This window comes from Nocardioides carbamazepini, from assembly GCF_024614185.1.
Lineage (GTDB): Bacteria > Actinomycetota > Actinomycetes > Propionibacteriales > Nocardioidaceae > Nocardioides > Nocardioides carbamazepini.
The window spans coordinates 331,536-446,878 of the sequence record NZ_JAHTLF010000015.1; the positions used below are offsets into that span (position 1 = coordinate 331,536).

97 protein-coding genes (2 of these 97 cut by a window edge) are annotated in these 115,343 nt (G+C 69.8%); 44 read left to right on the forward strand and 53 right to left on the reverse strand.

Annotated elements, in window-relative coordinates:
- Positions 1-55, forward strand: the 3' end of a protein-coding gene (locus KVF89_RS11590) for a hypothetical protein (RefSeq protein ID WP_257425715.1). Its footprint begins 797 nt before the window's first position; only the last 55 of its 852 coding nucleotides appear in the window; its start codon lies off the left edge, out of view; it ends in the stop codon at positions 53-55.
- Positions 56-95: 40 nt separating this feature from the next.
- Complete coding sequence (locus KVF89_RS11595) at positions 96-623, forward strand: hypothetical protein (protein WP_257425716.1); 528 nt, start codon at positions 96-98, stop codon at positions 621-623.
- Positions 624-765: 142 nt separating this feature from the next.
- Here KVF89_RS11595 and KVF89_RS11600 read toward each other — a convergent pair whose 3' ends face one another.
- The 3 genes from KVF89_RS11600 to KVF89_RS11610 all read right to left on the reverse strand — a co-directional run bounded on the left by KVF89_RS11600 (position 766) and on the right by KVF89_RS11610 (position 2,751).
- Positions 766-1,524: a pentapeptide repeat-containing protein gene (locus tag KVF89_RS11600; RefSeq protein ID WP_257425717.1), complete on the reverse strand. Its 759-nt coding sequence runs from the start codon at positions 1,522-1,524 to the stop codon at positions 766-768.
- The gene (locus KVF89_RS11605) at positions 1,521-1,925 is read right to left on the reverse strand and encodes a hypothetical protein (RefSeq protein WP_257425718.1); all 405 of its coding nucleotides are present in this window, start codon (positions 1,923-1,925) and stop codon (positions 1,521-1,523) included. The genes KVF89_RS11600 and KVF89_RS11605 overlap by 4 nt, the downstream gene beginning before the upstream one ends.
- Positions 1,926-2,079: 154 nt before the next feature.
- Positions 2,080-2,751, reverse strand: coding sequence for a class F sortase (locus KVF89_RS11610; RefSeq protein ID WP_257425719.1), 672 nt, complete (start codon positions 2,749-2,751; stop codon positions 2,080-2,082).
- 47 nt (positions 2,752-2,798) lie between these two features.
- On the opposite strand from KVF89_RS11610, the gene KVF89_RS11615 reads away from it, so the two are divergent.
- Genes KVF89_RS11615 through htpX form a run of 3 tightly spaced genes read left to right on the forward strand, consistent with a single transcriptional unit; the run spans position 2,799 to position 9,086 of the window.
- The gene (locus KVF89_RS11615; RefSeq protein WP_257425720.1) at positions 2,799-7,367 is read left to right on the forward strand and encodes an ATP-dependent helicase; all 4,569 of its coding nucleotides are present in this window, start codon (positions 2,799-2,801) and stop codon (positions 7,365-7,367) included.
- A complete protein-coding gene (locus tag KVF89_RS11620; protein WP_257425721.1) occupies positions 7,360-8,157 on the forward strand; it encodes an Fpg/Nei family DNA glycosylase in 798 nt (265 codons plus the stop codon). The genes KVF89_RS11615 and KVF89_RS11620 overlap by 8 nt, the downstream gene beginning before the upstream one ends.
- 56 nt (positions 8,158-8,213) lie before the next feature.
- Entirely contained in the window at positions 8,214-9,086 is an 873-nt protein-coding gene (htpX, locus tag KVF89_RS11625; RefSeq protein WP_257425722.1) for a zinc metalloprotease HtpX, read from the forward strand.
- 106 nt (positions 9,087-9,192) lie between these two features.
- On the opposite strand, the gene KVF89_RS11630 is transcribed toward htpX, so the two are convergent.
- The 8 genes from KVF89_RS11630 to KVF89_RS11665 form a co-directional block, all read right to left on the reverse strand.
- Positions 9,193-9,513 carry a helix-turn-helix domain-containing protein gene (locus tag KVF89_RS11630; protein ID WP_443689999.1) on the reverse strand — a complete coding sequence of 107 codons (321 nt, stop codon included), beginning with the start codon at positions 9,511-9,513 and terminating at the stop codon, positions 9,193-9,195.
- Between the two features lie 48 nt (positions 9,514-9,561).
- Positions 9,562-10,089 carry a CinA family protein gene (locus KVF89_RS11635; protein ID WP_257425724.1) on the reverse strand — a complete coding sequence of 176 codons (528 nt, stop codon included), beginning with the start codon at positions 10,087-10,089 and terminating at the stop codon, positions 9,562-9,564.
- A gap of 68 nt (positions 10,090-10,157) precedes the next feature.
- Positions 10,158-12,515 (reverse strand): bifunctional metallophosphatase/5'-nucleotidase, encoded by a 2,358-nt coding sequence (locus tag KVF89_RS11640; RefSeq protein ID WP_257425725.1) that lies wholly within the window; start codon positions 12,513-12,515, stop codon positions 10,158-10,160.
- Positions 12,516-12,606: 91 nt separating this feature from the next.
- Positions 12,607-15,717: an ExeM/NucH family extracellular endonuclease gene (locus KVF89_RS11645; protein WP_257425726.1), complete on the reverse strand. Its 3,111-nt coding sequence runs from the start codon at positions 15,715-15,717 to the stop codon at positions 12,607-12,609.
- Between the two features lie 235 nt (positions 15,718-15,952).
- Entirely contained in the window at positions 15,953-16,594 is a 642-nt protein-coding gene (gene pgsA / locus KVF89_RS11650; protein WP_257425727.1) for a CDP-diacylglycerol--glycerol-3-phosphate 3-phosphatidyltransferase, read from the reverse strand.
- Positions 16,591-18,054 (reverse strand): 30S ribosomal protein S12 methylthiotransferase RimO, encoded by a 1,464-nt coding sequence (rimO, locus tag KVF89_RS11655; protein WP_257425728.1) that lies wholly within the window; start codon positions 18,052-18,054, stop codon positions 16,591-16,593. The genes pgsA and rimO overlap by 4 nt, the downstream gene beginning before the upstream one ends.
- 53 nt (positions 18,055-18,107) lie before the next feature.
- On the reverse strand, positions 18,108-19,751 hold the full coding sequence (locus KVF89_RS11660; protein ID WP_257425729.1) for a helix-turn-helix domain-containing protein: 1,644 nt from the start codon (positions 19,749-19,751) through the stop codon (positions 18,108-18,110).
- Positions 19,748-22,366, reverse strand: coding sequence for an FtsK/SpoIIIE family DNA translocase (locus tag KVF89_RS11665; RefSeq protein WP_257425730.1), 2,619 nt, complete (start codon positions 22,364-22,366; stop codon positions 19,748-19,750). The genes KVF89_RS11660 and KVF89_RS11665 overlap by 4 nt, the downstream gene beginning before the upstream one ends.
- Before the next feature lie 221 nt (positions 22,367-22,587).
- On the opposite strand from KVF89_RS11665, the gene KVF89_RS11670 reads away from it, so the two are divergent.
- Positions 22,588-25,863: a M4 family metallopeptidase gene (locus KVF89_RS11670; protein ID WP_257425731.1), complete on the forward strand. Its 3,276-nt coding sequence runs from the start codon at positions 22,588-22,590 to the stop codon at positions 25,861-25,863.
- A gap of 79 nt (positions 25,864-25,942) precedes the next feature.
- Here KVF89_RS11670 and KVF89_RS11675 read toward each other — a convergent pair whose 3' ends face one another.
- From KVF89_RS11675 to gcvT, 8 genes are all read right to left on the reverse strand, one after another.
- The gene (locus KVF89_RS11675; protein ID WP_257425732.1) at positions 25,943-27,628 is read right to left on the reverse strand and encodes a ribonuclease J; all 1,686 of its coding nucleotides are present in this window, start codon (positions 27,626-27,628) and stop codon (positions 25,943-25,945) included.
- Positions 27,628-28,515, reverse strand: coding sequence for a 4-hydroxy-tetrahydrodipicolinate synthase (dapA, locus tag KVF89_RS11680; protein WP_257425733.1), 888 nt, complete (start codon positions 28,513-28,515; stop codon positions 27,628-27,630). Before dapA ends, KVF89_RS11675 begins: the two co-directional genes overlap by 1 nt.
- Positions 28,516-28,531: 16 nt before the next feature.
- Complete coding sequence (locus tag KVF89_RS11685) at positions 28,532-29,470, reverse strand: LLM class F420-dependent oxidoreductase (protein ID WP_257425734.1); 939 nt, start codon at positions 29,468-29,470, stop codon at positions 28,532-28,534.
- 25 nt (positions 29,471-29,495) lie between these two features.
- Positions 29,496-30,017, reverse strand: a complete 522-nt coding sequence (locus KVF89_RS11690; protein WP_257425735.1) for a dihydrofolate reductase — start codon at positions 30,015-30,017, stop codon at positions 29,496-29,498.
- 4 nt (positions 30,018-30,021) lie between these two features.
- Complete coding sequence (locus KVF89_RS11695; protein WP_257425736.1) at positions 30,022-30,831, reverse strand: thymidylate synthase; 810 nt, start codon at positions 30,829-30,831, stop codon at positions 30,022-30,024.
- 27 nt (positions 30,832-30,858) lie between these two features.
- Positions 30,859-31,689, reverse strand: coding sequence for a PhzF family phenazine biosynthesis protein (locus KVF89_RS11700; RefSeq protein WP_257425737.1), 831 nt, complete (start codon positions 31,687-31,689; stop codon positions 30,859-30,861).
- A 130-nt stretch (positions 31,690-31,819) separates the two neighbouring features.
- Positions 31,820-32,089 (reverse strand): hypothetical protein, encoded by a 270-nt coding sequence (locus KVF89_RS11705; protein ID WP_257425738.1) that lies wholly within the window; start codon positions 32,087-32,089, stop codon positions 31,820-31,822.
- A gap of 2 nt (positions 32,090-32,091) precedes the next feature.
- The gene (gene gcvT / locus KVF89_RS11710) at positions 32,092-33,213 is read right to left on the reverse strand and encodes a glycine cleavage system aminomethyltransferase GcvT (RefSeq protein ID WP_257425739.1); all 1,122 of its coding nucleotides are present in this window, start codon (positions 33,211-33,213) and stop codon (positions 32,092-32,094) included.
- Positions 33,214-33,269: 56 nt separating this feature from the next.
- On the opposite strand from gcvT, the gene KVF89_RS11715 reads away from it, so the two are divergent.
- The gene (locus KVF89_RS11715; RefSeq protein WP_257425740.1) at positions 33,270-34,793 is read left to right on the forward strand and encodes a leucyl aminopeptidase; all 1,524 of its coding nucleotides are present in this window, start codon (positions 33,270-33,272) and stop codon (positions 34,791-34,793) included.
- Here KVF89_RS11715 and KVF89_RS11720 read toward each other — a convergent pair.
- A complete protein-coding gene (locus tag KVF89_RS11720; RefSeq protein WP_257425741.1) occupies positions 34,747-35,139 on the reverse strand; it encodes a hypothetical protein in 393 nt (130 codons plus the stop codon). The genes KVF89_RS11715 and KVF89_RS11720 overlap by 47 nt on opposite strands.
- Positions 35,140-35,209: 70 nt before the next feature.
- Between KVF89_RS11720 and sucB the strand changes: the two genes are divergently transcribed.
- Positions 35,210-36,967 carry a 2-oxoglutarate dehydrogenase, E2 component, dihydrolipoamide succinyltransferase gene (gene sucB, locus KVF89_RS11725; protein WP_257425742.1) on the forward strand — a complete coding sequence of 586 codons (1,758 nt, stop codon included), beginning with the start codon at positions 35,210-35,212 and terminating at the stop codon, positions 36,965-36,967.
- Between the two features lie 2 nt (positions 36,968-36,969).
- Entirely contained in the window at positions 36,970-37,869 is a 900-nt protein-coding gene (locus tag KVF89_RS11730; RefSeq protein WP_257425743.1) for a TIGR01777 family oxidoreductase, read from the forward strand.
- On the opposite strand, the gene KVF89_RS11735 is transcribed toward KVF89_RS11730, so the two are convergent.
- On the reverse strand, positions 37,803-38,411 hold the full coding sequence (locus KVF89_RS11735) for a hypothetical protein (protein WP_257425744.1): 609 nt from the start codon (positions 38,409-38,411) through the stop codon (positions 37,803-37,805). The two genes, KVF89_RS11730 and KVF89_RS11735, sit on opposite strands and share 67 nt — an antisense overlap.
- A 71-nt stretch (positions 38,412-38,482) precedes the next feature.
- On the opposite strand from KVF89_RS11735, the gene lipB reads away from it, so the two are divergent.
- From lipB to KVF89_RS11750, 3 genes are read left to right on the forward strand one after another with little or no spacing between them, the layout of a single operon-like run.
- Positions 38,483-39,262: a lipoyl(octanoyl) transferase LipB gene (lipB, locus tag KVF89_RS11740; protein ID WP_257425745.1), complete on the forward strand. Its 780-nt coding sequence runs from the start codon at positions 38,483-38,485 to the stop codon at positions 39,260-39,262.
- Positions 39,263-39,266: 4 nt separating this feature from the next.
- A complete protein-coding gene (gene lipA / locus KVF89_RS11745; protein WP_257425746.1) occupies positions 39,267-40,211 on the forward strand; it encodes a lipoyl synthase in 945 nt (314 codons plus the stop codon).
- Positions 40,212-40,247: 36 nt separating this feature from the next.
- A complete protein-coding gene (locus KVF89_RS11750; RefSeq protein ID WP_257425747.1) occupies positions 40,248-40,964 on the forward strand; it encodes a DUF4191 domain-containing protein in 717 nt (238 codons plus the stop codon).
- An 18-nt stretch (positions 40,965-40,982) separates the two neighbouring features.
- Here the strand turns inward: KVF89_RS11750 and KVF89_RS11755 are convergent, their stop codons facing one another.
- Positions 40,983-41,408, reverse strand: coding sequence for an RDD family protein (locus KVF89_RS11755; protein WP_257425748.1), 426 nt, complete (start codon positions 41,406-41,408; stop codon positions 40,983-40,985).
- A 223-nt stretch (positions 41,409-41,631) separates the two neighbouring features.
- Here KVF89_RS11755 and glnA point away from each other — a divergent pair, with 223 nt between their 5' ends.
- The 5 genes from glnA (at position 41,632) to KVF89_RS11780 (ending at position 52,062) form a co-directional block, all read left to right on the forward strand.
- A complete protein-coding gene (gene glnA / locus KVF89_RS11760) occupies positions 41,632-43,053 on the forward strand; it encodes a type I glutamate--ammonia ligase (protein ID WP_257425749.1) in 1,422 nt (473 codons plus the stop codon).
- Between the two features lie 396 nt (positions 43,054-43,449).
- Positions 43,450-43,719, forward strand: coding sequence for a helix-turn-helix domain-containing protein (locus tag KVF89_RS11765; protein WP_257425750.1), 270 nt, complete (start codon positions 43,450-43,452; stop codon positions 43,717-43,719).
- 385 nt (positions 43,720-44,104) lie between these two features.
- Positions 44,105-44,512: a hypothetical protein gene (locus tag KVF89_RS11770; protein WP_257425751.1), complete on the forward strand. Its 408-nt coding sequence runs from the start codon at positions 44,105-44,107 to the stop codon at positions 44,510-44,512.
- 249 nt (positions 44,513-44,761) lie between these two features.
- Entirely contained in the window at positions 44,762-46,219 is a 1,458-nt protein-coding gene (locus KVF89_RS11775; protein WP_257425752.1) for a DUF1254 domain-containing protein, read from the forward strand.
- 479 nt (positions 46,220-46,698) lie between these two features.
- Positions 46,699-52,062, forward strand: a complete 5,364-nt coding sequence (locus tag KVF89_RS11780; RefSeq protein WP_443690000.1) for an SdrD B-like domain-containing protein — start codon at positions 46,699-46,701, stop codon at positions 52,060-52,062.
- A gap of 169 nt (positions 52,063-52,231) precedes the next feature.
- Here KVF89_RS11780 and KVF89_RS11785 read toward each other — a convergent pair whose 3' ends face one another.
- A complete protein-coding gene (locus KVF89_RS11785; RefSeq protein ID WP_257425753.1) occupies positions 52,232-53,242 on the reverse strand; it encodes an AraC family transcriptional regulator in 1,011 nt (336 codons plus the stop codon).
- Between the two features lie 178 nt (positions 53,243-53,420).
- Between KVF89_RS11785 and KVF89_RS11790 the strand changes: the two genes are divergently transcribed.
- The gene (locus tag KVF89_RS11790; RefSeq protein WP_257425949.1) at positions 53,421-53,864 is read left to right on the forward strand and encodes a WS/DGAT domain-containing protein; all 444 of its coding nucleotides are present in this window, start codon (positions 53,421-53,423) and stop codon (positions 53,862-53,864) included.
- Between the two features lie 254 nt (positions 53,865-54,118).
- Here KVF89_RS11790 and KVF89_RS11795 read toward each other — a convergent pair whose 3' ends face one another.
- A complete protein-coding gene (locus KVF89_RS11795; RefSeq protein WP_257425754.1) occupies positions 54,119-55,144 on the reverse strand; it encodes an AraC family transcriptional regulator in 1,026 nt (341 codons plus the stop codon).
- 119 nt (positions 55,145-55,263) lie between these two features.
- On the opposite strand from KVF89_RS11795, the gene KVF89_RS11800 reads away from it, so the two are divergent.
- From KVF89_RS11800 to KVF89_RS11820, 5 genes are all read left to right on the forward strand, one after another.
- Complete coding sequence (locus KVF89_RS11800; RefSeq protein ID WP_257425755.1) at positions 55,264-56,394, forward strand: saccharopine dehydrogenase family protein; 1,131 nt, start codon at positions 55,264-55,266, stop codon at positions 56,392-56,394.
- 31 nt (positions 56,395-56,425) lie between these two features.
- Positions 56,426-57,982 carry an AMP-binding protein gene (locus KVF89_RS11805; protein WP_257425756.1) on the forward strand — a complete coding sequence of 519 codons (1,557 nt, stop codon included), beginning with the start codon at positions 56,426-56,428 and terminating at the stop codon, positions 57,980-57,982.
- A gap of 109 nt (positions 57,983-58,091) precedes the next feature.
- Positions 58,092-58,889: an SDR family NAD(P)-dependent oxidoreductase gene (locus KVF89_RS11810; protein WP_257425757.1), complete on the forward strand. Its 798-nt coding sequence runs from the start codon at positions 58,092-58,094 to the stop codon at positions 58,887-58,889.
- 9 nt (positions 58,890-58,898) lie between these two features.
- Positions 58,899-60,140 (forward strand): thiolase family protein, encoded by a 1,242-nt coding sequence (locus KVF89_RS11815; protein ID WP_257425758.1) that lies wholly within the window; start codon positions 58,899-58,901, stop codon positions 60,138-60,140.
- Positions 60,141-60,172: 32 nt separating this feature from the next.
- A complete protein-coding gene (locus tag KVF89_RS11820) occupies positions 60,173-60,586 on the forward strand; it encodes a hypothetical protein (RefSeq protein ID WP_257425759.1) in 414 nt (137 codons plus the stop codon).
- Between the two features lie 124 nt (positions 60,587-60,710).
- Here the strand turns inward: KVF89_RS11820 and KVF89_RS11825 are convergent, their stop codons facing one another.
- Positions 60,711-60,947, reverse strand: coding sequence for a hypothetical protein (locus KVF89_RS11825; RefSeq protein WP_257425760.1), 237 nt, complete (start codon positions 60,945-60,947; stop codon positions 60,711-60,713).
- Between the two features lie 185 nt (positions 60,948-61,132).
- Here KVF89_RS11825 and KVF89_RS11830 point away from each other — a divergent pair, with 185 nt between their 5' ends.
- The 4 genes from KVF89_RS11830 to KVF89_RS11845 all read left to right on the forward strand — a co-directional run bounded on the left by KVF89_RS11830 (position 61,133) and on the right by KVF89_RS11845 (position 63,721).
- Positions 61,133-61,672 carry a YaeQ family protein gene (locus KVF89_RS11830; RefSeq protein ID WP_257425761.1) on the forward strand — a complete coding sequence of 180 codons (540 nt, stop codon included), beginning with the start codon at positions 61,133-61,135 and terminating at the stop codon, positions 61,670-61,672.
- A 318-nt stretch (positions 61,673-61,990) separates the two neighbouring features.
- Positions 61,991-62,404 (forward strand): hypothetical protein, encoded by a 414-nt coding sequence (locus KVF89_RS11835; RefSeq protein WP_257425762.1) that lies wholly within the window; start codon positions 61,991-61,993, stop codon positions 62,402-62,404.
- Between the two features lie 144 nt (positions 62,405-62,548).
- Positions 62,549-62,968, forward strand: a complete 420-nt coding sequence (locus KVF89_RS11840; RefSeq protein WP_257425763.1) for an ester cyclase — start codon at positions 62,549-62,551, stop codon at positions 62,966-62,968.
- A gap of 183 nt (positions 62,969-63,151) precedes the next feature.
- Complete coding sequence (locus tag KVF89_RS11845) at positions 63,152-63,721, forward strand: dihydrofolate reductase family protein (protein ID WP_257425764.1); 570 nt, start codon at positions 63,152-63,154, stop codon at positions 63,719-63,721.
- Positions 63,722-63,726: 5 nt separating this feature from the next.
- Here KVF89_RS11845 and KVF89_RS11850 read toward each other — a convergent pair whose 3' ends face one another.
- From KVF89_RS11850 to KVF89_RS11865, 4 genes are all read right to left on the reverse strand, one after another.
- Positions 63,727-64,923 carry an acetyl-CoA C-acyltransferase gene (locus KVF89_RS11850; RefSeq protein WP_257425765.1) on the reverse strand — a complete coding sequence of 399 codons (1,197 nt, stop codon included), beginning with the start codon at positions 64,921-64,923 and terminating at the stop codon, positions 63,727-63,729.
- A 56-nt stretch (positions 64,924-64,979) separates the two neighbouring features.
- Entirely contained in the window at positions 64,980-66,056 is a 1,077-nt protein-coding gene (locus KVF89_RS11855; RefSeq protein ID WP_257425766.1) for an acyl-CoA dehydrogenase family protein, read from the reverse strand.
- Positions 66,053-67,222: an acyl-CoA dehydrogenase family protein gene (locus KVF89_RS11860; RefSeq protein ID WP_257425767.1), complete on the reverse strand. Its 1,170-nt coding sequence runs from the start codon at positions 67,220-67,222 to the stop codon at positions 66,053-66,055. Before KVF89_RS11860 ends, KVF89_RS11855 begins: the two co-directional genes overlap by 4 nt.
- Before the next feature lie 103 nt (positions 67,223-67,325).
- A complete protein-coding gene (locus KVF89_RS11865) occupies positions 67,326-68,093 on the reverse strand; it encodes an SDR family oxidoreductase (protein ID WP_257425768.1) in 768 nt (255 codons plus the stop codon).
- Positions 68,094-68,200: 107 nt separating this feature from the next.
- Between KVF89_RS11865 and KVF89_RS11870 the strand changes: the two genes are divergently transcribed.
- On the forward strand, positions 68,201-68,671 hold the full coding sequence (locus KVF89_RS11870) for a MaoC family dehydratase (RefSeq protein WP_257425769.1): 471 nt from the start codon (positions 68,201-68,203) through the stop codon (positions 68,669-68,671).
- 168 nt (positions 68,672-68,839) lie between these two features.
- On the opposite strand, the gene KVF89_RS11875 is transcribed toward KVF89_RS11870, so the two are convergent.
- The 13 genes from KVF89_RS11875 to KVF89_RS11935 all read right to left on the reverse strand — a co-directional run bounded on the left by KVF89_RS11875 (position 68,840) and on the right by KVF89_RS11935 (position 84,234).
- The gene (locus KVF89_RS11875; protein WP_257425770.1) at positions 68,840-69,556 is read right to left on the reverse strand and encodes a TetR/AcrR family transcriptional regulator; all 717 of its coding nucleotides are present in this window, start codon (positions 69,554-69,556) and stop codon (positions 68,840-68,842) included.
- An 18-nt stretch (positions 69,557-69,574) separates the two neighbouring features.
- The gene (locus KVF89_RS11880) at positions 69,575-70,693 is read right to left on the reverse strand and encodes a DUF2855 family protein (RefSeq protein ID WP_257425771.1); all 1,119 of its coding nucleotides are present in this window, start codon (positions 70,691-70,693) and stop codon (positions 69,575-69,577) included.
- A gap of 55 nt (positions 70,694-70,748) precedes the next feature.
- A complete protein-coding gene (locus KVF89_RS11885; protein WP_257425772.1) occupies positions 70,749-71,765 on the reverse strand; it encodes a phosphotransferase family protein in 1,017 nt (338 codons plus the stop codon).
- Positions 71,762-72,985, reverse strand: a complete 1,224-nt coding sequence (locus tag KVF89_RS11890) for an acyl-CoA dehydrogenase family protein (protein WP_257425773.1) — start codon at positions 72,983-72,985, stop codon at positions 71,762-71,764. Before KVF89_RS11890 ends, KVF89_RS11885 begins: the two co-directional genes overlap by 4 nt.
- Positions 72,986-73,019: 34 nt before the next feature.
- Positions 73,020-73,697, reverse strand: coding sequence for an HAD family hydrolase (locus KVF89_RS11895; RefSeq protein ID WP_257425774.1), 678 nt, complete (start codon positions 73,695-73,697; stop codon positions 73,020-73,022).
- A gap of 230 nt (positions 73,698-73,927) precedes the next feature.
- The gene (locus tag KVF89_RS11900; protein ID WP_257425775.1) at positions 73,928-75,478 is read right to left on the reverse strand and encodes a class I adenylate-forming enzyme family protein; all 1,551 of its coding nucleotides are present in this window, start codon (positions 75,476-75,478) and stop codon (positions 73,928-73,930) included.
- Positions 75,475-76,494, reverse strand: a complete 1,020-nt coding sequence (locus tag KVF89_RS11905; RefSeq protein WP_306809343.1) for a formylglycine-generating enzyme family protein — start codon at positions 76,492-76,494, stop codon at positions 75,475-75,477. The genes KVF89_RS11900 and KVF89_RS11905 overlap by 4 nt, the downstream gene beginning before the upstream one ends.
- A gap of 49 nt (positions 76,495-76,543) precedes the next feature.
- The gene (locus KVF89_RS11910; RefSeq protein ID WP_308212715.1) at positions 76,544-78,865 is read right to left on the reverse strand and encodes an arylsulfatase; all 2,322 of its coding nucleotides are present in this window, start codon (positions 78,863-78,865) and stop codon (positions 76,544-76,546) included.
- A complete protein-coding gene (locus KVF89_RS11915; protein WP_257425777.1) occupies positions 78,862-79,869 on the reverse strand; it encodes an ABC transporter ATP-binding protein in 1,008 nt (335 codons plus the stop codon). Before KVF89_RS11915 ends, KVF89_RS11910 begins: the two co-directional genes overlap by 4 nt.
- Positions 79,866-80,849: an ABC transporter ATP-binding protein gene (locus KVF89_RS11920; RefSeq protein ID WP_257425778.1), complete on the reverse strand. Its 984-nt coding sequence runs from the start codon at positions 80,847-80,849 to the stop codon at positions 79,866-79,868. Before KVF89_RS11920 ends, KVF89_RS11915 begins: the two co-directional genes overlap by 4 nt.
- Positions 80,846-81,622: an ABC transporter permease gene (locus KVF89_RS11925; RefSeq protein ID WP_257425779.1), complete on the reverse strand. Its 777-nt coding sequence runs from the start codon at positions 81,620-81,622 to the stop codon at positions 80,846-80,848. The genes KVF89_RS11920 and KVF89_RS11925 overlap by 4 nt, the downstream gene beginning before the upstream one ends.
- Positions 81,623-81,710: 88 nt before the next feature.
- Positions 81,711-82,658, reverse strand: coding sequence for an ABC transporter permease (locus tag KVF89_RS11930; RefSeq protein WP_257425780.1), 948 nt, complete (start codon positions 82,656-82,658; stop codon positions 81,711-81,713).
- 28 nt (positions 82,659-82,686) lie between these two features.
- Positions 82,687-84,234 carry an ABC transporter substrate-binding protein gene (locus KVF89_RS11935; protein ID WP_257425781.1) on the reverse strand — a complete coding sequence of 516 codons (1,548 nt, stop codon included), beginning with the start codon at positions 84,232-84,234 and terminating at the stop codon, positions 82,687-82,689.
- Between the two features lie 457 nt (positions 84,235-84,691).
- Between KVF89_RS11935 and KVF89_RS11940 the strand changes: the two genes are divergently transcribed.
- The 3 genes from KVF89_RS11940 to KVF89_RS11950 all read left to right on the forward strand — a co-directional run bounded on the left by KVF89_RS11940 (position 84,692) and on the right by KVF89_RS11950 (position 86,270).
- A complete protein-coding gene (locus KVF89_RS11940) occupies positions 84,692-85,516 on the forward strand; it encodes an enoyl-CoA hydratase-related protein (protein WP_257425782.1) in 825 nt (274 codons plus the stop codon).
- Positions 85,517-85,614: 98 nt separating this feature from the next.
- Entirely contained in the window at positions 85,615-85,941 is a 327-nt protein-coding gene (locus tag KVF89_RS11945) for a YidH family protein (RefSeq protein ID WP_257425783.1), read from the forward strand.
- The gene (locus tag KVF89_RS11950) at positions 85,938-86,270 is read left to right on the forward strand and encodes a DUF202 domain-containing protein (RefSeq protein WP_257425784.1); all 333 of its coding nucleotides are present in this window, start codon (positions 85,938-85,940) and stop codon (positions 86,268-86,270) included. Before KVF89_RS11945 ends, KVF89_RS11950 begins: the two co-directional genes overlap by 4 nt.
- 54 nt (positions 86,271-86,324) lie before the next feature.
- Here the strand turns inward: KVF89_RS11950 and KVF89_RS11955 are convergent, their stop codons facing one another.
- Positions 86,325-86,678: a cupin domain-containing protein gene (locus tag KVF89_RS11955; RefSeq protein ID WP_257425785.1), complete on the reverse strand. Its 354-nt coding sequence runs from the start codon at positions 86,676-86,678 to the stop codon at positions 86,325-86,327.
- Positions 86,679-86,693: 15 nt separating this feature from the next.
- Positions 86,694-88,034 carry an FAD-binding oxidoreductase gene (locus KVF89_RS11960; RefSeq protein WP_257425786.1) on the reverse strand — a complete coding sequence of 447 codons (1,341 nt, stop codon included), beginning with the start codon at positions 88,032-88,034 and terminating at the stop codon, positions 86,694-86,696.
- Between the two features lie 167 nt (positions 88,035-88,201).
- Here KVF89_RS11960 and KVF89_RS11965 point away from each other — a divergent pair, with 167 nt between their 5' ends.
- Complete coding sequence (locus KVF89_RS11965) at positions 88,202-88,870, forward strand: lysophospholipid acyltransferase family protein (RefSeq protein ID WP_257425787.1); 669 nt, start codon at positions 88,202-88,204, stop codon at positions 88,868-88,870.
- Positions 88,871-88,899: 29 nt separating this feature from the next.
- On the opposite strand, the gene KVF89_RS11970 is transcribed toward KVF89_RS11965, so the two are convergent.
- The gene (locus KVF89_RS11970) at positions 88,900-90,699 is read right to left on the reverse strand and encodes a DUF429 domain-containing protein (protein WP_257425788.1); all 1,800 of its coding nucleotides are present in this window, start codon (positions 90,697-90,699) and stop codon (positions 88,900-88,902) included.
- A 70-nt stretch (positions 90,700-90,769) separates the two neighbouring features.
- The gene (locus KVF89_RS11975) at positions 90,770-91,234 is read right to left on the reverse strand and encodes an Lrp/AsnC family transcriptional regulator (RefSeq protein WP_257425789.1); all 465 of its coding nucleotides are present in this window, start codon (positions 91,232-91,234) and stop codon (positions 90,770-90,772) included.
- A 121-nt stretch (positions 91,235-91,355) separates the two neighbouring features.
- Between KVF89_RS11975 and KVF89_RS11980 the strand changes: the two genes are divergently transcribed.
- Genes KVF89_RS11980 through KVF89_RS11995 form a run of 4 tightly spaced genes read left to right on the forward strand, consistent with a single transcriptional unit; the run spans position 91,356 to position 95,335 of the window.
- The gene (locus KVF89_RS11980; RefSeq protein ID WP_257425790.1) at positions 91,356-92,522 is read left to right on the forward strand and encodes a polyamine ABC transporter substrate-binding protein; all 1,167 of its coding nucleotides are present in this window, start codon (positions 91,356-91,358) and stop codon (positions 92,520-92,522) included.
- Positions 92,506-93,675 (forward strand): ABC transporter ATP-binding protein, encoded by a 1,170-nt coding sequence (locus KVF89_RS11985; RefSeq protein ID WP_257425791.1) that lies wholly within the window; start codon positions 92,506-92,508, stop codon positions 93,673-93,675. The genes KVF89_RS11980 and KVF89_RS11985 overlap by 17 nt, the downstream gene beginning before the upstream one ends.
- Positions 93,675-94,523: an ABC transporter permease gene (locus KVF89_RS11990; RefSeq protein WP_257425792.1), complete on the forward strand. Its 849-nt coding sequence runs from the start codon at positions 93,675-93,677 to the stop codon at positions 94,521-94,523. The genes KVF89_RS11985 and KVF89_RS11990 overlap by 1 nt, the downstream gene beginning before the upstream one ends.
- A complete protein-coding gene (locus KVF89_RS11995; RefSeq protein WP_257425794.1) occupies positions 94,520-95,335 on the forward strand; it encodes an ABC transporter permease in 816 nt (271 codons plus the stop codon). The genes KVF89_RS11990 and KVF89_RS11995 overlap by 4 nt, the downstream gene beginning before the upstream one ends.
- Before the next feature lie 149 nt (positions 95,336-95,484).
- Here the strand turns inward: KVF89_RS11995 and KVF89_RS12000 are convergent, their stop codons facing one another.
- On the reverse strand, positions 95,485-96,879 hold the full coding sequence (locus tag KVF89_RS12000) for an aspartate aminotransferase family protein (RefSeq protein WP_257425795.1): 1,395 nt from the start codon (positions 96,877-96,879) through the stop codon (positions 95,485-95,487).
- Positions 96,880-97,003: 124 nt separating this feature from the next.
- Here KVF89_RS12000 and KVF89_RS12005 point away from each other — a divergent pair, with 124 nt between their 5' ends.
- From KVF89_RS12005 to KVF89_RS12020, 4 genes are read left to right on the forward strand one after another with little or no spacing between them, the layout of a single operon-like run.
- Positions 97,004-98,443 carry a gamma-aminobutyraldehyde dehydrogenase gene (locus KVF89_RS12005; RefSeq protein ID WP_257425796.1) on the forward strand — a complete coding sequence of 480 codons (1,440 nt, stop codon included), beginning with the start codon at positions 97,004-97,006 and terminating at the stop codon, positions 98,441-98,443.
- 8 nt (positions 98,444-98,451) lie between these two features.
- Positions 98,452-99,687 (forward strand): saccharopine dehydrogenase family protein, encoded by a 1,236-nt coding sequence (locus tag KVF89_RS12010; RefSeq protein WP_257425797.1) that lies wholly within the window; start codon positions 98,452-98,454, stop codon positions 99,685-99,687.
- Positions 99,684-101,060, forward strand: a complete 1,377-nt coding sequence (locus tag KVF89_RS12015) for an NAD(P)/FAD-dependent oxidoreductase (protein WP_257425798.1) — start codon at positions 99,684-99,686, stop codon at positions 101,058-101,060. The genes KVF89_RS12010 and KVF89_RS12015 overlap by 4 nt, the downstream gene beginning before the upstream one ends.
- Before the next feature lie 16 nt (positions 101,061-101,076).
- Positions 101,077-101,730, forward strand: coding sequence for a hypothetical protein (locus KVF89_RS12020; RefSeq protein WP_257425799.1), 654 nt, complete (start codon positions 101,077-101,079; stop codon positions 101,728-101,730).
- A 12-nt stretch (positions 101,731-101,742) separates the two neighbouring features.
- Here KVF89_RS12020 and KVF89_RS12025 read toward each other — a convergent pair whose 3' ends face one another.
- From KVF89_RS12025 to KVF89_RS12035, 3 genes are read right to left on the reverse strand one after another with little or no spacing between them, the layout of a single operon-like run.
- Positions 101,743-105,207 carry an ATP-binding protein gene (locus KVF89_RS12025; protein WP_257425800.1) on the reverse strand — a complete coding sequence of 1,155 codons (3,465 nt, stop codon included), beginning with the start codon at positions 105,205-105,207 and terminating at the stop codon, positions 101,743-101,745.
- Positions 105,204-105,911, reverse strand: coding sequence for a DUF4194 domain-containing protein (locus KVF89_RS12030; protein WP_257425801.1), 708 nt, complete (start codon positions 105,909-105,911; stop codon positions 105,204-105,206). The genes KVF89_RS12025 and KVF89_RS12030 overlap by 4 nt, the downstream gene beginning before the upstream one ends.
- Positions 105,908-107,398 (reverse strand): DUF3375 domain-containing protein, encoded by a 1,491-nt coding sequence (locus KVF89_RS12035; RefSeq protein ID WP_257425802.1) that lies wholly within the window; start codon positions 107,396-107,398, stop codon positions 105,908-105,910. Before KVF89_RS12035 ends, KVF89_RS12030 begins: the two co-directional genes overlap by 4 nt.
- 160 nt (positions 107,399-107,558) lie before the next feature.
- Between KVF89_RS12035 and KVF89_RS12040 the strand changes: the two genes are divergently transcribed.
- The gene (locus KVF89_RS12040) at positions 107,559-109,085 is read left to right on the forward strand and encodes a hypothetical protein (protein ID WP_257425803.1); all 1,527 of its coding nucleotides are present in this window, start codon (positions 107,559-107,561) and stop codon (positions 109,083-109,085) included.
- A gap of 401 nt (positions 109,086-109,486) precedes the next feature.
- On the opposite strand, the gene KVF89_RS12045 is transcribed toward KVF89_RS12040, so the two are convergent.
- On the reverse strand, positions 109,487-110,569 hold the full coding sequence (locus KVF89_RS12045) for an HIRAN domain-containing protein (RefSeq protein WP_257425804.1): 1,083 nt from the start codon (positions 110,567-110,569) through the stop codon (positions 109,487-109,489).
- A gap of 300 nt (positions 110,570-110,869) precedes the next feature.
- Here KVF89_RS12045 and KVF89_RS12050 point away from each other — a divergent pair, with 300 nt between their 5' ends.
- Together KVF89_RS12050 and KVF89_RS12055 are read left to right on the forward strand one after the other, a co-directional pair.
- Positions 110,870-111,349 carry a DUF6924 domain-containing protein gene (locus tag KVF89_RS12050; RefSeq protein WP_257425805.1) on the forward strand — a complete coding sequence of 160 codons (480 nt, stop codon included), beginning with the start codon at positions 110,870-110,872 and terminating at the stop codon, positions 111,347-111,349.
- A 288-nt stretch (positions 111,350-111,637) separates the two neighbouring features.
- The gene (locus KVF89_RS12055) at positions 111,638-112,561 is read left to right on the forward strand and encodes a glutathione S-transferase family protein (protein ID WP_257425951.1); all 924 of its coding nucleotides are present in this window, start codon (positions 111,638-111,640) and stop codon (positions 112,559-112,561) included.
- 7 nt (positions 112,562-112,568) lie between these two features.
- Here the strand turns inward: KVF89_RS12055 and KVF89_RS12060 are convergent, their stop codons facing one another.
- Positions 112,569-112,715, reverse strand: a complete 147-nt coding sequence (locus KVF89_RS12060; protein ID WP_257425806.1) for a PIN domain-containing protein — start codon at positions 112,713-112,715, stop codon at positions 112,569-112,571.
- 202 nt (positions 112,716-112,917) lie between these two features.
- Positions 112,918-114,720, reverse strand: a complete 1,803-nt coding sequence (locus tag KVF89_RS12065; RefSeq protein WP_257425807.1) for an acyl-CoA dehydrogenase — start codon at positions 114,718-114,720, stop codon at positions 112,918-112,920.
- Between the two features lie 63 nt (positions 114,721-114,783).
- On the opposite strand from KVF89_RS12065, the gene KVF89_RS12070 reads away from it, so the two are divergent.
- Positions 114,784-115,343: the 5' end (the start) of an RCC1 domain-containing protein gene (locus KVF89_RS12070; protein WP_257425808.1), read on the forward strand. It continues 1,276 nt past the right edge of the window; only the first 560 of its 1,836 coding nucleotides appear in the window; it begins with the start codon at positions 114,784-114,786; its stop codon lies beyond the right edge, outside the window.

Consider the following 115,343-nt stretch of genomic DNA (forward strand, 5'->3'; position numbering starts at 1 on the left):
GATCGAGCAGAAGATGTCGACACTGGACTGGGCCAACACGGGCGCGACCACGTGACCGTCCGCCTGTAGAGACTGCTCGGCAAAACCTCATGAGCATGACGAAGCTCTTCCGACTTGCGGCCGAGTGCTTGCAGGAAGCCGGTTGGACATATGAGCCGTCTCTGTCCGCAGCAGACGGTCTTCCCTCCGCGCTGCAGACGGCACCCGAGACGGCGATCCACTGGGTATCCTCGTTCTCACTACTGTCGAGCCCAGACGAGGCCGTCTGGTTCTTGTCTCGCGACGACTACTCCAAGGAAACGGAGAGCGCGTTCGCGTGGAACGAGCTTGAACAGCTGAGCGCCCAGGCCGCTGCAACGAATGACGAGGCAGTCGCGGTCTCCCGTTTTTGGAAGCGCCACCTACCCATTCTGCTCGCCGTTCGCAGCGGATATGAGTACCTGGCAGTGCGAGATGACGGAGCGGTCGTCCATGGAACTGGACCAGAGTTCGAGGAGGCCGTTGTCGTGTTCCCCCACCTCGAGGATCTACTGAGGCACATCAGCGCGCGGCCAGCCGGACGAGACCACTTCGTCGATAGGCTACTTTTCAATACCATCAGCAATCCCGAAGCTTGGTCGTGAGCTCGAGTTCGTGAGCATTCGGCGATCGGCAATGCCATTCCGGAATCTCTGTGCTCACGGCCCGCGGGAGTAGAACGATGCTCGTTCAGCTGCCTCGACCGCGCGATGACGCCCGGGACGTCGATCACAGCGTGCCGGACCGCTACCTCGCACCCTCCGGGTCCAAGGGCGGATCGTCCGCGCGCCCGGCAGCCGCGGCAGCCGCGTAGCGCTGCGCGTACGCTTCAAGCGCAGCTTCGGATTGCTCTTCACCGTCCCATTGGTCCGGTAGCGGCTCGCCCTCACGACTTGAGCGTGTGACGCGCGCGAGACCGAACGCGACGGACGTGTTCGAGAATGCGCACCGGGTGAAGCTCGTTCCCGCGGAGAACGTGGCGTCGACGAACGTGCAGTCCGTGAAGGTGGTATCCGAGAAGTCAGCTCCGCTGAGGTCGGCGCCGTCGAAGATGCACCGTTCGAATCGAGTATTCGGCAACGACCTCAACGTGCGCAGATTCGCTCCCGTGAAGTCACACGCCGTGACCTGCGTGCCGATCGCCAGCCCCTTCAACGATGCCGCACGGAAGCTGCATCGCACGAAGCTGCGGTCGAACCGGGGCTGCCCTGAAAGCGACACTGAATCGAACAGGCAGTCGGAGAGCTCGGACTCGAAGAACATCAGGCGGCCTCGCGCATGGCGGAAATCGGCGCGGGACAACGTGATGAACCGGAACTGCAGGCCTTCACGCCCCGATTTCACGCCGCGCAAGTCGAGCCGGCCCTCGTCCGTCCTCGGCCAGTCGGTGTCGAACTGATGCGGCCCCTTGACGATGCGCGCCTGCTGCAGAGCCTGCTCCTGCAGCGCAGCCAGCCGATCAGGTGTCCACCGGCGTGACAGCTCGGCAGCGCCAGGCCCTTTCACTGGCTCATCCTCTCGGCAGCAGGCGTATCAGGAGCTGGACGTGCGCCGGGCGCGGGCTCCTCGTCGACGAGGAGCGCGATCTTCCTTAGGTCCGCGTCCGCGTCGACGGTAGCGTCACGAGCGGCGATGCGACTGATGAGATCGGCGACTGCCATGTGAATCGTCTGCCGTAGGAAGGTGACCGGATCAGAGGCGGCGCTGGCATCGTCGTTGCCGATCCGAATCTCTCCCGTGACGGTGCGTCGCGACAGAAACACCCGCGGTGTCCGTAGCCCGGACGGGCTGGGCACCGGCGTGATCTCGCCACCGACCGTCAGGAAGAGGTCGAAATGATAGGAGAAGCGCACAGTGCGCACGCGCTGCTTGATCCGCGCGAGGTCCTCGATGAAGCCCGCCCGCACCGACGGTCGTGGCGCGATGGAGCACGGAGAGTCGGGCGGCCGTTGACTGCGACACCGGATCGAGCACGGCTCTCAGCGCATCACCGTACGCGGTAGTCTCCACCGAATCAGTCTATCGACAGCAACGGCAGGCGCGGCGTCGTACCGGAGCCGGTCAGGCAGCCGTCCCGGCGCTGGCGAACCACAGCGTGCGGTGCGTCCAGTCGCCCGGCCCCAGCCGCCTGCCGGAGCAGACCACGATGACCACCTCGGGCGGCCCGTCGACCGCGTCCCAGCCCGGGAAGCCGTCGCGGGCGAGCACCTCGCTCCGCTCGGTCACGGTGTAGCAGGCCACCTGCTTCCCGGCGCCCTTGCCGGCGGCCAGCACGATCCGGCCGCCGACCTCGAGGCCGGCGAGGAGCTTGTTGCCCATCGCGGAGCCGTCGGGCCAGGTATGGGTGTTGAGCAGCACGTGCCCCTGCGCCGATCCCGGCTCGATGCCGCCGCGGTCCCAGGCGAAGGACAGCTTGTCCGAGACCGGCGGAACCCCGGGCACACCGGCGCCGTCGCGCGGCAGCGCCAGGACCCGCGCCCCCTTCGCGACCCCGGCGACGCTGACCGAGGTCGGCACGAACCCTGCCGATGCCGGTCTCTCGCACGGGTCGGTCCGGGTCGGCGGCGGCTCGGGCGGCGGCGTGGGCGTCACGACAGGGGTGGGTACGGCGGCCGGCCGCTCCGGCTCCTCCCCGCCGCGCAGCAGCAGCCAGGCGAGCAGCACGGCGACGACGAGCCCGACCACGCCCGCCACCAGCACGCCGTCGCGCCGGTACCTCTGATCCACAGCCACCCGCCCATTGTGACGGCGGTGTCGGTGCGGTGCGGGAGGATGGCGCAATGGTGGACCCCCTGGCCTGGTTCAGCGAGGCGACCCGCACGTGGTTCCGTGCGGCGTTCGCCGAGCCCACCGCCGCCCAGGCCGGCGCCTGGGACGCGATCGCGCGCGGTCAGCACACCCTCGTCGTCGCGCCGACCGGCTCCGGCAAGACCCTCAGCGCCTTCCTGGCCGGACTCGACCGGCTGCTGACCACTCCGGCACCCGCGGACCGGCTGCAACGCACCCGGGTCCTCTACGTGTCACCGCTCAAGGCGCTGGCCGTCGACGTCGAGCGCAACCTGCGTGCGCCGCTCACCGGCATCCGGCAGACCGCCGAGCGGATCGACCCCGGCCACCCGCTGCCCGAGGTGAGCGTCGGCATCCGCTCCGGCGACACCCCGGCCAACGAGCGCCGCCGGCTCGCCACCCGGCCACCCGACGTGCTCATCACGACGCCCGAGTCGCTCTTCCTCATCCTCACCAGCCAGGCCCGCGAGACCCTGCGCGGCATCGAGACGGTGATCCTCGACGAGGTGCACGCCGTCGCCGGCACCAAGCGCGGAGCCCACCTGGCGCTGAGCCTCGAGCGCCTCGACGCACTGCTTCCCCGGCCCGCGCAGCGGGTGGGGCTGTCCGCGACCGTGCGCCCGACCGAGGAGGTCGCCCGCTTCCTCGGCGGTGCCGCGCCGGTGGAGATCGTCGCCCCGCCGACCCGCAAGGAGTGGGACCTGCGCGTGGAGGTGCCCGTCGAGGACATGACCGAGCTCGGCCAGCTCGTCGAGGATGACGACCCGACCGCTCCCCCCGCCCGCGCGAGCATCTGGCCCCACGTCGAGCGGCGCGTCGCGGAGCTCATCGGCGAGCACCGCTCGACCATCGTGTTCACCAACGGCCGGCGCACGGCCGAGCGACTGACCGCGCGCCTCAACGAGATCGCCGCCGAGGTGACGACCGAGGGGATCACGCCGCCCGCGCAGATCATGGCCCAGTCCGGTGCGGCCGTCGGCGCCGCACCGGTGCTGGCCCGGACCCACCACGGGTCGGTCTCCAAGGAGCAGCGCGCCCTGGTCGAGGACGACCTGAAGTCCGGCCGGCTGCCGGCCGTGGTCGCGACCAGCAGCCTGGAGCTCGGCATCGACATGGGCGCGGTCGACCTCGTCCTCCAGATCGCCTCGCCGCCCAGCGTCGCCAGCGCCTTGCAGCGCGTGGGCCGGGCGGGCCACCAGGTCGGCGAGACCTCGTCCGGTGTCTTCTTCCCCCAGCACCGTGGCGACCTCGCTCCCGCGGCGGTCGCCGTCGCCCGGATGCGCACGGGCGGCATCGAGGCGCTGCGGGTTCCGGCCAACCCGCTCGACGTGCTCGCCCAGCAGGTCGTCGCCGCGACGGCCGCCGACGAGTGGGACGTCGACGAGCTGTTCGCCCTCGTGCGCCGCAGCGCGCCCTACGCGCAGCTTCCCCGGTCGGCCTACGACGCCGTGCTCGACCTGCTCGCCGGGCGCTACCCCTCCGACGAGTTCGCCGAGCTCCGTCCCCGGATCACCTGGGACCGGGTCACGGGCCTGATCAGCGGGCGCCCCGGAGCGCAACGGCTGGCCGTCACCAGCGGTGGCACCATCCCCGACCGCGGGCTCTACGGCGTCTTCCTCGCCGGCGAGGGCACCAACCGCCGCGTCGGCGAGCTCGACGAGGAGATGGTCTACGAGAGCCGGGTCGGCGACGTGTTCGCGCTCGGCGCGACCAGCTGGCGGATCGAGGACATCACCCACGACCGCGTCATCGTCACTCCGGCGCCCGGGGTGCCGGGCCGGCTGCCGTTCTGGAAGGGCGACACCGCAGGACGGCCGACCGAGCTCGGTGAGGCGATCGGCGCGTTCACCCGCGAGCTCGCCGCCCTGCCCGCCGCCGACGCCGTGGCCCGGGCCCGCGAGGTCGGACTCGACGACAACGCCGCCGCCAACCTGGTCGCCTACCTCCGCGAGCAGGTCGAGGCCACCCGGGTGCTCCCCAGCGACACGACCGTGCTGGTGGAGCGGTTCCGTGACGAGCTCGGCGACTGGCGCCTGGCCGTCCACTCCCCCTACGGCACCGCGGTCCACGCGCCCTGGGCGCTGGCCATCAACGCGCGCCTGCGCGAGCGCTACGGCGTCGACGGGCAGGCGCTCGCCGCCGACGACGGGATCGTGATCCGGATCCCCGACACCGACGCGGAGCCGCCGGGTGCCGACCTGATCGCGTTCGAGCCCGACGAGATCGAGGAGATCGTCACCCGGGAGGTCGGCGGCTCCGCGCTCTTCGCCGCACGGTTCCGCGAGTGCGCCGCGCGGGCGCTGCTGCTCCCGCGCCGCGACCCCGGCCGACGCTCGCCGCTGTGGCAGCAGCGACAGCGGGCGGCGGCGCTGCTCGAGGTCGCCGCCCGCTACCCCGCGTTCCCGATCGTCCTCGAGACCGTCCGCGAGGTGCTCAACGACGTCTACGACCTGCCCGGCCTGACCGCGCTCCTGCGCCGGGTCGACCGGCGCGAGGTCACCGTCAGCGAGGTCGAGACGACCCAGCCGTCGCCGTACTCGCGGACGTTGATGTTCGGCTACGTCGCCCAGTTCGTCTACGAAGGCGACTCGCCGCTGGCCGAGCGGCGGGCCGCCGCGCTCACCCTCGACCAGGGACTGCTCGCCGAGCTGCTCGGCCGCGCCGAGCTGCGCGAGCTGCTCGACCCCGACGTGCTGGCCGAGGTCGAGGCCGAGCTCCAGCGCACCACGCCCGAGCGGCGGGCCCGCGATGCCGAGGGGCTGGCGGACCTGCTCCGGCTGCTCGGCCCGCTCAGCGCCGCCGAGGTCGCCGCGCGCGCCCGCGACGACGCCCCCGTCACCGACTGGCTCGCCGACCTGGTCGCGGCCCGGCGGGTGGTCGAGGTCCGGATGCCCCACGGCGACGCGTGGGCCGTCGTCGAGGACGTGGCCCGGCTCCGTGACGGACTCGGGGTGCCGGCGCCACCGGGCACCCCGGCCGCGTTCACCGAGCCGGTCGACGACCCGCTGGCCGACCTGGTCGGCCGCTACGCACGCACCCACGGACCGTTCACGGTCGATCAGGTGGCGACCCGGCTGGGTCTGGGTGTCGCCGTCGTCCGGCACACCCTGCAGCGCCTCGAGGCGCAGGGCCGGGTGCTGTCCGGCGAGTTCCTGCCCGTCCCCGTGCTCAGTTTCTCCGGGGCCGAGGAGTGGTGCGACGTCGAGGTGCTGCGCCGGCTCCGGCGCCGTTCGCTGGCCCGGCTGCGCCACGAGATCGAGCCGGTCGAGCCGACCACACTGGCCCGGTTCGCCACGGCGTGGCACCAGATCACCCTGCGCTCGACAGGGACGGGGACGAAGGGACCCCGCGGCGCCGACGGGCTGCTCCACACGATCGAGCAGCTCGCGGGCGCGCCGATGCCGGCGAGTGCGCTGGAGTCGCTGGTGCTGCCGGCGCGGGTCCGCGACTACGAGCCGGCCCTGCTCGACGAGCTGACCGCGACCGGCGAGGTGGTGTGGTCCGGGCACGGCGCGCTGCCCGGCAGTGACGGCTGGGTCTCGCTCCATCTCTCCGACCGCGCCCACCTCACCCTCCCCGAGCCGGGACCGGTCGAGGACCCGCTCCACCAGCGGGTGCTCGACGTGCTCGCGCCCGGTGGAGCCTGGTTCTTCCGGCAGGTCGCCGACCAGGTGGCCCGGGCCTGCATCGCGGCCGGCGAGGACGCCCCGCTCGACGAGTCCGTCAGCGCCGCGCTGTGGGCCCTGGTGTGGAGCGGGCACCTCACCAACGACACGCTCACCCCGTTGCGGGCGCTGACCCGTTCGGGCCGAGCCGCCCACCGCACCCGACGCGCTCCGGCCCGTCCCGGACGCGTGGCCCGCACGGGCCCACCGGAGACCGCCGGGCGCTGGGCCCTGCTGCCCGCGATCGACACCGACCCGACGCGACGGGCCCATGCCACTGCCGAGCAGCTGCTCGAGCGCCACGGTGTGGTCACCCGGGGCGCGGTCGTCAACGAGCGGGTGCCGGGAGGCTTCGCCGCCGTCTACAAGGTGCTCAGTGCCTTCGAGGACGCCGGGCGCTGCCGCCGCGGCTACTTCGTCGAGGGTCTCGGTGCCGCCCAGTTCGGCACCGCCGGGGCCGTCGACCGGCTGCGCTCCTTCTCGACGCCCGTCGACGCGGGGCTCGACGCCAAGCCGGTCGCCGTCGCGCTGGCCGCGACCGACCCGGCCAACCCCTACGGAGCCGCCCTCACCTGGCCGACCGCCGAGCGGGTGCAGGAGGGCGCCGGGCACCGGCCGGGACGCAAGGCCGGCGCGCTCGTCGTACTCGTCGACGGCGCGCTGGTGCTCTACGTCGAGCGCGGCGGTCGCACCCTGCTCACCTGGACCGAGGACCCCGACCTGCTCACGCCCGCGGCCGAGGCCCTGTCGGCGGCGGTGCGCCGCGGCACCTTGGGTCAGCTGACCGTCGAGAAGGCCGACGGCACCGCGCTGCTCGGCAGCGGCGGCCCGCTGCGTGACGCACTCGCCGCCGCCGGGTTCGTGGCCACCCCGCGGGGACTGCGGATCCGTGCCTGAGGGGGATGCGGTCCGCCGTACCGCCGACCGGCTGGACCGGGCGCTCGCGGGCCAGGTCCTCACCGGCTCCGACCTGCGGGTCCCCCAGCTCGCCACGACGGATCTGACCGGTGCCACGGTGGTGCGGACGGCCACCCACGGCAAGCACCTGCTCACCCGGCTGGTGGCCGCCGACGGCACCCCGCTCACTCTGCACACCCACCTCAAGATGGAGGGCAGCTGGCGGGTGATCGTGCCCGGCGCCCGCTGGCCGGGACCGGCACCGGACGCCCGGGTCGTGCTCCGCAGCGCCCGCGCCGAGGCGATCGGCTTCCTGCTCGGCCTGGTCGAGCTGCTACCCACCGCCGAGGAGCCGTCCGTCGTCGGCCACCTCGGCCCCGACCTGCTCGGCCCGTGGACGGCCGACGACGAGGCGATCGCGCTCGGCCGGCTGACCGCCGCGCCGGACCGGGTCCTCGGCACCGCCCTGCTCGACCAGACCGTGGTGGCGGGGATCGGGACCATCTGGCTCTCCGAGGTCTGCTTCGTCCAGGGCGTCCACCCGCAGTCTCCGGTCGCCGCGGTCACCGACCCGCTGCGGCTGCTGCGCCGCGCCCGCCCGATGCTGCGAGCGGCCCTCGAGCACGGGCGACCGCTGACCACCGGCGACCGGCGCAACCCGGTCTGGGTCTACCGGCGACAGCGGCAGCCCTGCCTGCGTTGCCGGACCACGATCGAGACCGGGCCGGTCGGTGCCCCCGGGCGACAGCGGACGACGTACTGGTGTCCCCGCTGCCAGCCGGCCGCGTGACCTGGGTCTCCCGGCTCCGCCGGAACGCAGCGCACCGCCTCATTCGTTGACGGTGCATGCACCGCCATTTCAACGGCCTCAAGACCGCCGGCCTGTTCGGCGCCATCTTCGCGCTGCTGCTCGCCGTCGGCGGCCTGATCGCGGCCGCCACGGGCAGCTCCGCGTTCATCTGGATCTTCGCGCTGATCGGTGTCGGCACGACGGCGTACGGCTACTGGAACTCCGACAAGCTCGCCATCCGCGCGATGCGCGCCTACCCGGTCTCGGAGTCGCAGCAGCCGGCGATGTACCGGATCGTGCGTGAGCTGTCGGAGCGTGCCGGTCAGCCGATGCCGGCGCTGTACGTCTCCCCCACCCAGGCGCCCAACGCCTTCGCGACCGGCCGCAACCCGCAGCACGCCGCCGTGTGCTGCACCGAGGGCATCCTCGGCCTCCTCGACGAGCGCGAGCTGCGGGGCGTCCTGGGCCACGAGCTGATGCACGTCTACAACCGCGACATCCTCACCGGCTCGGTGGCCGCTGCCGTGGCGGGCGTGATCAGCTCGGTCGCGCAGTTCATGGCATTCTCGTCGATCTTCGGCGGTGGCAACAACGACGAGCGCCCGAACCCGCTGGTCATGATCGGGACCGCCCTGCTCGCGCCGTTCGCGGCGGCCGTCATCCAGATGGCCATCAGCCGCACCCGCGAGTACGACGCGGACGAGGACGGTGCTCGCCTGACCGACGACCCGCTCGCCCTGGCCTCGGCGCTGCGCAAGCTGGAGACCGGTACGGCGCGCGCTCCCCTGGCACCCACCCCACAGCTGCAGAACGCCAGCCACATGATGATCGCGAACCCGTTCCGGGCCGGCGACGTGCGGAAGATGTTCTCCACCCACCCGCCGATGGCGGAGCGGGTCGCCCGGCTGGAGGCGATGGCGCGCCGCTGACCTCCGCGACTGGACGTACAAAACTCGCGCTGGACCGATGCAACTTCGTCGGTCCAGCGCGAGTTTCGCCGGTCGACCGGCGAAACTGTCTCCAGCCGGCCCAGCCTCAGGCGGCGGAGGCGACGACCTCGCCGGCGCGGCGGGGCGTGATCATCGGCGTGGGCGCGGCAGCCAGGACGGCCGCGGCCTCCTCGAGCGCCACGGCGTCGGCGACCTCGCGGAGCACATCCGACAGCGGCATCTCGAGCGCGTCGCACAGCGAGGCGAGCAGCTCGGAGGACGCTTCCTTCTGGCCACGCTCGATCTCGGAGATGTAACCCAGGCTCACCCGGGCGGCACCGGAGACCTCACGGAGGGTCAGCCCGAGCTCGGCACGGCGACTCCGCAGGATGTCGCCGAGCGATCGTCGAAAGAGCACCATCGCGATCTCCTCTCCGTCATGGGCTGGATGGGTGGTCCGGTCCTGGGCACAACGCTACCCGAGCCCGGAATCTTCCGGCGGCTGACCAGCCCTTGAGCGCGCCGCGGCGGCCTCGGCGGCCAACGCCTCGGCCAGCGCCTCGATCGCGGCGTCGACCGTCGCGTCCTGGATCGCCGAGCGGTCACCGGACAGGTCCAGCGCGACCGACCGGGTGCCGCCGGGACCGGCCAGGCCCACGAACACGGTGCCGACCGGCTGGCCCTCCTGGCGCTCGGGGCCGGCCACCCCGGTCGTGCTCAGGGCGTACGCCGTGCCGAGCAGCCGGCGCGCCCCATCGGCCATCGCGCAGGCGCACTCCGCGGACACCACGCCGTGCTCGTCGACCACCGTCTGCGGTACGCCGAGCACCTCGACCTTGACGTGGGTCTGGTAACTGACCACGCCGCCGGCGTAGACGACCGAGGACCCGGGGACCCCCGTCAATCGCGACGCCAGCCGTCCCCCGGTCAGCGACTCGGCGGTGGCCACGCTCGCGCCGTCGTCGCGCAGGGCACGGACAAGGGCCTCGGCCGGTGACTCCATGACCGCCATCGTGTCATGAGGCTCCGACCGAGGCCCTCTGTCCCCGGTACCTGGTCAGTCGCGTCGCGTCAGCGGCGCACCACCCGGACCTTCTTCACCTTCTTCTCCGGCAGCTGCGTGGCGCTGCCCTGGTAGATGACCTTGATCTTCTTCACGCCGACAGAGGTGAACGCCTTCAGCTTCACCTTCACCTCGCCGTCGACCACGGTCACCGTCTTGGCCTTCTGGCCCTTGACCTTGATCTTCACCTGACCGGTCACGGGCAGCCCCGCCGCGTCGACGACGGCGACCTTGACCTTGGCCTTCGTCTTGCGGACCTTGATCTTGCCCGGCTTGATCTTGACCTTCAGCGCCACGGTGCCCTTGGCCACCGTGACCGGCACCTTGACCTGGGTGCCGGTCGTCGCGCCGACCAGCGTCAGCTGCGCCGTACCCGCAGCGACATCCTGGGGCAGGTTGACCGAGACGGCTGCCATGCCGTTCTGGTCGTAGACCGCGGAGCTGATGGTGTTGTCGACCGGTGCGGTGTCGAGGACCTTGTCGCCCAGCTTGACCTGGAGCTCGGTGTCCTTGACGTCGTCGGCGGTCGACATCGCCCACGAGCCGACGGAGAAGCTGACCTTGCCCCCCGGCCGGTAGGAGGCCGGGGCCCCCGCCGGGAAGTCCACCTGGACCGCGTGCTGGCGGTAGTCGACGGGCAGCGGCGTGGTCGCGGCCTTGTCGGCCAGGTAGTCGACCATCGCCTGCAGATCCGCCTTGCCGGTGTCGGCCCTGCTCGCTCCGTTGGCGAGCTCGAAGAAGTTGTCACCACCGGAGGCGAGGAAGGAGTTGACCGTGACCGAGTACGTCGATGCGGGGTTGATCGGCGTCCCGTTGAGCCACATCCCGGTGATCGTGCCCTGGAAGGTCGCAGTCCCGTTCACGGTCGCCGGCTTCTCACTGTAGGTGTAGTTGAAGCCGTCGGAGACACCCAGCCGGAGGAACGGTCGGGTCGGCACATTGCCACCCGCGTCACGCTGCCACTGCTGCTCGAGGACCTTCTTGATCTGGGCGCCCGTCAGCTTCATGTTGACCAGCGTGTTGGCGAACGGCTGGACCACCGCGGCCTGCTTGTAGGTCAGCTTGCGGCTGCTCCCGTCGACGGTGCCGGCCATGTCCTGGCGCAGGCCTCCGGGGTTCATGAACGCGATCTGCGCGCTTCCCGACTCCGGCTTCTCCGTGGCCCACCGCTGGACCTCGGCGACCTGATTGCCGAGCGTCGACTCGCCACCGCGGTTCTCCGTGGTGCCGTTCTGCAGCTTCGCCCGGTTGAACGGGTTCTGGATCCGGCCGAGCTCGACCGCGCCGAGCACCTCGGCCTCGGCGACAGCGTCGTTGACGATCGTCGTCACCGCAGGGTCCGCCGGGTAGTTCGCTGTGGGGAGAAGCGGCCCGGAACCGTCCGGGTCCGTACTCATCAACGGGAGGAGCGCCGTCTCAAGTCCAACCACGCCGTCGTCGTCCACCTCGAACACCAACTGGTTGAGGTTCATGGCGTACTGGCCGGCGGAGACCACCGGACGCTCCTTGACCGGCCGGTCGGCCCAGGCGGCCACAGGGAACGCGCAGTTGTAGGCCAGGTGAGTGTGGCCGGAGATGATCGCGTCCACGTCGGCGGAGACGTTCTGGGTGATATTGCCCCAGGCCGTGTTCGGGTCGGTGAACTGCGGCGAGGTGCAGCTGGTCGAGGCCGATCCCTCGTGGACCAACATGACCACGACGTCGGCGCCCCCGGTCTTGAGGTCCGCGGCCGCCGCGTTCACGGAGTCGACGATGTCGTCGACCCGGAGGTCGGCGATCCCGGCTGGTGACACCAGGGACGGCAGATCCTCGGTGACCGCACCGACGAAGCCGATCTCCTTGCCGCCGACCGTCTGGAGGTAGGTCGCCGGAACGGCGTCGTCGCCGGTCGCCTTCATCTTCAGGTTGGCCGCGATGTACTTCCACTCGGCGCCGCCCTCAGGGTTGGTCGTGGCGTCGTACGGTGCCATCACCCGGTCGACCAGGTCGTCGTAGCCCCGATCGAGCTCGTGGTTGCCGACCGCCGAGACGTCGAGTCCGGCCTCATTGAGGGCGTCGATGGTCGGCTTGTCCTTCTGGATGAAGGACTCGAACGTCGAGGCACCGATGAGGTCACCGGCGGCCGCGAAGACGGTGTTCGGGTTCGCCGTGCGCAGTTGCTTCACCGCACCGGAGAGCACGGCCGCGCCGGACTCCCGGTTCGCCGCGGACTGCAGCAGCCGGCCGTGGAAGTCGTTGGTGCCGAGGATCTGGATCTCGACCACGGGCCCGGCGGCATTCACCGGTGCGGAGCTCAGCGCCGTCAGGCCGGAGAGGCCGAGCGCCGCGCCGAGTGATCCGACAAGGAGTTTTTTGGCTGATCGCATGTGCTTTTCTTTCGAGGTTGTCGAGACAGTGGGATCGAAAGGAATCGAGAAGGAGGGCACGGCGTGGGTGCGTCGTCCGGTGGTCAGAGCGTCAGCGGCGCACCACCCGGACCTTCTTGACGATCTTCGCCGGCAACTGCGTCGCTGTGCCGAGATAGGTGATCGTGATCTTCTTCTTCCCGATGGAGGAGAACTTCTTCAGCCTCACCTTGAGCTTGCCGTTGACCACGGTGACGGTCGTGGCCTTCTGGCCCTTGACCTTGACGCTCACCTGGCCGGTGACCGGCTTGCCGGCCGCGTCCACGACCGTGACCTTCACCTTGACCCGGGTCTTGTCGACCACAACCTTCTTCGGCTTGATCTTGGCTGCCAGCTGAACCGGCTGGGGGCTCGGCGGCGTGTCCGTCTTGGTGCGCTTGATGCCGATCACCTCGGGGTTGTGATCCGAGGCGCTGAACGGGCCGTCGTTGTAGAGGTCGGTGCCGACGTAGTTGTACCGGGAGTACTGGTTGAACACAGTCTCGTTGGCGTTGATCTCCCAGATGTCGACCCCGGTCACCATGGTCGCGGCCGCCGGGTTGGCGAGCACGTGGTCCAGCGAGCCCGACTGGCCGTCGAAGCTGTAGGTGTGCTTTCCCTCCGTCTTCAGTTGGGTGTAGCCCGCCCCGTAGAGGACCTGCATCGGGTCCTCTTGCGAGTAGGAGTTGAAGTCGCCGGTCAGGAAGATGGCTCTGATGCCACGGGCCGACGCGAAGGCGCTCGCGAACGTCGACAGCTCGGTCGCCTGCGCAACCCGATCGGGGTTGGCCTTGCCCTGGCCGGTGCCGTCGTCAATACCGGAGCCCTTGGACTTGAAGTGGTTCACAATGACCGCGAACCTGTCGCCGTCCACACCTCCGGTCGGCTTGAACACCGCGGCGAACGGCTCGCGCGCGTTGCCGAAGGCGGCGACCCCGAAGAGCATCTCGGCCTCACCCACGACCTGGACGTGGGCCGGCTTGTAGATGAACCCGGTCCGGATCACGTCCTGCCCCGCGATGTTCGCGGGCGCCGACGCGCTGGCCGGCGAGCGGACGTAGTCCCAGGTGCCGGCTCCGGCAGCGGCATTGAGCGCCGTCACCAGCGCCGCCAGAGCCTCGTCACGGTCGTGCCCGTCGACGACGAGGCTGTTCTCGATCTCCTCGACGGAGACGATGTCGGCGTCGATCGTGTTGATCGCCTTGACGATCTTGGCCTGTTGGCGGTCGAAGCTCACCTGGTTCCAGGCGCCCCGTGGGCCGTTCCCTGGGCAATCGTCCACCGCGACCGGGTTGTCATCGCGGTCCTTGAACGACGCGCAGCCGGGCACGTCCTCACCGAAGGTGGTGAAGTAGTTGAGCACGTTGAACGTGGCGAGCTCGAGGTCTCCGCCCACCGCCGCGGGTGACGCCGGACGGTCCTGTTCGAAACTCACCCTGCCCGTGGGCGGGCCGACGATAGGCGAGGTGGGCTGGAGCTTCCAACCGAACCGGTGGTCGAGGACCACCGGCTCGTCGAAGATCACCCCTGCGCCGACGCGGACCTGGTGGTCCTGGGTGAACCACGGCAACGGCGCGTCCTGGCCGCCCGCGTTGTTGGTGGTATTCCAGTAGGTCGTGCTGGAGCCGTCGTCCAGGATCACGCGGTGGGCGTTGTTCCACCTGGTGCGGTCGGCGATCGCGGCCGTGTCCTGGGCATCGACGATGTCCGTCGGCGTGATCAGCGGCTCGTCGGAGTTGGCCGCGATCCCAATCTCACCGAAGTTGCTGCCCGAGCCGGAGTTCGGTGGGTTGTAGGCGGAGCCGTCGTACACGTCGGTCACGGTGAAGGAACCCGTCGGAGCGAAGAGCTCGCCCTCGGCAGCCTCCCTGGCCGCGTCGAGCGCGGTCTGGTCGAGACAGCCCGTGCCCGGCAGGGCACAGTCGGTCCCTGGGATGACGGTCTTCGCACTGACGTCGCCCAGGTCCGGGATCTCCTCGACCGTGCCGGCGGCGACGTCGATCTCGGTCAGTCCGCTGAACTCCTTGACGGTGCCGAAGACCTTGACGGACTCACCGATCGCCAGATCATTCATCAGCGCCCCGTTGTTACCGACGAACACGAAGATCGCGTCGGAACGGTCCGCGGTATCCGGGCCGGGGGTCTGGATGTAGAAGCCGTTGAATCCGCCTGTCGGGTAGAGGGCAGTGACCACGCCCTGGGTCACGACCGGTGTGTTCGCGATCGGGCTGGCCGCGCCATTGCCTTGGATGTTGGCGATCGGGGAGATGACTGCGGGGTCGACGACGGTGATCGTGAACTCCGTGCTCGCGGTCTCCGCCGGGGTCGCCGCGTCCTCCACCGTCGCGGTGACGGTGGTGGCGCCGGCCGTGGTCGGCGTGCCGGAGATCTCGTTGCCGGTGAGCGTCAGACCGGCCGGCAACGCGGTGGTCGTCCAGGAGTAGGGCTCGGTCCCGTTGGCCGCCGCGAGGGTGACCGGCCTGATCGCGGTGTCCTTGAGGAATGCCTTGTCCCCGGGATCGGTGGCCGACAGCGGCTGCTCGACCGTTCCCGTCCCCTCCGGGCTGGGCACGGCCGGTGCCGCGAAGTCGGTCGCGTTGTTGTCGCCGTCGGTCGTATTCGTGCGCTGTACCGAGGTCGTGTTCGTCGTCGCGGTCCCGGTCGGCGCCGTCTCAGAAGAACCGGCCGTGCCGTAGCCGACGAAGTCGACCACGTCAGTCACGGTGTGCATCGAGGTGCCGGTCGCGGTGATGCCCGTGGCCCCCTCCGCCAGAATCACCTGTCCGCTACCACCAGCCATGCTCAACGCGGTGCCGCTGTGGTCGGGCGCAGGCAGGTCGGCACCGCCGCAGGGGTTGCCACCGCAGCCGTTCGGGTTGCTCACCTGGACGAGGTACGTGCTGCCAGCGGGCACACTCACGTCCGGCAGGGCCAGCACCGAGACCGTCCCGGTGCCGTTGTAGGTACCGCTGCGGTATTGCAAGCTCAACCCGTTGAGCGATTGCGCGCTCCCGGTCGGGTTGAGCAACTCGACGAAGTCGGTCTTGTAAGAGGCAGAGGCCGATGTCGAGCCGCCCCCGCCGTACACCTCATTGATGATCATCCCGGTGCTGGCAGCCTGCACCACGCCTGCGGTGAGCACCGAGAGGCCGGACACGGCGAGGGCGGCACCGAGGGTGCTCACGAGGAACTGCTTCACTGAACGCATTGGCTTCTTCCGAGGTCGTCAAAGCGGCAAGGACAGCCGATCGCGCACGCCCGAGAGTTGCCGGCGAGAACGGGGGGAAGGGTCCTTAACCTAGGCTGATCCCCGGCGCCTCTGGCAAGGAGCTGAGGAAAACCAAGTGACGAAAAGGTGACGACAAGCCGTCAGATTTTGCTCTTGCGGTCCATGGCTCCGCAAGATCTACGCCGTTGCGTCAGGCGGCGGGGGACTTCCGGATGTCGTGGCGCTGCTTCCACACGTCGCGGAAGAACTCGTAGCCCGACCAGAGGGTCAGCACGAAGGCGACGAGCAGCAGCGCGATCGCGACGCCGTAGGTGATCTCACCGGGCACGTCGAGCCAGCCGTCGACCTCGAGCAGCGGCAGGGTGAGCAGGCCCAGGGCCAGCGCCTGGGCGACGGTCTTCCACTTGCCGCTCTGGGCGGCGGCGATGACGACGGACTTGAGCACCGACAGGCGGAGCAGGGTGACCGCCCACTCGCGGATCAGGACCACGATCGTGATCGTCCACATCCACCAGGTGTCCATGATGATCGAGAGGCCGATGAAGGCCATCCCGGTGATCGCCTTGTCGGCGATGGGGTCGGCGATCTTGCCGAAGTCGGTGATCAGGTTCCGCGACCGCGCGATGTCGCCGTCGATCTTGTCGGTGACCATGGCGACGAAGAAGATCGCCCACGCGACGGTGCGCCAGGTGATCGAGTCACCGCCGTCGTGGAGCAGCACCCAGCCGTAGATCGGGACCAGGAAGATCCGCAGGGTCGTCAGGGCGTTGGGGACGTTCCAGTTGCTCGGCTTGGCCGACGGCGGGGTCGCTCCGGTGCTGGTCCCGGTCATGACTGCTCTCCTGCCGGTTCGGCGATCAGGTCCACGCCGTCGGACGCGACGACGACGGCCCGCAGGAGGTCGCCCACGCGTGCGTCGGGGACGCCGAGCACCCGGGTGGAGCCGTCGACCTCGGGTCCCTGCTGGGCGGCACGGCCCTCGACGGTGCCGTCGCCGGTCCCGTCGGGGTCGACCTCCTCGACCAGCACCTCCACGGTGCTGCCGATCCGCTCCTCCGCGCGCTCGGACGTGAGCTCGGAGACCAGGTCGTTGAGGTGCTGCACCCGGGCGCGGATCTCGTCGTCGTCGAGCTTGCCGTCGAGGTTCGCGGCCTCGGTGCCGTCCTCGTCGGAGTATCCGAAGACGCCGGTGACGTCCATCCGCGCGGCGACCAGGAAGTCGCACAGCGTCTGGAACTCGTCCTCGGTCTCCCCCGGGAAGCCGACGATGACGTTGGACCGCACGCCGGCCTCAGGGGCGAGGGCGCGCGCCTGGTCGAGCAGCCCCAGGAAGCTCTCCGGATCGCCGAAGCGGCGCATCCGGCGCAGCACGGTCGCACTGGCGTGCTGGAACGACAGGTCGAAGTACGGCGCCACGCCGGGCGTGGTCGCGATGGCTCGGACCAGCCCGGGGCGGGTCTCGGCCGGCTGCAGGTAGGAGACCCGGACCCGCTCGATGCCGTCGATCGCGGTCAACTCCGGCAGCAGCGTCTCGAGCAGGCCGAGGTCGCCGAGGTCCTTGCCGTAGGACGTGGAGTTCTCCGAGACGAGGAACAGCTCCTTGACGCCCTCGCCGGCCAGCCAGGCGGCCTCCTGCAGCACGTCGGACGGACGCCGGCTGACGAAGGACCCGCGGAACATGGGGATCGCGCAGAAGGTGCAGCGCCGGTCGCAGCCGCTGGCCAGCTTGAGCGGCGCCATCGGACCGCCGTCGAGGCGGCGCCGGATCGCGGAACGGCCGGGGATCGCGACCTCGACCTCGGGGCCCGACGAGGCCGGCGCCTCGACGACCGCCTGCCGCTCGGCGGGACTGATCGGCAGCAGCAGGCGCCGGTCCCGGGGCGTGTGCGGATGGGGCCGCTCACCGGCGAGGATCGAGCGCAGCCGCCCGGAGATGTCCTGGTAGTCGTCGAAGCCCAGCACGGCATCGGCCTCGGGCAGCGAGTCGGCGAGCTCCGCGCCGTACCGCTCGGCCAGGCATCCCACCGCGACGACCGCCTGCACCCGGCCCCCGTTGTCGGCGGACTCCTTGAGGTCGGCGGCCGCCAGGAGGGTGTCGATCGAGTCCTTCTTGGCCGCGTCGACGAAGCCGCACGTGTTGACCACGACCGTGTCGGCATCCTCGGGGTCGTCCACCAGCGTGAAGCCGTCGGCGGCGAGCCGGCCGGCCAGCTCCTCGGAGTCGACGTCGTTGCGCGCGCAGCCGAGGGTGAGGAGGGCCACCGAGACGGGGTTCGTGGATGTGCTGGTCATGTCCGGTAGAGGATACCGGCGAGCGTGCGCCCGTCGGCATTCCGCAGCGGTCGTCAGGGAGCCACGAGCGTCTTGGAGACCTCGGCGCCGGTGTCGCCCAGCGCCTGCGGCTGCTTGCCGCCGAGCGCATAGGTCACCGAGCCGTCCGAGCTCCAGATCCGCACCGGCGGCACCAGCTTCAGCTCGGAGGTCTGCCCGAAGGCCAGGTTGCCGTCGAAGACGATCTCGCCCGCCGCGTCGCGGACGACCAGCTGGGCACCACCCCCGGCGGCCGTCAGCGTGAGCTTCACGGGCTCGCCCTTGGCTGCGGCGGCCTGGGAGACGCCCCCGCTCTGGTTCAGCACCGGGGTGTCGCCGACCGGCGCCGGACCACCCATGACGAGCTTGGCCACCGACCACACGAGCACCGCGCCCATGACCGCGGCGATGAGGACGGACCAGTTGCGACCGCCCCGGGTGCTGCGGATCGCACCGCCCGCACCGGTCGCCAGCTCGGCCTCGAAGACCCGGCGCGGGTCGACGGGGGCGTCGGCGTAGGTCTCGTCGTACGACGCCACGAGGGGGCCGGCGTCGATGCCGAGGACCCGCGCGAGCGTGCGCAGGTGCCCGCGGGCGTAGAAGTCGCCGCCGCACGGCGCGAAGTCGTCGACCTCGATGGCCTCGATGACATGGGGCCGGATCCGGGTGCGCTCGGAGAGCTGGTCGATCGTGAGGCGGAGCCGGTCGCGAGCCGCCGTCAGCTCCGGGCCGATGACCGGCTGCGCCGCGGGGCGCACGGCCAGGTCGTCGAGCACGACCGTGACCGACCCGGTGTCGTCGGTGTCAACGGTGTCCAGAGCGACCGGGGCGACCGGGGCCCGGACCAGGGTCGGCCGGTCCCACTCGACGCGGGCGGACAGCACGGTCGGGCGGTCCGGCGCGGGCGGCTCCTCCTGCTCGTCCGGCGCACCGGGTTCCGCGGGCTCCGCGGGCTCCGTGACGACGGCGATCTCGTCGGTGTTCTCGGTGTCCGCGGCCAGCACGACCTCGCCGGTGTCCTCGAAGTCGGACACGTCGACGTCGGGCTCCCGTCGCCCGCCCAGCCCGGCGGCCACGCGGGCGGCGATGCCCCGGCGCTCCTCCGGCGCTCCGGGAGCGTCGTCGGCGTACAGGTCGCTGAGCTGGGGCACCGTGCCGGAGCGCTCGGCGGTGTCGTCGGCCAGGTCCGGCACGACCTCGACCACGTCGGCGCGTCCGTCGGCGAGCTCGGCGAGCACGTCGCTCAGCGAGCCCGGCTCGGCACCCACCACTCGGGTGGCGAGGGTGAGGGGTACGACGAGCTGCTGGTCGTCGTACCCGTCGACGAGGATGTGGCCGTCACGGACCAGGCCGCGGCGGGGCAGGTGCTCGAGGCAGTCGATCTCGGGCCAGGCGATCCCCCGCCAGGTCGCGCCCTGGCGCAGCCGGACGCCGTGCTCGTCGGCGACCAGCAGCGGTGCCCGGCCGTCGACCAGCGCGGCGACGTGGGCGAGGGTGACCAGCGCCAGCACCCCGAAGGTCACCCAGTCGAGGGTGGTGCCGCCGGTGAAGGCGCGCACCGCGAAGGCGACGGTCAGCAGGGCCGAGAAGCCGCCGACCGAGGCGGACAGGGCGACGTTGCGGCGGACCTCGATCCGCTGCTCGGTGGGCTGGCTGGGGCTCTCGGTCATCTCGCTCATGCCTCCCCCTGGATGGTCATGATCACGGCGTCGATCTCGTCGGGCTTGACCAGCACGTCGCGGGCCTTGGATCCCTCGCTGGGACCGACGACACCGCGGCTCTCGAGGATGTCCATCAGCCGGCCCGCCTTGGCGAAGCCGACGCGGAGCTTGCGCTGCAGCATCGAGGTGGAGCCGAACTGCGTGGAGACGACGAGCTCGATCGCCTGCACGACGAGGTCCATGTCGTCGCCGATGTCGTCGTCGAGCACCTTGTTCGAGGCGGCGGGCGCGGTGACGTCCTCGCGGTAGCTGGGCTCGAGCTGACCCTTGCAGTGCTTGACGACCTGGTGGATCTCCTGCTCGGTGACCCACGAGCCCTGGACTCGGATCGGCTTCGACGCCCCCATGGGGAGGAAGAGGCCGTCACCCTGGCCGACGAGCTTCTCGGCACCCGGGGTGTCGAGGATGACGCGGCTGTCGGCGAGGCTGGACGTAGCGAACGCCAGGCGGGACGGGACGTTCGCCTTGATCAGGCCGGTGACGACGTCGACCGACGGGCGCTGCGTCGCGAGCACCAGGTGGATGCCCGCGGCCCGGGCGAGCTGGGTGATCCGGACGATCGAGCCCTCGACGTCGCGCGGGGCGACCATCATCAGGTCGGCGAGCTCGTCGACGATCACCAGCAGGTACGGGTACGGCGTGAGCGTGCGCTCGCTGCCCGGCGGCACCTCGACCTTGCCCTCGCGCACGGCCTTGTTGAAGTCGTTGATGTGCCGGAAGCCGAAGTTGGCGAGGTCGTCGTACCGCATGTCCATCTCGCGGCAGACCCACTCGAGCGCCTCGGCGGCCTTCTTGGGGTTGGTGATGATCGGCGTGATCAGGTGCGGCACGCCCTCGTAGGCGTTGAGCTCGACCCGCTTGGGGTCGACCATGATCATCCGCACCTCGTCGGGCGTGGAGCGCATGAGCACCGAGGTGATCATCGAGTTGATGAAGCTCGACTTGCCGGAGCCGGTGGCGCCCGCGACGAGCAGGTGCGGCATCTTCGCCAGGTTCGCGACGACGAAGCCGCCCTCGACGTCCTTGCCCAGCCCGGCGATCAGCGGGTGGTGGTCGTTGCGCGCGACGTTGGACCGGAGCACGTCACCGAGGGAGACGATCTCCTTGTCGCTGTTGGGGATCTCGACGCCGACCGCGGACTTGCCGGGGATCGGGCTGAGGATCCGCACGTCCTCGGAGCCGACGGCGTAGGAGATGTTGCGCTGGACGCCGAGGATCTTCTCGACCTTGACGCCGGTGCCGAGCTCGATCTCGTAGCGGGTGACGGTCGGGCCGCGGGTGTAGCCGGTGACCTGGGCGTCGACGTTGAACTCGTCGAGCACCGTCTGCAGCCGGTCGACCACGTCGTCGCTGGCCTTGGAGCGCGCCCGGTGCGGGTCGCCCGGCTTGAGGGCGGTGGCGTCGGGCAGCGTGTAGACGATGTCGCCGGACAGCGCGAGCTGCTCGACCCGCTGGGGCAGGTCCGCGTGCGGCGGGGGCTCGAGCTCGCCGGTCTCGTCCTCGACGGTCGCGCGCTGCGCCAGGCGGCGGGCGATGAGGGCGTTCGAGCCCGCCTCCGGGTCGACCGGCTCGGTGTCCTCGTCGGCGAGCGGGACGTCGATCGGCTCGAGGAGCGACATCGACTCCTCGGCCGGGCTCGGCTCCTCGGTCTTCTTCCGGCGCCGCTTCTTCGGCTCGGCCAGGACCGGCGTGTCGTACGCCGGGTCGCCCATCCGCTCGAAGGTGTCGTCGAGGTTCATCGCCTGGGTGGCGTCGTCGTCGGCGCCGTGGTGGCGGCCGAGCAGCAGGTCACCGAGCTCGCGCAGGCGGTCGGGAATCCGGTAGAGCGGCGTCGCCGTGATGACGAGGACACCGAAGAAGGCGAGCAGCGCCAGCAGCGGTACGACCACGGCGGGGGCGCGGAGCAGGTCGAGCAGCAGGGCGGAGACGACGTACCCGACCGCGCCACCACCGTCGCGCAGCGGCAGGGTGTCGCCCTGCACGGGCTCGGGACTGCCGTTGGCGATGTGCACGATGCCGAGCAGACCGAACGCGAAGGCGGTCCAGCCGATCACCTGGCGCCCGGCGGGGCCGTTGCCGACCGGGTCGCGCATGACCCGCCAGCCGGCGGCCAGCACGAGCAGGGGCACGAACCAGCCGATCTTGCCGACCGATCCCGACACCGCGGCCCGGGTGAAGTCCATGACGCCACCGGGGACCTCGAACCACACGGCACCGGTGATGACCAGGGCGACGGCGACGAGGAGCAGCCCGAAGCCGTCGCGGCGCTGCTCGGGCGCGATGTCCCGGGCGCCGTGGCCGACACCGCGGGTGACCGCGCCGATGCCGTGGGCGAAGGCGAGCCAGAGGGCGACCACTCCCCTGCCGAGTGCGGTGAAGGCGCGCAGCACCGGCCCGGGCCCGCTGCGCACGGCGCGCGGGGCAGGTCGCTTGGCCGCCGGCTTCTTGGCCGGCGGGCGCTTCTTGGTGGACGTACTCCGGGTACGCGAGCTGGCTGTCTTCTTCACGCCCGAGCGGGAGGAAGAGCTGGTCCTGCTGCGCGACCCCGGCGGGGAAGACGTACGGGTCGCCATGACACCAAACCTAGGCGATCGTCACTCCAGTCACACGGACCACAGGGCGGTGTGTCGCCGGGGGTCGGGATGTTCTCCGGTCACGGCATGTTGGTAAAGGAGAGTTTGCGCCAGACCTCTGGACCGGCCGTATTCCTGCGTCCTAGGGTGCCGTGCAGTGTCCGGAGCGGGCAACACTCGGACCTCGCCGACGACACGTTCTATCTCGAGGAGAACATTTCGTGAGACTCAACCTTCCCGACGCCCTGCGGAAGGGCGTCGGACTCTCGCTCGTCGGGGCGGCTCTCGTCGTCATCCCGTCGGCGCCGATCCAGGCGGCGCCCCAGGATCCGTCGGTCACCCAGCAGATGCGCAACGAGGCCGAGGGGAAGGTCGCGATCACGACCTCACCGGCCACCGACAAGGTCGGCTTCGTCCGTGCCACGAAGGACCTCTTCCCCTCCGAGCGGAGCGCGAGGACGGCCGACGGTGCCGCGGCGAAGGCGAGTGGGTACGTCGACAAGTACGCCCGCGCGTTCGGCGCCACCGCCGCCCAGCTGAAGCAGGGCGAGGTCACCGAGACCCCGGCCGGCTACACCGTCGACTTCGACCAGACCTACCAGGGCGTCCCGGTCTTCGGCGCCAAGCTGCGTGCCCACGTCGACAACCAGGGCGATCTCACCTCGGTGTCGGGCTACGTGGCACCGAAGGTCGACCTGGCCGTGACGCCGCGCCTCGACGAGGCCGCCGCCACGGCCACGGCGATCAAGCTGGCCGCCCAGGCACCGGCCGGAGCCGGCGAGGCCGCTCCCGACAAGCCCGAGGCGAGCAGCCTGAAGGCGACCAAGGCAGACCTGATGGTCTACCGGATGGGCGCCATCCAGGGCGTCGAGGGCCGCAACCTGCTGGCCTGGGTGGTCGAGGTCACCGACGGCAAGCAGGTCCGCGAGACGAGCGTGCTCGACGCGGTCACCGGCAAGCCGGTCAACCGCTACTCGATGATCGCCCACGCGCTGGACCGCGAGCTCATCGAGGCCTACGACGACCCGGACGCCAACCCCGACCTGGTCTGGAAGGAGGGCGACGCCTGGCCCACGAGCCGCACCGGTGGCGACCTCGACGAGGATCAGCAGAACGAGGTCCAGGGCACCGGTGAGGCGTACTGGTTCTTCAAGAACTCGTTCGGCCGCGACTCCTACGACGGCGCCGGCGCGCTGATGAAGACGGTCAACAACGACCCGAACATCGCCTGCCCGAACGCCAACTGGAACGGCGTCTCGACCAACTACTGCTCCGGCGTCTCCTCCGACGACACCGTCGCCCACGAGTGGGGACACGCCTACACGGAGAAGACGTCCGGCCTGCTCTACCAGTGGCAGCCCGGCGCGATGAACGAGGCGTACTCGGACATCTGGGGCGAGACGGTCGACATGCTCAACAGCCGCTACAACGACGTGACCGTCGAGGCAGGCGGCGAGGAGATCGTCCTCGACGAGGAGACCCACCGCAGCGACGACGGGCGCTGCTCGCTCGCCACGCCGGGCGACCTGACCTTCACCATCAACAGCCCGGCCGCCGTGGCCGGTCCGTGCGCGGTCGTCAAGCCGTCCTGGTCGGCGGACTTCGGCGATCCCTTCGATCCGGAGAACGAGGGCGTCACGGCCGACGTCGTCGTCGCCACGGACACCGACGCCGACGAGGGGTCCACCACCGACGGCTGTGACGCCGTCTGGGCCAACGCTGCACAGATCGCCGGAAAGATCGCCTTCGTCGACCGCGGCCTGTGCACCTTCCAGGAGAAGATCGACCACGCCGTCGCCAACGGCGCCACCGGACTGGTCATCGGCAACAACACCGCCGGCATGATCAACCCCGGTGGAACCGCGCCCGCGGGCTTCTACGGTGCGACCCTCTCCCAGGCCGACGGCACGAAGATCAAGTCCGCCGGCACCGCCAACGTCACCATCTTCGAGAGCGTGGCGAACCGCGACGAGACGGCACGCTGGCTCTCCGGCGAGGACGACCCCGCCTTCGGTGGCGCGATCCGCGACATGTGGAGCCCGAACTGCTACGGCGACCCGGGCAAGGTCTCGGACGAGGAGTACGCCTGCGACACCGGCGACAACGGCGGCGTGCACACCAACTCCGGCGTGGTCAACCACACCTACGCGCTGCTCGTCGACGGAGGCACCTACAACGGTGTGACCGTCCCGGGCATCGGACTGGACAAGGCGGCGCACATCTTCTGGCGCACGCAGACGGCCTACCTGACGCCGACCTCCGGCTTCGTCGAGCTCGCCGACGGACTCGAGGGCTCGTGCGCGACGCTCACCGGCAACACCACGCTCAAGAAGCTGGCCGTCGGTGACAGCGCCACCGGCGGCAGCGCGGCCGACGAGGGCACCATCGCGCCCATCGCCGCCGCGGACTGTGCGGCGGTGACGAAGGCGATCGCCGCCACCGAGCTGCGCAAGGAGCCGGTGCAGTGCAACTTCAAGCCCATGTTCCACCGCGGGGCGGTGGGCTGCGGTGAGGGCACCGTGACCAAGAGCCAGTGGACCGAGGGCTTCGAGTCGGGGATCCCGGCCGGCTGGACCCAGGACGTCGAGTACTACGACGACCCCGAGTCCGACGGCGGCGGCGCCAAGCACTTCGACACCACGACGACCACGGCGCTGCCCGTGGTCAGCAAGGGCGGGGTGCAGCACAAGGGCGGCCCGTCGGTGCTCTACTTCAACGACAAGGGTGACGACGGCAACTTCGGCAGCTGCAGTCTCGACTCCGACGACTACTCCTCGCGGGTCGGGCTCGCCACACCGGTCCTGACGGTGCCCGCGGGCGACCTGCCCCGGTTCACCTTCGACCACTACGTGGCGACCGAGGTCGGCTTCGACGGAGGCAACGTCAAGGTCAAGGTCAACGGCGCTCCCGAGTTCGAGCTGGTCCCGGACCGCGCGTGGCTCTACAACGCGCCCGGCGGCGAGCTCGAGTCGGCCGCGGCCGGCAACACCAACCCGATGGCCGGCGAGACCGCGTTCACCGGAGCCGATGGCGGCCTCCCCACCGGCCAGTGGGGTCACTCGGCCATCGACCTGTCGATGCTCGCCAAGCCCGGCGACACCGTGCAGTTCCGGTTCGACTTCGGCATGGACGGCTGCAACGGCAACGACGGCTGGTACGTCGACAACGTCGCGGTCAGCATCTGCACCACGCCCGACGTCGCTCCCGGCACCGCCACCGTCTCCCCCAAGGCCAGCGCCAAGAAGGGCACGGTCACGATCATGATCAACACCGCCGGCGGCGTGATGCCCTCCGGCCTGGTGACGGTCACGATCAAGGGAAAGACGTACACCGGCACGGTGGTCGACGGCGTACTGAAGGTCAAGGCCAAGAAGCAGCTCAGGAAGCTGTGGAGGCAGGGCAAGCGCAAGGTCAAGGCGACCGTGAGCTATCCCGGCGACGCCAAGATCGCGCCGTTCTCCGGCAAGGTCACCATCAAGCTGAAGGGCAAGCAGTAGCCCGGCAGCGGCACAGCGCCGGAACGCCCCGCCCCTCCGGAAGGAGGAGCGGGGCGTTCCGCTGTGTGTCTGTGTGGGGCTACGCCTCGACGACCACCGGGATGATCATCGGGCGGCGCTTGTGGGTGTTGCTCACCCACCGGCCGATGGAGCGGCGGATCACCTGCTGGAGCTGGTAGGTGTCGGTGCTGCCCTCGTTGAGCGCGCGGTTGACGGCGTCGACGATGGGCTGCTTGATCGGCTCGAAGTCCGAGTCGGCCCACGCATGGCCGCGGGCGTGGATCTCGGGGCCGGCGGAGACCTTGCCGGCGACCGAGTCGACGACCACGATCACCGAGATGAAGCCCTCCTCGCCGAGGATCCGGCGATCCTTGAGCTCCGACTCGGTGACGTCGCCGACCGACTGGCCGTCGACGAAGACGTAGCCGCACTCGACCTTGCCGACCACGGAGGCAACCCCGTCGACGAGGTCGACGACGACGCCGTCCTCGGCGTAGACGACGTTCTCGACGCCGGTCTGCTTGGCGAGGTCGCCGTTGGCGAGCATGTGGCGGACCTCGCCGTGCACGGGCAGCACGTTGCGCGGCTTGACGATGTTGTAGCAGTAGAGCAGCTCGCCGGCGCTCGCGTGACCCGAGACGTGGACCAGCGCGTTGCCCTTGTGGACGACACGGGCGCCGAGCCGGGCGAGGCCGTTGATCACCCGGTAGACGGCGTTCTCGTTGCCGGGGATCAGGCTGGAGGCGAGGACGACGGTGTCGCCCTCCTCGAGGTGCACGAAGTTGTGGGTGCGCTGCGCGATCCGGGCCAGCGCGCTGAGCGGCTCACCTTGCGACCCGGTCGAGATGAGCACCTGCCGCTCCGGGGCGAGGTCGGCCAGCTCCTTGGCCTCGACCATCACGCCCGGCGGGACCTTGAGGTAGCCCAGGTCGCGCGCGATGGCCATGTTGCGAACCATCGAGCGGCCGACGTACGCCACCTTGCGGTTGTGCTTCACCGCGGTATCGAGGACCTGCTGGACGCGGTGCACGTGGGAGGCGAAGCAGGCCACGATGATGCGCTGCTTCGACTCGGCGAAGGCCTGCTCGAGCACCGGGGTGATCTTGCGCTCGGCCGTCGTGAAGCCGGGGACCTCGGCGTTGGTGGAGTCGGTGAGGAAGAGGTCCACCCCCTCCTCCCCGAGCCGGGCGAAGGCCCGCAGGTCGGTGATCCGGCCGTCGAGCGGCAGCTGGTCCATCTTGAAGTCGCCGGTGTGGAGCACCAGGCCCGCCCCGGTGCGGATCGCGACCGCGAGCGCGTCCGGGATGGAGTGGTTGACGGCGACGAACTCGAGGTCGAAGGGACCGAACGAGATCTTGTCGCCCTCCTTGACCGTGTAGAACGGCGTCTGGCGCAGGCGGTGCTCACGCAGCTTGGAGTTGAGCAGCGCGAGGGTCAGCTCGGAGCCGACGAGCGGGATGTCCTGGCGCTCACGCAGGAGGTACGGCGTCGCGCCGATATGGTCCTCGTGGCCGTGGGTGAGCACCAGCGCCTCGACCTTGTCGAGCCGGTCCCGGATCGCCGCGAAGTCGGGCAGGATCAGGTCGACGCCCGGCTGGTGGTCGTCGGGGAAGAGCACGCCGCAGTCGACGATGAGCAGCCGGCCGTCGTACTCGAAGACGGTCATGTTGCGGCCGACCTCGCCGAGGCCGCCGAGCGGGATGACCCGCAGGCCGCCCTTGGGCAGCTTCGGCGGGGCGGACAGCTCGGGGTGCGGGTGCGACATCAGAGGAGGCCCGCCGCGGCGAGACCCGCGCGGAGGTCGGCGACCTCCGCGTCGTCGAGCGCCAACAGTGGGGGTCGGACGGTTCGGTTGGCCAGGACGCCGGCCAGCTCGAGCGCGGCCTTGGCGGTCGTGGCGCCGTAGTTGCCCACGCCCATGATCGCCTCGAACGCCGGGATCAGTCCGGTGTGGATCCGCAGCGCCTCGGCGTGGTCGCCGGAGAGGAAGGCGTCGATCATCGCGCGCAGCTGGGTGCCGGCGACGTGGCCGACGACCGAGACCAGGCCGGTCGCGCCGTAGGCGAGGTAGCCGAGCGTGTTGACGTCGTCGCCGGAGTAGACGACGTAGCCGAGGTCAACGAGCTGGGCGGTGCGGGCCAGGTCGCCCGTCGCCTCCTTGACCGCGACGACGGTGTCCCACTGCCGGGCGGCGGCGTAGGTCTCCAGCGAGATCTTGGTGCCGGTGCGGCCCGGGACGTCATAGAGCATGACCGGCACGCCGGTCGCCTCGATGACGTGGCGGAAGTGGTTGAGCACGCCCGGCTGGCTCGGCTTGTTGTAGTAGGGCGTCACGAGCAGGAGTCCGTCGGCGCCGACCTTCTCGGCCTGCTTGGCGAGCTCGACGGAGTGGCGGGTGTCGTTGGTCCCCACGCCGGCGACCACCTTGGCGCGCTCGCCGACGGCGTCCTTGACCGCGGCCAGGGTCTCGCCGTCCTCCGCGCCGGTGGTGGTCGGCGACTCGCCGGTCGTGCCGGACACGACGATGCCGTCGTTGCCGTGGTCGACGAGGTGCCTGGCGACCTTCTGCACCCCGTCCAGGTCGACGGAGCCGTTCTCTAGGAACGGCGTGACCATGGCGGTCAGCATGGTGCCGAAGGGTGCGGAAGTCATGCCCCCCAGCCTATCGTCACACGTGCGGCAGGACCTCAGCAGCCACGAGGCGGAGGTGGTCGAGATCACCCAGGTCGAGCACCTGGAGGTAGATCCGCTGCGCGCCCAGGTCGCCGTACCGCCGGATCTTGTCGACCACCTCGGCCGGCGTGCCGGCCAGCCCGTTGGCCCGCAGCTCGTCGACCTCGCGGCCGATCGCGGCCGCCCGGCGGGCGATCGCGGCCTCGTCCTCACCCACGCACAGCACGAGGGCGTTGGACCATACGATCGACGCCGGGTCCCGTCCGATCTCCTCCGCCGCTCGACGCACCCGGCCGAACTGGACGGCGGTGAACTCCTCGTCGACGAACGGCAGGTTGAACTCGTCGGCGTACGCCGCCGCGAGGGCCGGGGTCTTGTGGGCGCCCTTGCCACCGATCAGCAGCGGGACACCGCCCCGCCGGCCGCCGTCCTGGACCGGCTTGGGCAGCGCGGGGCTGTCCGCGAGCTGGTAGTGCTGCCCGCCAAACGCGTACCGCTCGCCCACCGGTGTCGACCACAGCCCGGTGATCAGCTCCAGCTGCTCGGCGTACCGCTCGAAGCGCTCGCGGGTGTCGGGGAACGGGATGCCGTAGGCCGTGTGCTCCTGGGTGAACCAGCCGGCGCCGATGCCGAGCTCGACCCGGCCGCCGCTCATCTGGTCGACCTGCGCGACCTGGATCGCCAGCACCCCCGGGTGGCGGAAGGTGGCGCTGGTCATCATCGTCCCGAGCCGGATCGTGCTCGTCTCACGGGCCAGCCCCGCGAGGGTGGTCCACGCGTCGGTCGAGCCGGGCAGGCCGTCGCCGCTCATGTGGAGGTAGTGGTCGCTGCGGAAGAAGGCGCCGAAGCCGAGACGCTCGGCCTCGAGGGCGACGGCCAGCAGGTCGTCGTACGTCGCGCCCTGCTGCGGTTCGGTGAAGACACGAAGCTCCATGGGTCCTACCCTGCCAGTCGCCTGGTCAGGACCCGCCACAGGCGAAGACCCGCTCCCACCACACGATGGTGAAGCCGTCGCGTGGCTCACGCCGCACCTCGCGCCAGCGCTTCTCGGCGAACTCCGGGTAGTGCGTGTCGCCCGGCGGGGAGAGCGGGATCTCGGAGATGACCTGCTCGTCGGCGTACGGCATCGCGGCGGCGTAGACCGCTGCTCCCCCGCCGATCATCACCTGCCGGTCGCCCGGCCGGCCCTCGAGCAGCCGGTCCGCGAGCTCCAGCGCCTCGGTGATGGAGTGGGCGACCTCGACCCCCTCAGCGACGTAGTCCAGGTCGCGGGTCAGGACGACGGTCGTGCGCCCCGGCAGCGGCCGGCCGATCCCCTCGTGGGTGGTGCGGCCCAGGATCAGCACGTGGCCCAGCGTGGTGGCCTTGAAGTGCTGGAAGTCCTCGGAGATCTTCCACGGGATGTCGGCGTCGGCACCGATCACGCCGTTCTCGGCGACGGCGGCCACCATCGTGACCCGCCGTCCTGCGGGGGTGGTCATCCGCCTAGACCGCGATCGGGGCCTTGATGGCGGGGTGGGGGTCGTAGCCTTCGACCGCGATGTCCTCGAGCTCGAAGGCGTCGATCTCGGTGACCGCCGGGTTGAGCACCAGCGTCGGCAGGGGGCGCGGCTCGCGGGTGAGCTGGAGCCGGGCCTGGTCGAGGTGGTTGGAGTAGAGGTGCGCGTCGCCCAGCGTGTGCACGAAGTCACCGACCCCGAGACCGGCGACCTGCGCGACCATGTGGGTGAGCAGGGCGTACGACGCGATGTTGAACGGCACGCCCAGGAAGACGTCGGCGGAACGCTGGTAGAGCTGGCAGCTGAGCCGGCCCCGACCGTCGGCGCCGGGAGCGACGTAGAACTGGAACAGGCTGTGGCACGGCGGCAGCGCCATGTCGTCGACCTGGCTGGGGTTCCACGCCGAGACGATGTGACGACGGCTGTCGGGATTGCTTCGGATCTGCGCGATGACCTGCGCGAGCTGGTCGATGTGCCCGCCGTCGGGCGTTGGCCACGAGCGCCACTGGGCGCCGTACACGGGTCCGAGATCGCCGTTCTCGTCGGCCCACTCGTCCCAGATCGTGATGCCGCGCTCCTGCAGCCAGCGCACATTGGTGTCGCCGCGCAGGAACCAGAGCAGCTCACCGAAGACCGACCGGGTGTGGACCTTCTTGGTCGTCACCAGCGGGAAGCCCTCGGTCAGGTCGAAGCGCATCTGGTGCCCGAACACGCTGAGCGTGCCGGTGCCGGTGCGGTCGCCCTTGTCGGTCCCCTCGTCGAGGATCCGCTGGACGAGGTCGAGGTACGCGCGCACGGCCTCAGCCTAGTTCGGGCGGAGTGGTCACAGCGCCACCGTCCCGCGGATCGTGGTCAGGGTGTCGCCGCCGACCCAGATCGCGCCGTCGGCGTCGGTGTCGACATGGACCCGGCCCCGCCGGCCGATGACCGTCCCCTGCGCGGCGACGTACGACGCCGGGAGCACCCCGCCCGCCAGCCACTGCGCCAGCGACGCGTTGAGCGAGCCGGTGACCGGATCCTCGGTGCCGGACGTCTCGTCGGTCACGAACGCCCGCACCTCGACGGCACACTCCGCGCCGTCCGGGTAGGGCCCGACGACGCCGATCTTGCCGGGCAGGTCGGCGAGCGACGGGGTCAGGGCGAGCACCGCATCCGCACTCGCGAGGCGCACGGCGACCCAGCCGGGTCCGTTGTCGGCCCAGGCGAGATCCACGATGTCGGCGCGGTCGACGCGGAGACCGGCGGCGATCCGCACGGCCAGCTGCTCCTCCACCGGACCCGAGCGGATCAGGTCGGGGGCGGCGAACGCCAGCCGGCCGCCGTCACGGCGCAGCCGGACGAGCCCGACGCCGCACTCCTGCACCACCCGCTCCCCCGCCGGCACGCCGCCGGCCTCCAGCCAGGCGTGCGCGGAGCCGAGGGTCGGGTGACCAGCGAAGGGCAGCTCCTCCTCGGTGGTGAAGATGCGCACCCGGTAGTCGGCGGCAGGGTCGGTCGGGGCGAGCAGGAAGGTCGTCTCGCTGAGGTTGGTCCAGCGGGCGAAGCGCTGCATCTCCTCGGCGCTCATCCCGTCAGCACCGTGGACCACGGCCAGCGGGTTGCCGAGCAGCGGTGCGGCGCTGAACACGTCGACCTGGCGGAACTCCCGGATCATGGCGTCACACAGCGCGATGCCGCCGTGCGTGTGGTGCGTGCATCGCAAGGCGGAGGAGGGAGGCGGCCGTCAAGCGAAGCGGGCCGTCGACCGACGACAACGCAGCGAGGTGCGTGCCACACGTGCGGCGTCACGCGCTGAGGGACATCGGGCCGTATACCTCGCGGTCGACCTCGAAGAGCGTGACCTGGGCGACGCCGAGGTCCGCGAGGGCCGACCAGATCTCACCGATCCAGGACTCGGCGTCGCCCTGGCTGGGGAACGCCTGGTCGGCGTACTCCTGGGCGTCGTCGCCGCTCAGGGCGACCTCGGCACCCGAGGCGTCCTCGAGGCGCCAGTGCCAGGGGTTCTCGGCCGGGGCCGACGGTCGGTAGGGGGCGGGCTGCTCGGGCAGGCTCATGCTCAAGACTCTCGCACGGAGGGCTGGACGAACGGCGGCTTGGTGATCTGGAAGACCTCGGGCCGGCCGCGGACGTCGACCATCACCTCAGCGTCGTCGTCGACCACGGTCGAGACCAGCGCGAGAGCGATGCCCTTCTTCATGGTCGGGGAGAAGGTGCCCGAGGTGACCTCGCCGAGAGGGACGTCGCGCAGCAGCCGCACGCTCATGTGCGGGCGCGGGATGGCGCGGCCGGTGGAGACCAGGCCCACGAGCTTGCGGCGCGGCCCGGCCTCGCGCTCGGCGAGAAGCTTGTCGCGACCCCAGAAGGCGGGCTTCTTCCAGCCGACCGCCCAGCCGAGCCGGGCCTCGTTGGGGGTGATGTCCGGGGAGATGTCCTGGCCGTGGAGCGGGTAGCCCATCTCGGTGCGGAGCGTGTCCCGGGCGCCGAGGCCGGCCGGGACCAGGCTGTACGGCTCGCCGGCCGCCATCAGCGCGTCCCACAGCGCCGGGGCGACCTCGGACGGGGCGATCAGCTCGTAGCCGCGCTCACCGGTGTAGCCCGTGCGGCACACCACGACCTCGGCTCCCTCGAACGGCGCCTCGACGAAGGTGAGGTAGTCGTGGCCGACCGGCAGGCCGACACCGGCGACGACCTCGTCGGACTGCGTGCCCTGGACCGCCAGGACGACGTAGTCACGGTGATGGTCGAGGACCTCGATGCCCGCCGGCGCGGCCTCGACCAGCCGGCGGCGTACCTCGTCGTTGTTGGCGGCGTTCGGTACGACGAGCACGTGGTCGTCGTCGCGGTAGTAGGTGAAGACGTCATCGACGATCCCGCCGGTGGCGTCGTCCACGACGAGGCTGTACTGCGCCTTGCCGGGGCCGATCCGGTGCAGGTCGTTGGTCAGTGTGGCGTTGAGGAACTCCACCGCGCCGGGACCGCGCACGACGAGCTTGCCGAGGTGGCTGACGTCGAAGATCCCGACGCCGCCACGGACCGCTGCGTGCTCCTTGACCACGCCCGTCGGGTACTCCAGTGGCATCAGCCAGCCGCCGAACTCGGAGAACTTGGCGCCCAGCGCCTCGTGCCGGTCGTGCAGGGGTGAGTGCACCGGTGCGTTCCGGGGGGTCGCGTCCGCCATGATCGGGAATCTATGGCATGAGGCTCCTCGGCGGGAGCGTGGCTATCCTGCGACCCGTGACGACCTTCGCCCTTCGTACGGCCAGCCCCGCCAAGACCCGCGCCGAGGCGGTGGTCGTGGGGGTGCTGCCGGACGGGGTGCTCGCGCCGGGCGCCGAGGACGTCGCGGCGGCGTACGGCCGCAAGCTCGCCGGGCTGCTCACGACCATCGGCGCCAAGGGCGCACCGGGCGAGGTGGCCAAGGTGCCGACCGGCGGGACGATCGCCTCCCCCCTCCTCGTCCTGGTCGGACTGGGCGCGGACCCCGACGCCGCGGCGGTACGACGCGCCGCCGGCAATGCCGCCCGCGCCGTCACCAACGCCGCCTCCGTCGCCCTGGCCCTGCCGGCCGACACGCCCGAGCTGGTCCGCGCCGTGGTCGAGGGCTACCGGCTGGGTGGCTACGCCTTCACGTCCTACAAGAGCAGGCCGGCGACGCCGACCACGCCCGCGGAGGTCGTCGTCCTCACCCCGGCCGCCCGCCGGACCGAGGTGAACGCCGCCGTCGAGCCGGCGCAGGTGCTGGTCAACGCGGTCATGGCCGCACGGGACTGGGTGAACACGCCGCCGGGCGACCTGACGCCGCCGGCCTTCGCCGACGCGATCGCCGCGGCGGCGAAGGACGTCAACAAGGCCCTGGCCAAGGGACGCACGAGGGTGAAGGTCGACGTGCTCGACGAGACCCGCCTGGCCGAGCTGGGCTGCGGCGGCCTGCTGGGGGTCGGCGCCGGCTCCGCCGCGCCGCCGCGGCTGGTCGAGCTCAGGTACGCCCCCAAGGACGCCGTCGCCCACGTCGCGCTCGTCGGCAAGGGCATCACCTTCGACTCCGGCGGCCTGTGGATCAAGCCCGCCGCGAGCATGGCCACCATGAAGGAGGACATGGCCGGCGCGGCCGCCGTCGTCCAGGCCACGCTCGCCGCGGCCCGGCTCGGCCTCCCGGTCCGGATCTCCGCGTTCGCCGCGCTCGCCGAGAACATGATCGGCGAGGCCGCGATGCGCCCCGGCGACGTGCTGCGGACCTACGACGGCACCACCGTCGAGGTGAGCAACACCGACGCCGAGGGCCGGCTGGTCCTGGCCGACGCCCTCGGCCGCGCGGTCGAGGCGGGCCCGGACACGATCGTCGACATCGCCACCCTGACCGGGCACATGGTCCTGGCGCTGGGCGACCGGATGGCCGGAGTACTCGGCGACGACGACGTCGTCGCCCAGGTGATCGCCGCCGGTGCCGCGGCGGGCGAGGACGCCTGGCCCATGCCGATCCCGGAGTACATGGACGGCCGGATCCGCAGCTCGACCATCGCCGACCTCGCCCAGTACGACGGCATCCGCTGGGGAGGTGGGCTGTTCGCCGCGGCGTTCCTGCGCGAGTTCACCGGCGGCCTGCCGTGGGCGCACCTCGACATCGCCGGCCCGACGTTCAACAAGGGCAGCGCGTCCGGTCACCTCGCGACCGGCGCGACCGGCTACGGCGTGGCGACGCTGCTGGAGTACCTCAAGGCTCGCGCCGCTGTTGGTCCCGCTGCTTCTGCGCCTGCCTGACCCGGGAGTTGTAGTCGCGCATCCGCTGCGGCACGCCGACCACGGCGGCGTCGTACGACGGCACCTGGTGGCGGTTGCAGAAGTCATGGGCCCAGTTGATCGACGGGACCCGGCGGCGGGTCCACTCGCCGTCGTGCGCGACGAGCAGCAGCGTGATCTCGCTGACCGCGGTGCGCGGCTCGACGAACCCCTCGACGCCACGGCGCTCCTGGACCCAGGTGCGCAGGTGCTCCTCGTCGGCGCGGTCCGAGGCGCGCACCCGCGTCGAGCCGGTGCGCGCTCCCTCCTTGGCCGGGTTACTCATCCGTAGCTTGGAGCCGCCGCGGAACCGGTCGAACAAACCCATGGATCTAGTGTGCCCGAACCGTGGGTGGGCCGTTGCCGGTTGCGTTGTCCATGGTGCAAGGATGAGCACCATGGCGACCGAAGTCACTCTCCCCGCGCTCGGTGAGTCCGTCACCGAAGGCACCGTCACCCGCTGGCTCAAGCAGGTCGGCGACCAGATCGCGATCGACGAGCCGCTGCTCGAGGTCAGCACCGACAAGGTGGACACGGAGATCCCGTCCCCCGTTGCCGGCACGCTGGTCGAGATCCGGGCGAACGAGGACGAGACGGTCGAGGTCGGCGCGGTGCTCGCGGTCGTCGGCGAGGCGGGCGAGGCCGGCGAGGCGCCAGCCGCCGAGGCCGCTCCCGCCGAGGAGCCTGCTCCGGCTGCTGCTCCGGCTGCTGCTCCGGCTGCCGAGCCCGCTGCCGAGCCCGAGCCCGCCGCCCCGGCCGAGGAGGCTGCTCCGGCGGCCGCTGCCCCCGCCGAGAGCGCCACCGAGAGCACCGCTGTCACCCTGCCCGCCCTGGGCGAATCGGTCACCGAGGGCACCGTCACCCGCTGGCTCAAGCAGGTCGGCGACGCCGTCGCCGTCGACGAGCCGCTGCTCGAGGTCTCCACGGACAAGGTCGACACCGAGATCCCCTCCCCCGTCGCCGGCACGCTGCTCGAGATCAAGGCCGCCGAGGACGAGACCGTCGAGGTCGGCGCCGAGCTCGCCATCATCGGATCGGGCGCGCCCGCCGCGGCTCCCGCCGCTCCCGCGGCTCCTGCCGCCCCGGAGCCCGCCGCGCCTGCTCCCGCCGAGCCCACGCCTGCTGCTGAGGCTCCCGCCGCTCCGGCTCAGGCTGCGCCCGCTCCCAGTCCCGCTGCGCCGGCTCCCGCCGCACCTACCCCGGCCGCTGCCCCCGCACCCACGCCGGCCCCCGCGGCCGAGGCCGGCGACGGCCCCGGCTATGTCACCCCGCTGGTCCGCAAGCTCGCCGCCCAGCACGGTGTCGACCTCGGTCAGGTCACCGGCTCGGGCGTCGGTGGCCGGATCCGCAAGCAGGACGTGCTCGACGCTGCCGCGCCGAAGGCCGCAGCCCCGGCCGCCGCAGCGGCACCCACGCCGGCCGCCGCTCCCGCGACGCCGTCGCCGCTGCGCGGCCAGACGGTCAAGGTCAGCCGGCTGCGCAAGATCATCGCCGAGCGGATGGTGGAGTCGCTGCACGTCGCCGCCCAGCTCACCCAGGTGGTCGAGATCGACGTCACCAACATCGCGCGGCTGCGCGAGTCGGTGAAGGCGGAGTTCCTGGCGCGCGAGGGCGTCAAGCTGACGTACCTGCCGTTCTTCACCAAGGCGGCGATCGACACGCTCAAGCAGCACCCGGCGCTCAACGCCAACCTCGACCTCGAGAAGGGCGAGATCACCTACTACGACCGCGAGAACGTCGCGTTCGCCGTCGACACCGAGAAGGGCCTGCTCACGCCGGTCGTCAAGGACGCCGGCGACCTGTCGATCTCCGGTCTGGCCAAGAAGATCTCCGACGTCGCCGAGCGGACCCGGACCAACAAGATCGGCCCCGACGAGCTCTCCGGCGGGACCTTCACGATCACGAACCTCGGCAGCTTCGGCGCCCTGTGGGACACCCCGATCATCAACCAGCCGCAGGTCGCCATCCTCGGCCCCGGTGCCGTGGTCAAGCGTCCCGTGGTGATCGACGACGAGGACCTCGGCGAGACCATCGCCGTGCGTCACATGGTCTACTTCGCGCTCACCTACGACCACCGCGTCGTCGACGGCGCCGACGCGGGCCGCTTCCTGCGCGACCTGAAGAAGCGCCTCGAGGCCGGTCAGTTCGAGGTCTGACCATGCACGTCGTGGTCGCCGGCCCGTCCGGTTTCCTCGGCCGCCGGCTCGTCACCGAGCTGGTCGGCCGGGGCCACGACGTGACCCGCCTGGTCCGTCGTGACCCGGCACCGGGCGAGTCGCGTTGGGACCCGCAGGGCGGCACCGTGGACGCCGAGCTGGTGCAGTCGGCCGACGTCGTCGTCAACCTCGCGGGCTCGCCCCTGATCGGCAACCCGCACTCGAAGAAGTGGGCGCACGACGTTCTCACCAGTCGCCGCGCCACGACCCGCCTGCTCGCCACCACGATCGCTGCGGCAGCCACACCGCCGGCGCTGCTCAACGCCTCCGGCGTCAGCTGGTACGGCGACCACGGGTCCGTCGAGCTCACCGAGGCCTCCGACACCCGCGGGCACGCCCTGCTCACCCGGGTCTGCCGGGAGTGGGAGGCCGCCGCGCACCCGGCCGCGCAGGCCGGCGCCCGGGTCGTGCTGCTGCGGACCGCTCCGGTCCAGGACCGCAGCAACCCACCGTTGCGTCAGCAGCGGCTGCAGTTCCTCGCCGGGCTGGGCGGACGACTCGGCAGCGGCCGCCAGCACTACCCGGTCATCTCGCTGCGCGACTGGGTCGGCGCGGTGGCGTTCCTCGTCGAGCACCCGACCGCGGCGGGTCCGGTCAACCTCTGCACGCCGGTCACGCCGACCAACGCCGAGTTCACCCGCACCCTGGCCCGACTGGTGCGCCGTCCCGCTGTGCTGCCCGTGCCGTCGGCCGCGATCCGGGTCGCCGCCGGGCCGATGGCCGCCGAGGTCCTCGGCTCGCTCAACCTCCGGGCCGCCGCACTGCTGGATCTCGGCTACGGCTTCGCCGACCCCGACGTCGCCGCGGTGCTCGCCACGGGCCTCCGCGGCTCGGCCTCCTGAGCCGACGCGAGCAGCCACCGCGATCCGTCCCGGACGAACTCGAGGCGACGCGTCGTCGGGCCGTCACGGGGCAACGCCGTCCGTTCCCCCGACAGCGACCGGACCCCCACAGCACCCGCGAGCCGGTCGGTGACGACGAGCACGATCCGGTGGTCCGTGCGGCGCCGGAGCTCCACGGCGAGCACCTGCATCGCCATCCCCTCGACCCGCAGCCCCCGCCGCAGCCAGGCCCGCAGCATCGCCACGTCGCGGGCCCCCGCCGCCGCGCCGGGAGCGTAGAGGCCCCGCAGCGCCGCCGGATCCGCCTCCTCCCAGGCACGCGACCGCGCTCGGTCCCAGTCGCGGAGCACGGCCAGCGAGCCCACGGCACGAGCGACGTCGATCCGCCCCGCGGCGGGAGCGAGGACGGACACGGGCCCGGCCGGCGGCGTACCGGGCTGCCCGGGCGCCGGCCGCAACAGCACTCCGACGATCACCGCGGTGGTCGTCACGAGGACGGCGGCGGTCCCGACGAGGACGGCGCGGGCAGCCGAGATCTGCATACGCCGATCCTGTCCCCTCCCTCCGACAGGCGCATCCGCTCATCCACAGGCCGCCGAGTAGGCTCGACGGCGTGACGCTGACCTTCCGCCAGGACGGACTCGGACCGGACTTCATCGACTACGTCACGGCGTGGGACCTCCAGCGCGAGATGCACGCTCAGGTCGTCGCCGGCGAGCTGAACGACACCGTCCTCCTCGTCGAGCACCCGCCGGTCTTCACCGCCAGCCGCCGGACCGAGGCCCACGAGCGCCCCGCCGACCCGGGCGGCGCTCCGGTCGTCGAGGTCGACCGCGGAGGCAAGGTCACCTTCCACGGCCCCGGCCAGCTCGTCGGCTATCCCATCGTCCGGCTCGCGGACCACGTCAAGGTCGTCGACTACGTGCGCCGTCTCGAGGAGGCGCTCATCGCGGTGTGCGCCGAGCTCGGCGTCACCACGGCGCGCATCCCCGGGCGCACCGGCGTATGGCTCAAAGCAGACCCACCCGCCACGAACGGTCTCGGGGGGCGCACGGGGGGCGGAGCCCCCCGTGGGGAGCGGAAGATCGCGGCTATCGGCATCCGGGTGCGCAAGGGCGTCGCCATGCACGGCTTCTCGCTCAACTGCGACGTCGACCTCAGCTGGTACGACCGCTTCATCCCCTGCGGCATCTCCGACGCGGGCGTCACCTCCCTGTCCGCCGAGCTCGGGCGCGACGTTCCCGTGCGCGAGGTCCTCGGCGCCGTACGACGCCACCTGACCGATCTGCTCGCGTGGGAGCCCTACGTCCCCACCCCCGACTATGAGCCGCGGCCCGACCCGGCCAGGGCCACGGTCCCGGTTCTGGGCTATGCCGCCCGCGGAGTAGGCTGACGCAGTGAGTTCAGCACCCGAGGGGCGCAAGCTCCTGCGTTTGGAGGTCCGCAACGCGGAGACCCCGATCGAGCGCAAGCCGTCGTGGATCAAGACCAAGGCCAAGATGGGCCCGGAGTACACCGCGCTGCAGAAGCTGGTGAAGTCCGAAGGCCTCCACACCGTGTGCCAAGAGGCCGGCTGCCCCAACATCTTCGAATGCTGGGAGGACAAGGAAGCCACCTTCCTCATCGGTGGCGACCAGTGCACCCGACGCTGCGACTTCTGCCAGATCGACACCGGCAAGCCGCAACCCCTCGACCGCGACGAGCCACGCCGAGTCGCCGAATCCGTCCAGACGATGGGCCTCAAGTACGCCACCATCACCGGCGTCGCCCGCGACGACCTCCCCGACGGCGGCGCCTGGCTCTACGCCGAGACCGTCCGCGCCATCCACGACCTCAACCCCGACACCGGCGTGGAGAACCTCATCCCCGACTTCAACGGGGTCCCCGACCTGCTCGCCGAGGTCTTCGAGTCGCGGCCCGAGGTGCTGGCCCACAACGTCGAGACGGTCCCGCGGATCTTCAAGCGGATCCGCCCCGCCTTCCGCTACGAGCGCTCTCTCGACGTCCTCACCCAGGCCCGCGCCTTCGGGCTGGTCACCAAGTCCAACCTGATCCTCGGCATGGGCGAGACCCGCGAGGAGGTCTCCCAAGCACTCCACGACCTGCACGACGCCGGCTGCGAGCTCGTCACCATCACCCAGTACCTTCGCCCCTCGGTGCGCCACCACCCCGTCGAACGCTGGGTGAAGCCCGAGGAGTTCGTCGAGCTCGCCACCGAAGCCGAGCAGATCGGCTTCAGCGGCGTCCTGTCCGGACCCCTCGTCCGTTCGTCGTACCGAGCCGGACGTCTGTATCGTCAGGCGATGGCCGCGCGGGACGCGCGCGCCGAAGCGACCGCCTGACGCCCGCCGTTCCGCCCGAGGAGACCGCAGCACCCCATGTCGAACACGCCTGTCGATCCGTCCACGCTGAGCCGCCGCCGGCAGATCATCGAGACCTACAAGATGTCTCGGGAGGTCGACCCGGCGATCCGCTGGTGGATGCTCGGCTCCTTCCTGGTCTTCGGCGGCCTCGGCCTGGCGCTCTTCCGCCTGGTCCTCCCCCACAACAACTCGGTCCTCAGCTGGATCCTCGCCGGCGTCTCGACCTTCCTCATCGGCCTGCTCGCGCTGATGATCGTCTTCGGCCGGCGCGCCCAGAAGGCGGCGTTCGCCCGCCTCGACGGCCAGCTCGGCGCCGCCGCCCGCGCGCTGACCATGCTGCGCCGCGGCTGGGTCATCGAGGAGGTCGTCGGCTTCACCAAGCAGCAGGACATGGTCCACCGCGTGGTCGGCCCTCCGGGCATCGTCCTCGTCGGCGAGGGCAACCCCGCCCGGCTCAAGGCGCTGATGACCAGCGAGCACAAGAAGCACGAGCGGGTCGCCGGCGACTACCCCGTCCACGACATCCTGGTCGGCACCGAGGAGGGACAGGTCCCGCTCAACAAGCTGGTCCGTCACGTCCAGAAGCTCGGTCGCCAGGTGAAGCCGGCCGAGATCACCGAGCTCCGCCAGCGCCTGCGTGCCCTCGACGCCCAGCGTCCCAAGGTCCCGCTCCCCCGCGGCCCGGTGCCCACGTCGATGAAGGGCATGCGCGGCAACCTCCGCGGTCGCTGAGCCGCCGCGCCTCCTGCGCTACTTCACGAGGGTGCGCAGCGTGGCGAAGGTGATCGTCGACGTACCCGCGAGGATGTCGTGCAGCCCACGGCCGTCGGCGCGGAACACGAGCGGCGGGATGACCAGCGCGACCATGATCTGTCGCACGAGCGCCTTGACGGGGTTGAGGCGGCGCAGGCGCCCGTCTGCGGGTATGACGCACAGGCCGGTCAGCAGCTTGCCCGCCGAGCCGCCGGCCAGCCAGGTGAGCAGGGCCGACTCGACGACGTACACGGGCAGGACCAGGAACGACGCGGTCGATCCGGTCTCGGTGTAGGCGTCGAGGCCGAACACCAGGATGACCAGCACCGTGCACAGCGTCCAGTCCACGAGGAGGGCGATGATCCGGCGCCCCCAGGAGGCGGTGGGGACGGCGGGGCTGTTCACGTCGGCGACACCTGGCACGCGACCAAGGGTAGGCGGGACCCTCGTTTGGACGCCCGTCGCCCCGGCTCGGGCATCTTGTTACATTGCGGAAACAAAGCGGTCATGGGTGGGAAACTGCCCGACCGGTAGGTTGCTGTCAGCGGCGCTCCGCACAGGCGCGGACCGTCTGCCGCGACCGACCACACCCCCGTCGGGTAACGCCTGAGGGCACGCCTATAGGAGGCGTGCCGAGGAGGAACGAATGTTCAACAACAGCGAAGAGCTGCTCAAGTTCATCAAGGACGAGGGCGTCGAGATGATCGACGTCCGCTTCTGCGACCTGCCCGGTGTCATGCAGCACTTCACCGTGCCGGCCTCGTCCTTCGACCAGTCCGTCTTCGACGACGGCCTGGGCTTCGACGGCTCCTCGATCCGTGGCTTCCAGGCGATCAACGAGTCGGACATGTCGCTCTTCCCCGACCCGACGACGGCGTACGTCGACCCGTTCCGGAAGTCGAAGACGCTCAACGTGAACTTCTTCATCCACGACCCGATCACGGGCGAGGCGTACTCCCGCGACCCGCGCAACATCGCGAAGAAGGCGCTGGCGTACCTCAGCAGCACCGGCATCGCCGACACCGCGTTCTTCGCGCCCGAGGCCGAGTTCTACATCTTCGACAACGTCCGCTACTCCACCGGCGTCAACGAGGGCTACTACCACATCGACTCCGTCGAGGGCTGGTGGAACTCCGGCAAGGACGACGGCGAGAACAAGGGCTACAAGACCCGGCTCAAGGGTGGCTACTTCCCCGTCGAGCCGTACGACCACTACAGCGACCTGCGCGCCGACATGGTCAAGAACCTCGAGGCCTGTGGCCTCCACGTCGAGCGCGCCCACCACGAGGTCGGCACCGCCGGCCAGGCGGAGATCAACTACCGCTTCGACACGCTGCTCAAGGCCGCGGACGACGTGATGAAGTTCAAGTACCTCATCAAGAACACCGCCTGGGAGCAGGGCAAGTCCGTCACCTTCATGCCGAAGCCGATCTTCGGCGACAACGGCTCGGGCATGCACGTGCACTCGTCGCTGTGGAAGGAGGGCTCGCCCCTCTTCTACGACGAGACCGGCTACGGCGGCCTCTCCGACATGGCCCGCTGGTACATCGGCGGCATCCTCCAGCACGCCCCGGCGCTGCTCGCCTTCACGAACCCGACGGTGAACTCCTTCCACCGCCTGGTCCCGGGCTACGAGGCGCCGATCTCGCTGGTCTACTCCTCGCGCAACCGCTCCGCCTCGATCCGGATCCCGATCACTGGCAGCAACCCCAAGGCCAAGCGCGTCGAGGCCCGTTTCCCCGACCCGTCGGCGAACCCGTACCTCGCCTTCTCGGCCCTGATGCTCGCCGGCCTCGACGGCATCCAGAACAAGACCGAGCCCCCCGCCCCGGTCGACAAGGACATCTACGAGCTCCCGCCGGACGAGATGGCCGAGATCGCCCAGGTCCCGACCTCGCTCGGCGCCGTGCTCGACGAGCTCGAGGCCGACCACGACTTCCTCACCGTGGGCAACGTGTTCACCCCCGACCTCATCGAGACGTGGGTGTCCTACAAGCGCGAGCACGAGATCGCTCCGGTGCAGCTGCGTCCGCACCCGCACGAGTTCGAGCTGTACTACGACATCTAAATCGGGCCGCCTTTTGCGGTAGTGAAGCGACCACGAAGAACCGCAAGAAACAGCCCCTGACCTGCATAAACGCCGTCGGGCGACCTTCTGGTCGCTCGGCGGCGTTCGTCGTTGTTAGCCGCTCGCTTGTTGCATTTTTGGTACATTTTTGGCTTCCACGGGGCGGGGGCGCCCGTCGCTGGCTGGCCCAGACTCCGTGGCTCAGATACGGCCGCAGGCAACCGATGCGATCCCGCGGCGTGTCTGCAATCCGCCATGGGGCCCGACCTCGCTCGGCCCCCTCCCTCGATGCCAAGGCCACACCATCCAGCGTGGTCGTGATCGCTCCCGGCCCACTCGCGGACCTTGGTGTCCAGAGGCCCACTGGCCGTCGGTACCGCGAGGAGGGGCTGAATCATGGCGAGCGAATCCAACACATCGACAACCGTCACGCGCCCGTTCGGGCCGCGACGGCGGTCCAGGACGGCGTCCATTCCGAGGCTGGTCGACGCTCAGGAGCTGTGGGACATCGACGACGTCGCGGCCTATCTCGGCGTGACCAAACAGACCATCTATTCCTGGCGGACCTCCGGGTACGGCCTTGCGGGATTCCGAGTAGGCAAGCATCTGCGCTGGCGGGCTGCAACGGTCATAACTTGGACGGTGAGGCTCGAGGAAGCGCAATGAACCGCTGCAGCCCAGCCTCGCACCCGCTGGACTCCTCCCCCACCATCCCAAGTGCTCGGCCCCGGCACCTGCCCACATTGACCCAAGCAGCCTCGTCAAGCGACGCCCAAAATGGCTAGCGTCGGCGCCGGCAAGCCTGCCGCGGACGGGAGCCCTCGCTACGTCGTCAACTATCGGGACCCCGAAGGTGCACGTAGAGGATGGCTGCGCAGGGGACGCCGACGGCTGCTGGTGGCTCGCCCCGGGCGACGCTCGAGGTTCCGACGACGCCGAAGTAGTAGAGCCCTGTCGCTCCGACTTCGGCTCGCGCCCGGTCAGCATCTGATTGGAGCGTCCATCTCGGAACCAAGTATGGGGAAGTCAGGTTAGCGACGATTCTCTGAACATGCGCGACAGCGAGCGTCGGGTACCAGCACTCGACCTTGAGCTCATCGAGGCGATGCCACCAGTCGATCGTGTCTGGCTGGTCGCTGCCACGGTGCCCGGTCGACAGGACCCCGAGCCGTCGCAGCACGCTGCTGGCGGCCAGCGCAGCGTCCAGGTCGTCACGGTTCCAGTAGGCATCCGCCGCTCGCTCATGCTCGGTGGCGGATCTAAGCGGGCGACTGAGTATGCAGTCAGCTGGATTCTCCCGGCAACCAGGAATGTCGAGAACGTGACGCTCACGGAGTTCTTCGAGAGCGATGCCAGGAAGGAACACGCTGCCGCTGTGGCCGACGACGGTCAGGGGCGGCCCCGACCCAAGCCACATAGAGAAGGCCTGCCTAGACAACGAACCGAGAATGATCGGTAGCGGGACACCAAGCCCTTGGCCACGTCGCCGGGTCAGAAGCTGACGTGACGCAGGACGCCACCGCGCCCATACGGGGGGTACACCCTTCGACTTCGGATTCCTCCTGCCTAGTTGGCGTCACCAGCACCTCGGTGACGGCCGCAGCGAACCACCTGTCGTCCGATCACAAATCCCTGTCGTTTCGCGACAAGACCACGAGGTCGCCTTCTTCCTACGCTCGCCGTGACCATCGAGGAAGAAGGAAATCCCGTGCAGAAGCAGCAGCAGCGCCGGCTCCGGCGGACCATGAGCGCCATCGCGTTCACAGTCGCCGTGATCGCCACCGCCACCCCCGACAGCGCCCTCGCCACCGGCGAGCAGTCCGACTACGACCGTGGCTACGAGCTCGGCCTGGAGGCCTACAAGTACGGCCTGCCACTCATGGAGGTCGACAAGACCCACCGCCAGCAGACCAGCATCGACATCACCAACGGCCACGGCTACGGACCGGACAACCAGTTCAACCCGATCCGCCACTTCTCCGACCCGACCGACCGGTGGGTCGTCTCCCCGAACCTCGACACCCTGTACGCCATCGCCTGGCTCGACCTCAGCGACGGGCCGCAGGTGATCAGCGTTCCGAAGGTGAAGGGCGATCGCTACTGGGGCCTGCACCTGATGGACCCGTACACCGAGAGCTTCGCCACCCCCGGCTCGGTCGAGGGCACGCAGCCGGGCGCCCACGCCGTGGTCGGACCCGACGACGCAACGCTGCCGTTGCCCGGGAACGTGACCCGAATCCAGTCGTCGTACGACCGGGTCCTGATCATCGAGCGCATCTACGCCGACAACAACGACCCCAAGGACATCGAGAAGGTCCGCGACCTGCAGAAGAAGTTCACGATCGTCCCGCTGAGCGAGTTCCCGAAGAAGAACTGGCACCCGCCGGTTCCGGCTGACCCCGACACCACTGTCGACCTCCAGACGCTGCCCACCGGGCTGGCCTACTTCGACCAGCTCGGTGACCAGCTCGCCGCCTACCCGCCCCCGGCTGCCGACCAGGCCGAGCTCGACAAGCTGGCGACCATCGGCGTGGGGCCCGGCATGACACCCTCGACCGACCCCGACCTCAGCGCCGAGACCCTGGCCGGCATGACCGCTGCGGTCGCAAACGGGCGCGCCGCCGTCACCGCCGACACCCAGGCGATGCACGCAGCGTCGTTCCCGGGCCACAACGGCTACCTCACCCTGAGCGCGGGCACCTACGGCACTGACTACCGTTTCCGTGCCGTCGTTGCCCAGACCGGGCTCGGCGCGTTGACTGCTGACCAGGCCATCTACATGCTCGCCTTCGCCGACCGGTTCGGCTCCCCGCTGACGGCAGCCAAGCGGTATGTGATCCACCTCCCCGCAGACTGGGCGCCTCCGGCAGAGGCCTTCTGGTCGCTCACGCTGTACGACGCCGCGCAGTACCTCGTGCCGAACGACGCCGACCGCTACGTGATCAATGACCGATCGGACCTGCACCGCAACGCCGACGGCTCGGTGGACCTCTACGTCCAGAGCACGCGGCCGACCGACCCCGGCCAGGCCCAGAACTGGCTCCCGGGGCCCGCCAGCGGATCCTTCCGGCTGGCCTGGCGTCTCTACGCCCCGACGCCCGACCGGATCCCGGGCATCGTGGACGGCACCGGCTGGAACCCGCCGGCGATCATGCCTGCGTCCTAGGGACGAACGGCCATGCGTGTGGCCAACCGGTCGCACGCATGGCCGTTGGCGTGAAATCGCAAGTGGTTGGCGCCTCATAGCAACACTGGGCGTTCGGCGCGCTCCTAGGATCGCGTCGTTGAGTGGTTCCGGGGTTGCTCTGCCGGTGCCCACGCTGCTTCGCCACGGTTCCGAATGAGGGATCGGCGGCCCCGACGAGCGCTACTCGGATCGCAGAGGGGGACTGCCGTGCCACTCAACTGCCTCGCTGCGATTCCCCACTTGCAGCGGGTTCGGCCCAGGGGTAGGGAGCACCTCCTCGGCCGCGGGTGCCGTCGTCCTGAATCCCCCCACAGGATGGCGACATCCGCCAACCCGATCATCGTTGAAAGGGCCGCGCAGTGAAGCAGGCACTCAACTGGGTCATCGCAGCGAGCATCGCTCTGGTCACCGTCAGTCCCATCGCGGCGCTCGCTGGGCCGGGCAGTCTTGTGACCGGAGTGGTCTGGGCCGACACCAACCGCGATGGCCTGCGTCAGGCCACCGAGGTCCCGCGATCGGGGGTCGCGGTCGCTCTCCTCTCATCGCCCGGTGGTGCCGTCGTCGCCTCGACGACGACGGCGGCCAACGGCACGTACTCGTTCGCGGGGATGACTGACGGGAGCTACACGGTCCGAGTCGACGCCCCGGGTACATTCTGGTTCCCCGCCACAGCCGGCGGGGACAACGACTTCGCACGGCCGGGAGCACCGGCCGCCGGGCAACCGGAGCGGGGCGTGTCCGCGGCGTTCGACATCGCCGGCAGTACGACGATCCGTAGCCTGGACGCGGGATTGCGCCCCCGGGTCGACCTCGACGTCGACAAGCTGGAACGGCCGGAACCGGAGCTCGCCTGCGACAGGTACGCGACGACCGGCATCGCTCCCTTCGACGCGACGGACGGTGCGGGTCTGGACTCGGGGCCGGGCAACTGCGTCGTCCGTGTGGGCGATCCGGTCCTGCAGGACTATTCGGTCTCGCTGAGTGGTGTGGTGTCGGGGGTCTCGGTCCCGAACGTCATCGCCGAGTTCACGGTCTCCTCCCCCGACAACGCGAAGCTCGAACTGGCCGGTCCCGAGACGAACGGGCTGCCCGCGGGCTGCCTCACGACCGCCAACGGAGCGACGCCCACGTCGTCGCGCACGATCAACCCGAACGGGTCGATCACGGTGATCTGCAACCTCGGGTCGATGTCATCAAACGTCGGCGCAGTCCAGCTCGCGTACCGGTTCGCCTCCGACACCCCGATCCCTTCGCACGCCAGCATCGCAATGCGTGCCTACGCCGCGGGCGGCGACGCCGGTACGTCGACCACGGTGGCCGGCCCGACTGTGGAAGTCACCGGCACGGCGCAATGGGAGCTGGAGAAGGTCCCATACACAGGCAACGGCACCTTCAGTACCGGACCGTCGTACACCACGCGGACCATCGACGGTGCACAGGTCGAAGGCTATGTGATGCGCTATCAGTTCAACATCGTCGACATGATGGCTGGGTCGCGCAGTAGCGATCTGGTGTGGCCCGCGACGTTCACCGATGTGATGCCGGCATTCCCGAACGCACGGATCGACGCCTGCCGGTCGACGTTCGCTCCCTGGGACCCCATCGGAGGGTCATCCCCGTGGACACTCACCTGTCCCCCTCTCACCGAGGTCCAGGGCACCGACGGATGGACGCTGAGCATCCGTCCGAACAACGCAGCCGCTGTCGACATCGGGCAGGGCCACATGGTGATGGACGTCTTCATCCCCATGGATGAGATGAACCGTGCGATTCTCCCGACATGGCAGCAGGGCGACAACAGCCCGACAGGCACCTTCAGCTTCCAGAATCGGGCCCAAGACACTGAGAAATGGGCGATCAACGGCGGTGCGCTGAACTTCGGTGACAGTCACGAGTCCGGCTGGGACGGTACGGGGAACAACCTCGCCGTCCGTCAGGCGACTGCGTCGGCGCCGCGGTGGGATCTGCAGAAGAACTTCCGTGGTGGCCCGAGCTTCAGCACCCAAACCATCAATGGGGTAGCCGTCGACGGCTACCAGATGGACTACGACTTCAGAGTGCTGGACCTGGACGGCTCAGCCAACGTCGCGCCCTGGCTGGACCGCCCGATCACGTTCAAGGATCGGCTGGTCAGTCATCCCGGAGCCATTCTCCTCAGCTGTCGTGACCTGCAGCCATTTCCGAACGTGGAATCAGTCACCTGCGAGACGGGCGCGCAGCCGGACGACGGCTGGGAGATCAACCCGCTCCCGAATCGGCGCGGATTCGAACAGCGACGGATGGACTTCATCGCGCGAATCTTCATCCCGCTTGACGAGCAGGGCGATCCCTGTGAGACCGGACAGCCGCTTGCCTTGCGCAACGAAGCGGTCGGCTCGGAGCACTGGACAGCTGGCGGGCAGCCGAACAACGGCACCGGGTTCGAACCGGGTTGGGACGGTACGACGGCGACCGGGAACAACCTCGACGTGCGCACCATTCGTCCCTCGGACTGTGGCTCGATGTCGGGCGACAAGCGCTTCTACGACCCGAGTGGGTCGCAGTACTTCTACGAGGACCCCACGCGCAACCGCGCCACCTTCGCGGGAGACATCCTGGGCTCTTATGTCTCGGTGTCAGCCAGTGCGCGCGTTCGCGTTCCCGACCTGACCGTGTGCGACGTGTTCGACGTGTCGGTCCTGCGGCTTCGCCCCGAACAGGCCCCATGGATGCAGGGCAGCGGGGCAGTGGACCCGGCAGACTATGTGGTGGAGTACGCGGTCGGTCCGAACGAGGTGAAGACCCAGAACGGCCCGAAGGTGCTCGCGGGCATGTTCCCGACCGAGCTCTATCCCGTCGACTCTTCCTCTCTCCGCACCGCGGCGACAGGCTGCCGCCAGCATGCGGGACCGTGGTCGGCCGACCCGGAGACGGCCTTCGGCACAGACTGGCGTGATCAGGTCAACATGGTCCGCATCCGCGCCAAGGTGCCGGGACTGGTCGAGACCGGGCCCTTCGGCGTGACACTGCGAATGCTGTTCGACACCCGCGGCACCTACAACGGCGGACCCGACGCCGGAGAAGCCATTCCCGCGGACATCCGGCTCGTCAACGAGGGCGGCTGGCCCACTGGGCAGTCCGGCAGTGGTTGGGCCACTGCGGAGCGCCAGGTGCGCTTCGAGAACATGCTGCTGCGCGTGGACAAGACGGTCACCCCGACGACCTATCTCCCGGGCGCCACCACTGTGTGGAGCCTGTCGGTGGCAACTGACCGCAACACCATCGGTGTTCCGCTGCAGAATCTGCGGGTGGTCGACACGATCCCTGCTGGGTTGCACTTCGACCTGGCGTGCACGCAGAACCTCCTGCCTGCAGGGGTGACAGTGAGCTACGCCCCGCAGACACGACAGGCAACCTTCTTCGCGGGCGACACCTCGATCGTGAGCACGCCGACGCAGCAGATCTTCGGCCCGAACCCGAACGCGACCCGTGGACAACTGCGAATCTGTACCACCGTGGACACGCTGGCGCAGCCGAACGACCCCTATGTGAACACGGCGCAGGCGTTCTCGGACAACGCCGAGAACGCCCCGATCGCGCGGGCGCCCATCACCATCGTCGGCTCGGGCCAGATGGGCATCACCAAGACCGTGGACAAGGACTTCGTCGCGAGCGGTGAGAGGTACACATGGTCGCTGGAGTGGGGCAACACCTCCACGGTGATCGCCTTCCAGCGTCCGGACGTCATCGACGTCCTACCCTGGGTGGGCGACGGCGAGGACGGCGTGGGCTCGAAGCGTGACCAGTTCGCCTCCGACTACCAGGGATCCGCGCAACTGACCGGTCCCCTTGCGGCACCCACCTACGTGCGCGGTGCCACCGGGGTGGTGCCGGGCACGTGGTACTACTCGACCGCTGCCCCGGTCACCTTGGTCCACGACCCGCGCGATGCATCGAACGCAGAACCCGCCGATCCCGGCGGACTCTGGCGGACGGAAGCAGAGATCGCCGACTTCGGCGACGTGACGGCGGTCCGGTTTGTCTCGGGGTCGTTTCTCTCGCCCCAGTCGCGGATCCGGGCCGTGATCCCGGCAGTGTCGACCAGCACCGGCCTGGACAATGTGTACGTCAACCGAGCGATGATCTTCTCCGGCACCTTCCCGAACCAGCCATTGGAGTCGAACGAGCCGTACGTACTGATGCCCGGCTTCACGCTCGGTGACCTGGTGTGGCGCGACAACGACGGCGACGGCGTTCGTGACCAGGGCGAACCGGCCCTGGCGGGAGTCACGGTCCAGGTCCTCGACGAGGACGGCCAGGTGGTGGCGACCCGCACCACCAGCGGGACCGGCCGATGGTCGGTGTCCGAACTCCCCGCGGGCACCTACTCGGTGCGGATCCCGGCCAGTGAGTTCCAGCCGGGAGCACCCCTGGAGCACTACGCGGTGTCCACAAACGGGTCGTCGGCCTCGCCGTCGACCAACGAAGGCGTCGACGACAACAACACGGCAACGGACGACCCGGCGAGCACCGGCCTGACCAGCCACCCGGTCACGTTGGCCCTCACCCGATCGAACGCCGGCTCGATCACCGGTGCCAATGGTCCCCTGGGCGACAACGTCGCGCATCTGGGCGACGCGATCATTCCGGACCAGTTCACCAACTTCACCATCGATCTCGCGCTGGCGCCGATACCGGAGGTGGACATCGAGAAGGCCACCAACACCTTCGACGCCGACGAAGGTCCCGGACCGTCCATCGCCGTGGGCGCCCCCGTCCGGTGGACCTACGTGGTCACCAACACGGGGCACACCAGTCTGCGCAACGTGACGGTCACCGATGACAAGGTCGACGCTGCCGACATCGACTGCGACGACACCGACACCAACGTGATCGCCGGTCCGTTGGGCCCGGGTGAGTCGTTCACCTGCATCGCCAGGGGGACCGCGGTCGAGGGTGAGTATGAGAACACCGGCACCGTCGTGGGCGACGTCCCCGACGGTAGTCGGGTCGATGACGAGGACCTCTCCCACTACCGGGCGCTCGTTCCCGCCGTGGACATCGAGAAGGCCACCAACACCTTCGACGCCGACCAAGCACCCGGACCACGGATCGCCGTCGGCGCCCCCGTCCGGTGGACCTACGTCGTCACCAACACCGGCGACACCGACCTCACCGAGGTGACCGTCACCGACGACAAGGTCGACGCCGCCGGCATCGACTGCAACGACACCGACACCAACGTCGTCACCGGCCCCCTCGCACCAGGAGCATCCTTCACCTGTGTAGCCACCGGCACCGCTGTCACGGGTCAGTACAAGAACACCGGCACCGTCACCGCATCGGGCCCGGAGACCGTCGACCCCGACGGCGCTGCGGTCTCCACGAGAGTGACGGACCTGGACCTGTCGCACTACCACGCACTCGTGCCTTCGGTGGACATCGAGAAGGCCACCAACACCTTCGACGCCGACCAAGCACCCGGACCACGGATCGCCGTCGGCGACCCCGTCCGCTGGACCTACGTCGTCACCAACACCGGCGACACCGACCTCACCGAGGTGACCGTCACCGACGACAAGGTCGACGCCGCCGGCATCGACTGCAACGACACCGACACCAACGTCGTCACCGGCCCCCTCGNNNNCACCAGGAGCATCCTTCACCTGTGTGGCCACCGGCACCGCTGTCACGGGTCAGTACAAGAACACCGGCACTGTGGTCGCCATGAGTCCGCCCACCACGGGTGTCGAGGGCCAGCTTGTGCCCGGCACCGAGGTCAGCGACGTCGACCTATCCCATTACACCGGTGCTCCACCGGCCGGCGAGGCGGGCTGGAATGAGGACGAGAGCGACGGAGACAACGAGGACACCGGGGGCTCGGCGCTGCCCGACACGGGTGGACCCCACCTGCTTCTCGTGCCGACCGGGTTGGCCCTGGTCATCCTCGGTCTGGGGGCGCTGGCCCTCTCGCGGCGTGAACGGAAGACCATCAGGTCCCGATAGGGAGCCTCAGGACACTCGCGTGCGGGCCGCACGCCAGGCTCGCGGCGAGGTCCCTGTCCAGCGGCGGAAGGCGTTCGAGAAGGCCGAAGGCTCGGCGTAGCCGAGGAGGCCAGCGACCTGGGCGATGTTCATCCCCGGGTTGGAGAGATACTCGAGGGCAAGTTCGCGACGTGCATCGTCAACCAGAGCCTCAAATGTGAGACCTCGGGCAGCAAGGCGTCGCTGTGTCGTGCGGACGCTGGCGAACGTGAGCTGCGCCACGGCGAGAAGGTTGCAATTGCCGGTGGGAAGGAGTTCGCGGATCAGGGCGACGATCTGGTGCTCCACCCCCAGCCCGGCTGCTGCGATGATCTCGTCGAGGTAGTCGCTGACGACGGCGTGCAGTTCGGCGTTGCTGGTCGAGATCGTGCGCTGCATGTCCTCGGCGCGGTAGTCGACGCCGTAGCCGCCCGCCCGGAAGCGGACCGGGCAGCCGAAGACAGCTTCGTAGTGGGCAAGGTCCAGGAGCGGACCGTGCGAGAAGTGGACGCCGCCAAGCCGCGCCTCGGGCCCGGCCAGGAGCGGGAGCACCCGAACCGCGATGGCCAGATGCCACTCCTGGAACTGCTGGGTCCTCTGCGTATCCGGCAGGAGGATGCGGTACGACGTCCGCAGCACTTCATCTGTTTCGACCACATCGATCTGGAACGCCGAGAACAGACCGTTCAAGTAGCGCAACCCCGACGTGAAGGCCTCACCGACCGTGGCACAGTTCATCGCCGCCACCATCACCGGGCCGATCGCGCTCGGGCCCTGGGCCAACCCGGTCCGGATTCCGAAGTCGGGACACGCAAGCTCCTCGGCAACCGTCTCCATGAGTGCGAGCACTGCCGCTCCGGAGATCGTCGCCTTGCCGTCGCCGGTGTCCAGCAACGGGAGGTGAAAACGGCGCGCATACGCTTCCGGATCACCGCCGAGCCCATCGATGAGCTCGGCCATTCCGCGCAGCACCCATGCACGTAGGTGATAGTCATTCATAGGTAGTTCCTCCGCGACCCGAATCACCGGTCGATGATTTCACGTGCCCTCGGCGGCTGGTGGCAGAACGACCAACTTCGGCTGTCGCGCGATCACAAATGCATGTCGCGCTGTGACAAGACCACGGCAAGGGGCAAGGGCAGTGTTGTTCGCATGGTTGAGCACCTCTCCCCCACCGATGCGTCAATGCTCGCGATCGAGGATCCCGACCACGGGAGCCACATCCAGATCGCTGCTCCGCGGGTCGCAGGGAGTGGCCATGGAGAAGGTGATGAATATCGGCGGGTTCGCACCACCGACGATCATGGAGCAGGTCCAGCGACTGCTTCTCATCAATCCGGGCGCGCACAACCTGGTCATCTCGAACGTGCCCGGCCCGCGCACGCCGCACTACCTGCGCGGGCGACGACTGGTCGAGGTCCTGGCCTGCGGTTCGACGATGCCGCGCCACGGCCTCAACCTCGTGATGATCTCCTACGTCGACACCTTGTTCATCGCCGTCAGCTCCGACCCGGACGTCGTACCGGACGCTGCCGGGTTCGCCGCCGATCTCGAGCAATCGTTCGCAGAACTGCGGGAGGCAGCACGGAGCCGCACCCAGCCGGCTGAGCCGGCGCGGTGACACCTCAGGACCAGAGACTGAGCCATGGGCGGGTGCGGGTGGTGGACGTCGGGTCCGGACCAGCCATCGTGTTCGTCCATGGCCTCGGCGGAACCTGGCGGAACACCAGCTGACCCGCCTGATCCCCGGTGCCGAGCTCGAGATCTGGAACCGGACCGGCCACTGCCCGATGCTCGAGGATCCCGCGCGCTTCGACGAACGCGTGGTTGCCTTTGTCCAGGGTCAGCGAGCTTGTCGCCCGGCCTGACGGCAGATCACTTCGATGCGACGCGCTCAGCTCGCCAGGCGCGCGGGGATCTGCCGCTCCAGCGCCGGAACGCGTGCGTGAACGAGCTCTGCTCGACGTACCCCAGCAGCCCCGCGACCTGCGACACCGACCGGTCCGGGTCGGCCAGGTACTCGAACGCCCGCTCCCGCCGTACGTCATCGACGAGGCGCTCGAAGACCAGTCCCTCCGCTGCGAGCCGCCGCTGCATGGTGCGCACGCTGACGAAGTGGTGCTCGGCGATCACGTTGAGGTTGCACCCCCCGGTCGGGAGCAGCTCCTGGACCAGGGCCAGGAGCTGGTGCTCGAGGGTCAGCCCCGAGGTCGCGATGATGCTGTCCAGGTAGTCGCTGACGATGGCCCGGATCTCTGGGTTGTTGCGGGGAATGGCCCGCTCCATGTCGTCGGCGAAGTAGTCGACGCCGTAGTTGGTCTCGCCGAAGCGAACCGGGCAGCCGAAGGTCTCGTCGTAGAACTCCTGGGCGAGCAACGACGGGTGCGAGAAGTAGACGCCACGCAGCCGAGCCGTCGGTCCGGCCACGATGGGCAGGATCTTCGTCGTCACGGCCAGGCACCACTCCTGGAACTGGCGACTGGCCCGGATTCCCGGCACCTTGAGCGTGTAGACCGTCCGCGGACCGTCCGCGGTGTCGACCATGGCGATGTCGAAGGCCGAGAAGAGGGCGTTGAGGTAACGAATGCCGGACTCATAGGCCTCGCGGACGTCCGCGCAGTTCACCGCCGCAACCATCACCGGGCCGATCGAGTCCTGGCCCTGGGTGAGGCCGACCCGGATGCCGAAGTCCGGGCAGGACAACTCGTCGGCGGCGGCTTCCATGAGCCGGAGCAGCGGGGCAGCCGGGATCATCTCCTTGCCCTGGTCGGCCAGCCGCAACGACACGTGGAACCGCTTCTCGTAGGTCGTCGGGTCGCCGCCCAGGGCCTCGATGACTTCGACGAAACCGCTGACGACCCACGCCCGAAGGTGGGGTTCCCCCGCGGTGCTGGTCTTCATTGACACGGTGTCATCAGATCACAAATCGGTGACACTCAGCGACAAAACAACGGCGCTCTCTCTTCCTAGGCTCGACGTGATCCGACAGGCGGATCCCACAGCACCCCAGGAGTCTCGAGATGGCGAAGTATCCCGTCGTTGTGTACGGCGCAAGCGGCTACACCGGCATGCTGGTGATGGACTGGTTGATCGACCAGGACATCCCGTTCACAGCGGTCGGCCGCGATGCCGGCCGGATCAAGGAGCTGATGTCGCAGCGCGTGGTCCGGCTCGAGTCCGCGACCTACGAGATCATCGAGACCGAGCACGACGTCGATGCCCTCGCCGCTGCGTTCGTGGGCGCCAAGGTGGTCTGCAACACCGTCGGGCCGTTCGGGAAGTACGGCCCCGTCGCCATCGAGGCCGCACTCATGGCCGGGTGTCACCACCTCGACACCACCGGCGAGCAGGGCTACGTGCTGAAGATCCGCGCGCAGTTCGGCCAGCAGTACGCCGAGGCCGGCCTCGTGCTGTGCCCCTCGCTGTCCTACATGCACACGATCGCCCAGATCGCAGCCGAGCTGACCCTGGACACTCCGGGCATCGATTCGCTGGAGACCGCGACCGTAGTCCGCGGCCCGCGTGAAGGTTCCGGCGTGACCGTCGGCTCGACCGCCTCGATCTTCGAGACCTTCCGGCAGGAGCAGTTCCACCTGTGGGACAACCAGCTCGTCGCGTGGGGCGCCACCGACAACTTCGAGATCACCGTGCCCGAGGTGCTGCGGCCCGTCTTCGCGCTGCCCTGGGGCGGGACCTCGCTGCCCGTCTTCTACCAGGAGGACGCACGCGTGCGCTATTGCACCTCCTTGACCGGCTTCTACGACAACCAGGCGATGCGCCTGGTGCTGGCGGTCGCCGAGCAGTGGGAGGCAGAGATCAAGCACCTGCCGATCGAGGCACAGGAAGCCACGATCGCCCAGATCGTCGCCTCGACCACGCCCTCGATGCCCCCGCGGGAGCGCACCACGTTGAACCGATCGATTGACACCGCCGTCGGCCGCGGCCCCCTGGGCGGCGTGCGCGCGAGCGTGTCGAGCGTGACGCCGTACATCACGACCGGTGCCCTGCAGGTTGCCGCGGCGATGAAGCTCATCGAGGGCGAGACCGACGCGGTCGGCTTCACCTCAGGCTGCAAGGCGTTCGGGCACAACTACCTGCTCGGCTTCCTCGAGCAGCGCGGCCTCGCCCGCGCCTCCGTCACCCAGCTCTGACCGCACCCCGACAGGATCCCGAGGACCACAGATGGCCATCATCGACTTCTTCGACCGCGGCGTCCGGATCAATCCGGAGGGCGCGGCCTACATCCAGGACGACCGCACCTTCTCGTTCAGGGAGGCTCGGGACCTCACCTGCCGCGTTGCGAACGCACTGCTGGCCGACGGCTTGCCGAGCGGGACCAAGGGCGCGGTGTGGGCAGGCAACGACGTCACCGCCTGGCTGTGCACATTGGGGCTGTGGCGCGCGAACATGACATGGATCCCGGTGAATGCGCGCAACTCCGCCGAGGAGAACCACCGACTGCTGGATGCGTTCGACTGCGAGGTGGTGTTCTTCCAGGCTGCCTTCGCACCGTTGCTCGGCGACCTGCGCGAGCGGCTGCCGAAGGTGCGGCGCTGGGTGTGCCTCGACGGAGAGATCGAGGGCGCCGTCTCGCTGGACCCCTGGCTCGAGGGCCAGTCCCCGTCCGCCCCGGCCGTGGCAGTGGACCTGGACGACGTCGTGTCGATCTCGCCGACCGGCGGGACCACGGGGGCACCGAAGGGTGTCATGAACACCCACCGCAGTGTGCAGACGTTCGTGGCGCACTACATGCTCGCGTTCGGATACGGCGCCGAGGAGCGGCCGGTCAATCTCGCGGCCGCCCCGATGACCCACACCGCCGGAGTGATCTCACTGCCCACCACCGCCCGCGGCGGGACCGTCGTGGTGGTGACCAAGCCGGAGCCCGCACTAATGCTGGAGCAGATCGTCAAGCAGCAGGTGAGCGAGCTCTTCCTGCCGCCGACGGTGATCTATCGACTCATCGAGGCGCCCGGCATCGAGCTGGTCGACTACTCCTCGCTGAGGTACTTCCTGTACGGCGCCGCGCCCATGTCGGTGGAGAAGCTGAAGAAGGCCATCGATGTCTTCGGCCCCGTGATGGCCGGCGGGTACGGCCAGACCGAGGCACCGGCATCGATCGCCTTCCTGCCGCCGGCGGAGCACTTCCGGGCAGGCACCCTCGCGTCGGACGAGCGGCTCTCCTCCGTCGGACGGCCCAGCCCGTTGGTCCACGTCGAGATCCTGGACGACGCCAACCAGGTAGTCGCCGCAGGAGGGACCGGCGAGATCTGTGTCCGGGGGGACCTGGTGATGAAGGGCTACTACAAAGCGCCCGAGCAGACGGCCGAGACGCTCGTCGACGGCTGGCTGCATACCGGCGACATCGGGTACCTCGACGCGGAGGGCTACCTGCACATCACCGACCGCAAGAAGGACATGATCATCACCGGCGGGTTCAACGTCTATCCCAGCGCGGTCGAGCAGGTCATCTGGTCGCATCCCAAGGTCCAGGACTGTGCCGTCATCGGCGTCCCGGACGCCGACTGGGGCGAAGCCGTCAAGGCGGTCGTCGAGCTCAACCCGGGCGAGACCCTGACCGCCGAGGAACTGATCGAGCTCTGCAAGCAGCAGCTCGGATCCGTCAAGGCTCCCAAGAGCGTCGACTTCGTCGACGCCCTCCCGCGCAGCACTGTCGGCAAGGTCCTCAAGAAGGACCTCCGCGACACCTACTGGACCGGCGCCGAGCGCGCTATCTGAGGCACTCCCCATGACCCCCTGGATGCCAGGTCTCTCCGGAGGCCTCTGGCCCGCACGCCCCGAGCGAACCCGACGGTTCGCGCCCTCGATCAGCAGAAGGACACTGTTCATGACATCACTGGAAGGCAAGGTCGCCGTCGTCACCGGCGCCGGATCAGGAATCGGGCGCGCGCTTGCGATCGAGCTCGGCCGTCGCGGAGCCCGGGTCGCGATCTCCGACATCGACGCGTCCGCGGTCGAAGCAACCCGCGCGTTGTGCGGCAATGCGGACGTCCGCGCCTACAAGCTCGACGTCTCGAGCGCCGAGGAGTTCGCCTCCCACGCCGAGGAGGTGCTGCAGGACTTCGGCACCGTGCACCTCGTCTTCAACAACGCCGGCGCCACGCTCATCGGGACCCTCGAGCACACCGAGGTCGCAGAGATCGACTGGTTGCTCGGCATCAACCTTCGCGGCGTCATCGTGGGCACCAAGGCATTCCTCCCCACCATGATCGCGCAACGTGAAGGCTGGATCGTCAACATCTCCAGCATCTTCGGGCTGGTCGGCTACGGCGGGCAGTCGGCGTACAACGTCTCCAAGTTCGGAGTTCGCGGGCTGACCGAAGCGCTGTGGTCCGAGCTCGAGGGCACCGGGGTCAACGCCGTCGTGGTGCACCCGGGTGCGATCGACACCAACATCGAGCGCGCGGCACGCCACACGGTCAACGCCGACCAGGTCGAGGCGGACCTCGCAGCGAAGACCGGGACGATGCTGGTCACGCCGCCGGAGGTGGTCGCCGTGGACATCCTGAACGGCATCGAGAAGGGCCGGCGCCGGATCCTCACCGGCAAGTACTCACGCTCGATCTTCTGGCTGGCGCGCGTGATGCCCAACCGGTATCCGGCCGTCATGAAGCGGCTGGTCTGAGGCGCGACGATGACCGAGGTCTACATCGCCGGGATCGGGATGACCGTCTTCGGGCGGCATCTCGACCGCCCGCTCGAGGACCTGGCCGGTGAGGCCCTGCGCGGAGCCCTCTCCGACGCGGGGTGTGACCGCAAGGACATGGGTTCCGCGTTCTACGCCGGGACCACCAACGGTCCGCTCCAGGGCCAGCTCGCCATCCCCGGCCAGGTCGTGCTCGGCAAGATCGGGATCGAGGGAATCCCGATCTTCAACGTCGAGAACGCCTGCGCATCGGGCAGCACCGCCGTCCACCTGGCGATCCAGAGCCTGCGTGCCGGCAGCACGGACGTGGTCCTCGCGTTGGGAGCAGAGAAGATGAACATCCCCGACAGGGCAGCGGCGTTGGCGCTGTTCGAGGCCGGTTGGGACGTCTCCCGCGCCGAGGAGAACTTCGCGACGCTGGTCCGGATGGGCGACGGAGTCGTGCCACCCGACGGCTCCGAGTCCGGGCATCCGTACAGCCGCTTCATGTCGGTGTACGCCGCCATGTCACGCCATCACATGAAGACGTGGGGCACGACGCAGCGCCAGATCGCGGCGGTCTCCGCCAAGAACCACCAGCACTCGGTGCGCAACCCGTTCTCGCAGTTCCGCATGCCGTACACGATCGAGGAGATCCTGGCCGCGCCGCCGATCACCTACCCGATCACCCTTCCGATGTGCGCGCCGCTCTCGGACGGGGCGGCCGCGGTCGTGCTGTGCACCGAGGACGGCCTGCGTCGCATCGGCGGCGCCCGATCCCGGGCGATCCGGGTCGCTGCCAGCGTGATGCGCAGCTTCACACACCGTGGAGTGGACGAGTTCGACCAGAGCATCGGCCGACTCGCGGCCCAGCAGGCGTACGACGCTGCGGGGCTCGCCCCAGGTGACATCGACGTCGCCGAGGTCCACGACGCGTCAGCGATGGGCGAGATCATCCAGGCCGAGAACCTCGGCCTGACGCCGACCGGCACCGGCGGTGCTGCAGCCGAGCGCGGCGAGTTCACCATCGGCGGGCGGATCCCGATCAACCCATCTGGCGGCCTCGAGTCGAAGGGCCACCCGCTCGGCGCCACCGGCATCGGACAGCTCTTCGAGCTCACCACGCAACTGCGTGGCGAGGCGGGCGCCCGGCAGGTCGAGGGTGCGCGCCACGCGATCCAGGAGAACGGCGGTGGACTCGTCGGAGTCGAGGAAGCCACCGTTGCCGTCCACATCCTCAGCCGGGCCTGACCCCGCTCAAAGCCAACGTTCCAGGAGTCATCGTGTCCGACCCGTCTGCCCGCACCCTGTTCCGGATCGCGGCCCTCTTCAACTTCTCCGCTGTCCTGCTCTTCCTCCCGGTCCTCGACCTCGCCGATCGGTTCGGCCTGGACGGCGCGCCGACCGGGACCATGTTCGAGCACGTGGGGTTGGCCGCCATCGGCCTCTTTGGCATCGGCTACTGGATGGCCGCCGGCGACCCATACCGACACCGCGGCATCATCCAGCTCGGCCTCGCCGGCAAGATCCTCGTCGTCGCACTCGTCCTCATGCACTTCAACGACGGCAGCGTGAACGGGCGGCTCACCACGATGGTGCTCGGCGACGCCGTCTTCAGCGTTCTCTTCACTTGGTACCTGATCTCCAGCCGCGCCGCGAACCCGGCCAGCTCGACGTCGCTCAGCAGCTCGCACTAGGAATCCGCAACTCAGGCCTGAGGGCACCGACGCCCTGACAGACCTGATCGCCAGCACTGACGGGGAGCCCGGGACGTTGCGGGCCTGGTAGTGCCGCACAGCCTCGGCCGCTGATCAACGGCGATCAGAATTCGGTGAGGTCGATCCCCGCTGTGGCGCTGCCCTGGCCCATGCCACGAGGCTCGGAATGGGCGTGCTCATCCGGTAGCAGGGCGTCGAACGCCGCGGCCTGGGCCAGGTCGACCTGCCGGTAGCGGAAGTGGGCCAGCATCTCGACCTCGGCCGAGATCCGCCCCGATATCTTTGAGTACGACCGATTCAACACCACCGTCGCGAACGCCGTGCTGGCACCACTGGTCACCGGCTACGTTGACCGGCTCGAGAAGGAGCTCCACGAGCGCGGCTACTCAGGCGACTTGGCTGAAGGCAGCGTCGCCACCCGCGGATCAACCCATGGACGTGCCACCGCGGGATCGGCACGCGGAACCGGCCTCCGAGGTCGATGACGGCTCGGGAGGCGGTAGTCCCCGGACTAGGCTGAGCCCCATGGCGGCCGGCGCGACGATGCACACGTTCGAGGTCGAGTTGGCCGACACAGATCGCGGCGTCTACGAGGAGTTCACGCTGCGCGCGGCGCGGCATCCGTCAGAGACCGAGGCGTACCTCGTGACGCGCGTGCTCACCTACTGCCTCGAGCACGAAGAGGGCATCGTGTTCAGCGAGGGCATCTCGGCGACCGCCGACCCGGCGGTGCTCGTGCGCGACCTGAGCGGGAAGCTGCTCGCCTGGATCGAGGTCGGCGCGCCGGATGCCGCGCGCCTTCACACGGGCAGCAAGGCTGCCGAGCGCACGACGATCTACACGCACCGCGACCCGGCCAAGGTGCTCGCGCAGTGGGCAGGGGCGAGGATCCACCGCGCCGCCGAGATCGTGCTGCACAGCTTCGATCCTGGGTTCATCGATTCCGTGGTGGACACGATCGAGCGCCGCAACACGATCACGCTCACCGTGACCGAGCGGCAGCTCTACCTAGAGCTGAACGGCGCGCACCTCTCATCGGCGGTGCACGACCACCCGATCGGCTAGCGGGGCGACGTCCCGTTTTGCCGATCCCGATGCGCGACTTCCGACGCGCGTCAATGCGCCGCCAGTGATTGGGCGCAGCGGGCTCAGGCTGTGAGAACGCGCAGTGCCACCTGACCGTCCGAGCGCTGATCGCCGGGAAGTGCGCGCCACGCTGTCGCCCCGTCCGGCATCGCGGCTGCCAGCGACAAGCCCAGCACTTGAGAGTCCGCGCAGTCTCGCCCTGAGCCGGGTCCGCTGCCGCTCCCCCATCCACTCCGCATCGGCACCGGCGAGGAGAGCCACAGCTCCCCATGCCGTGGACTCCGACCACGCACGTTCGTGCGAGTCGCCACGGACCGCCAGCAAACGCTGCACGGACGTCTCGTCAAGCACGCCGCGAGCGACCTGACGCAGGTCTCCCTTCGCGACGAGGTGCTGCACCTGCCGCGTCGAAACACCCATCCGCAGGAGGAGATGGCCACCGTCCTCAAGCTGCCGTGCGACGGCGTCTGGGTCGTCGGTGAGCACCTGGACCGTGGCCTTCAGCGTGGCCTTCAGCCCGTCGAAGGCGCCCACGAGGAGCAGGGCGATCACCGCGGGTCCGGCGCCGGTGCCTCGCTCCGGGTGCCGAGGGCCTCACGCACCACGTCGGCGACGACGTCGACCCAGCGCTGCGTCAGCTCGGTCGCCAGCGAACGCGTCTCTGGGAGCTCCGAGAGGTTCTGCGTCAGCCGCGCGACGGCCCAGGCGTAGGGATCGTCGCGAGGTGGTGGACGGCGCTGCCAACCGCCTCGTCGCCCGTATCGCAGCGCGTCTGCCGATGCAGTGGTCCATCGCCCTTGCCGAACGTTCCGTACGGCCGCAGCCCGCAGCAGCCAACTAGTCCGAGGGAGCACCATGTTCATCCAGAAGTTCGCCGAGGCGGCCATGTCCGCCGTCAACAACCACAGCGTCGACGAGGTCCTGCGCCTGTGGGCCGGACCTGCTGTCTACGACTCGCCGATGACCGGTCCCCAGCAGGGACTCGCGGCGCTGGCGGCCCGCGAGGCTGCTCTCTTCGAGGGGTTCAGCGATCTCGTGGCCGCGGTCGAGCCACTCGGTCTCGAGGAGTCCACCGGCGCGGCCCTCGTTCGCTTCGAGGGCACGCATGACGGCACCCATGCCGGCCTTGCCCCGACCGGCAACGCCATCTCCCTGGAGATGATCGCCGTGATCAGCTTCGACGAGACGGGATCGGTGGTCGGCGAGCGGATCTTCATCGACAGCGCCTCCGTAGCGGCCCAGCTCGCTGCGACGTGGACGAACCGCAGCCCCTGACCTCCCAGTGGTCCGGCGAAGGGCGCCTGCGGCCCGGGCTCCTCGAGATCGAGGGCCCGCCATCCTGACCGAGGTCATCGGCTGGATCGACCGAACCCTTCGCGGCGATGAGAAATGACGCCGGCGGGAGTCTGAGTACGGTCAGGCGAAATCGCGCCACACGCTTCAAGGGAGTCCAGCGAGATGAGACCACTTCGGTACGCGATCAACGTGACCCTCGACGGCTGCTGCCACCACGAGGCCGGGATCCCGCCGGACGAGGAGTCGATGCGCTACTGGACCGACGAGATGGAGCGAGCCGACGCGCTCCTGTTCGGCCGGGTCACCTACGAGATGATGGAGTCGGCGTGGCGGCGGCCGGACACCGGCACCTGGCCCGACTGGATGGGCGCCTGGGAGACCCCGTTCGCCGAGGCCATCGACCGGGCGCCCAAGCACGTCGTGTCGAGCACGTTGAGCAGCGTCGACTGGAACGCCGAGCTGGTCCACGGCGACCTGGGGCAGGCGGTTCAGCGGCTCAAGGAGGAGCCGGGCGAGGGCGTGTTCGTGGGTGGCGTGACGCTCCCTCTGGCGTTGGCGGACCTGGGGCTGATCGACGAGTACGTCTTCGTCGTACAGCCGGTCCTCGCGGGGCACGGGCCGACGCTGCTTGCCGGTCTGCGCAAGCGCGTCGAGCTCGAGCTCGTGGATCGCCACGGGTTCCGATCCGGGGCGGTCGCTCTGCGCTACCGGCCCGTGCCTCCCGCGGCCTGACCCGGTCAGAAGATCTCGAACAGGCCCGCCGCGCCCATGCCGCCGCCGACGCACATCGCGACGACGCCGTACTTCGCACCTCGTCGCCGGCCCTCGATGAGGACATGCCCGGCCATGCGCGCACCGCTCATGCCGTAGGGGTGACCGATCGAGATCGCTCCGCCGTTGACGTTGTACTTCTGCGGGTCGATGCCAAGCATGTCGCGGCAGTAGAGCGCCTGGACGGCGAACGCCTCGTTGAGCTCCCACAAGTCGATGTCGTCGATGGTCAGGCCGTGCTGCGCGAGCAGCTTCGGCACGGCGAAGACCGGGCCGATCCCCATCTCGTCCGGCTCACAGCCGGCGACGGCCATGCCGCGGAAAGCGCCGAGCGGGAGCAGCCCGCGGCGAGAGGCCTCGGCGGCCTCCATGACGACGGCGGCAGAGGCGCCGTCGGACAGCTGCGAGGCATTTCCGGCCGTGATGGAGAAGCCCTCGGTGCCGTCCCCGGCCAGGACCGTGCCCAGCTTCCCGAGGTCCTCGATCGTCGTCCCGGGTCGGTTGCCTTCATCCTTGGCGAGGACGACCTCCCGCGAGCCGACCTGGCCGGTCGTCTTGTCCTTGGTGAGCATCATCGACGGCAGGGGCACGATCTCGTCGTCGAAGGCACCGGCCTCCTGTGCGGCGGCGGTCCGTCGCTGCGACTCGAGGGCGTACTCGTCCTGGTGCTCGCGCGAGATTCCGTAGCGCTCCGCAACGACCTCGGCGGTCTCGAGCATCGACATGTAGGTCGCCGGGACGTGCTCGAGGAGCCAAGGGTCCTGGGCGCGGTAGGTGTTCATGTGCTCGTTCTGCACGAGCGAGATCGAGTCGACACCGCCACCGACGGCGACGTCCTGGCCGTCGAGGAGGACCTGCCTGGCCGCCGTGGCGATCGCCATGAGGCCGCTCGCGCACTGGCGGTCGACCGACATGCCGGCGACGCTCGTGGGCAGCCCGGCCCGCAGCGCGGCCTGGCGACCGATGTTCATCGCGGTCGAGCCCTGCTGGAGGGCGGCACCGACGACAACGTCCTCGATGCGCTCGCCTTCGACGCCGGCGCGTTCGACGGCGTGCCGCACGGCGTGGCCGATGAGCTCCTGTGCCTGAGTGTCGTTGAAGGCACCCCGATAGGCCCGGCCGATCGGGGTACGGGCGGTGGAGACGATGACTGCTTCGCGCATGGTCACTCCTGAGTTGTCGAAGAGGCTGGTCGAGGCTGTTGGTCGGGCACGCTCGGTCAGCTCGCGGGGAGGTGCACCAGCTGCGCGAGGTCGCTACGGTGCCGGTCGGGCGTGCCGAGGGCGAGCTGGTCGGCTTTGGCCCGCTTGAGCCGGGTGTGCACCGGCGCCTCCCACGTCATGCCGATGCCCCCGTGCAGCTGGAGGGCCTCCTCGGCAGCGTGGACGGCAGCGTCGGAGCAGAAGGCCTGGGCGGTGGCCTGGGCGATGCTCAGCTCGTGGGCGTCACCGCCGTCAGCCAGCGTCCCCGCGGCCTGCCGGGCCGCGGCCTGCGTGCCGACGAGCAGCAGGTAGAGGTCGGCCAGGCGGTGCTTGATCGCCTGGAAGGAGCCGATAGGCCGGGCGAACTGCGTCCTCGTCCCGGCGTACTGGACCGTCGTCTCGAGACACCATTGGGCCAGGCCCAGCTGCTCGGAGGCGAGCAGTGCGGCACCGGCCGCGAGCGCGGCGTCCACCGCGTCGTCCGCCGATGCGCCGGAGACGATCTCGGTCCCCGCGCCGGTGAGGGTCACGCGAGCGAGCGGCCGGGTCATGTCGAGCGAGGTGATCGGCTCGAGCTCGACCTCGTCGCGACCGTACGCGCGAAGGGAGGTGCCTCCCGCTTCGCCCGGGATGGGCACCAGGAAGAGGTCGGCGCCAAGCGCCCCGGCAACGGGCTCGGCGCTGCCGTGCACCGGCGTCCATGCGCCGCGGCGGGCGGTCCACGGCAGGACGAGCGTGGCAGTGCGCTCCCCTGAGGCGAGCGCCGGCAGGTTCTCCTCGTCGCCGGCCACGAGCAGCACGGTCGTCGCGATGACCGCGCTCGTGAGGAAGGGAGTCGGTGCGACTGCCCGGCCGAGCTCCTCGAGGACGACGGCCGCCTCGCGGGCACTCGCGCCGGCCCCACCGAGGGACTCAGGTACGAGCAGACCCGCGAGCCCGAGCTGCTGGGTGAGGGTACGCCACAGCCCGCTGACGTCGGTCTCGGGCTCGTCGGCGAGGCGGGCGGGAAGCCCCTCGTCGAGGGAACGCTGCAGGGTCGAGCGGATGCTGGAGCGCAGCGACTCCTCGACGTCGGTGTAGAGCAGGTCGGTCATCGCGGCACGTCCTTGAAGGCGATCCCCTTGTCGGGGCGGTGGTCCGGGGGCAGGCCGAGCACCCGCTCGGCGATGACGTTGCGCATGATCTCGCTCGTGCCACCCTCGATCGAGTTGCCCTTGGCGCGCAGGTAGCGGTAGCCAGGTCCGTGGCCGAGGAAGGAGCCACGCTCCGGACTGACCATCGTCCAGTCGTGGTAGGTCAGGCCTTCCTCAGGCGCGAGCTCGAGCGCGAAGCCGCTCACCTTCTGCGCCTGGTGGGCGAAGGCGAGCTTCATCGCCGAGCTCTCAGGGCCGGGCTGGCCCGCCTCGAGGCTTTGGCGCAGGCGCTCGCCCGCGAGACGGGTCACCTCGGTCTCGACCCACCACCGCAGGAGCTCGGCGTGCGTCCCCGGCGTGCGCACCGAGGGGTCCGTACGCCAGCGTTCGGTGACGAGGCCGATCTGACCGGCTTCACGATCGGCGCCGGCACCGATGGCGACCCGCTCGTTGTTGAGGGTCGTCGTCGCGACGGCCCATCCCTGGCCGACCGCGCCGACGCGGTTGCCGTCGTGGACCCGCGCGCCGGTGAGGAACACCTCGTTGAACTCGGCCTCGCCCGTGATCTGGCGGAGGGGGCGCACCTCGATGCCGGGGTCGGCCATGTCGACGACGAAGTACGTCATGCCCGCGTGCTTCGGCACCGAGGTGTCCGTGCGGGCGAGCAGGATCGCGAAGTCGGCACCGTGTGCGCCGGAGGTCCACACCTTCTGCCCGTCGATGACCCACTCGTCGCCGTCGGGGACCGCGCGGGTGGCGACAGCGGCGAGGTCGGAGCCGGCGCCCGGCTCGCTGAAGAGCTGGCACCAGATCTCGGTGCAGGCGAAGAGCGACCGCAGGTGGCGCTGCTGCAACTCCTCGCTGCCATAGGCGAGCAGTGTTGGGGCGGCCATGCCGAGGCCGATGCTGTTGCGTGCGACGTCCGGTCGAGGCGCACGTGCGGCCTCCAGGAGAGCATCGACCTCCAGCTGGCGGCCGCGCGCGAGGCTCAGCCCGCCCTTTCCCTCGGGAAAGTGGACCCAGGCGAGCCCGGCGTCGAACTGCGCGCCGAGGAAGTCGGCAGGTTCCGTCGTGGTGGGATCGTGGCTCGCGAGGAGCTGCTCGACCCGCTGCTGCAGATCAGTCATTCTTCGTCATCCTTCGGATCTCGTGGCGGCGAGGGCGTTCTTGTGCACCACGTCGGGCCCGTCGACGAAGCGCAGCGTGCGGACCTGGGCCCGCCCGTGTCCATCAGTCGCAGGGCCCGCCTGCCACATAGAGGACCTGACCCGTCGTGAAGCCGGCACCCTCGCTGACGAAGAAGGACACGGCGTGCGCGATGTCCTCGGGCCGGCCGGTCCGCGCGACCGCGGCCTGTGCGGCGGCGGCGCTCTTGAGCTCGTCGAAGCTGAGGCCCATGCGTGCCGCGGTCGCGGCGGTCATCTCGGTCTCGATGAAACCGGGCGCTATCGCGTTGACGGTCACCCCGAACCTGCCGAGCTCGATGGCGAGAGACTTGGTGAAGCCCTGCATGCCGGCCTTGGCGGCGGAGTAGTTCGTCTGCCCGCGGTTCCCGAGGGCCGAGGTCGAGGAGAGGTTGACGATGCGGCCGAAGCCCTCCTGCGTCATGTACGCCTGGCATGCCTTCGTCACGAGGAAGGCACCGCGCAGGTGGACCGCCATGACCGCGTCCCAGTCCTCGACCGACATCTTGAAGATGAGGTTGTCCCGGATGATGCCGGCGTTGTTGACCACGACCGTCGGGGCACCGAGCTCGCCGGCGACCCGCTGGACGGCGGCCCCGACCTGCTCCGGGTCCGAGACGTCCGCCCCGACCGCGAGCACTCGGCCCCCGGCGGCGGTGATCTCCTCGGCGACGGCTGCACAGGCCGACTCGTCGAGATCGATGAGTGCGACGGCCATCCCGTCGGCCGCGAGCCGCCGGGCGACACCTGCGCCGATGCCCCGAGCCGCCCCCGTGACGACGGCGACGCGGACACGCTGCTGTCCAGTGGTCATGTGAGAGCTCCTGTGATCCCGGCTGCCTGGACTTCCGACCGTACTTGAACCCGTCTTCACATTCAACTACGTTCGAGACAACACGCACGTGACCGAAGGAGCTCATCGTGACCCAGACCGCGCAGCACCGACCGACCTCCGCGCAGGACCTTGAGGACCTCGTCGGCGTCGAGCTCGGCCCGACCGAGTGGCACGTCGTCGACCAAGGGAGGATCGACGGTTTCGCCGACCTCACCGGCGACCACCAGTGGATCCACGTCGATCCCACGAGAGCGGCGGACTCCCCCTTCGGCTCGACGATCGCACACGGCCTCTACAGCCTCGCGCGCACACCGACGTTCCTCGAAGAGCTCGTGGCCTTCGACGGCTTCGCCCACAGCCTCAACTACGGCTACGACACGGTGCGCTTCAACCACCCGCTGCCGGTGGACGCGCGCATCCGGATGCGCGCGACGATCACCTCGGTCGAGGAGACAGCGCCCGGCGCGGTCAAGGTCGTCACGACGCTGGCCGTCGAGGCCGACGGCATCGACAAGCCGATCCTCGTCGCCGAGTCGATCGGGCGCTTCAGCTCCTGAGCCCCACACGACAGGGCGCGGTCACGGGAGGAGCACGACTTGTTACCGGTGGCGGCCCGCCCCTGGTAGCCCCCGGTTGCAGCAGCCCGGGAAGGCGACCCGGCCGCCTTCACCATCGATGGTCACGGGGCGCCGGGCTGAGGGGATGACCCGGTGGACGAAGGCAGCTCAGTCGGCCCGCAGGTCGGGCGTCGTCAGGCCGAGAGCGTTGGTCCACAGCCGGGTGGCTGTCTCGACGAGTTCATCGACGTTGTCTTCGCCGTCGAAGGCGAAGACCTCGTGGGCCAGCCGGGCGACCATGCCCGAGAGTGCTTTGGCGGCCATCGACGCCTCGACGCCCCGGTCGGCCAGGCCACGCTGCTGCAGGTCGGAGATCGCCCGGGCGTTGCGGTTGATGAAGGCGGCGGAGCGGGCTCGGCGCATCTCCCGGAAGCGGGAATCGACCGCGGCCACCTGCAGGAGGAGGACATTGAGACGCGCATTGCGCCGGTAGGCCTCGAAATAGGCCCGGTTGCTCGCCGCGATGATCGCCACGGGGTCGTCTGTGGCCTCGATGCGCCCCGTGCCCGGGTGAAGCATCTCGCTCTGCGCTTCGTGTAGGACCGCGGCGAAGACCTCATCCTTGCTGTCGAACCACGTGTAGAAGCTGCCGATCGAGCACTTGGCCTCGGCAGCGATGTCCACCAACCGCGAGTCGACGTACCCGTCACGCTCGAAGACCGTGCGGGCGGCCGCAATGAGGGCAGCTCGGGTGCGCTGGCCGCGCGCCGTCTGGGGCTGAGTACCGAGCCGAGCGGCGTCGACGAGATCCGGAATCTCGCCCACGCCGCGCTCGGGCTCGTGAGAAGGCATAACTCTTACACTACTGGCGATGGCCGCGACCATCCGAGTCCACCATCAACTTCATCCACCGGCTCCGGCGGGTCGGATCTCGAAGATGTGCCCCACGGCCGGATCCACGGTCCCGTCGTGCAGTTGGGCGATGACACTGGGGGCTGCGGACAGGCCGTCGTGCTCCTCGAGACGCATCCACGGGTTGCCGAGATCGGCGACACGCTCGGTGAAAGTGAGCTCGTCACGCTCGTAGCGCTCCATGAAGGCGCGCGCCTGCCCAGCCGCCTTGTACGCGTCCACTTGCATGGCGGCGAAGAAGAACTCCGGTTGGGGACCGGAGAGGGTCTCGTCCGGCGCGGCGGGATCGGGCAGCTGCACACCTTGGGTCGAACCGACAAGACAGTCGTAGACGAGGTCGTCGCCGAAGTGCTCATGCACCCGATGCCTCAGCTCCGGATCGGCTGCCAAGTCGACGTAGAGGGTCGGCACGCCGAGGTCGATGGAAGCGAGATCACCGTACTCGACGACCTGGTCGTAGCATCCGATCTGCCGCACGAAGTCGAGGTTGCGCGCGGAGGTGAGTCCGATCTTCACCGCCGACGTGTCGTCCGCGATGCAGTGGGCGACGCCGTAGGCCGTCTTGCTCGAGGCGCTGGAGATGACGATCTGGCCGGCGCCGAAGTAGTTCCGTTCACGCAGAAAGTCCGCGGCCGTGTACGAGGCGATGAAGAGCGGTCGAAAGATCGACACGAAGCTGTCCGACCGGGGCGAGGCAGGCTCTGGCTTGATCTCATAGATGTTGTAGACCTTCGGAGTCCCAGTGCGATGCGCGGCACCGTCGACGAAGCTGCGTGTGGTGATCCCAGTCGGCTGCATGACGAGCTCGTTCGACAGCGGGAAGTACCCGAAGACGCGCGTGCCTTCGGCGATCTCAGCCACGCGCGATTCCGTGACGTGCGCGAAGCCCCATACCGGGATGCACCCGTGGTCGGCGTCCACGGCTGGGAAGAGATTCCAGTAACCGAGCGCGTCGCCGTACACCGCGTAGGTCATGTTGTTCGTGCTCAGGGCCACGCGCTCGATCTCGGCGCGGACCCAGCCCTCCTCGAGCTCTTGCCGAGGAAGGCTCACGGTCCGGGAGACGCCGAGGTCGCTCTTGAGGGACTCGACGCGTACGACATCCGACATGGCAGGTGCCCTTCTTTCTGGAGGTGGTCTTGGGAGGTGGTCTTGAGAGGTGGTCTCAGAGGTCTTCGCTCAGGGCGACGTGCGCATGGGCCACGAGCTGATCGACTGCCTCGGCCGGGATCACCCCGGCGGCGGTGAGGTTGCGCGGGTCGTCCTGCTGGCGGCGCCGCACCCCCTCGAGGATGATCGCGAGCTTCCACAGGCCGAGCCCGTGCCAGAACGGCACCGAGGCGACATCGCGCCCGGACACCTGTGCGTAGTGCTCGACGAGCTCGCTCCGGGAGGCCAGCCCCTCGACCGTCGAGGCGTCGAAACGCATCGTCGGCGGGTCGCCGGCCTGGGGCCAGTAGGCCAGGAGCGTCCCGAGGTCGGCGAGAGGGTCACCGAGCGTGGCCAGCTCCCAGTCGAGAATGGCTCGCACCCGTGCCTCGACGGGATCGACGATGACATTGCGCAGGTGGCTGTCACCGTGGACGAGGGTGACCTCCCCCGGCGCGGGCTCGTGGTCGTGCAGCCGCACTGTGAGGCGGTCCAGGTCGGGCAGGTCCCGCGTGCGCGAGAGCTCCCACTGGCCCGTCCACCGCCTGAGCTGCCGGGCAGCGTAGGGCTTGTGGCTCGCGAGGTCGGCCAGTCCCACCCGCTGGAGATCGGTGGCATGGATGCGGGCGAGGGTGTCGACGACGGAGAGACCGACGGCGTGCCGGGCGGCCGGCGCCAGACCCTCAGCGTCACTGCGCTCCTCGAGGACGAGCCCGTCGACGAAGGAGACGACCAGCACCGGCGCGTCGGCGACCGCCGGGTCCTCGCACAGGCCGTGCACGACCGGAAGGGGGACATCGCCGTCCTGCAGCGCCGAGAGGATCCTGTGCTCCCGCGCCACGTCGTGGGCGGAGGCGAGCAACTCACCCATCGGGGGGCGCCGCAGCACCAGGCGCGACCCCTTCGCGTCGGTGACGAGGTAGGTGAGGTTGGACTGGCCCAGTCCCACCCGCTCGTAGGCCAGTGGCGGCACGACATCGACGCGCTTGGTGAGCCATGCGGTCATGGCGGCCGTGTCGATGCCCTCGATCACCTCTGCCTGCCCTGCTCCGAGCTGCGCCGACGATACTCGCGGCGGGCGATCGTCATCTTGTGCACCTCGTCGGGGCCGTCGGCCAGCCGCAGGGTGCGCATGTGGGCGTACCACATGGCCAGGGGGAAGTCGTCGCTGACGCCCCCGCCGCCGTGCACCTGGATGGCGCGGTCGATGACCTTGAGCGCGACGTTGGGTGCGGCCACCTTGATCGCCGCGATCTCGGTGCGGGCGACCTTGTTGCCCACGGTGTCCATCATGTGCGCGGCCTTGAGGGTGAGCAGGCGCGCCATCTCGATCTCGATGCGCGACTCGGCGACCCAGTCCATGATGTTGGACCGGTTGGCGACGGGCTCACCGAAGGTCACCCGGGACTGGGCCCGGTCGATCATCAGGTCGAGGGCGCGCTCGGCGACACCGATGGCCCGCATGCAGTGGTGGATGCGCCCCGGCCCGAGGCGTGCCTGGCTGATCATGAAGCCGTCGCCCTCCCCTGCGAGCAGCGCAGTGACAGGCACACGCACGTTGGTGAAGGTGACCTCGGCGTGGCCCTCCCGGTCCATGTAGCCGAAGACCGGCAGACCGCGCTCGATCTTGACGCCCGGAGCGTCGATGGGGACGACGATCATCGACTGCTGGCGGTGGGTCGGTGCATCCGGATCGGTCTTCCCCATGACGATCAGGACCTTGCAGTTCTTGTGCAACGCGTTGGAGGTCCACCACTTGCGGCCGTTGATGACGTACTCGTCACCGTCTCGCTCGATGCGCGTCTCGACATTGGTGGCGTCGGAGCTCGCGACGGCCGGCTCGGTCATGGCGAAGGCGGAGGCCATCTCGCCCGCGAGCAGCGGCTTCAGGTACTTCTCCTTGTGCTCGTCGGTGCCGAAGAGCGTGAGCACCTCCATGTTGCCCGTGTCGGGCGCATTGCAGTTGACGGCCTCGGGTGCGATCTCGATGCTGCGACCGGTGATCTCGGCGAGGTGGGCGTACTCGAGGTTGGTCAGGCCGGGCCCCCACTCGGGGTGCGGGTGGAAGAGGTTCCACAGACCGCGGGCGCGCGCCTCCGTCTTGAGGTCCTCGAGGACCTGCGGGTGGTGGTTGGCGTCGCCGGAAGCGCGCATCTGCTCGCGATAGACGCCCTCCGCGGGGTAGACGTGCTCGTCCATGAAGGCGAGCATGCTGTCGCGGTAGTGCTGTCCGCGTTCACTGAGTTCGAACATCTCGTGGTCCTTGGTTCGTAGGAGGAAAGAGGGCTCAACGGGAGGCGGTCGTGGGAGCGGGGAGGGACAGCGCCTCGCGGATACGGGGCAGGGACTCGTCGGCGGTGCGGTGCAGGATCCCCCGGATGCCCAGGCGAGCGGCACCCACGAGGTTGTGCTCGAGGTCGTCGACGAGCACGCACTCGCGCGGGTCGACGCCGATCCGCTCGCACGCGATGCGGTAGATCGCGCGAGAGGGCTTGCGCACGCCCACCTGTCCGGAGATGACCGTGACGTCGAAGAGCTCGTCGAGGTCGACGCGGGCGTAGCAGTCGCGGCCCAGGGAGTTGGAGACAAGCGCAACAGGGACCCTCGCGGCCCGCGCCTCCCGGATGAGGTCGACCATCGGCTGATCGAGATCGAGATGCGTGGCGAGACCGGCGAGGAGGCCCCGCGGCTCGACCCGACCGCCGGATTCGACGAGCGCGGCGGCGAAGGCGTCCTCGAAGCCTTCGTCGTCAAGCCGGCCCCTCTCGTGCTCGACGAGCGCGACGCGGGCGCCTTCATGGGTGGCGAGCACCCGCAGCGCGTCGTCGGGATCGAGGCCGGCACCCGCGCCAAGTGCCCGGAAGGCGCGCGCGATCGGGACGGTGAGCACTCCCCCGAAGTCGATGAGGAGGGCACGTGCGGAGGGTGCGACGACCTCGTTCGGGTCGGGCGATGTCGTCGTCATGCACTGGCTCCTCTGAACAGCGGGCTCACCCAACGTACTTGAACACAGATTCGGATTCAAGTCTTTACCTTCCACCTGTACGCATTTCCTGGGGACCTGCGGGCACGGCCGCCGAGAGCCGATGGAGCGCACCCGTCCACCGACGGCCGCGCCAACCGAACCGGATACGACCGGCTGGGACCGCTGGGCAGTCGCCGGGCCGCGGGTGATGCGACGTCTCGTGAGGTTGGTCAGGACGTGGTGATCGTGGCGTCGGCGGTCACCTGTGAGCGAGCCGGGCGGACTCCGCCGCGAAGCAGGTCGTCGCGGCTGATCTCGCGCTTGAGGATCTTCCCGGTCGCGCCCTTGGGCAGCGCCGGCACGACCTGGTAGACCCGCGGCACCTTGTAGGCCGCGAGCTGCTCGGAGAGCCAGGTGCGGAGCTCACCGAGGTCGACGTCCTGCCCGGCTCGCGGCACGACGATGGCGGCGACCTCCTCTCCGAGGCGCTCGTCCGGCAGGCCGACGACCGCGGCCTCGAGGATCGCGGGGTGGGTGTAGAGAACCTCCTCCACCTCCCGCGGGTAGACGTTGTAGCCGCCGCGGATGATCAGGTCCTTCATGCGGTCGACGATCCATAGGTGCCCGTCGGCATCCATGCGCCCCAGGTCGCCGGTCAGGAACCACGGGCCGTGCGTCACGGCGGCGGTGGCGTCGGGACGCTGCCAGTACTCACGCATCACACACGGACCGTCGATCGCGATCTCGCCGATCTCGCCGACGGCCACGGGGTTGCGCTCGGGATCGAGGATAGTGACGAGAACGCCCGGCAGGCCACGGCCGACACTGCCCTCCTTGCGCGCGCCGTCGACCTCGTTGAACGTCGCTGCGCCGGTGGTCTCGCTCAGGCCGTAGCCGTCGAGCACGGTCGCACCGAACCGCTCACGGAACGCCCGAGCCACCTGCAGCGGCATCGCCGCACCGCCCGAGCACGCCACCCGGAGGTCCGCGAAGTCCTCGACCCCCAGGTCGGTCTCGGCGTGGAGCATCTCGTTCCACATGGTCGGGACCCCAGCCATGACCGTGAGGCGGTGGTTCGCGGCCATCTCCAGCAGCCGAGCCCCGTGGAAGGGCCGCAGCACCGAGAACGACCCGCCGGCGTTGTAGATGGAGGCCATCACCGCGGCCTGGCCGAACACGTGGAAGAGCGGCAGCGCGGTGCCCATCCGGTCGTCGCCGGTAAGAGGCAGCGTCTCAGTGAACATCTCGCCGGTCACCAGCAGGTTGTGATGGGTCAACACCGCACCCTTGGGCCGGCCGGTGGTGCCGGAGGTGTAGAGCAGTACGGCGGCGTGCTCGGGTTCGACCTCGGCGGGGTCCGGCACCCCGGGTTCTGGCCCGCGCGGGTCGGCGCCGCCGGGCGCGAGAACCCACACCGGGATCCCGTTGCGCTCAGCGGCGCTCGTGATCGGCTCGGCCGTCTCGCTCCAGCCGACGGCCAGCGTGCAACCCGCGTCGTCGAGGAAGTACCCCAGCTCGCGGGAGGTGCTGAGGGTGTTGACCGTGACCGCGGTGGCTCCGAGGGAGAGCACCGCGTAGTAGACGTGGACGAACTCGGCGCTGGTCGGCACGACGATGAGGACGCGATCGCCGCGGCCGACCCCACGCTCGGTCAGCTCGTCGGCCGTCCTGGCGATGCCGTCGCGCAACTGGGCGTAGGTCCAGCTGCGCTGGGCCTCCCTGAGCGCGAGGCTGTCGGGTGAGGTCGTGGCGTGTCGCCAGATGTGAGTAGCAGCATTCATGTTCGAACTCCTTGCGAGGGCGGACTTTGTGGACCGCTCGGCGTGTCCGCAGGCGAGGCGTCGTTGGCACACCTGAAGCCGACGTTCGCGGATGTCGAGTCCGGGAAGTTCGACGAGCGCGCAGAGACGCGGTACCGGTAGCAGTAGCTGTCGTGGCACAGGTAGGAGCCACCTCGGAAGACCTTGCGGTCCCCTGCCGAGGGGCCTGGCGGGGCCGTGGCCGGCGAGCGCTGGTAATAGTCAGGCTGGAACCAGTCGGCACACCACTCCCAGACGTTCCCGACCATGTTGTAGAGCCCGTAGCCGTTGGGCCGGAACGACTTGGCTGGAGCAGTTGTCTCGTAGCCGTCCTCCGCCGTGTTCACGTGCGGGAAGTCGCCCTGAAAGATGTTGCACTGCCATCGAGCACCGGGCTTCAGGACGTCCCCCCATGGGAATCGCGAGCCGGACAGCCCGCCTCGTGCGGCGTACTCCCACTCGGCCTCGGTGGGCAACCGCTTCCCGGCCCAGTTCGCGAAGGCATGTGCGTCGTTCCACGTGACGTGAACTGCGGGATGGTTCGCCACCGCCGCCGAACCGCGCCCTTGGGGGTGCCTCCATGACGCTCCCCTCACAGCGACCCACCAGGGGGTGTCGGCAAGACGGTGCAGGACATCCTGCGGATCTGCCCGGACCGCCGCATGGAAGACCGCCGAGACTCCGAGATCCTCGGCGTCTGTGACATAGCCGGTGGCCTTGACGAACGTCGCGAACTGACTGACCGTGACAGCGCTCTCGTCGAGGTAGAAGTCATCCAGGACGACCTCGTGCACAGGAGTCTCGCCGTCAGCCACATAGCCGTCGCCGTGCTCGTCCCCCATCCAGAACCGTCCACCGGGGATGAGCACCTGACGGCGGTGGGAGCGAGGACCAGGCCGTACAGCGGGAGCGCCGGCGCCCGATCGTCGCTCGACCGCATCGCCGACCGCTGGGGCACAGCAGGCGGGTCGTCCTGAGTCGCTGTTCCGGTCGTTCATCGTACCTGCCCCGAGAGCTGGCCTCCCTGTAGATCCGTGCGAATCCCGCTCACTGAAGCGCCGTCTCGATCTGCGCGTTCACCGCGGGGGGCGTGGGTTCGGCGTCACCGCTGATCGAGATCCGCACCCAGTGGATCTCCCCGGAGAACGAGCCGTCCGGCTCCCGGTAGTCGTCGATCACAGGTGCACCCTCGAGGTCGCCACCGACGTCTGTGCTGCCGCTGGATCCGGTGTGGAACGGCACCGTCCGCTCGATGCGGCCGTTCGCGACCTCGTGGCCGTCCACGACGAGGCGGCCCGTTCCCCCCCGCCCGAAACCAGGCGCATCGTCGCACTCGAACTCGTAGCGGACCTCGTGCACACCGGGACCCAGCTGGTCCTGGGCGCACACGTCGTAGCGCTCGCGGGCGAACCAGTTGTACGAGTACTGCGGAACGCCCTGGTTGAGCCACAGCGTCCATCCGCCGAACCGCCCACCTTGCGAGACAATGGCGCCCTCTCCACCGTCCTCACCGACAGTGATCGAGGCGTGGACGACATGCGACTTGTTCTTGACATTGGGCACGGCCACCTCGTGCAACCGACGCATTCCCGGCCGCAGAACCATCTCTGTACGTCCCTTGAGCAGGTCGGGCCGACCCGCGATGTCGGAGTTGAACCGCTCCACCCGGCGGTCGTCCAACGGGAGCACACTGTTGGCCTTCGCCTCTCGCTCGAAGACCGCCTGCAGCTCCGCGAGCTTCTCCGGCATCTCCTCGGCGAGGTCGTCTGCCTGGCTCCAGTCCTCGGGGCTGTACAGCTCCCACCGGTCCTCGGCGAGGGGGATCGCCTGAGAGTGATCCCACGGGGTCACGTGCTTGGTGCAGGCGGTCCAGCCCTCGTGATAGATCCCACGGTTCCCGAACATCTCGAAGTACTGCGTGGTGTGCCGCTCCGCGGCCTGAGGGTCGTCGAACGAGTAGAGCATGCTGACGCCGTCGGTCCGCTGTTGAGTCGTGCCGTTCACGCTCTCCGGCAGCGGGAGCCCTGCCGCCTCCAGCACGGTAGGCATCACGTCGATGACATGGTGCCACTGTGTGCGCACCTCGCCTGTCTCCTTGATGCCTCGGGGCCAGTGGACGATAGTGCCGACTCGGGTGCCGCCCCAGTGCGAGGCGACCTGCTTGGTCCACTGGTACGGCGTGTTCGTGGCGTGCGCCCATCCGGCCGAGAAGTGGTTGTAGGCGCGTGGCCCTCCGACCTCGTCCAGCATGTCGAGCATCGCGTCGGAGGAGTCGTGGATACCGTTGAGGCTGGCGATCTCGTTGAGCGTGCCGTGGATGCCTCCCTCGGCGGACGCGCCGTTGTCGCCCATGATGTAGATGAACAAGGTGTTGTCGAACGCGTCCACCTCCTTCACCGCCCGGACCAGCCGTCCGACCTGCGCATCCGTGTGCTCGGCGAAACCGGCGAACGCCTCCATCAGCCGGGCCGCGACCGTTCGCTCGTCGTCCGTCAGGTCCTCCCATGCGGGGATCTCGTCATGACGTGAGGTCAGCGGACAGTCGGGCGGGACGACTCCGAGCTCCCGCTGGTGCGCGACGATGCGCTCGCGCTCGGCGTCCCAGCCCTGGTCGAACCGACCGCGGTACTTCTCGATCCACTCGCGGGGCACATGGTGCGGAGCATGTGTCGCGCCGAACGAGAGATAGAGGAAGAACGGCTTCTGCGGTGCCAGCACCTTCTGGGTCTGGACCCATTCGATCGACTTGTCCACGATGTCTTCACTGAAGTGGTAGCTCGCATCCTTCGGCGGCGAGACCGGCGTGGTGCCGTCGTACAGCAGCGGGGCATATTGGTTGGCCTCCCCCGCGACGATGCCGTAGAACCGCTCGAACCCCTCACCGGTGGGCCAGCGGTCGAATGGCCCGACCGGGCTGACCTCCCACGGGGGTGTTTGGTGCATCTTGCCGAACGCCCCGGTGTTGTACCCGTTCAGGCGGAGGACCTCGGCCAGGGTCGCGGCACTCCTCGGTCGTACTGAGGTGTAGCCGGGAACCGGTGTGGCCAGGTTGGTGATCGAGGCCATGTTGACGGCGTGATGGTTGCGACCTGTCATCAGAGCCTGACGGGTGGGACTGCAGAGAGCCGTGGTGTGGAATCGCGTGTACCGGAGCCCTGAGCCGGCCAGCTCCTCAGCAGTCGGTGACTGGGACGGCCCACCGAATGCCGATGTGGCACCGAATCCCATATCGTCGATCAGCACGATCACCACATTGGGAGCGCCCTCCGGTGCCGCAACCGACTCGAGGTTCAAGGCGCCGGAGCGAGTCGGCAGCTGTTGCAGCACCTCGTCCGGAATGGGGAGAACCGTGCGGTCGAGCTTGGTCACTGGGATGTACTCCTTCTCGTCGTGTCGACGACGCCTGTCGGAAAATGGCAAGCAGCGGCGTGGCTGGGGGAAATCGGAGTCAGCTCGGGCTCCGTGGTTCTGCAGATGTCGCGGGCGCCCGGGCAGCGCGGCGCGAACAGGCACCCGGCGGGGTCGCCTTGGGGCGTCTGGACTTCGATCGGGCGCCGAGTCGCCGAGCCGGGCTCCACACCAACCTCCAGGACCGAGTGCAACAAGAGGGAGGTGTAGTGGTGCTGGGGGTTCTCGAAGATCTGGTCGGACTCCCCCGTCTCGACGATCCTTCCCTTGTACATCACGGCCACCCGGTCACTGACGTGGCGGACGACACCGAGGTCGTGGGAGATGAACAGCGTGGTGAGGGAGAGCTCCCGCTTCAGGTGGTCCAGCAGGTTGAGGATCTGGGCCTGGACCGACACATCGAGGGCAGAGACCGCCTCGTCACAGACGAGGAGCTCCGGGTCCGTGGTGAGAGCTCGGGCGATCCCGACGCGCTGGGCCTGCCCCCCTGAGAGCTGCCGGGCCGACCGGTCGCCGAACCGTGCCGGGTCGAGCCCGACCAGGTCCAGGAGCTCATCCACCCGGGTGCGGGCCCTGGAGCTGGTCCAGCGGGCCAGACGCAGGGGCTCGGCCACCACCTGTCGCACCGTCCACCGAGGATTGACAGAGTTGTAGGGGTCCTGGAAGACCAGCTGCATCGACGAGCGCGCTTCCCTCAACGCACGGCCGCGGAGGGTGGTGAGCTCCGCACCGCCCAACGTGACACTGCCTGCGGTAGGAGGCCTGATACCGAGGACGGCACGCGCCGTCGTCGACTTGCCGCACCCGCTCTCTCCCACGAGCCCCAATGTCTCCCCACGGAACACGGTGAACGAGACCCCGTCCACCGCGTGGAAGGCTCGCTTCCCACGGCCATAGAGCTGTCGCAGGTCCTTGACCTGCAGGACCACCTCGCCGAGCTCCTGGTGGGCCGTATGGGCGCTCATCTCGACTCCTTCCCGACGGGGTGCCAGCACTCGAAGACGTGGTCTCCGGCAACCTCGCGCGTGACTGGCTGCTGCTTGCACTGACTCGTGACGAACCGACACCGTGGGGCGAAGGCGCACCCACTGATACCCAGCGCCAGGTCCGGAGGACCGCCAGGGATCGTCTGCAACGCCCCTCTGCCTGCGCGTGCCGACGGCAGGGACTCCAGCAGGGCCTGCGTGTACGGCATCTCGACATCCGCGAACAGCTCGGCTGCCGGCGCGCGCTCCACCACCCGTCCGGCGTACATGACCGCGACATCGTCGGCGTAGTGGGCCGCGACGCCCATGTCGTGGGTGATGAGCAGCACGGACATGTCACGGGAACGCTGAAGGCTGCGGAGCAGATCGAGGATCTGGACCTGCGTCGTCACGTCGAGCGCCGTCGTCGGCTCATCCGCCACCAGTACCTCAGGCTCGGCGGAGAGGGCCATGGCGATCGCGACCCGCTGACGCATCCCTCCCGAGAGCTCGTGCGGGTACTTCTTCGCGACACGTGCCGCGTCAGGCAGCTTGACCGAGTCCAGGTGTTCCAGCACCTTGGCCCGCACGGCTGAAGCACGGCGGTCGGGAAAGTGGATCTTGATGGCCTCCCCGACCTGGTCGCCGATGCGTCTCGTGGGGTTGAGCGCTCTGCTCGGGTCCTGGAAGATCATCGCGATCCTCCGTCCTCGGATGCTCCGCATGGCCGACTCGGACTTCCCGAGGAGCTCCTCCTGGTGCAACCGCATCGAGCCCGGACCGATGCGCGCACTGTGCGCCGGGAGCAGCCCCATCAGTGCGCGACCAGTGACCGACTTGCCCGACCCGGATTCTCCGATGAGGCACACCATCCGGCCGGCGCGCACCTCGAGGCTCACCCCGCGCAGGGCCCGGACCTCTCCACGCGGAGTCGAGAAGGCCACGTGCAGGTCCTCGATCGCGACCACCACGTCACTCATGCGGCACCCACCTTCCGGTCGGCGCGCATCCGCAGTCCCTCTCCCACGAGATTCAGGTTGAGAACGGTCAGGAACAAGAGGATGGCGGGCACGAAGGCAACGTGGGAGGCCATCGCCAGCTCGGTCTTGCCGTCCGCGAGCATGTTGCCCCACGTCGACTGCGGCGGACGCACACCCAGACCCAGGAACGACAGGCTCGACTCGATGACGATCGCGGTGCCTGTCGCCAGGAGGCCGTAGGCCAACAGGGACTGGAGCACAAGAGGAACGATGTGCCGCCTGAGCGTGTAACCCACGTTGGCTCCCGCCAAGGACGCAGCGACGACGAAGTCACTGTTGCGGATCTTGATGGCGTTGGCGCGAGCCAGTCGAACGTAGGCGGGAACGGTGTGACAGCAGATCGCCAGCACGATGTTCCGCACGCTCGGGCCGAGGAATGTCGCGATCGCGAGTGCCAGGATCAGCGAGGGGAATGCCAAGAAGATCTCCGTGAGCCTGCTGATGACCGCGTCCACCTTCCCACCGAGGAAGCCAGCAGTCACTCCGAGCAGGCCCCCGACGATGAACCCGATCGCAACGGCGGAGAACCCGACGAGCAGTGAGACCCGTCCGCCGTCGAGCGCTCGGGAGAGGACGTCCCTCCCCAGACCGTCGGTCCCCAGCAGATGACCCGGACTCAGCGGAGCGAGGCGTGCATCAGCGAGCGTCTGGCGCTCAGGGTCCGGGAGATTGAACAAGAAGGGGCCGAGAGTCACGGCGAGGACGAGAAGCACCAGCACTCCCGCCGGCACGAGCATCGCGCGGTTCTGGGCGAATGCGGAGGGGGCTCCCGCGGATCGTGCCCGCTTCGCGGTCGTGGTGTCAGCCATGCTGCTTCACCCTGGGGTCGATGAATCGGTAAAGGAGGTCGACCAGCGCGTTGATCAGCACGAAGGCGATCGCGATGAACATCACGATTCCTTGAACGGTCGTGGCGTCTCGCTGGTAGATCGAGGACACCAGCAGCTCGCCCAGCCCAGGCAGGGCGAAGAGGTGCTCGACGATCACGGCGCCCCCGAGCAGCACGCCGAACTGGAGTCCGACGATCGTCACGAACGGCAGGAGGGAGTTGCGCAGGACGTGCCTGATCATCACCGAGCGCATGGTGGCTCCCTTGGCCCGAGCCACGAGGGGGTACTCCTCGTCGCTCAGCTGGGCCACGAGGTCAGACCTGAGGACTCGCATGAAGATGGCTGCCTCGACGAACAGCAGGGACGCCACCGGCATGACCAGCGTTCGCACATGGGCCACAAGTCCCTCCGACCATGGGTTCCATCCTGTCGCCGGCAGCCAGCCCAGCTTCACGGAGAAGACGTAGATGAGCAGGATCCCGGCCAAGAACGGCGGCGCCGCGATGCCGGCGTAGGCACCCATGCTCAAGACCTTGTCCTGCCACCGGTTCCGGAACCGAGCAGCCACCAACGCAGTGGGGATGGCGAGCAGGACGGAGGCCGACAGGGTCACGACAGCCAGCTCCAACGTGACAGGCAGGCGGAGCCGGATCAACTCGGTCACCGGGTAGCCCATGGTGAGGGAATCCCCCAGATCACCGCGCATTGCGCTCGTGAGCCACTCCCAGTACCGAGACAACAGCGGGTCGTCCAGACCGAGCTCCGCTCGCAACGCCGCCTTGGCCTCCGGGCTGGCCCCCTCCCCGAGGACCGTCGTCGTGACGTCCCCGGGGAGGAGGTGGAGGAGAACGAAGGAGACAACCGTGACTCCGAACACCACGACGACCAGCTGGGCAGCTCTCAGAACGAGGTAGCGCACCGTGTGTCCTTCAGGTCAGCTCGAGATGTCATTCGGTCACGTAGGCGTCGCTCAACACCGTCCGGCCGTCAGGGGCGTCTGGGATGCCGCCCACGTGTGAACGCCACGCCTGGGGAAGGTCGTTGGAGAAGAGCCAGCACATCGGGGTCGCCTCTGCCAGCTTGTCCGAGATCCCGGCGTAGATCTCCTTGCGTCGAGATTCGTCCGTCTCCTGACGTCCCTCCCGGATGAGCCCTCCGACCTCCGGGTCCGCATAGCCGGTGGTGTTTAAGAACGCACCCTCGACGAAGGTGTTCGCGACGTTGCGGTCCGGCTCGACATCGCCCTGGTAGCGATACGGCATCGCCTCGTACTCCAGACTCGTTGCCCGCTCGATGGCCGTCGTCGTCTCGACGGCCTCGCCTGTGACATCGATGCCTGCTGCTTTCCACTGCGCCATGATGGCGTCCCCGAGAGACTTCGAGATGGACGCGACAGTCAGTGTGACGTCGAGCCCTCCGAGCTCGTCGACCAGCTCCTTGGCACGGTCGAGGTCATAGGACACATATCCCGCGGGGGTCTCGGCGGGACCGAAGGGATGGTCCGGTCCGAACGGCGAGCTGATGTCCGTGCCGTAGACCCCGAGGTTGACGGCCTGATTGATCGCATCGGCGTCCGTGGCGGCACACACCGCCTCACGTGCTCGCACGTCGTCGAACGGGGCGCGCGTGTTGTTCAGCGAGATCATGTTGTTGCCGAAACCCGACGGGTGGCTGACCACGACGGAATCGTTGCCCTCGGCGCTCTTGATGCTCTTCGGGTCGATGTTGTGGATGACGTCCACGGCTCCCGACGTGAGGCTCGCGTACCGCGCCTGCGCGTCAGGGATGAACTTCAAGGTCACCTTGTCGAGGTAGGGCCGCTCGGGGACGTAGTAGTCGTCGAACCGCTCCAGCTCCAACTCGTCGCCGGGGTTCTCGCGCACGAACTTGAAGGGCCCAGCGCCCACCGGGTTCTGGTCGATCTTGTCGCCGTACTTCTCCAGAGCGGTCGGCGAGACGATCCCGGACGCCACGCCACCGAGCCCGAGCCGGAGAAATGCGACGTCGGGGCTCTTCATGTTGATCTGGACGGTGCGTCCATCGACCACCTCGACGGTGTCCACGGATGCGAAGTAGGCCGCACTGGTGGACGGCGCCTTGGGATCCCGCACCCGGTCGAGGCTGATCTTGACGGCCTCGGCGTCGACAGGGGTTCCGTCGTGGAAGGTGGTGCCAGGACGCATCTTCACCGTGTAGCGCCGGCCGTCGTCGGACATCTCGACGGATTCCGCGAGCCCGGGCTCAACGGTGCCGTCGGGCTGGGCGTACACGAGCCTGTCATAGATCGCCTGGCTCGCGGTCCAGCTGCTGAACGTGGTGGCATCGTTCGGATCGGTCGTCCAAGCGATCTCGGTTGCCACGGTCAGCTCGCCGCCCTGCTGGGCTTTGCCGGTCGGGGTCCGGTCGGCGCTTCCGGCTCCTCCCCCGCATGCGGCGAGTGCCAGTGAACCCGCGACGACGAGCGGCGCGAGGCGATGCTTGGGGTTTCTCAACATGGGGTTCCTTCCGGGGCACCTTGGGGGGTGCAGCTAAGACTGATGCCGAGCCCTCACCATGTGTCGTGGGTCACCGGGCTCAAACATGAACTCATATTCAAGTACGGACGTCAAGAGCTGCTGACGGTTGTCTCGGATTCGAGAGATTCGTGTTGAATCCGAACTCAAGTGCGTCTAGCGTCACATACCCCCCAGCTTCCCCGGAGTCCACCCCCATGCCTGCGTGGCCTCCTCGACTCCGCGCCCGCCAGCCTCCGGCGCGGCGCGCTCACACGTGGCGTGACCCCGAACCAGGACGCCGGACCTCCGCAGCACTGTCGTCGCGTCTCGTCGTATCTCCCGGGCGTGGGACCGATGGCGGCGCCCCGCCCCTGCCGGTCTTCGGGTTGTGATCGGACGACAAATGAAGTTGAATCCGGGTTCGACTAAGTGCCACGACGGATCGAGAAGGGAACCGATGACGACCATCGAGACCGGCACGGACCACCTCCTGGCCAGCGTTGATGAGGGCGTGGGCACCCTCACGCTCAACCGGCCCGAGCGCCGCAACGCGCTGTCTCACGAGATGGTGGAGGCTCTGGGCCGGGCGATCCCTCTGCTGGACGAGGATCCCGAGGTCGGCTGCCTCGTGATCACCGGCGCCGGTGGCGCCTTCTGCTCCGGGGGTGACGTGCTCGACTTCCACGACAGTGGCGGCGAGGGCGGCGGGGCGGATGAGATCGACCCGACGGCCGTCGCGGAGCAGCTCGAGCACCAGAAGCTCACCGTGGGCGCGCTCTACCGCGCCCGGACCCCCGTCGTCGCCTCGCTCCCCGGTGCCGCCGCGGGCGCGGGCCTGGGCCTGGCGCTGGCCGCGGACCTGCGCGTCGGAAGCGCTCGCGCGCTCATGGTCACCGCCTTTGCGTCGGTCGGCCTCTCCGGCGACTTCGGCGTCGCCTGGCTGTTGCAGCGACTCGTCGGCCCGGCGAAGGCGCGCGAGCTGCTGTTCCTCAACCCGCGTGTGGACGCGCAGGCGGCCGCCGACCTCGGCCTGCTCGACCGGCTCTGCACCGAGCAGGAGCTCTCGGCCGCCACCACCACCCTCGCCAGGCGGCTCGCCGACGGGCCGCGGGGAGCACTCGCCGCGATCAAGCAGAACCTGGTCGACGCCGCCGACCAGACGCTGGAGGACTCTATGGCCGCCGAGATCCGCCGCCACAAGGCATGCGGGATCACGGCCGACCATATCGCCGCCGTGGCCGCCTTCGCCGCCAAGCAGAAGGCGGTGTTCAACCGGTCATGAAACGACCAGGCCGCGCCTCGGCAGCATCACGGACGGACGAGACTGCCCGGCCGAGGGGCAAGGACGGCAGGTGGCCGGGCTGGGTCTACGACGAAGGCGTGGAGCCCGACTACCGGTTCAGCTTTGCGAACGAGCGCACCTTTCTCGCCTGGGTCCGCACGTCTCTCGCATTGCTCGCAGCCGGGGTCGCCCTCGACGTCGTCGAGCTCTCGATCCCGAGCATCGCCCAGTACGCGATCGCGGTGCTCCTGGCAGCCCTGGGATTGCTCTCTGCGCTGGCGGCCTGGATCCGATGGGCCCGAGCCGAACGAGCCATTCGTCGCGGCGAGCCCCTGCCACACTTCGGTTTCGGCGCGTTGTTCGTCATCGTCGTGGTCGTCGCGGCCGTGGGGCTCATGGCTGCAGGTCTCGACAACACACCATGAGCCGAGCAATCGGCGATCCCGGAGAAGCGAACGAGCGCACCGCTCTGGGCTGGCAGCGCACCTCGCTCTCACTCGTCGCCGGCGCGGCGATCATGGCCCGGCTCACCGTCGACGCCCTCGGGCTGGCCGCGGTTCTCCCGCTGGCGGCCGCGCTCATCCTGGGTCTCTGGGTCTTCGCCGAGAGCCGAGCGCGCTACGACCACGACGCAGGAACCCGCGACCGGGCACGCCACCGAGGTGGACGCGCCCCCCTGAGCCTCGCGATCGCGACGGCGTTGATCGCCGCCACCGAGCTCGCCTCGCTCACGCTCGCTCACCAGAGGGGCTGACCAAGGAGCCAGACAGGGCGCCTCGGCGAAGTCGTCGGCCAGCACCACCAGCCATCAGCTCGGCTTCGCGTACGCCGCCACGCCGGTGTCGAGGATGACGCAGGCCTCGTCGCCGACGGTCCAGGCGTCGTGGCCGGGGTCGAGGTCGATGACGTCGCCCGGGCCGATGTCGAACTCGTCGCCGGCGTCGGGCTTGATCGTCATCCGGCCGGAGACGCAGATGCCGGTGTGGTGGACCTGGCAGGAGTCGGTGCCGGCGATGGGCTTGACGTCGTTCGACCAGCGCCAGCCGGGCTCGAAGGTGCCGCGGCCGAGGGTGAAGGCGCCGAGAGTGACGACGTCCATCTGACCGTGGTCCTGGAACGGGCGGCGCTCGTGGGGGCTGTCGATGCTCTGCTTGTCGGACATGTGCCTCTCCTCTGCTCAGACGGTGGCTCGGGGACGGATGTTCTGGTTGCCGGCGAAGACGTTGTCGGGGTCGTACTCCGACTTGATGGCGACGAGGCGCTCGTACTTCTCGGGGCCGAAGGCGGCCCTGATGCGCTCGTCGCCCTCGTCGCCGATGAAGTTGAGGTAGACGCCGCCCGTGGTGAAGGGGGCGTTGGCCCGGCGGTACTCCCGGACCCAGGCGATGTTGGCGTCGTCGTCGGCCGCCTCCTCCCAGGTCGCGAAGGGGTGGCTGACCCAGCGGGCGCCACGTTGGGTCAACGGGGTGGAGTCGGTGTCGACCCGGGCGACGGCGCCGCCCCAGGGAAGGAGGAGGTGCTGGGTCAGTGGAGAGCGACGGCGCGCGCCGGCGTCGAGGAAGACGTCGAGGGCGGCGTCGGGGAACGAGTCGTGGTAGTCGGCGCTCCAGTACTGACGGAGGCCCGGCGGGTCGTCGATCATCGACTGCAGCTGGGCGTACGGCATCGGGCCGACCAGGTCGACCTCCGGGGACAGGTCGCGCATGACCTGCACCAGGTCCTCCCCCACACCCCGGTCGCCGTTCCAGCAGACCGCGATCGCGATCAGCGGTTCGCCCTGCAGGTGCGGCGGGATGAACTCCTCCGGCGGACCGCTCAGCACGACCAAGCCGCTGCCGAGCTCGTCGGGGGCGTCGTCCGCCCAGTCCCGGAACGCCCGGGCCACCGCGACGCCCTGAGCGAGCGGCCAGGCCAGCAGCCCACCGAGGATGGTGGGCCCGACCGGGTGCAGCCGGAACTCCAGCGCGGTCACGACGCCGAAGTTGCCGCCGCCACCCTTGCTCGCCCAGAGCAGGTCCTGGTGCTGGTGCTCGTCGGCGCGGACCTCGCGGCCGTCGGCCGTGACGAGCTCGACCGCCAGCAGGTTGTCGCAGCTGAGGCCGTACTGGCGCTCCAGCCACCCCGAGCCGCCGCCGAGCGTCAGCCCCGCGACCCCGGTGGTGGACACCCGGCCACCGGTGGTGGCCAGTCCGTGCTCCTGGGCCGCTGCGTCGAACTCGGCCCACGTGCAGCCACCGCCGACCCGCGCGCGGCGGGCCGTCACATCGATCTCGACGCCCTTGATCGGACGTACGTCGACCACCAGGCCGTCGTCGTTGGTCGACTGCCCCGCCACCGAGTGCCCGCCCGAGCGTACGGCGACCGCGAGCCCGTCGCGTGCGGCGCGATCGAGCGCCTCCGCGACGTCCGAGGGGCCGGTGCAGGCCGCGATGACCCGCGGTCGCTTGTCGATCATCGCGTTGAACAGCCCGCGCTGCTCGTCGTACTCGGCCTCGCCGGGCCCACACCACCTGGTCATGCTGACCTCCAGACGCCTCCCCTGGGGCACCCACGATCCTCGGCGAGGCGCCGGTGGACATCCCACGGACTGGGGAAACGGCTCCACGGCCAGACACTCCGCAACGAGGTGAACGCCCCACTCCGGGTCGGGCGGTGGGCAAGGGAACCCGGCACTAGGCTGACCCCGTGCTCTACGAGGTCCTCCACACGACGGTTCCTCCGCTGGCGCGCGCCCTGTGGCGCCCGACCATCGAGGGCATCGAGAACGTGCCGCCGTCCGGGCCCGTGCTGCTCGCCAGCAACCACCTGAGCTTCGCCGACAGCGTGGTGATCCCGATCGTCGCGCCCCGCAAGGTCGTGTTCCTCGCGAAGGCCGAGTACTTCACCGGCTCCGGCATCCGCGGGCGGCTCTGCAGGGCCTGGTTCGAAGGTCTCGGCATGGTGCCGGTCGACCGCACCGACACCCGGGCGGCGCTGAACTCGCTCGACGTGGCGCTCGACGTGCTGGGTCGCGGGGACGCGTTCGGGATCTACCCCGAGGGCACCCGCTCCCGCGACGGACGGCTCTACCGGGGCCGCACCGGCGTCGCGCAGCTGGCCCTGACGGCAGGCGTACCCGTCGTTCCGGTCGGGCTGCTCGGCACCGCCGAGCTGCAGCCGCCCGACGCGACCTGGCCGCGCCGGGCGAAGGTGACGGTGCGTTTCGGCGAGCCGATCGACTTCACCGGGCGCTTCGACGGCCTCGCTCCCGGCCGGGCCCGGCGCGAGGCGACGGACGAGATCATGGCCGCGATCCACGCGCTGACCGGCCAGGAGCTCGCCGGCGCCTACAACGAGCGGCCCGCGGACGTCTGAGCACCGACGTCTGAGCGCGACTCCCCGCCTCAGTCGTCGGCGCGCATCCGCGCCAGCCGCGTCCGCAGGGCCGGCACGCGGTGGGCGTTGCCGTGCAGCTCGACGTACCGCTCGCCGTACACCCACAGCAGGGCGTCGTCGAGACGGCGGACGGCGCCGGGCGGGTAGCGGTAGCCCATCCGCTCGCGCAGCGCGTCGTCGTCGACGGAGCGCAGAGAGTCGCCGAGGGCGGCGAGCGAGGTGATGCCGAGCTCGAGGACCAAGGCGGAGATCCACGTGTAGTGGTCGGTGCGCGACCAGCCGGCGTCGGAGTACTGGCCGGCGAGGAAGGCGGCCAGCTCGCGCGGGCTCATCCGCGGGTCGTCGTCCTCGTCCTCCTCCGCGTCGTCGGCCTCGGTCGGCCCGTCGCGCAGCAGGTCCCGGATCATCGAGAACTCACGGTCGGCGAGCTCGAGGAGGCCCGCGGCGAGCGTGAACCGGCGGTCGAGCTCCAGGACGTGCTCGGCCGGCACCGCGCCCTTGTAGCGGGTGTCGTGCTCGAACTCGGCCCAGGCGTGCTGCAGCACGGTCCGGATCTGGATCGCCGCCTGATGGCCCTGGAGCGGGTCGGTGTCCTCGTCGCCGGCGCGGGCGGGGTCGAGCCCGACGATGAGGTGGCGGCTGGAGTAGCCGAACCGCCCCTCGCTGGCCGTCTCCTGCCCCATGTCCCGGTCGTCGTGGACCACGACCTGATCGCCGAGGAGGTCGACCACTGCCTGGACGTCGCTCTGCACGTAGGTGATCACCCGCACGCCGACCTGGTCGGTGATCTCGCGCAACGGGTCGGTGTAGAGCGGGCGGCCGCCGAGGGTGCGGGCGGCCTTGGCCGCGAAGGACGACACGCTCTTCGTCCGGCCGGTCACGGTCAGGTAGTTGATGCCGGCCTCGTCGAGGATCGAGTTCATCAGCCGGACGAAGCCCTCGGTCACGTCCCGCAACCCGGGCTGCAGCTCGGCGTACCGGCGCACGGCGGCACCGATGTCGGGCGCCGCGGCGGGATCCCGCGCCGGCCGCGGGGCCGGCAGGAGGCCGTCCGGAAGTGTGGGCGTCACGATGTAGCCGGTCTCGAGGTCGCCGTACGTCGTGGTGTCGTCGGGCCGCCGCTCGGCGAACAGCGCGACGTAGGCGCACACCACGGCGTCGGCCTGGTCCTCCACCACCCGCAGCTCGCTCTTGCGCGTCGCCGTCTCCGCCGCCGACCGCAGCGCCGCCCACGCCGGGAGGCCGTCGACGTGCAGCGGCGGCTCGGCGACGGCCAGCCCCTCGACCAGGCCGAGCAGGACGAGCAGCTCGGCGCGCAGCTGCTCGAGGTCACGGCCGGGCTTGTTCTTGTACTTGAGCGTGCGGCCGAGCCGGAACAGGACGACCGTCGCCGGATGGGGGTAGACCTCGATCGCGCGCCGCGGGCGCCGCGAGCGCGGGTTGATGTCGAGTCCGAGCAGCGCGGCGATCCGGGCGGCGCGGGGCTGCTCGCTGAACTCCGGCTTGCCGGTGTTGGACGGGTGGGCACCCGCGTCGAAGCGTGCGAAGTCCTTGTTGAGCGCCGCCTCCGCGGGCCGGTTGCCCGTCGCGTTGGCGACCACGATCGGTGCGTCGATCGCCACCAGGCACGCGCGTTCGACGTACGGCGTCAGGGCGGCCACGATCTCGTCGTCGGTCTGCGCCGCCGAGACCGTCAGCAGCCTCCCGTCGCCGTCGACGACCGCCACACCGGTCGGCCTGCGCTCGCCCCAGGCGAGGTCGATCCCGACGAAGTGCTCGACGGCATCGGCTCGCACGTCAGCACTCATGCGCCGACCCTACCGATTCCGGGCGACCGCGCTCGCCGGTGGCGGCTCAGCCGCCGTCGCCGGACGGCGCTCAGCGAACTCCCCACGAGTAGGTCTGCTTGCGGAGCTTGAGGTAGACGAGCGTCTCGGTGGACAGCACCCCCGGGATGGTGCGGACCCGGCCGGAGAGGATCTCGAGCAGGTGCGCGTCGCTCTCGCAGACCACCTCGGCGAGCAGGTCGAAGGAGCCGGCGGTGATGACGACGTAGTCGACCTCCTTCACCTCGGCGAGGGCGTCGGCGATCGGTTCGAGCTCGCCGGAGGCGCGGATGCCGATCATGGCCTGTCGCGCGAACCCGATCTCGGTGGGATCGGTGACGGCGACGATCTGCATCACGCCGCTGTCGACGAGCCGCTGCACCCGCTGCCGCACGGCCGCCTCGGAGAGACCCACCGCCTTGCCGATGGCGGCGTACGAGCGGCGGCCGTCCTCCTGGAGCTCGGCGATGATCGCCTTCGAGACGTCGTCGAGCGGCGTCGGCTTCGGCTTGGGCACGACTCGATCCTAGGCAGGTACGGATTTCGTTGCAATCACCTAACATCCCTTCGGAATCGCTTGTCATGTGACCTGGGTCATGTCACGATCGCGTGGTTCTATTCCAGGGAGGTGGCAATCGGTGGTCTCTGCCCGTCTGAGTCGCAGAGCGGCACTCCGCGGGGGTGCCGGGCTCCTGGCCGGTGGCGCCAGTCTCGGCGTCCTCCCGCTGTTCGGTACGCCGGACCGCAAGCAGGATCCGGCCTCCTGCCGCACCCGCGACCTGTCCGCGTCCGACCGGCGGCTCGTCGTCTCGAACTGGCCCGGCTACATCGACGAGGACGACGGCGACTACGTCTCGACGCTCACCGAGTTCCAGGAGCGCACCGGCATCCAGGTGAGCTACACCGCCGACGTCAACGACAACCTCGAGTTCTTCGCGAAGGTGGTCAACCAGCTGGGGTCCTGCCAGTCCTCGAAGCGCGACCTGTTCATGCTCACCGACTGGATGGCGGCGCGGATGATCCAGGTCGGTTGGATCCAACCGCTGGACAAGGCGAAGGTCCCCAACCTGCACGCCAACCTGATCGACTCGCTCACCGGTGTCGGCTGGGACCCGGAGCGCACGTACTCCGCCCCGTGGCAGAGCGGCCTGACCGGCATCGCCTACAACAAGTCGAAGGTCGACGAGGTCCGCTCGTTCGAGGAGCTGCTCTCGCGCGACGACCTGCGCGGACGGATCTCGCTGCTCACCGAGATGCGCGACACGATGGGCCTGATCATGCTCGCCCAGGGCGTCGATCCGGCCGACTTCGACCAGGACGACTGGGACAACGCCATCGACCGGCTGCGCAAGGCCCGCAACGACGGCCAGATCCGCGCGTTCACCGGCAACGACTACATCCAGGACCTCTCGGCCGGCAACATCTTGGCCTGCGAGGCGTGGTCCGGCGACGTCGCGGCGGCCGAGAACGAGGATCTGGTGTTCGTCTCGCCGGAGGAGGGCCAGATGATCTGGTCCGACAACATGCTCGTGCCCAACCTCGCCAGCCACCAGGGCAACGCCGAGGAGTGGATCAACTACTACTACGAGCCCGAGGTGGCCGCGAAGCTCGCGGCGTACGTCTGGTACATCTGCCCGGTCAAGGGCGCCCAGGAGGCGATGGAGAAGGTCGACCCGAGCCTCGTCGACAACCAGCTGATCTTCCCGTCCGCCGAGTCGCTGAAGACGATGCACTCGTTCATGGCACTCGAGGAGTTCCAGATCCGCGCCTACGAAGGAGATTTCGCCGATGTCATTGGCGGCTGACGGCGCGGCCCACCGCGCATCCGACCGGTTGCAGGGAGAGGGGCGGAGTCTCCGGCTCACCGCGCTCACCAAGGAGTTCGCCACCTTCACGGCCGTGCGCTCGCTCGACCTGGAGATCCCCGCGGGCACCTTCTTCGCCCTCCTCGGCCCCTCGGGGTGCGGGAAGACGACCACGCTGCGGATGGTGGCCGGCCTGGACACACCGACGTCCGGGACGATCCATCTCGGCGCCGACGAGATCACCTACGAGAAGCCGTACCGGCGCCCGGTGAACACCGTCTTCCAGAACTACGCGCTCTTCCCCCATCTCGACATCCACGAGAACGTGGCCTTCGGCCTGCGCCGGCGCAAGGTCAAGGACGTCGACAAGCAGGTGCAGGAGATGCTCGCTCTGGTGGAGCTCGAGGCCCAGGCGCGCAAGAAGCCGCCCCAGATGTCGGGCGGCCAGCAACAGCGCGTCGCCCTCGCGCGGGCGCTGATCAACCGGCCCGAGGTCCTCCTGCTCGACGAGCCGCTCGGCGCCCTCGACCTCAAGCTGCGCCGGGGGATGCAGATCGAGCTCAAGCGGATCCAGACCGAGGTCGGCCTCACCTTCGTGCACGTCACGCACGACCAGGAGGAGGCGATGACGATGGCCGACACGATCGCGGTCATGAACAGCGGCGTCATCGAGCAGATGGGCTCCCCCGCCGAGCTCTACGAGAACCCCCGCACCACCTTCGTCGCCAACTTCCTCGGGCAGTCGAACCTGATCGCCGGCGCCGTCTCCAGCACCGACGGCGACGTCGTCCGGGTCGACATGCACGGCACCCAGGTCTCGATCCTGGCAGACCGGGCGCACGTCCGCAGCGGCGACGGCTGGGTCGGCATCCGCCCGGAGAAGGTTCTGGTCGAGCCGCTCGGCGAGCCGCTCGACGCCCCGGGCAACCACCTGACCGGCGGCGTCATCACCGACGTCAGCTTCGTCGGCGTCAGCACCCAGTACCTCGTCATGATGCCCTGGGGCCAGGAGCTGATGTCCTTCGAGCAGAACACCGGCCGCCGCCCCGTCCTCGCGACCGGCACCAAGGTGGACGTGTCCTGGCGCCCGGAGTTCGCGTTCCTGCTGCCGGCGAGCCAGGACGTCAACGCCGGCGTCGTCGAGGAGTCCTGATGCGGCGCGGGCGGTTCACCGGCTACTGGCTGATGCTGCCCGCGGGCCTGTGGCTCGCGCTCTTCTTCGTCATCCCGTTCTACTCGCTGCTCGCGACCAGCCTCTTCGATCCCGAGGGCTCGGTGCTGACGGGGTACGACGTCGACTACCACTTCGCGAACTTCGTCGACGCGCTCCAGCAGTTCTGGGAGCCGTTGGTCCGGTCGCTGTGGTACGCCGCCGTCGCGACCGCGATCTGCCTGGTGCTCGGCTACGTCCTCGCGTACGCGATCGCGCTCAAGGCCGGGAAGTGGCGCACCCTGCTGCTCGTCCTGGTGATCGCACCCTTCTTCACCAGCTTCCTGGTCCGCACCCTGTCGTGGAAGCTGATCCTGGCCGACGACGGGTTCGTGGTCGACACGCTCCAGTTCCTGCAGCTGCTGGGCGACGACGGCCGGCTCCTCGCGACGCCGGTCGCGGTGATCGCCGGGCTGGTCTACAACTTCCTGCCGTTCATGGTCCTCCCGCTCTACGCCAGCCTCGAGAAGATCGACGGGCGGCTGATCGAGGCCGCGGGCGACCTCTACGCCTCACCGACCCGCGGCTTCCTCAAGGTGACGCTGCCGCTCTCGAAGCCGGGCGTCGTGGCGGGCACCCTGTTGACCTTCATCCCCGCGGCCGGCGACTACATCAACGCGGCACTGCTGGGCAGCCCCAACCAGCGCATGGTCGGCAACGTGATCCAGAACCTGTTCACCAGCACCGGCGACTACGCCGCCGCCGGCGCGCTCTCGGTGATCCTCATGGCCATCATCGTCGCGATGGTCATGGTCTACATCCGCACCGCCGGGACGGAGGAGCTGGTATGAACGGATTGCAGCGGGCCGGGCGGTGGATCGGCGAGCACCTGGTGCTGGCGGCCGGCCTCCTCGTGCTGGTCTACATGTTCGTCCCGATCGCCGTCGTGATGCTGATGAGCTTCAACGACAACAGCGAGTCGCGCAACGTCTACGCCTTCCGGGACTTCACCTGGAGCAACTGGGCCAACCCCTGCAAGCCCGACGGCATGTGCGAGGCCGTGGTCCGCAGTATCGAGATCGGGCTGCTCGCCACGCTGGTGGCGACCCTCCTCGGCAGCCTCGCGGCCTTCGCCCTCGTGCGCCATGACTTCATCGGCCGCTCGGTCGCCAACACGGTGATCTTCCTGCCGATGGCCTCACCGGAGATCGTGATGGGCTCCTCGCTGCTCGCCCTGTTCGTCGCCGGCGGCTTCGGCGGCCAGCTGGGCTTCGTCACGATCTTCATCGCCCACGTGATGTTCTGCCTGTCCTTCGTCATCGTGACGGTCAAAGCCCGCCTGTCGGGCCTGGACCAGAACCTCGAGCAGGCCGCGATGGACCTCTACGCCAGCGAGTGGACGACCTTCTGGCGGATCACCTTCCCGCTCGTCTTCCCCGGCGTCGCCGCCGCGGCGTTGCTGAGCTTCTCGCTGTCCTTCGACGACTTCATCATCACCAACCTCAACGCCGGCCAGACCGTCACCTTCCCGATGTTCGTGTGGGGCGTCGCGCAGCGTGGCATCCCGATGCAGGTCAACGTGGTCGGGACCGTCATGTTCCTGATCTCGCTGTTCCTGGTCGTGGGCAACATGCTGGTCACCCGCAAGCGGGCTGCCGTCTGACCGTTGAGTCGTCGGTTCTGACCCGTTGAGTCGTCACATGTGACCCGTTGAACGGTCACAACCTGCCGGGGTGCGGGGTCAGTTCTGACGACTCGACGGGTCAGAACCGACGACTCAACAGGTCAGATCCGACGACTCAACAGCGGTTGCTACAGGAGCCCAGCCGCCTCGGTGAGGACGGCACGGAGCTTCTGCTCCATCTCGTCGAAGTGCTCCTGGCCGCAGATCAGCGGCGGGGAGAGCTGGATGACCGGATCGCCGCGGTCGTCGGCGCGGCAGTAGAGGCCCGCGTCGTAGAGCGCCTTGGAGAGGAAGCCGCGCAGCAGCCGCTCGGACTCGTCCTCGTCGAAGGTCTCCTTGGTGGCCTTGTCCTTGACCAGCTCGATGCCGTAGAAGAAGCCGTCGCCACGCACGTCGCCGACGATCGGCAGGTCGAGCAGCTTGGCCAGGGTCCCGCGGAAGGCGTCCTCGTTCTCGCGCACGCCTTCGAGGACCTTCTCCTCCTCGAAGATCTCGAAGTTCTTCAGTGCGACGGCCGTGGAGACCGGGTGGCCGCCGAACGTGTAGCCGTGCAGGAAGGTCTCGGTGCCGTGGGCGAACGGCTCATAGACCCGGTCGCTGGCGATCATCGCGCCCAACGGGGCGTAGCCGGAGGTGATGCCCTTGGCCGAGGTGATGATGTCGGGCTGGTAGCCGTAGCGCTCGGCACCGAACATGTAGCCCAGCCGGCCATAGGCGCAGATGACCTCGTCGGAGACCAGCAGGACGTCGTACTGGTCGCAGATCTCGCGCACCCGCTGGAAGTAGCCCGGGGGCGGCGGGAAGCAGCCGCCGGCGTTCTGCACGGGCTCGAGGAAGACGGCGGCGACGGTCTCGGGCCCCTCGTTCTCGATGGCGACCGCGATCTGGTCGGCGGCCCAGCGACCGAAGACCTCCGGGTCGACCGTGCCGTCGGCACCCTCCAGGAAGGCGGGTGCGCGGTAGATGTTGGTGTTGGGCACCCGGAAGGTCGACGGCACGAGCGGCTCGAACGGCGCCTTGAGGCCCGGCAGACCGGTGATCGACAGCGCGCCGTGGGTGGTGCCGTGGTAGGCGATTGCGCGGCTGATCACCTTGTGCTTCATCGGCTTGCCGACGAGCTTGAAGTAGTTCTTGGCGAGCTTCCATGCCGACTCGACGGCCTCGCCGCCGCCGGAGGTGAAGAAGACGCGGTTGAGGTCGCCCGGCGCGTGGCTCGCGAGCTTGGCGGCCAGCTCGATCGCCGTCGGGTGGGCGTAGGACCACAGCGGGAAGAAGGCGAGTTGGGCGGCCTGCTTGGCGGCGGCCTCGGCGAGATCGGTGCGCCCGTGGCCCAGCTGGCTGACGAACAGCCCGCCGAGAGCGTCGAGGTACTTGCGGCCGTGGGCGTCCCACACGTAGGCGCCGTCACCGCGGACGATGACCGGAACCTCCGCGGTGTCGTACGACGACATGCGGGTGAAGTGCATCCACAGATGGTCCCGGGCGGACTGCTGGAGGGCGTCGTGCGTCGTTGTCTCTACCACCCCTCCATCTTGACCTTTCGGCGACGAAACAGCAAGTGAATCAGTTGTGATCCACGACGATCACAACGGATTTCGTCGCCCCCGGCCTTCCGTGCCGTCGACATGCTGACTACGCTCGCCAGCCATGACCCCCCTGCGCAACTTCATCGACGGTGCGTCCGTCGACGCCGCCTCCGGAGCCACCTACGACGTCGTCGCCCCCGCGACCGGCCGCGCCTACACCACCGCGCCCGCCAGCGACGCCGAGGACGTCGACCGCGCGATGCGGGCGGCCGAGCGCGCCTTCGAGACCTGGGGCGAGACCACGCCGAAGGAGCGTCAGGAGGCGCTGCTCCGGATCGCGCAGGCGCTGGAGGACCGCTCCGACGAGTTCGTCCGGGTCGAGTCCGAGAACACCGGCAAGCCGCTCGGCCTCACGGCCGACGAGGAGCTCCCGCCGAGCGTCGACGAATTCCGGTTCTTCGCGGGTGCCGCCCGGGTCCTCGAGGGACGCAGCGCGGGCGAGTACCTCAAGGACCACACGTCCTGGGTCCGGCGCGAGCCGATCGGCGTCGTCGCCCAGGTGACACCGTGGAACTACCCGCTGATGATGGCGATCTGGAAGATCGCACCGGCTCTCGCGGCCGGGAACACCGTGGTGCTCAAGCCGAGCGACACCACGCCCGCGAGCACCGTCCTGCTCGCCGAGCTGGCTGCCGAGTTCCTGCCGTCCGGGGTGCTCAACGTGGTCTGCGGCAACCGCGACGCGGGCCGCGCCCTGATCGAGCACCGCACGCCGCAGCTGGTCGCGATCACCGGCTCGGTGCGCGCCGGCATGGAGGTCGCCGGGTCCGCGGCGACCGATCTCAAGCGGGTCCACCTGGAGCTCGGCGGCAAGGCGCCCGTCGTGGTCTTCGACGATGCCGACGTGGCCGCGGCGGCGGAGGCGATCGCGACCGCGGGCTACTTCAACGCCGGCCAGGACTGCACGGCCGCCACCCGGGTGCTCGCCGCCGAGGGCGTCCACGACGAGCTCGTGGCGGCGCTCGCCGAGCAGGCTCGCGGCGCGCGCACCGGGCTGCCCGACGACCCCGACATCCTGTACGGCGCGCTCAACAACCCCGACCAGCTCGCCCGGGTCGCCGGCATGGTCGACCGGCTGCCCGACCACGCCCGGATCGAGGCCGGCGGCACCAGGCCCACGGTCGCCGGCGGCGAGGGCGGCTACTACTACGACCCGACCGTCGTCTCCGGGCTGCGCCAGGACGACGAGGTGATCCAGGACGAGGTCTTCGGTCCGGTCATCACCGTGCAGCGCTTCTCCGACGAGGCGCAGGCGGTGCGCTTCGCCAACGACGTGCGCTACGGCCTGTCCTCGAGCGTGTGGACGAGCGACCACGGCCGGGCGATGCGGATGTCGCGCCGGCTCGACTTCGGCGTCGTGTGGATCAACACCCACATCCCGTTCGTCTCCGAGATGCCGCACGGCGGCTTCAAGCACTCCGGCTACGGCAAGGACCTCTCCATGTATGGTCTCGAGGACTACACCCGCATCAAGCACGTCATGTCGTACACGGGAGCGTGAGCCGACCGATGACCGGAATGCGCATCCTCCTCGTCGGCGCCGGCGGCGTGGGCGGCGCCTTCGCCGCGATCGCCGCCCGCCGCGACTTCTTCGAGGCGATCGTGGTCGCCGACTACGACCCCGCGAAGGCGGAGCAGGCGGCCGCCACCGACGACCGGTACGTCGCCGCGCGGGTCGACGCTTCCTCGGCGGAGTCGGTGACCGCCCTGTGCCGGACGCACGGCATCACGCACGTGATGAACGCCGTGGACCCGGTGTTCGACATGCCGATCTTCGAGGGGGCGTTCGCGGCCGGGGCCGACTACCTCGACATGGCGATGTCGCTCTCGCGGCCGCACCCCGAGACGCCGTACGAGAGGACGGGGGTGAAGCTCGGCGACGAGCAGTTCGCGCTGGCCTCGCAGTGGGAGGCCGCGGGCCGGCTCGCCCTGGTCGGCATCGGTGTGGAGCCCGGGCTCTCGGACGTGTTCGCCCGCTATGCGGCCGACCACCTGTTCTCCGAGATCGACGAGCTCGGCACCCGCGACGGCGCCAACCTGGTGGTCACCGACGACGACGGCAACGAGATCTTCGCGCCGTCGTTCTCGATGTGGACCACGATCGAGGAGTGTCTCAACCCGCCGGTGATCTGGGAGCGGGACCGCGGCTGGTTCACGACTCCCCCGTTCTCCGAGCCGGAGGTGTTCGACTTCCCTGAGGGCATCGGTCCGGTCGAGTGCGTCAATGTCGAGCACGAGGAGGTGCTCCTCATGCCGCGGTGGGTCGACTGCCGGCGGGCGACCTTCAAGTACGGGCTCGGCGAGGAGTTCATCACCATCCTCAAGGTGCTCCACACGCTCGGCCTCGACCGCACCGAGAAGGTCCGGGTCAAAGGCGTCGAGGTGTCCCCACGCGACGTCGTCGCCGCCGTGCTGCCGGATCCCGCCACGGTGGGGCCGCGGATGACCGGCAAGACCTGCGCCGGCCTGTGGGTCACCGGCACCGGCAAGGACGCCCACGGGGAGCCGACCGGTCCGCGGTCGACGTACCTCTACCACGTGGTCGACAACGCCTGGTCGATGGCCGAGTACGGGCACCAGTGCGTGGTCTGGCAGACCGCGGTCAACCCCGTCATCGCGCTGGAGCTGCTCGCGACCGGCGCCTGGCAGGGCACCGGCGTCCTGGGTCCCGAGGCGTTCGACGCGGTGCCGTTCCTCGACCTGCTGACGGCGTACGGCGCCCCGTGGGGTCAGCGCGAGCAATGACCCTCACGCCCCGAGAGGCCCACGACCGGGCGGACGCCGCGGCGCCGCGGGTCCTGTGGCTGGACGCTCCGTCCCGGCCGGCGCCGCGCCCGCCGGTGGGCGACGCCGAGGTCGACCTGCTCGTCGTCGGCGCCGGGTTCACCGGCCTGTGGACCGCACTGCGCGCGCTCGAGCGCGACGGCGACCGTTCGGTGCTGGTCGTCGACCGCGACCGCATCGCCGAGCACGCCACCGGCCGCAACGGCGGGTTCTGCGAGGCCAGCCTGACCCACGGCGAGACCAACGGCCAGGAGCGCTGGCCCGAGGAGTACGACGCCCTCGACCGGATGGGCCGGACGAACCTCGACGAGATCGAGGCGACCGTCGCGCGGTACCGGATCTCCTGCGACTTCGAGCGCACCGGCCAGCTGTCCGTCGCGACCCGTCCGCACGAGATCGACCTGCTCGAGCCGTCGGTGCCGGGCTTCCTCGACGCCACGGCCGTGCGCGCCATGGTCGACTCCCCCACCTATCTCGCGGGCCGGCTCGACGCCGAGGGCTGCGCCATGGTCGACCCGGCGCGCCTGGCCTGGGGCCTGGCCGACGCCGCGGAGTCCCTCGGCGCCCGGATCGCCGAGGACACGGCCGTCCTCGGCCTCCGCCGACGCGGCGGGGTGGTCGAGGTGACGACGTCCCAGGGCGTCGTGCGAGCGCGGCAGGTGGTGCTCGCGACGAACGTGTTCACCTCGCTGCTGCGCCGGACGCGGGCGCGGGTGGTGCCGGTCTACGACCACGTGCTGGCCACCGAGCCGCTCACGGCCGAGCAGCTCGCGGCGATCGACTGGGCGCGGCGGTGCGGCGTGGCCGACAGCGGGAACCTGTTCCACTACTACCGGCTGACCGCGGACGACCGGATCCTGTGGGGCGGGTACGACGCCGTCTACCACTTCGGGCGCGGGATCGCGCCCGAGCACGAGCAGCGCACCGCCACGCACCGGCTGCTCGCCGAGCACTTCTACGCGACCTTCCCGCAGTTGTCCGACCTGCGGTTCTCCCACCGGTGGGGCGGCGTGATCGACACCTGCACCCGCTTCTGCGCGTTCTACGGCCTGGCCCACGGAGGCCGGGTGGCCTACGCGACGGGGTTCACCGGGCTCGGCGTCGGCGCCTCGCGGTTCGCCGCGGACGTGATGCTCGACCTGCTGTCGGGAGCGCCGACCGAGCGGACCCGGCTGGCGATGGTGCGCGAGAAGCCACTGCCCTTCCCGCCCGAGCCGTTCGCCTGGATCGGCATCCAGCTGACCCGGTGGGCATCGGCGCGGGCCGACGAGACGGGCCGGCGCAACCTGTGGCTGCGGACGCTCGACCGGCTGGGACTCGGCTTCGACTCCTAGCCCTAGGATCAGGGCCATGGCCGACCAGTGGCGCTCGTACGACGGAGCCCAGGGCGGTTCCGACGGCGTCGAGCCGTCGTACCCGCTCTACGACCCGGGCACCGAGCGCAGTCGGGTACGACGCCGGATCGGGGTGCTGGTCGTCGGAGGCCTGGTCGTGCTCGGCGGCACGGGCGCGGGGATCACGGCGCTGGTCGTGAACGCGCTCGACGGCGACAGCGGCACGACCACGTCGACCACCACCACGACCACCACGTCGTCCAGCCGCACCGAGATCACCATCAAGGGCAGCGGCACGGCGGACCTGTTCACGACCAAGGGCACCGCGGCCATGGTCGAGGCGCTGGTGAAGGAGACCGGGTCGGCCGAGGCGCACGAGATCGTGCTCTTCGAGGACCACGCCGTGCTCGCCGTCCCGGGGCCTGACGGGCCACGGACACTCATGTGGGACGGCACGTCGATGACCGCTGCCGGTGGCGGATCCTCAGCACGCAGGCCGTTCGACGCCGCCGACCTCGACGGCGCGGTTCTGGCGCCCCTGTGCGGCACCGAGCCGGACAGCTGCATGGTCGTCGCCGGCCGGCCGCTGCCCGGCGCCGGCGACACCTGGCTCACGGTCACCGGCCCCGATGGGGTGCACCTGACCGATCTCGCGGGCAAGGCGGTCTGATCGGGTCGCCGGTCAGGCCGGAGGTGCCTCCACCGCGTCGGTGATCGGCGTGATCCAGGACTGGTGCGTGGTGGTGTTCTTGGTGATGGCGAGCAGCTCGTCCATGTGCGGCTCGAGGCCGGTCACCTTGTCGAGCGGGACGCCGACGATCAGCTGGAAGCCGAGACCCTTCCAGGCCTCCACGGCGCGGCCGGCGAACTCGGAGTCGGCCTTCACGAAGCCCTCGTCGAGGAACACCGGCGCGAACCGCGGCCGCGACCGCATCTCGTCGCCGAGCCGGAAGCGCAGCGCCGAGCCGACGATGAAGGCCACCAGCTCCTGGCTCTCGCCGCCGGACTTCTCCCCCAGCGTCCGGTACGTCGCGCGCAACTCTCCGGTGAGGTGGTCGTAGCGCTCGGCGCTGATCTCCACGTGCCGGCGTACGTCGAGCAGGCGGTCGCGGTCCCCGGACCCGTCGCCCGCACCACGTCGGAGCTGGCCCATGAACCGGCTGAGCTCGGTGAACCGCTTCTCGAGGTCCTCCTCCTTCAGCTCGGTCGTGGCGCCGGAGGACAGCGCGCGCAGGTCCTTCATGAAGACCTGCACATGGGCCGGGGCGAGCCGGCGCAGCCGGATCCGCAGCCGGTCGGCGGACGCCCCGAACTCGAGGCGGCGCAGGATCGCGTTGATCGGCTCCAGCCGGTCCTCGATGTCCTCCACCGAGGACGACATGGCGCCCAACAGGGGCACGAGGTCCTGACCGCTCCACTCGGTGAGCCGTCGGCGCCACTCGGCGCGACGGTCGGCGAGGCCCTTGCCGCGGATCTCGTCGAGGATGCGGGCGTAGTCGGCGTAGGAGTCGGCTCCCGCGCCGAGGTTGGGCGAGTCCCAGGTGAACTTGTAGCTGCGGAAGATCGTGCCCAGATCGTCGTCGCAGCGCCGGATCTCGGCCTCGGCGTCGGCCAGGGCCGTGCGCAGCCGATCGCCGAGGCGCTGGGAGTTCTCCAGGAACCGGTCGAGGTCGTCGGGATCGGCCGGGGCCGCCGCGGCGGCGAAGTCCGCGGCCAGCGCGGCGTCCTGTTCGTCGTCGAGGACGACGGCACCGGCGCTCTCGACGTCGAGAAGCCGGTCCTTGATCATGTCCTCGGCGTCGGCGAGCTCGCCGTGGTCGGTGTTCAGCCTGCGCTGCTGCTGGTCGAGAGCGAACCGCTCCTGGCGTGCCGCGTCGAGCTGCTCGCCCAGGGTGTCGATCTGCGCCTGCAGCACCTGGAGCCGGTCGTCGGAGGCGAGGATGGCTGCCCGTCGCTCCTCCAGGTCGGCGATCCGTCGGTCGCTGCCGGCCACGTCGACGTCGTCGAAGCGGACCATGCCGATGGCGTCGTACGCCTTGCGCTGGAGGTCGAGCAGGCCCGAGCGCCGGCCCAGCTCAGCGAGCCGGCCGTCGATCTCGCCGAGCCGCTGCCCCACCTCGGCCAGCTGGGCGTCGATCTCGGCGATCGCGTCCTCGCTGGAGAAGCCGATGATGCTGCGCTGGTCGTTGCGCCCGTGGGCGCCACGGCGCCCGTTGCGGGTCTGGCCGGCGAGGGTGACCCGGAAGCCCGGGCCGCCGAGATCGGCGGCGCTGTCGACGCACAGCGCGTTGCGCGCGGGCTCCTCGACGTGCTGCTGGACCCAGCCGGCGAACGGGGAGTCCTTGAAGAGCAGCTTGCCCGCGATCCGCTCCGGGTCGGAGGGTCCGGTGCCGGGCAGGTCCAGCTCGACGCCCTGGAAGGTCAGCCTCGCCGGGAGTCGCAGTTCGTCGATGGCGGCGGAGAAGTCGGAGAGCCGGTCGAGCGGCACCAGCATCATCCGGGCGCTGCCGCCGAGGACGGTCTCGACCGCGGTTCGCCAGCGGATCTCGTCGGGCGCGACGTCGATCAGCTCGGCCACGAACGGCAGCTCGTCGACCCGCAGGCCGCTGGCGCGGGCCACGGCCGTGCGCAGGTCATGGAGGTACGACGGCACCCGGCCGGCGCGGCTCTCGAGCGACGCGCGCTCCTGCTTGAGGACCGACTGCTCCTGGGTCAGCGGGAACTGGTGCTCGCGCAGCACCGTCTCCCGCTCACTCTGCAGCCGCTTCTGCTCCTTCTCCCCCGCGGCCACCCGCTCGCGGGCCTGCTCCTGGAGGACGGTGAAGGCGCCGGCGTCCTCCAGCGCTGACTCGAGATCGGGCGGGTCGACGTCGGTGAGGCCCACCAGGGGATAGACCCGCTCCTCGAGCTCGGCGAGCCGGTTGCCCCGCTCCTCGCGGAGGATGCGCTCGGCGTCGGCAAGGGCGGCCAGCGCCTGGAGGTCGCCGCCCCCGGCGGCCCGGTGCGCCTCCTTGGCGGCGTCGAGATCGCCGGTCAGCTGCAGCTCGGCGGCCTGGGCGGCGGCCAGGGCCTGCATGGTCGCGGACCGGGCGTCGCGGTTCGTGGCGACGGCGGTCTCGATCAGGCGCAGGTGGGTGCGCAGCAGCCAGTACCGCAGCGGCGTCTGGTCGCCGCTCAGCGTGATGCCGTAGGAGTCGAGCTCGGCCAGGCGCGCCGCCGCGGCCGTACGGCGCTCGTGCATCTCGGTGATCGGCTCCAGCAGCTCGAGCTTCTGCTGCTCGGTGCGCATCGCGGCGTGCGCGGCGTCGAGGTCGTCGAAGTGCTCGATCGCCCGGTCCGCGGCGGCGTAGGTCGCGGGGCGCTCGAGGACCATGTCCTTGTAGAGCTCGTCGACGCTGCGGACCTGGTTGCCGCTCTGGATCCGGGCCAGCAGGCGCAGCGCCTTGGCGCCGTCGCCGTTGGCGCCGATGCCGAGGCGGGCGTGCAGCACGGCGGCGAGGTCGGCGTAGGTCCGGTGGACCCGGATGCCCGGGAACAGCTTCTTGATCGTGTTGGCGTGGAACTTCTCGGGGACCGCCGCCTCGAGCTTGTCGAGCGGCAGCGCGCCCTCGTGGGTCCACATCTGCATGAGGACGTCGCCGGAGCGCGCCGCGCGTCGGGGGACGTAGTAGGTGCGCAGGGCTGTGAACCGGCCACCCTGGTCGCTGACGAAGGTCATCGCGACCGCACCCCACGTGTCGGCGCCCTTGCCGCGCAGCAGCTTCTCGACCGGACGCCCGGTCTTGGGGTCGTCGATCACGTCGACGGCACCGCGCAGGTAGGACAACAGGTTGCGCTGGCCGGCGCTGCGGGCCCGGCCCGCGACGGCGTCGTTGGAGGCGCCGTTGAACTTGGTGTCGGACGGCATCATCAGCGCGGTGTAGGCATCGAGGATGGTGCTCTTCCCGACGCCCGAGGCCCCGGAGATCATCGTCGCGTCGCCGGCCAGCGGGACGGTCGTGAGCCCGCCGAACCCACCCCAGTTGACCAGCTGCAGCAGCGACGCGCGCCACTGCACCGTGTCGTCGACGGGCGCGGCGACGGCCTGCTCGGCGAACAGTCCGTCAGCGGCGGCACCGTCGATCTGCTCGGCCTCGTCGATGCTCATGCGCCATCCTCCTCGAACAGGTCGGCCTCCGCCGTCTCCGGCTTCACGGTCGTGCCGTTGGCCTGCTGCAGCGCCTCCAGCAGCTCCTGGAGCAGCTCCAGCGGCAGCAGGGCCTCGACGGCCTCGCTGATCTCGAACCGGTCCTCGGACGCGGTGACGATCAGCAGGCCCGCCTTGGCGATCGCGGTCACGGCGTTGCGGGCGCGCTTCTCGTCACCCGACTCGTCGGTCGCGTGGGCGGGGCGATAGCTGCCGACGTAGTCGACGATGTCCTCGCGATCGACGTAGACCCGGGCGTCGCCGCCCGCGAGCCCGGCGCGCAGCCGGTCGCGGAGGTGCACGAGGACCAGCGTCTCCTCGCGGGACCACGCCGTGTCGTGCAGCAGGGTCGGGAACCGGGCGCCGCCCTCGGCGACGGCCTGCCGCTTCCACGCGACCTCACGGTCCCGGTCGACGGCCAGGTCGAGGAAGAGGTCGTTGAGCCGGGAGCGGAGCACCCGCTCGTGCTCCACGAGCGCCTGCCAGTCGCGCGGGTGCGTGCGCGCGCTGATGAACCGCTGCTTGAGCAGCGCGACCAGCGCCTGCCGCTGGGCGTACTCCAGGCCGCCCTCGTCACCCTCGAAGAGCGACACGGAGCGCTCGTCGACGATCTCGAAGTCCTCGACCTCGTCGAAGCCGGATCCGAGCTCGGTGTCGATGCTCATGCGGTGGACTCCTGACGATCGAGGTCGGGGTCGGGCAGGGGCGTGCGCGGCACGGCGAACGTCCGGCGCGAGCCGTCCGGGCGTACGGCGGCGAACGACTCCGTCGCGTCCTCGGTGACGAGATCGCGGTCGGCCGCGAGGTGCAGCAGGCCGAAGATCTCCACCGGCCGGCGCAGGGACGGCTCGAGGCCGTCGAAGAGCTCGCCCAGGGATCCGGCGGGCAGCAGGTCGCGCAGCGCCTCGTCGAGGCGCTGTCGCAGCGACCCGAGCTGCGGGCCGCCCTGGGCCATCAGCTCGGCGAGCGAGAGCACGGGCGCGTCGGCCGGGTCCGCATCGGCGATCCGGTCGGGAAGCACGTCGTCGGCGGGGTCGTAGAACCGCTCGCGCAGGTGGTCGACACCGACCCGGGAGGGCAGCAGCGAGACGTCGTGGGTGGCGCGCGGCCCGGTCGTCGACATCCAGGTCATCAGCTCGGACTCGACCTGACGCAGGGTCTGCTCCAGCTCGCGGTCGCGGGCCGCGTCGTGGGAGACGATGTACTCCTTCAGGGTCGCCGTCACCCGGCTGCGCTGGGCCAGCACCCGGTCGAGGCCGTCGCGCACCAGCCGGACCGTGCCGCGCAGCTCGGCCCGGTCGGCGTCACCGAGGATCCCGCCCGACAGCGGGTGCTCCAGCAGCGCGGTGAGGTCCTCCCGGAGCTGGGTCACCAGTGCGTCGTCGCGGAGCAGCGCGAACGCCCCCTCGAACGCCCGCCCCTCGTGGGTGGCCGTGATCAGCGAGTCGGCGCGCGCGAGGTACTCGTCGATGACCTCGCCGGCCGGCCGGTCCTCGGCCCGGAAGGCGGCCAGGATCTCACCGCGGATCGTCGCGAACCGCTCCTCGACCCGCGCGAAGTCGCTGGGCAGTGCGCTGATGAGCGAGAGCAGCTCGGTGAACCCCTCGACCATGTAGTCCTCGGTCGCGCTCACCATCTCGGCGCCGTCGACGAGCCGGTCGCGCTCGGCCTTGAGCCGCGCGATCTCCTCGTTGAGCAGGCCCACCCGCGCTCCGCGGTCGGGGTTCGCCTCGGAGTTGAACCGTCGTACGGTCCCCAGGATGGTCGCGATCCGGTGCTCGCTGAGCGTGGCGCGGTCGCGGGCGAGGTTCTTGACCAGCTCCAGCGCCTGTTGCGCGTGGGAGGTCAGCGCGTAGACCTCGTTGCCCTGCTCGTCGAGCGAGCGCACCAGCCACTGCCCCCGCATCCAGCGCTGGCAGATGTCACGACCGCTGCCGTTGGGCACCTCGCCCTCGCCGGAGAGCCGGATCTCGGCGAGGTGCTCCTCCACCTGGGTGTGCAGCCGCGCGGTCGGGATCGGCTTGTTGTTGCGGCCGAACGCCGCACGGAAGATCGTGATGACGACCGGCGCCTGGCGCTGGTGGAGCAGCGTCAGGGTCGGCTGCGCGAAGGCGCCCTTGACCCGCGCCAGCTCACCGGCGATGTCGCTCACCGTCACCCCGCCCTTCCACTCGACTTTCGGGGAAGGGGCCAGCATTCCAGAGGGGTACGACGCGATCCCGCGCCGCCCCCGGAGCACGGGTCGCCAGCCGGTTCATCCACAGGCTCGGCAATGGAGTTGATTCGAACATGTGTTCGGGTACGATGAGGGGATGGTGGAGCTCTCGGACCTCGACGCGGCGGCGCTGCTCGCCGCCGAGGAGGCCGGGGTGCTCGCACGACGCCGGTCCGACGTCGACGAACTGCTGCGCCTCCTCGCCTGGTGCGACCTGCACTCCGTCGACCCGCAGACCCAGCCCGGAGCAACACCCGCACGACTGGGCGGCGACCGGCTCCGCCGCCTCGGCGGCCAGGGCACCCCCGAGGTCGCCGAGCTCTGCTTCGCCGAGTTCGCGATCGCCGGCCGGGCCGGCACGATCGCCACCGCCCACCGCGCGGCCGCCGCCCTCGACCTCCGCCACCGCCTCCCGCTCCTGTGGCAACGAGTACAGGACCTCGACATCGAGGTATGGCTGGCCCGCAAGATCGCCGACCTGTCCCGCCCCCTCACCAAGGACGCAGTCGCCCTGGTCGACGCATCAGTCGCCGCAGCCCACGACCTGCCCGCCGGCAAGCTGATCGAGCTCGCCGAGGCCCGCATCATCGAGGCCGACCCCCAGACCCACCGCCAGCGGATCGCCGCCGAGGAGGCACGCACCGGCGTGTTCACCCGCCGACGCCGCCCCGGCCAGGCGGTCGCCGCCATCGACGGGCAGGCCGACGTCCAGCCGATCACCCTGCGCCTGCCCACCGCCGCAGCCCTCGAGTTCACCACCACCATCGAAGAGATCGCCACCACCCTCGCCGACCAACACATCCCCGAGGATGACGACGACGTCCCGACCATGGACCAGTTCCGCGCCCACGCCGCCGAGCTGCTCGCCGACCCCTACGCCGCCATCCGCCTCCTCAACGGCGACCAGGCCCCCGACACCGAACCGACCACCGAACCGACCACCGAGCCCGAGCCGGAGCCGTCCCGGCCGACGCGTGCCGAGCGCAAGGCCGTCGTCTACGTCCACCTCAGCCCCGCCGCCCTCGCCGGCCACGCCTCCGGCGTCGCCCGGGTCGAGGACCTCGGACCGATGCTCCTCGACCAGCTCGCCGCACTCCTACGCCACCGGCACATCGACCTGAAGCCGGTCATCGACCTCAACCACACCACCGCCGTCGACGCCTACGAACACCCCGCCACCAGCAAGGAACGCACCCTGCTACGCACCGGAGGCGACGTCTTCCCCCACTCCACCTCCCGCACCCGCCGCCTCGACCACGACCACGTCACCCCCTACGACACCCACGGCCCACCCGGCCAGACCGGCGACCACAACGACGCACGCCTCACCCGCCGACATCACCGCACGAAGACCCACCTCCCCTACCGCACCCGCCAGCTCGGCCTCGGCGCCTACCGCTGGGAGACCCCACACGGCCTGGTCCGCGTCGTCACCGGCTACGGCACCACCGCGGTCGAGGGGCTACGGGACAGGGATGGCGTGCTGATCGGCGAGATCTACCCAGCCCGCTACGAGCTGGTCGTCGATGAGGCGGCATTCGGCGAGCGGCGACCCAACTCGGTCCCGGCCTACGGGGCTGCGCGTCGCTCCGCCGCATGGCGGACATCCGGATCTGTCGAGTAGCGGGCAAGTTCTCGCCCTCTCGGGGATGAGGTCTGGTGGACGAGGAGACTGCCCGAGAGGCGCTCGGCGACGCGGTCGTGCTCTGGGGCGTGCGAGCGATGTTCGGCCCCAGGCAGTCATTGATGCGGCCGCCAGTGTCGGCGAATCAACTCCGACCGCAAGAGCTGGGTCGGCTCATCGACTCCGACCAAGGGCGGGGGCGTCGAACGGACTAGCGGCAAGCGCACTGTCATGCCGCTGTCGGGGCGGGACGCCCGACCATGCCGCTCTGCGGGCGGAGCCCGACCATGCCGCTGTCCGTGCCCTTGGGACTTCCGTCAATGTCATGGCCAGCGCCAGGGAGCCTCGGCGGAATCTGGCAACCTGACGCCGCCGACTACGACGGGCTACTCGACCTGCCGCTAGCCGAGCATCGCGGCGAGGTCCGTGCGACTCCCGATGAGCACCAGCGTAGACCGGTCATCGCGACCACGGCTGGGTCCCCAGATCGTGACCCCGGCCATGTCTTCACCCTTGTCCATTCGTCGGGCGACGGCGGGAGCGCGACCACGCGACACGTAGCCGATCGGGGCCAGCGATCCGGGCGCGCACATAGCTACCGCGTTGCGGTCGTGCGGGTTCTCCGGCTCGCGCTGGAGGTCGATCCACCGTCCTTGCCGGAGGTCGGCATTCCGGTAGGCGGTGGCGTAGTGGTCCGCGCCTCGGGCATACGAGGTGCAAAGCCCGAGAGACTGTCGGAGCCCCGGCCCTTTTGGGTTGATGAGTGCTCCGCCTTCGAGCGGCGACCAGATCGCCAGCCGGTCGCCCGCGTCTACCAGCCGCACGGTCGGGAGCCCGTCCTCGTCGCGTGCCAGGTATCGCGCCTCTTCGTCTTTCGGCACGAACACGTCGCGCGTGACGATGCCGATTTCCTCCGATCGGGCAATGCCCTCCGCCCGGGTGCGCGGCTGCCGTGGCCCGCGTTCCTCAAGGTAAGCGGAGGTCTCCGCAATCTCCTGCTCTGTTCTGCCTTGCTCTCGGTAGCGGGCGACGCGACGCTCCCAGTCCTCCGGGCTCATCCACGACGGGTGGCCCTCTCGTCGTGGCAGGTTGTCGCGGTCGTGGTCGTGCAAACCCAGCGGAACGCGCGGCTCGGGCCCCCGCTCGTCGTTCGACCTCATCTCGCGCCGCAAGTCGGCGTGGAATCGCGCGGCCTCCGCCTCAATCTCGGGCATCAGCCCGGCGGCGTCGCCCTCTACCTGCCGCATGAGGTTGGGCACAGCCGCGTCGGCCTCGCGGAGCAACCGCTGTGTCTCGGCCTCCACGTCGAACAGGCTTGTGCCCACGGTCGGTGGCGTCGCCGGTCGGGACGGAGGTGCTGGCCGCGTCCGTCGAGCCGCACGGGCAGCCGGAGTCGCGGGGGCAGACCGCGACGACGACGCGAGCCACACAACCACCAGCACTAGCAGCAGCAGCCCGCCAACGAAGCCGATCACCAGTCCCATGCCGGGACCGTAGGCTGATCCGCTCGACCGCGCGGGCGGTTTAGTGGGATCAGCCCAGGTACGGAAGCGAGTTGATGCCGCCGGGACACGTGTCCGCGTTGTGCCGTTCAGGTTGTACGCGGCGGACCACGACGCAACCTGAACGCTGGAGCGGCCCGAGGCCGCCGTCCGCAACTGTCCCTATCGGGGCGTAGCGCCCGACCATGCCGCGATGCGGACGGCTGTGCCGATGAACTGCGTCCGACCAACGGATCTCAGAGAAGTGGCGCGCATTGAGCCGACCTCAGCAAGGATTCCGACATGAACCCCGACCGCATTGTTCAGCTCGTCGCCGACGGCTTGGCGCCGCTCATCCGCACCGATTTCTCTGCAGACGATGCCTGGCGTCGCGTGGTCGAAGCACTGTCTCAGGAGTCCGACGTCGTCGCTGACGGTGATGAGTACACCGCGAATCTGGAGGCGATCTCAGACGTTGGCTTCGACACCATCACTCCGGAAACCCTCGCGAACGCTTGGCCCAGGGAGCACCCAGGCTATGTCATCCTCGCGGACCAGCGCTCGATGCGAGAGGCGATGTCTGGCGAAGATCCGACGGTGGTGCTCGTGGATCTGAGCGCTGACGAGGAGGATGAGGAGGAGTTCGGATGGGTCTTCGGTCAAGCGTTTCGGTGCGTGGCTAGTGAAGTCGCCTCAGTCGAAGCGAACCTGTCGATCGCGAACATGGATTTCGCTGAGTTCGCTGATGCAGTGGACGATGATGGAGTCTTCCGAGGCTTCTAGTCCCGCGACCCGACTCGGTCCCGGCCCACCGGACTGCGCGTTGTTCCGCCGCGCGAGGTCGTAGATGTGGAGTTCGGTCGTGCACGACCTCCTGTCGGAGCGTCGGACCGCGGAGCGTACCGCGCGACGTACCGCGCATCTTGCCCGACGATCCGCTTCTCCGACCCGGAAACAGTGCCGGGACGACCAGGTCGCCCAGGACCGCCACCTAGGCTCGGGGCCGAGGCGACTACCGAGGAGGACGACGTGCCGACGGACGCGAAGAAGACCCGGGCCTTCGAGCGGGACATGAACTACATCCCGGACCGGATCACCAAGGTCGAGGGCCGCAGCCAGGACCCGTACGGCGGCAGTGAGCTGGAGGTGCCGACCTGGCCGGTCGAGCCGGGGCGGTACCGGCTGGTGGCGGCGCGGGCGTGTCCGTGGGCGAACCGGGCGATCATCGTGCGCTCGCTGCTCGGGCTCGAGGAGGTCATCTCGATGGGGCTGACCGGGCCGACCCATGACGAGCGCAGCTGGACGTTCGACCTCGACCCGGGCGGGGTGGACCCGGTGCTGGGGTACGAGCGGATCCAGCAGGCCTACTTCGCGCGCTTCCCCGACTATCCGCGGGGCATCACGGTGCCGGCGATGGTCGACGTCCCGACGAGGTCGGTGGTCACCAACGACTTCCCGTGGATCACCCACGACCTCTTCTTCGAGTGGCGCGACCACCACCGTCCGGACGCGCCGGACCTGTGGCCGGACGAGTGCCGGGAGGAGATGGAGGAGGTGATGCAGCGGGTCTTCACCGAGCTCAACAACGGTGTGTACCGGTGCGGCTTCGCGGGGTCGCAGGAGGCGTACGACGCGGCGTACGACCGGCTCTGGGTGGCGATGGACTGGCTCGAGGAGCGGCTGGCGGACCGGCGCTACCTGATGGGCGACCGGGTCACCGAGGCCGACGTGCGACTGTTCACGACCCTGGTGCGCTTCGACGCGGTCTACCACGGGCACTTCAAGTGCAACCGCAACAAGCTCACCGAGATGCCGGTGCTGTGGGCCTATGCGCGGGACCTGTTCCAGACACCAGGCTTCGGCGACACGGTCGACTTCGAGCAGATCAAGCGGCACTACTACGTCGTCCACACCGGCATCAATCCGACGCAGCTCGTGCCCGTGGGTCCCGACGAGTCTGGGTGGCACACGCCGCACGGGCGCGAACGGCTCTGAGCGCGGCTCAGCTCCACACGGCGTACTGTCCCAACCCCTCGCGGAGGACATCGTCCTTCGTCGCCAGCGTCGAGAACGAGACCAGCGCCTGGGCGGCGATCAGCCTGTCGAACGGATCTCGCGTCCAGGACAGTGCCTCCGCGGCCCGGATCACGGTGCCGAACGGCGTGGCGTCCTCCGCCAGCCCGACCGCCCGCTCATCCGGAGCGGGTCCTCGGCGAACCGAGCGCGGAGTGCGTCGGGGAAGCGCTCGTGCTCACCTGCGTACAGCCAGACGACCACATGGGTGTCGAGGTGGAGGGCCGTCACGGCGTCAGCGCCCGCGCCTCGTCCCAGTCACCGGACCAGCCGATCGCCTACAGCCAGGCCGGGTCCACCTCGTTGAACAGCTGGTCGCCACCGGCGAGCAGGTCGAGCATCGGGCCGGTCTTGGGCAGCTCGTGGGTGAGGAAGTAGCGGCCCGCGGCCCGCTTGCCGTCGTAGAACGCGCCCTCCTTGCCGTGGGCGGCGAGGAGCTGGTCGAGCCAGGTCCAGGCGACCACGACGTGACCGGCGGCCTCCAGTCCGGTGGTCGCGTTGACCAGGGCCACCTGCGGGTCTCCTGACTCCCAGGCCGCCGCGACGGCGGTGGCGAGCCGGTCGGCCGCGGTCGCGACGCGGTCGGCGTACCCGGACAGCTCGGCGTCGCCGGTGGCGCGAGCGCGGGCGACGCTCTCGCGGATGGCCTCGAGGAGCAGCTGCAGCCCGGTGCCCCTGTTCATGACGAGCTTGCGGCCGAGCAGGTCGAGGGCCTGGATGCCGTGGGTGCCCTCGTGGATCGGGTTGAGGCGGTTGTCGCGGTAGAGCTGCTCGACGCCGTACTCCCGCGTGTAGCCGTAGCCCCCGTGCACCTGGATGGCGAGGTCGTTGGCGGCCAGGCACCACTGGGACGGCCAGCTCTTCACGATCGGGGTGAGCACGTCGAGAAGCGCACCCGCACGTTCGCGCGCCTCCGCCGACGGGAGGGTGCGTTGGTCGTCGAGGAGCAGCGCGGCGCGCAGGATGAGCGCGAGCCCGCCCTCGACGTACGACTTCGAGGCCAGCAGCATCCGGCGCACGTCGGCGTGCTGGACGATCGGGACCGGTGGGGCGGCCGGGTCCTTGGCGGCCGACGGACGGCCCTGGACCCGCTCGCGGGCGTAGGCGAGGGCGCGGAGGTGGCCGGTGTAGCCGAGCGCGACGGCACCCGCACCGACACCGATCCGGGCCTCGTTCATCATGTGGAACATCACGGCCAGGCCGCGGCCCTCCTCGCCGACCAGCTCGCCGACGGCCCCGGCGGCGCCCCCCGGCCGGTGGACGCCCTCGCCGAAGTTGAGGACCGTGTTGACGGTCCCCCGGAAGCCCATCTTGTGGTTGATCCCCGCCAGGGTGACGTCGTTGCGCTCCCCGCGGGAGCCGGAGGTGTCGACGACGTACTTCGGTGTGGCGAACAGCGACAGGCCCTTCACGCCCGGCGGCGCGCCCTCCACCCGGGCGATGACCAGGTGGACGATGTTCTCCCCCAGCTCGTGGTCGCCGCCGGAGATCCACATCTTGTTGCCGAAGAGCCGGAAGGTGCCGTCCTCCTGACGTACGGCGCGGGTGGCGACGTCGGCCAGGGACGAGCCGGCCTGCGGTTCCGAGAGGCACATGGTGCCGAACCACCGGCCGTCCAGCATCGGCGGGACGAGGCGTCGCACCTGGTCGGCGGAGGCGTGCGCGAGGAGCAGGTTGGCGTTGGCCATGGTGAGCATGGGATAGCTGGACGTCGACACGTTCGCCGCCTGGAACCAGGCGAAGCAGGCCTGCTGCACGACGTGCGGGAGCTGCCCGCCGCCGACCGACTCGTCCATCGCCGCCGACACCAGGCCGGCGTCGGCGAAGGCGCGCACGGCGGCGCCGACCTCCGGGATGATCGTGACGGTCTCGCCGTCGAACCGCGGCTCGTTCGCGTCGCTGAGCGCGTTGTGCGGCGCGAAGTGCTCCGCCGCGAGCTCGGCCGACAGGTCGAGCACGGCGTCGAAGGTGTCCCGGCTGTGCTCGGCGTACCGCTCGCGGGCACACAGCGCCGAGACGTCGAGCCACTCGTGGAGCAGGAAGTCGAGGTCGCGGCGGGCGAGCAGCAGATCGGGGTTCACCCGGCCAGTCTCTACCCGATCCTGATGAGGCCCGCGACCACCCGCCCGCCTAGCGTCGAGGACGTGGCCGCTCCTCTCGCGCGTCTCCTCGACGGCATCCGCGTCGCGCTGCTCGTCAGCGTCCTCCTCTACCTGCCCGGGCTCGCCCACCCGTCGCTGACCGGTCCGGTCGCGAGCGCGTCGAGCGTCCCCGGAACGCCGTACTCCTGGGGCGGCAACACCTTCGGCGAGCTCGGCGACGGCACGACCTCTCCGCACCGCACGGCCGTCGCCCTCCCCGGGCTCACCGACGTCGTCGACATCCACACCGGCCGCGAGCACGCCGTGGCGCTGCGCTCCGACGGGACCGTCGTGGCCTGGGGCAGCAACCAGATGGGCCAGCTCGGTGTCGGCGCGACCGCGGGCACCCGGACCTCCCCGACCGCCGTCACGGGACTGACCGACGTCACCATGGTCTCGACCGGCCACTACCACTCGCTCGCGCTGCGCGCGGACGGCTCGGTGTGGACGTGGGGCTACAACCACGCCGGGCAGCTCGGCGACGGCACCACCACGACCCGCAACCGCCCGGTGTTGGTCGCCGGCACGCGAACCTACGCCTTCGTCGCCGCCGGTCGCGACAT

Coding starts and splice junctions, on each gene's coding strand:
- pgsA (WP_257425727.1), bottom strand. CDS start 16,594: ATGACCGGGACCAGCACCGGAGCGACCCCGCCGTCGGCCAAGCCGAGC.
- KVF89_RS11675 (WP_257425732.1), bottom strand. CDS start 27,628: ATGTCGCACCCGCACCCCGAGCTGTCCGCCCCGCCGAAGCTGCCCAAG.
- KVF89_RS12045 (WP_257425804.1), bottom strand. CDS start 110,569: ATGGGACTGGTGATCGGCTTCGTTGGCGGGCTGCTGCTGCTAGTGCTG.
- KVF89_RS11830 (WP_257425761.1), top strand. CDS start 61,133: ATGGCGGCCGGCGCGACGATGCACACGTTCGAGGTCGAGTTGGCCGAC.
- KVF89_RS11795 (WP_257425754.1), bottom strand. CDS start 55,144: ATGAAGACCAGCACCGCGGGGGAACCCCACCTTCGGGCGTGGGTCGTC.
- KVF89_RS11735 (WP_257425744.1), bottom strand. CDS start 38,411: ATGCAGATCTCGGCTGCCCGCGCCGTCCTCGTCGGGACCGCCGCCGTC.
- KVF89_RS11995 (WP_257425794.1), top strand. CDS start 94,520: ATGAACGGATTGCAGCGGGCCGGGCGGTGGATCGGCGAGCACCTGGTG.
- KVF89_RS11730 (WP_257425743.1), top strand. CDS start 36,970: ATGCACGTCGTGGTCGCCGGCCCGTCCGGTTTCCTCGGCCGCCGGCTC.
- KVF89_RS11595 (WP_257425716.1), top strand. CDS start 96: ATGACGAAGCTCTTCCGACTTGCGGCCGAGTGCTTGCAGGAAGCCGGT.
- KVF89_RS11915 (WP_257425777.1), bottom strand. CDS start 79,869: ATGAGCGCCCATACGGCCCACCAGGAGCTCGGCGAGGTGGTCCTGCAG.
- KVF89_RS11935 (WP_257425781.1), bottom strand. CDS start 84,234: ATGTTGAGAAACCCCAAGCATCGCCTCGCGCCGCTCGTCGTCGCGGGT.
- KVF89_RS11955 (WP_257425785.1), bottom strand. CDS start 86,678: ATGTCCGACAAGCAGAGCATCGACAGCCCCCACGAGCGCCGCCCGTTC.
- KVF89_RS11785 (WP_257425753.1), bottom strand. CDS start 53,242: ATGAATGACTATCACCTACGTGCATGGGTGCTGCGCGGAATGGCCGAG.
- KVF89_RS11765 (WP_257425750.1), top strand. CDS start 43,450: ATGGCGAGCGAATCCAACACATCGACAACCGTCACGCGCCCGTTCGGG.
- KVF89_RS11905 (WP_306809343.1), bottom strand. CDS start 76,494: ATGAACGACCGGAACAGCGACTCAGGACGACCCGCCTGCTGTGCCCCA.
- KVF89_RS11720 (WP_257425741.1), bottom strand. CDS start 35,139: ATGGGTTTGTTCGACCGGTTCCGCGGCGGCTCCAAGCTACGGATGAGT.
- KVF89_RS11865 (WP_257425768.1), bottom strand. CDS start 68,093: ATGACCACTGGACAGCAGCGTGTCCGCGTCGCCGTCGTCACGGGGGCG.
- KVF89_RS11615 (WP_257425720.1), top strand. CDS start 2,799: ATGGTGGACCCCCTGGCCTGGTTCAGCGAGGCGACCCGCACGTGGTTC.
- KVF89_RS11665 (WP_257425730.1), bottom strand. CDS start 22,366: ATGGCGACCCGTACGTCTTCCCCGCCGGGGTCGCGCAGCAGGACCAGC.
- KVF89_RS11790 (WP_257425949.1), top strand. CDS start 53,421: ATGCGTCAATGCTCGCGATCGAGGATCCCGACCACGGGAGCCACATCC.
- KVF89_RS12020 (WP_257425799.1), top strand. CDS start 101,077: ATGGCCGACCAGTGGCGCTCGTACGACGGAGCCCAGGGCGGTTCCGAC.
- KVF89_RS11690 (WP_257425735.1), bottom strand. CDS start 30,017: ATGACCACCCCCGCAGGACGGCGGGTCACGATGGTGGCCGCCGTCGCC.
- KVF89_RS11640 (WP_257425725.1), bottom strand. CDS start 12,515: ATGCGATCAGCCAAAAAACTCCTTGTCGGATCACTCGGCGCGGCGCTC.
- KVF89_RS11700 (WP_257425737.1), bottom strand. CDS start 31,689: ATGATCCGGGAGTTCCGCCAGGTCGACGTGTTCAGCGCCGCACCGCTG.
- gcvT (WP_257425739.1), bottom strand. CDS start 33,213: ATGGCGGACGCGACCCCCCGGAACGCACCGGTGCACTCACCCCTGCAC.
- KVF89_RS11685 (WP_257425734.1), bottom strand. CDS start 29,470: ATGGAGCTTCGTGTCTTCACCGAACCGCAGCAGGGCGCGACGTACGAC.
- KVF89_RS12030 (WP_257425801.1), bottom strand. CDS start 105,911: ATGAGCATCGACACCGAGCTCGGATCCGGCTTCGACGAGGTCGAGGAC.
- rimO (WP_257425728.1), bottom strand. CDS start 18,054: ATGACCAGCACATCCACGAACCCCGTCTCGGTGGCCCTCCTCACCCTC.
- KVF89_RS11660 (WP_257425729.1), bottom strand. CDS start 19,751: ATGAGCGAGATGACCGAGAGCCCCAGCCAGCCCACCGAGCAGCGGATC.
- KVF89_RS11800 (WP_257425755.1), top strand. CDS start 55,264: ATGGCGAAGTATCCCGTCGTTGTGTACGGCGCAAGCGGCTACACCGGC.
- KVF89_RS11895 (WP_257425774.1), bottom strand. CDS start 73,697: ATGACGACGACATCGCCCGACCCGAACGAGGTCGTCGCACCCTCCGCA.
- KVF89_RS11940 (WP_257425782.1), top strand. CDS start 84,692: ATGACGACCATCGAGACCGGCACGGACCACCTCCTGGCCAGCGTTGAT.
- KVF89_RS12010 (WP_257425797.1), top strand. CDS start 98,452: ATGACCGGAATGCGCATCCTCCTCGTCGGCGCCGGCGGCGTGGGCGGC.
- KVF89_RS12050 (WP_257425805.1), top strand. CDS start 110,870: ATGAACCCCGACCGCATTGTTCAGCTCGTCGCCGACGGCTTGGCGCCG.
- KVF89_RS11990 (WP_257425792.1), top strand. CDS start 93,675: ATGCGGCGCGGGCGGTTCACCGGCTACTGGCTGATGCTGCCCGCGGGC.
- KVF89_RS12005 (WP_257425796.1), top strand. CDS start 97,004: ATGACCCCCCTGCGCAACTTCATCGACGGTGCGTCCGTCGACGCCGCC.
- KVF89_RS11810 (WP_257425757.1), top strand. CDS start 58,092: ATGACATCACTGGAAGGCAAGGTCGCCGTCGTCACCGGCGCCGGATCA.
- KVF89_RS11635 (WP_257425724.1), bottom strand. CDS start 10,089: ATGGAGTCACCGGCCGAGGCCCTTGTCCGTGCCCTGCGCGACGACGGC.
- KVF89_RS12025 (WP_257425800.1), bottom strand. CDS start 105,207: ATGAGCATCGACGAGGCCGAGCAGATCGACGGTGCCGCCGCTGACGGA.
- KVF89_RS11845 (WP_257425764.1), top strand. CDS start 63,152: ATGAGACCACTTCGGTACGCGATCAACGTGACCCTCGACGGCTGCTGC.
- KVF89_RS11850 (WP_257425765.1), bottom strand. CDS start 64,923: ATGCGCGAAGCAGTCATCGTCTCCACCGCCCGTACCCCGATCGGCCGG.
- KVF89_RS11960 (WP_257425786.1), bottom strand. CDS start 88,034: ATGACCAGGTGGTGTGGGCCCGGCGAGGCCGAGTACGACGAGCAGCGC.
- KVF89_RS11920 (WP_257425778.1), bottom strand. CDS start 80,849: ATGAGTGACGTGGTGGTCGCGATCGAGGACCTGCACGTGGCCTTCTCG.
- KVF89_RS11860 (WP_257425767.1), bottom strand. CDS start 67,222: ATGACTGATCTGCAGCAGCGGGTCGAGCAGCTCCTCGCGAGCCACGAT.
- KVF89_RS11985 (WP_257425791.1), top strand. CDS start 92,506: ATGTCATTGGCGGCTGACGGCGCGGCCCACCGCGCATCCGACCGGTTG.
- KVF89_RS11880 (WP_257425771.1), bottom strand. CDS start 70,693: ATGTCGGATGTCGTACGCGTCGAGTCCCTCAAGAGCGACCTCGGCGTC.
- dapA (WP_257425733.1), bottom strand. CDS start 28,515: ATGACTTCCGCACCCTTCGGCACCATGCTGACCGCCATGGTCACGCCG.
- KVF89_RS11855 (WP_257425766.1), bottom strand. CDS start 66,056: ATGACCGACCTGCTCTACACCGACGTCGAGGAGTCGCTGCGCTCCAGC.
- KVF89_RS11750 (WP_257425747.1), top strand. CDS start 40,248: ATGTCGAACACGCCTGTCGATCCGTCCACGCTGAGCCGCCGCCGGCAG.
- KVF89_RS11705 (WP_257425738.1), bottom strand. CDS start 32,089: ATGAGCCTGCCCGAGCAGCCCGCCCCCTACCGACCGTCGGCCCCGGCC.
- KVF89_RS11890 (WP_257425773.1), bottom strand. CDS start 72,985: ATGTTCGAACTCAGTGAACGCGGACAGCACTACCGCGACAGCATGCTC.
- KVF89_RS11805 (WP_257425756.1), top strand. CDS start 56,426: ATGGCCATCATCGACTTCTTCGACCGCGGCGTCCGGATCAATCCGGAG.
- KVF89_RS11950 (WP_257425784.1), top strand. CDS start 85,938: ATGAGCCGAGCAATCGGCGATCCCGGAGAAGCGAACGAGCGCACCGCT.
- KVF89_RS11840 (WP_257425763.1), top strand. CDS start 62,549: ATGTTCATCCAGAAGTTCGCCGAGGCGGCCATGTCCGCCGTCAACAAC.
- KVF89_RS12055 (WP_257425951.1), top strand. CDS start 111,638: ATGAACTACATCCCGGACCGGATCACCAAGGTCGAGGGCCGCAGCCAG.
- KVF89_RS11875 (WP_257425770.1), bottom strand. CDS start 69,556: ATGGTCGCGGCCATCGCCAGTAGTGTAAGAGTTATGCCTTCTCACGAG.
- sucB (WP_257425742.1), top strand. CDS start 35,210: ATGGCGACCGAAGTCACTCTCCCCGCGCTCGGTGAGTCCGTCACCGAA.
- KVF89_RS11815 (WP_257425758.1), top strand. CDS start 58,899: ATGACCGAGGTCTACATCGCCGGGATCGGGATGACCGTCTTCGGGCGG.
- KVF89_RS12015 (WP_257425798.1), top strand. CDS start 99,684: ATGACCCTCACGCCCCGAGAGGCCCACGACCGGGCGGACGCCGCGGCG.
- glnA (WP_257425749.1), top strand. CDS start 41,632: ATGTTCAACAACAGCGAAGAGCTGCTCAAGTTCATCAAGGACGAGGGC.
- KVF89_RS11770 (WP_257425751.1), top strand. CDS start 44,105: ATGCGCGACAGCGAGCGTCGGGTACCAGCACTCGACCTTGAGCTCATC.
- htpX (WP_257425722.1), top strand. CDS start 8,214: ATGCACCGCCATTTCAACGGCCTCAAGACCGCCGGCCTGTTCGGCGCC.
- KVF89_RS11970 (WP_257425788.1), bottom strand. CDS start 90,699: ATGAGTGCTGACGTGCGAGCCGATGCCGTCGAGCACTTCGTCGGGATC.
- KVF89_RS11900 (WP_257425775.1), bottom strand. CDS start 75,478: ATGAATGCTGCTACTCACATCTGGCGACACGCCACGACCTCACCCGAC.
- KVF89_RS12040 (WP_257425803.1), top strand. CDS start 107,559: ATGGTGGAGCTCTCGGACCTCGACGCGGCGGCGCTGCTCGCCGCCGAG.